Genomic DNA, 82,489 nt, shown 5'->3' on the forward strand with positions numbered 1-82,489 from the left:
GGCAGTTGCTCACTGAGACTGGTGGCGGTGCCGCCGCCCTCCGCGAGCAGCAGGTCGAGCATCCGCCGACGAGTCGGATCTCCGACCGCCGACCACAGGTCGTCGTCGACGGCGGCGGTCACCGGGTGGACACCAGCCGGGCGATGTACTCCCCCAGCCGCGGAATATAGGTATCCCAGCCCACGGTGTGCTCGCGATACTGCTCCGCCGACTTCGCGGCCTCCCAGCCCATCTCCCGGAATCCGGTCTCGACGAGCCGGATCGTGGTACCCGCGCCCGACGGAACGAGCTCGAACGTGACCAGCAGTGACCCGGCGGAGTCGTCGGCCTCACGGTCGGGGTAGCACCAGCGGAACGAGAACACCCGAGGCGGCTCAGCGTTCACCACGGTGATCGGAGCGACCTGCGCCCGGTCACCCCAGACGAGTTCACCGACCGCGCCGGGCGCCACCTCGAAGTCGGCATCGTCGGTCCACCACTGCGAGATGTGCTCCGGGCTGCTGACCACCTCGAAGACCACCTCGGGCGAGGCGTCGACGTAGATCTCCCGTTCGATGCTGCCGTACTCCATACTCGCCACCCTTTCGTCATGCGCAACATTTGGTTGCACATCACGCTAACCCGCCTTCGCTTCTCGCGCAACCATTGGTTGCATATGACTCGAGCTGTTCCTCAGCGGACGCTTGAATGCGACATCTGCGACATTTACAGTAATTTCGTCGCACAAACGAAAGGGTCGACGATGACCGCACACCTGGACACCGCCCACGACGAGAGCGCGGGAGAAGACCCGCGACTCGGACCCGGCACACTGCTGTGGCGTTATCTGGGTGACCTGCGGCTGTTTCTGGTCGCCGCCCCGTACGGCATGTTGGAGCTGATGCACCCCGCGGTCGGCGCGGGCGTCACCGGGCACTCCGACTTCTTCGGCGACCCGTGGGATCGGGTCCTGCGTTCGATTCCGGAGATCATCGGCACCGTCTACGACCCGGTCGAACGCGGCACCGGAACCCGGGTCCGCGACTATCACCGCCACATCCGGGGCACCGACGCGCACGGGAAGCGCTACCACGCACTCGATCCGGAGACCTACTACTGGACGCATGCCACGATGGTGCAAGCGACCATCGACATCGCCGACGTGTTCGGCGACGGCCTGACCGCAGCCGAACGCGAGCAGTTGTACCAGCAGAGCAAGATCTGGTTTCGGCGATACGGCGTGAGCGACCGGCCGATGCCCGCCGATTACGCCGCTTTCCGGAAGTACTTCGACGCCGTCTGCCGCGACGTCCTGGAAGCCACGGAGTCGGCGCGGTGGCTGACCGAGCGGCTGCGATTCACCAGCGACATGCGACTGCCGTATCTGCCGCAACCGGTCGAACGGGTACTCCGGCCGGTGATCATGTCCGAATACCGGGTGCTCACCGCCGCGCTGCTACCCGAGCCCGCCCGGGAAAAGCTCGGCCTGCACTACAGCAGAACCGACCAGGCGCATTTCCGCGCCACCGCAGGCCTGATCCGCAACGCTTGGCGGCTCATCCCCGAACCGTTGCGCTACCACCCGAGGGCGCGCGCGGGCCTGCGGCACGCCCGCGCCCTCGGGCAGTATTAGGGCCATGCGCAGTGCCCGGCAGACGACCGCCGCCTTCGATGCCGACCAGCTCGCCGCCGACATCGAAGGCGACCCGCAGGCCATCCGGATCATCGACGCGGCCCTGGCGGAATTCCGCGACCACGGCATCGATCGCGTCCGCATGGAACACATCGCCCGCCGCGCCGGCCTGCATCGCGCCACCGTCTACCGGGCCTTCCCCAGCAAGGATCTGCTGGTCACGACGGCGCTGACCGTGTGGCTGCGGCGCGTGCTGTCCGGGATCACCACTGCCGTCGCCGACCACACCGACGTGCGCGACCGCGCCGCCGAAGGTTTCGCCATCGCCCTGCGCACGCTGCGCACCGACCCACTCACCAACCGCGTCCTGCTCGCCGACGAAGGCGGCCAGCCCTTCGTCATCACCTACGGCGCGACACTTCTCGCCGCGGCGCGCGCGTTCTTCGCCGAACAGCTCCGCCGAGCCGACGACCTCGGCGACATCGATCCCGACGCATCCGCCGAGATCGCCGCGCGCCTGTCCCTCACCCTCCTGCTCATCCCGGACAGCTACTTCTCCCTCGAGACCGACGAAGACGCTCGCCTCTTCGCCCGCCGCCACCTCATTCCCACCGCCATTCGATAGGCCGGACCGCCGACACGGTCGCCGCGCTGTACCGGCGTCGGTCTCCGCGACGGTCACACGAGCGTGCCGTGCTACCGAATGCCGTTACGGCACGGCGTCTTCAGGCTCGATGACCAGGCAATACGAGGTTCGCCTTCGCTGTTGTGCGGGGCTTGCGGCAGAGCGCCTATCCCGAACGGACAGCCGCTGGGATCACCCGACCTGGTCGGGGATCGCCGGACTCGGTGTCACCGTGCGGTCGTCGCGGGCGAGAGTGAAGGTGATCACGACCGGACCGCCGGAGGGACAGCAGTTCGCGTCGCGACCCTCCAGCCACCGGTACTGCACCCGCACATCGCGGTCGCCCGAACCGACCACTGTCGTGTAGGACGTCGCTTTCGCCGTCGCGGTGCCGAGATAGCCGTCGTGGTCGAAGAACAGCACGTGCCAAGGGGAACTCGCCGTTCCACCGGGTGTCGCGGCCAGCACCCACAGCAGTTCGGGGCAAGCTCCTGCGGACGCGTCGGTGACGGTGTCGACGACGTACGGCGTGCCACCCGGCGCGGGCCCGAGCGAGGTCATCGCGTCGGCGACCACGCTCGACCCGGGATCGACGCATCGACCATTTCCACTGGTAGCAGGAAGTTTCGCGGGCGCCGCCTCGGTAGTGGTGGCGCCGCCCCGCGCGGGCGTCGTCCGAGTGGCCTCGACGGTGGACCGACCGGGTTCGCTCGTTCCGGTCGCCGGCGCACCCGATTCGCCCTGACAACCCGCGACAGCCACGCTCACCGCGATCGCCGTCACCGCCGCACCGATGATCGTCTTCATTCGCCTCCCTTTCGAATTCCCGACAACTGGAAGTCGGTATCGCACGCACACCGTTACATCCGCGATTTTCCGGGCATGTGTTCGGCATGATCACCATCTCTGCCCGGTCCCGGAGGTCACTTGCCGACGAATGCTGCGCGGCACCGCGTTCGGCGAGGTCTGCGCGGTGATCGGTAGTGTCGACCGGGTGAGTATTTGGGTGCGCCGGAAGTTCCAAGGTATCGGACGAATCGATCGAGCGATCGGCGGCGCGGTCGCCGAACTGCCTGCTTCGATGGTCGACCGAGGGCTGCTGCGCATCACCAACAGCGCCGATTTCAGCGGGCTGTGGCTGTTCATCGCGACGCTGCTCGCCACCCGCCAAGGCGCACCTCGGCGAGCCGCGCTGCGCGGTGTCGTCTCCCTCGCCGGAGCCAGTCTCGTCGTCAACGTCGGCCTCAAGTCGCTCATCGCACGGCGCAGGCCGGCCGCCGAACTCCTGCCGGTGCACCGGCGACTCACTCCCGCCCCCACGTCCTCCTCGTTCCCTTCGGGACACAGCGCCACGGCCGCGGCGTTCGCCACGGCCGTGGCGCTGGAAAGTCCGCGTACCGCACTGGTCGTCGCCCCGCTGGCCGCCACCGTCGCGTACTCGCGGGTGCACACCGGCGTGCACTGGAGCTCGGACGTGCTCGTCGGCGCGGCCGTCGGTTCCGGTGTCGCACTGGCCACACGGCGCTGGTGGCCGGTGCGTGAATCCGACGAGGCGCAAGCCCGCCCGGTCCGCGAGGTCCCCACCCTGGTGGAGGGCAAAGGCCTTGTGGTGATGGTGAATCCGATTTCGGGCGATCCGAATTACGATCCCACCGACGACGTCGCGGCGGCACTGCCCGCCGCCACCGTGCTGCGCACGCGACCCGATCTGGACTGTGCCGAGCAACTCGAACAGGCCATCGCCGAGCACGGTGAACCGGTGCTGGCGGTGGGCGTCGCCGGTGGTGACGGCACCGTGGCCGCCGTGGCCGCGGTCGCGTTGCGCCACGAGTTGCCCTTGGTCGTCATCCCTACCGGCACACTCAACCACTTCGCCCGCGACCTCGGCGTCTACGACCTGCGCGAGGTGATCGATGCCACCGGCGTCGGCGAGGCGGTCGCGGTCGACATCGCGAGCGTCGAATGTGAGGACGAAAGCGGTTCGCGCACCAGGCATCTGATCAACACGGCCAGCCTCGGCGCCTATCCGGATCTGGTGCAACTGCGCGAGAAGTGGCAGCCGCGCTGGGGTAAGTGGCCTGCCTTCGCCGCCGCGCTCGTGGTCACCCTGCGCCGGGCCGAGCCGATCGAGATCTGCCTGGACGGGCGCTGGCAGCGGGTGTGGTTCCTGTTCGTCGGCAACGGTCCCTATCACCCGCACGGCGCCGTGCCCGCGTTCCGCGACCGGCTCGACGCCGGGCTGCTCGATGTGCGCTGGCTGCGCGCCGATCTGCGGTGGTCGCGCACCCGCGCCGTGCTGGCGCTGCTGCTGGCGGCGATCGGCCACAGCAAGGTCTACGGCGAACGCCAACTGCCCGAACTCTTCGTGCAGCTGCCCACTCCGGAGGCGCTGGCCACCGACGGTGAGGTGGTCGGCAAAGCCACCCGCCTGCACTTCGCCATCGCGGGTCAGCTCGCGGCCTACCGCCGGGACGAATCCAATCCGCTCTGGGCCGACCGCAGTCGCCCCCACCATCGCCGAGCACCCTGGGTTCGCGACATCTTCCGGGCCCGCAGGCCGTTTCAGCGACGAGCGGGCGAAGACTGAGCGACGGGTCGTGGGAGTGGGCGGCGACCGCAATTCGCTCCCTGCCCCACCCCGGTCCCGCCGGGGATGTCTACTCCGACAACGAAGTTGCCGGACCTGATGACGGGCCGCACCAGGCGGACATCGCGTAGTCGGCGGCTACTTCATGAAGCGCAGCAAGCCGAGGTTCGGCTCTAGCGCGCCGTCCTGACCCAGGGACAGGAAATCCGCCTCGACCGCGGCCGGTTCCAGGACACCGGCGCGCACCGCGTGGTACCGCACGACCGACCAGAGGAAGACATCGAGGTCGTCGAAACGGGTCTCTCCTTCGACGACTTCCTCCTCGTGGAACCAGATCGCGATCTGCCCGTTGGTGAGCACCACGTACAGGTTGCCGCCGCCGTCCGCGCCGATCGAGTACACGTCGTCGTCGGTGAGCTCGGTCTCGTAGTCGCAATCCCGGATCCCGCAGTCGTTTCCGGCGAAGTCGAAACCGTAGGACCAGGAATGGATGTCCAGGAACTGCGGCATCCGCCCGGATCGCACCCGTCGATCGAAGGCCGCGAGCGCCGCCGCGTTCGAGGGTGCCAACCGTTCGAGGAAGGGCGCCACAGGCCGGGTCTCCTCCGGCACGGTGACCGGCGGCCGATCGGCGAACCATCGCGCCAGGTCGGCGTCCAAGTCTCGCTCGACGTAACCGGCCGAGTCGTCACGGGTAACTGTCACCGCCGAATCCTAGAAACCGCCGACGACATTCGCCGAGCCGCCGACTTCGGGCTCCGAGACGTTTTCCGCCCTACCTGGCGATCCGGCAATGGGCAAGGCGCGGCACCCGGCGCACCTCGGGTTAAGCTGCTGCACCTATGGCACTCAGCGCGACACTGCACAACTTCGCCGTCCACTTGGCCGACGTCGATCGCGGCGTCTATCAGGAGTTGGAGTTGCGGGTGGCGCGTCACCCGTCGGAATCCGCGGAGTTCATGCTGACGCGCGTGCTGGCCTACTGCCTCGAGTACGAGGAGGGCATCGCCTTCAGTGACGGCGGGGTCTCCTCGACCGACGAGCCCGCGGTGCTGGTCCGCGACCTCACCGGGCGCGTCACCGCGTGGATCGAAGTCGGCGCACCGGACGCGGAGCGGCTGCACCGGGGCAGCAAACTGGCCGAACGCGTCGCCGTCTACACCCATCGCGATCCGATCAAGGTGCTGGCGCAACTCACCGGCAAACGCATCCATCGTGCCGAAGCCATACCGCTGTACAGCTTCGACCGCGACTTCATCGATGCCGCCGTCGCCGCCGTCGAACGGCGCAACACCGTCACCCTGTCGGTCACCGAGCGCCTGCTGTATCTGGACCTCAACGGCACCGGCCTGAGCACCTCGGTCGACGAGCACCGGCTCCCGTAATCTTCGGGCGGCCGCCGGGTAGCGCAGATTTGCAGCCCGTGCGGATCCGATGCCGGAACCGAGTGCCGCCGCGCGAAGCATCGGCGGCATCGAGTCTCGCTACCGCGGGCAGCGCCGCGACCGACTCATCTGATCCGGCGTTCGCACTCCTCGAACTCGGTCCCCGTTTCGACGCAGTCGTAAAGGCCGCTTTGCTTGTCGCCGCTGGTGGGAGGCTCGCCGCACAGGATCCCGCAGCGCTGGTAGTTCGGGACGGCGGTGCCGTCGGGCCAGTGGCAGGCATCGCTGTCGCAGGTGTAGCCGCGTGTGTTGGGGTCGCGCGGGATCGGGTCTCGGCTGTAGGACCATACGAACGCGTCGGTGCCCTGCACCTGTGTGCAGTAGACGGTCCGCCCGTCGGCGAGGTGGCCGACCGCGCCGGGATCCTGGCAATAGTCGTTCAACGTGACGGTTGAGCCGTCCGGCGCTGCGGCCGACCCGCTACCGGACGGCAACGGTGCGGCCGCGGAGGTCGCGAACATCGCCGCCAGAAATGTCCCTCCGCCCACAACGCCCAGCAGAACTCGGCGCCCCACCCCCCGCTCACCTGGTCGGAACATGCTTCCCTCCCTTCCTCGAGGCCCAGCAGGCTACCGGACTATACGCCCCTACCCCGCCGACTGCCGCACAAGTGGCACACCACCGAGACCCATACACCTCGCCGCGGCCATGTGCGGGGGTGATCGTCCGTCGAGGACGATCAGAACAGGAAATACCGCTGCGCCATGGGCAACTCGGTGGCGGGTTCTTCGCGCCAGACCTCGCCGTCGATGCGGACGGTGAAGGTGTCGGGCTCGACCTCGATGCGCGGCATGGCGTCGTTGTGCGGCAGGTCCGTCTTGGTCACGCCGCGCACATTGCGGACCGGCACCAGTGTGCGCTGGACCCGCAACCGGTCGGCGAGGCCGTCCTCGATCGCCTGCTCGGAGACGAAATGCAGCGAGGTGGCGGCGGCGGTCGCCGGGGCGGCGCCGAACATGGGACGGGGCAACACCGGCTGCGGGGTCGGGATGGAGGCGTTGGCGTCGCCCATCGCGGCCCAGGCGATCGCGCCGCCCTTGAGCACGGCGTGCGGGCGGACGCCGAAGAACGCGGGCTCCCAGAGCACCAGGTCGGCGAGCTTGCCGACTTCGACCGAGCCGATCTCGTGGTCCAGGCCGTGCGCGACGGCCGGGCAGATGGTGTATTTCGCGACGTAGCGCCGCACCCGGGCGTTGTCGGCCGCGCCGTCGCCCGGCAGGGCGCCGCGGCGGCGTTTCATGACGTGCGCGGTCTGCCAGGTGCGCAGCACGACCTCGCCGATGCGGCCCATGGCCTGCGAGTCGCTGCCGATCATCGAGATGGCGCCGAGATCGTGCAGCAGATCCTCCGCCGCGATGGTGGACGGGCGGATACGGCTCTCGGCGAAGGCCAGATCCTCCGGGATCGACGCGCTCAGGTGGTGGCAGACCATGAGCATGTCCAAGTGCTCGTCGAGGGTGTTGACGGTGTGCGGACGCGTCGGGTTGGTCGAACTGGGCAGCACGTTGGGGTGGGCGGCGACGGTGATGATGTCGGGCGCGTGCCCGCCGCCCGCGCCCTCGGTGTGGTAGGCGTGGATGCCGCGCCCGGCGATCGCCGCCAGGGTGTCCTCGACGAAACCCGCCTCGTTCAAGGTGTCCGAGTGCAGCGCAACCTGCACCCCCGCGGCGTCGGCCACGGTGAGGCAGGCATCGATCGCGGCGGGCGTGGAGCCCCAATCCTCGTGCAGCTTGAATCCCGATGCCCCGCCGCGCAATTGCTCCCACATGGCCTCGGCGCTGACGGTGTTGCCCTTGCCGAGCAGCACGATGTTCAGCGGCCACGCGTCGGTGGCCTCGAGCATGCGCGCGAGATGCCACGCGCCCGGCGTCACCGTGGTCGCCTTGCTGCCCTCCGCCGGACCGGTGCCACCGCCGATGAGCGTGGTGATCCCGCCGCCGAGCGCCTCCTCCATCAGCTGGGGGCAGATGAAGTGCACATGGCAGTCGATCGCGCCCGCGGTGAGGATGCGGCCGTTGCCCGCGATGATCTCGGTGGACGGGCCGACGACCAGGTCCGGGTGCACGCCGGTCATGGTGTCGGGGTTGCCCGCCTTGCCGATCGCGCTGATCCTTCCGTCGCGAATACCGACGTCCGCCTTGATGATTCCCCAATGATCGATGATCACCACGCCCGTGATCACCGTGTCGGGAGCGCCCTCGGCGCGCGTCGCGCGGGACTGGCCCATGGATTCGCGCAGTACCTTGCCGCCGCCGAACACGGCCTCGTCGCCCGCGCGCCCCGGTCCCCCGCTGCGGTCCTCGGTGATCTCGATCAGCAGATCGGTGTCGGCCAATCTGATCCGGTCGCCCGTCGTCGGCCCGAACAGTTCGGCGTACCGCGCCCGGCTCAGCTCACTCATCGCGTCCTACCTCCTGTGCCCGCGCACTCTGCCCCGCCCGGCGCCGGGCGCACGCGCTAGTCATCCAGACGGCCCGGCGGGGCCAGGCTGATGCCGTGGACTTCGCGGGCGCCGCCCAGCGGCACGAGCCATACGCGTTGTCCGAGACCGGGTTCGAAGCGCACCGCGGTCCCGGCCGGGATATCGAGACGATGGCCGTGCGCGGCCGCCCGGTCGAACTCCAGCGCCGCGTTCGCCTGCGGGAAGTGCGCATGGCTGCCGACCTGCACCGGCCGGTCACCGGTATTGATCACGTCCAGTTCGAGGCGCCGCGCACCGGCGTTCAGTTCGATGACGCCCTCGGCGCAGAAATACTCGCCGGGGATCACGCCGGGCCTCGGTCCGGCTCGAGGTCGCTCGGGTATCGCATACCGGCCGCCTAGCCGATCGGGTGGTGCACGGTGACGAGCTTGGTGCCGTCCGGGAAGGTCGCTTCGACCTGGACGTCGGGGATCATCTCCGGCACACCTTCCATCACGTCGTCGCGGGTGAGAACCGTCCGCCCCGAGGACATCAGTTCGGCGACGGTGCGGCCGTCGCGCGCGCCTTCCAGCACGTGGTCGGTGATCAGCGCCACCGCCTCGGGATGGTTCAACTTGAGCCCGCGCGCCTGCCTGCGCCGGGCCAGCTCCGCGGCGTAGCTGAGCAGCAGGCGCTCCTGCTCGTGCGGTGACAGTCGCATCCGGGCTCCTCACCGGTTCGCAGGGGCGGGTGACGGACATTCTGGCACGCCCGTTCCGCCCTCGCCGGAGCAGCGCTCAGGAACGGTGCGGCAGATTCTGCAATCGCACCTGACCGCGGGCCACGGTGCGCCCCTGCTCATCGGTGATGACGACCTGCCACAGCTGCTGCAGCCTGCCGCGATGCAACGGCGTCGCTTCGCCGAACAGCGTGCCCTCGCGCACCGCGCGCAGGAAATCGGTGTTGTTGTTCACGCCGACCACCGTGCCCTGGTCGCCGAACCAGACGCCGCCCGCGATGCTGGCGAGCGTCTCGATGACGGTGCAGTACACGCCGCCGTTCTGAATGCCCGCGGGCTGGTACAGATGCGGCTTGACGACCCACTCGCCGCGCACGCGGTCAGGGCTCATCTCGGTGTAGCGCAGGCCGATCAGGTCGGCGAAGGTGCCTTCGCTGTAGGCGTTCATCTGCTCGGGCGTCACATCCGCCAGCGAGCCGACCTGCGGGGTTTCCTGCTGTGTCATGCATTCACTGTCGCACAGCGTCCGCTCCCCGCCGTCGCGGCCTCACCCGCCTGCCGGTGTGACCGCCGGGCCGTTCGGACGCCGCTCGAACCGCAGGGCCCGAAGCGGTCGTGAAACCGGCCGCCCACCCCGCCGCGGCAGTCGTGCCTCAGGACACGCAGTCCCAGGTGCGGTCGTCGTCGAAGTTGCCGACCGCGCGTGATCCGGCGTATTTCTTCGAGCAGTACGCCTGCACATCCAGGTCACCCACTTCTTTCTCCTGGGCCTGGTAGGCGGGATCCTTCGACACCGTCAACTGCTCGGTCCATTCGGCGCAGTAGTAGCCGTACGGCGTCGCCTTGCCCCCGATACCGGCGACTCTCTGGTCGATGTGCCGGACGTAGACCGTCTGCCGGTGGTATTGATCCTTGCACGCCTCCGTGAGGTCGACGCGATGCCGTGTTTCGGCGGCCGCGCTCGGCGCCGACACAACCACTCCGATACCGATCGCTCCGGCGAAAGCCGCGATCGACAAGCAGCTGATGATCCGATGGATGCTGTTCGCTGTCATGAGCCGTCTCCCAAATCAGCCAGGTCATGTGCTGGAGTCAGCACTTCTCGACATCTGCCGCTCGTCCCCCGCCGCCGATCGGCGTGAATTCACACAACGTAGCCGGGAGTTCCGACCACGCACAGTCATTCGAATCGACGACAAGAGTCCTCGGCTGCGACCGATATCCATCGTTCGGACTACAGCCCGGCGGCAATGGGACTGGAATACTTCGAGCTATCTCCGGAAGGAAATGGCATGTCGCGCTTACATCGTCGAGTCACCCTGCTCGCGGCAACGCTTTTCGGCAGCCTGCTGCTGGCACCCGCGCCTGCGCATGCCGCTCCCCCGAACGCGGGCATCTACGGCATCGTGCCCAACTGGGGTGGGTGGGAATGCGTGGGCAAATTCAACAAAGTCGCCTTCGTGACGTATCACAACCACAGCACCGGGAAGAACGGCGGCGACGCGGGCGATGACATCGTGTGGATTCCTGTCACCCTGAATCGGGACAATCACATCACGATGAGTATCAGGTGCAGCTTCGGCACCCACCTCGCACAAAACTTCGTCATCAAGCCCACCCGTAACGGGCAGTCGTTCTGGTTCCGGCTGAACGGAAGCGCGACGCGCAACTGATCCACCGTCGAAGCCACGACCGGCTCACGCCGGATTCTCGGCCTCACCCGCCCGCCAGTGTCACCGTCCGGCCGTTCAGCGGCTGGGTCGGCCGGTTGCTGTGCGCGAACAGCGTCCGGTACCGGTCGACGTCCTCCGGGGTCACCGTGACCGGACTGCCGAGCACCGTCCACGGGACGCCCTCGCTGCACGGCGGCGTGGTGAGCGAACCCTGATAGCGGTATTGATCGGTGGCGGCAGGCAGCATCGAGCGCAGGTCGATCGGGCCCGCGACGACGGTGTCGGCGTCCACCGCCCGCGGCGCGACCGAGAGGATCGGCGCGAAGGCCGACGGTCCCGGCGCCGCTTGCAGCAGCACACCGAGTACGGCCACCTCGCCCGCCGCGCTCTTGTGCACGAAGTGCGCTTCCATCGCGGTGCCCACGCCGTCCACGGTGTGCTCGCTCGGCAGGTGGAAATGGAATTGGGTGAGCTCGAACGGCACGCCGTCGACCACGATGCGATTTCCGTTGCCCGCGGGGAGATTCGCCTGCACGGTGTGCCCGGTGTTGCGCAGCGTCACCGCGGGTGTCGAGTGGTAGTCGACGGTGGTGTGCTCGTGCGGCTCGAGCCGGGCGTGACCGGGCAGGTCGATGGGTGACTGCTGATGGCCGCTCTTGCAGGTGACGAAGTCCCGGTCCAGGTCGGCCCAGTGGTCGGGGCCCTCGGCGTCGTAATCCCAGTGCGGCGCGGCGTGCGGGGAGGATTCGCTCGACAGCTGCTGCTCGCCGGAGCCGCAGGCGGGAATCACGAGTACCGCGACGGCGGCCAGCACCGCTGCGATGGGACGGGACGGTGTGTTGGTGGGCAAGCTGACAACCCCTCGAACTTTCGGAGAGCCACCGTGAACCCGGTGAGAGGGCAAGCGGGCGTCCTCGACGGCTCGGAGCCGGCGCGCGACGCTGCGCACCGATGATCGCGACACGGCACCGGGCCGAGTCCACGGCGCGGCGGTGACCCACCGAGGACGACCGGACGACGAATACCCTTGCTGTGCAGCGGGTTCTACGTTCGTGTCGGCGTCAGACTAGATCCGGGACGGGGCGGCGCGCCAGAGCGCGCGACGTAGTTCACAGGGAGACAGAGCGGCGGGCCCCACAGGAAGTGAAGCCCGCCGCGGCAAGGGATCGGGGGTCACCGCAGCCCTCGGGACTCTCACGCGATCCGTACGCCGCGTTCGAGTATAGGTCAGGCTTACCTAACTAAGCAAGTCCCGGTCCGCCGCACGGGGAGCCCGCGCTCGGCCATCGCCGCCAGCAGTCCCTGCCCCCGCCTGGCGCCGGTGACGGAATCGGTCCGCGCGAGATCGGGGACGTAAGTCGAAGCGCCCGCTACCGATTCACCGACGAGAGACCAGAACCGCCGGGCACTCAAACCGGAGCAGCGGGTCATGCTCTGCTGGACGACGGTCAGCGCGGACGCGCAGCGATGCGCGAGCCAGACGTACATCGCTTCCGCGCACGGCAGCGTGACCACACCGGGGCCGCCCGCCAGCGGGTCACCGTCGATCACGCGAATAGTGGTGTCCGACAAACCCGCCCAGTCGATTCCGCCATCGTTGTCGGTATGGATCCAAAGGTTCTCCAGCCCCGGATCCCACGCGCGCCCCTCCGCGACGAGCAGCGCGACCACGCGTCCGGCGATCGCGTGGATCAGGGCCGTGGCCACCACTTCCGCCGCGATGTCGGCGCTGATCATCTCCGCCGCGTGCCGCCGGTACATGAGTTCGACACGCCCTTCGCGCACGCCGTCCGCCAACTGCCACCAACGCCGTTTCCCTTGCTCCGCGATCGCGGCCACGGCATAGACCCGCGGATGCTCCGGTTGCAGCGCGCGAAGCCGGGCACCGGCGCGTCCGAACGCCGTCGTCGAGCGATGTGGCGTGGTGATGAGCTCGGTCATCGAACCTCCTCGGGGATCGGCTCCGTCGCGCGGCGCGGCGGACACTCGGCCATGCCCGTCTGTAGCGAAAGATAGGTTAGGCTTACCAGACCTAGCAACCGTATCGCTGATTCCAGGAGCAGCTCGTCGCCGTGACCTCCCTTGCCACCGTGAGGCGGCGACGTCTTTCCGGACTTCTCGTCTCGACCGTTCTGCTCCTGCTCGCCGTGCTCGCCGGCGTCGCGGTCGGCGCCCGCTCGCTCGCGCCGGGGACCGTGTACGACGCCGTGCACCACGCACTCACCTGCCCCGGCGGGCCCTTCGCCTGCGCAGCCGGTTCCACCGAGGAGCAGATCGTGCGCGGCCTGCGTCTGCCCCGCACCGCGCTGGCGCTGGTCTGCGGGTCGGCCCTGGGTATCGCGGGCGCGCTCATCCAGGGCTACACCCGCAATCCGCTCGCCGACGCCGGATTGCTCGGACTCAACGCGGGCGCGGCGTTTCTCGCCGCGCTGAGCACGTATCTGTTCGCCTTCAGCGCACCGGAGCAATACATCTGGTTCGCCTTCGCCGGAGCGCTGATCGCCGGCGTGGTGGTGTTCGCGACCTCGTCGGTGGGTGGCGGCAAGGCGAGCCCGCTGAGTCTCGTGCTCGGGGGCGCCGCGGTCACCGCGTTCCTGCAGGCGATGACGAACGCCGTCGTGCTGTTCGACGCCTCCGCGCTGGACACCTACCGGTTCTGGGTGATCGGCACGGTCGCGGGCCGCGACGCCACGGTGTTCTGGCAGGTGCTGCCGTTCCTGGCGGCGGGCATGCTGCTGGCGGTGCTGGCCGCGCCGGGACTGAACATCCTCGGCCTGGGCGACGAGGTCGCGCGTGGACTCGGCGTGCACGTCGGCCGCAGCCGTGCGCTCGGGCTCGCGTCGGTCGTGCTGCTGACGGGCGCGGCGACGGCGGCGGTCGGTCCGATCGCCTTCCTCGGCCTGGTCGTCCCGCACCTGGCACGCGCGGTCACCGGGCCGGACAATCGCTGGCTGATCCCCTATTCCGGACTGTTCGGCGCGTTGCTGCTGCTGAGCGCCGACGTGGCGGGCCGTCTGGTGGCGCGGCCCGGTGAGTTGGAGGTCGGGGTGACGCTGGCCGTGGTCGGCGTGCCTTTCTTCCTCGCGTTCGTGCGTCGGCGAAAGCTGGTGAACCTGTGACGATCTCGCCGCGAACCACGAGCACGCGTCCCGCACTGCGCGTCGGCCCGGTGTCGGCGGTGCTGCGGCCGCGGATGGTGCTGATCGTCGTGGTCCTGATCGTCCTGGCGCTCGGACTCTTCTGCCTGGACATCGCGGTGGGCGAGTCCCATCTGCCGCTCGGGCGCGTGCTGGACGTGCTCACCGGAGGCGGCACCAGGGCGCAGCGGTTCATCGTGCTGGAGTCGCGGCTGCCGCGCGCGCTCACCGCGCTCGTGGTCGGCCTCGCGCTCGGGCTGTCGGGCGCGATCACCCAGTCCATCCTGCATAATCCGCTCGCCGCGCCGGACATGCTCGGCATCACCTCGGGCGCGAGCCTCGGGGCGGTCGCCGTGCTGGTCGGCACCGGCGGCGCGAGCACCGGACTGGCCGCTTCGGTCGGTGCGCCGCTGGCCGCGCTCGCCGGCGGTCTGCTCACCGCCGCCGCCATCTACCTGCTCGCCTGGGGCCGCACCGCCGCCGGCGGGTACGGCGCCACCGGGCTGCGGCTGGTGCTGATCGGCGTCGGGGTGAACGCCCTGCTGACGGCGGGGATCAGTTGGCTGCTCACCCGTGCCAGCCTGGGGGACGCCCAGCGCGCGCAGCTGTGGCTGAACGGATCGCTCAACGCGGCCGACTCCGCGCACCTGGCGCCCGCCGCGATCGCCGCGGGCGTCGCCGCCCTCGTCGCACTCGCCTCCGCCCGCACCCTCGCCGCGTTGCGCCTCGGCTCCGACACCACACGTGCGCTGGGAGTGCGCATCCAGACCCAGCAGGCCATCCTGATCGGGGCTGCGGTGGTGGCCGCCTCGGTGGCGACCGCCGCCGTCGGGCCGGTCGGCTTCGTCGCCCTCGCCGCGCCGCAGATCGCACGACGCCTGCTGCGCACCCCGGGTGAGCCGCTCGTCGGCTCCGCCGTGGTCGGCGCCATCCTGGTGGTCGGCGCGGATGCCGCCTCGCGCACGCTGTTTCCGGTCGACCTGCCCGTCGGTGTCGTGACCGCGGCATTCGGCGGGCCGTTCCTGCTGTATCTGCTCGTGCGTATGAACCGGAAGGCGACGCTGTCATGACGATCGCGGACATCACCACCCCCGACGCCACGGAGCGGGCGAGCGCTCCGGGGCACCTGCTCGGCGCCGAGCAGGTCACTCTCGGGTACGGCGAGCGGGTGATCGTCGACGGGCTGAGCCTGACCATCACCCCTGGTGTGGTCACGACCGTCATCGGACCCAACGGTTGCGGAAAGTCCACCCTGCTGCGTTCGCTGGGCCGTCTGCTGCGCCCCCGAGAAGGCCGAGTCGTCTTGGACGGCAAGGCCATTTCGACGATGAAGACCAAGGACGTGGCTCGCGTCGTCGGCATGCTTCCGCAGTCGCCGGTCGCGCCGGAAGGACTCACCGTCGCCGATCTGGTCGCCCGCGGACGCCACCCGCACCAGTCCTGGTTCCGGCAATGGTCGGGGACGGACGAAACCGAGGTGACGACCGCGCTGGAACAAACCGGGATCGCCGACCTCGCCGACCGCGCGCTCGACGAGTTGTCCGGCGGGCAACGCCAACGCGCCTGGATCTCGATGGCGCTGGCCCAGGGCACCGACATCCTGCTGCTCGACGAGCCGACCACGTATCTGGATCTGGCGCACTCCATCGAGGTGCTCGACCTGGTGGACCGGTTGCACGCCGATCTCGGGCGCACCGTCGTCATGGTGTTGCACGATCTCAATCTCGCGATCCGCTACAGCGACCAGTTGGTCGTCATGCGCGACGGGCGCGTCGTCGCCGCGGGCGCACCGGGCGAGGTGATATCGGTCGAGCTGCTGCGCGCGGTGTTCGATCTGGACGCGACGGTGCTGGAGGACCCGGTATCGGGCCGCCCGATGATCGTGCCGATCGGGGCGCGGCATGTGCGCGGAAAGGTCGGCGGACCCGCCGACACGGGGGCCGAATCTGCGCCCTATGAGAAATGACACACCAGCTATTTCATGGTTACGACACCCTGTAGTACGCATCGGCGTCGTTGAGTACCTAAAATTGTGGGATGGCAGGTCTTGGTGAACTCGAGAAAGCGGTCATGGACCAGTTGTGGTCGGCCGACGAACCACAAACGGTCCGGCAGGTGCACGAGGCGCTCGCCGCACGCCGTGAGCTCGCGTACACCACGGTGATGACCGTGCTGCAACGCCTCGCGAAGAAGAACCTCGTGGTGCAGCGGCGCGACGACCGCGCGCACCGGTACGCGCCCGTGCACACCCGGGACGAACTCGTGGCCAGTCTGATGGTCGACGCCCTACAGCAGGCCGACGCGGCGGGCAGCCGCGCCGCCGCGCTGGTGCACTTCGTCGAGCAGGTCGGCAAGGACGAGGCTGCCGCCTTGCGCGAAGCACTCGCTAAGCTCGAAGCTACCGAGGACGAGGACTCGGCGCCGCCGCCGCAGTAGACTCCTCGGGCGCCCTGGCCCCACAACGCAGTGAGCTGAGTCGATGAACGCAACCGCGCCGGTCTTCGCCGGACTCGCATTGCTTCTCGCGGGGCCTGCCCCGGCCTTGCTCAGCCGGGCGACCTGGACATACCGGACGCCCCGCGCCGCGCTGGTGCTCTGGCAGGCCATCGCGCTCGCCGCCGTGCTCAGCGCCTTCGGTTCCGGGCTGGCCATCGCCGCCGAGCTGCTCGTGCCCGGCCCCGACGGCCGCCCGACCACCGCGCCGACCCGGGAGATCGACGCGCTCGGCCTGCCGCTGTGGCTGGCCTACGTGTTCGTCTTCGCGCTCACCCTGCTGGTCGGCGCCCGGCTTATCTACGCGGTCATCCGGGTCGGCGTGCACACCCGCAGGCGGCGGGCGCGCCACCGCATGCTCGTGGATCTGCTGGACCAGAGCGGTCCGCACCGGCGCGCGGCCGACATCCGGGTGCTGGCCGCGACCGAGCCCATCGCCTACTGCCTGCCCGGTCTGCGCCAGCGCGTCGTGCTCAGCGAGGGCACCCTGACCAATCTCGCCGACGCCGAGGTCACCGCCATCGTCAGCCACGAACGCTCGCACCTGCGGGCCAGGCACGATCTCGTGCTGGAGGCGTTCACGGCGGTGCACGAGGCATTCCCGAGGGTGGTGCGCAGCAAGGCCGCGCTCGGCTCGGTCAAACTGCTCATCGAACTGCTCGCCGACGACTCGGCGGTCAAGGTCACCGGCCCGAAGCCGCTGGCCCGCGCCCTCGTCGCGTGCGCGAAATCCACCGCGCCGCAAGGCGCGCTCGCCGCAGGCGGCCCGACCACACTCATCCGCATCCAGCGACTCAGCGAGCGGATCGGTGACATCCGCGTCGCCACGGCCGCCTACCTCGGCTCGGCCGCAATTCTGGTGGTGCCGACCCAGGCCGTGGCCGTACCCTGGCTCGTGGAACTGAGCCGCCTGTTCCACGGCTGACTCTCCGGCACGTATCCTGGAGACTCGGCCCGCCTCCGGTCGGCCGCACCCTCTCGCTCCACCCGGCGCGCGTCATAGCCCGCGCCCAGCGCGGTGAACCGCATCGTGCACCGCTCGTCACCCCACCGAACAGCGCGTTCCGCTGGAACGCGCCGTGCGACGAAAGGCACATCCACCTCGTGACCCCCTCGACCACCGTCGCCGCGGCGCCCACCGCGACCTTCGCGGAACTGGGCCTGCCCGCCGTGCTCATACAGGCGCTGCGACGCGACGGCATCGAGACGCCGTTCCCGATCCAGGCCGCCACGGCGCCGGACGTCCTGGCAGGCAAGGACGTACTAGGCCGCGGGCCGACCGGTTCCGGAAAGACCTTGGCCTTCGGCCTCCCGATGCTCGCCCGCTTGATGGGCGCTTCGGCCAAGCCCGGCCGCCCACGCGGACTCGTGCTGGTGCCGACCCGCGAACTGGCCGCGCAGATCGAGCGAGCGCTCGACGAACCGGCCCTCGCGCTCGGCCTGCGGGTGGCCTCGGTGGTCGGCGGCGCCCCGATCAAGCGTCAAGCCGACCGGCTCGCCCGCGGCGTCGATCTGCTCATCGCCACGCCGGGGCGACTCGCCGACCTCATCGCGCAAGGGGCCGCCGACCTGTCCGAGGTGCTGATCACCGCCCTGGACGAGGCCGACCACATGGCCGACATGGGCTTCCTGCCGCAGGTGACCAAGCTGCTCGACCGCACGCCGCGCGACGGCCAGCGCCTGCTGTTCTCCGCCACGCTGGACGGAGAGGTGGACAAACTGGTCAAGCGCTACCTGCGCGCCCCCGTCACGCACTCCACCGCGCCGCCGTCGGCGGCGGTCAGCACGATGTCGCACCATCTGCTGTACGTCGGTGACAAAGTGGCCAAACGGACGGTCGCCACCGAGATCGCCGCCCGCGACGGGCTGACCATCATGTTCGTCCGCACCAAGCACGGCGCCGACCGGCTCGCCAAGCAGCTGCGCGGCGCGGGCATCCCAGCGGGCGTGCTGCACGGCGGCAAGGCGCAGAACAACCGCACCCGCACCCTCGCCGCGTTCGCCGACGGTTCGGTGCCGGTACTGGTCACCACCGACGTCGCGGCGCGCGGCATCCACGTCGACGGGATCTCCCTCGTCGTGCACGTCGATCCCCCGCCGGAGCCCAAGGCTTATCTGCACCGGGCCGGGCGCACCGCCCGCGCGGGCGAGGACGGCGTGGTCGTCACGCTGGTGATGGACGAAGAGCGCCGCGACGTCGAGACCATGGCCCGCAAGGCGGGCGTCGAGGTCGACGGGGTCGCGGTCCGGCCCGGCGACCGCACGCTGATCGAGATCACCGGCGCCCGCAGGCCATCCGGTATTCCGATCGCGGCGGCGGCCGCGCCCGTGGCCGCCCCTGCCGCGGCCTCCGCGAAACCCGCTCGGCGCAAGCCGGGCAGGCGCGGTGAGCAGACGGCGGCCGGTGGCCGTGGCGCCGGTGCGGCGAAGCAATCCGGGAGCCGGTCGGCCGCCGGGACGGGGCGTGGCGGCGAAGCGGTCACCGCGCCCGCGCGCCACCGAGGCAACGGGAAAGTCGCCGCGAGCAACCCTGCCGGACGCGGCGCGGGTTCGGCCACCGGCGCGCCGATTCGCAAATCGGGCACGACCGGCGGGTACCCCGGCCGCGCCGCAGCTTCCACGGCTGGCGACACGCCGGGCCGGACTCGGCGACGCGCCGTGCGTACGCAGCAGTCCCCGTCTCGAAGCAATCGCACAGCAAACTAATACGGTGTCGACGCATCCGGCAGCCGCCGTCCTCTGCGCACTGCTCGCCGCTCTGTTGTTCGCGGTCGCCGCGGTCGCGCAGCAGAGCGCGGCGGCCGCGGTACCGGAGAGCGAGGCACTGATCCGCTCGCTGCTGCGGAGCCCCCGCTGGTGGGGCGGCGTCGTCGGCGACGCGGGCGGATACGCCATGCAGGTCGCCGCGCTCGCCCTCGGCGCGGTCCTGCTGGTGCAGCCGATCCTGGTGAGCATGCTGGTATTCGCGTTGCCGCTGTCCGCCCGGCTCAATCATCGCCGCGTGGCGCCTCGTACCTGGGCGACCGCCGTGGCGCTCACCGCGGCGCTGGCCTGTTTCCTGCTCGTCGGCGATCCCACCGAAGGCAATACCGACGCGCCGCTGCACGAGTGGCTTGTGCCGTTGGGCCTGCTGGTCGGCTTGATCGCCGCCGCAACCGCCGGTGGGATCGCCGCCCCCGACCCGGCGTGGCGCGCGCTGCTGATCGGCGCCGCGAGCGGCGCGCTCTTCGGACTGGCCGCCGCGCTCACCGAGTACGTCACCGGCCTGTTCGAACACGGCCTCGGAAGCGTACTGGGCGGCTGGCAGACCTGGGTGCTGATCGGGGCCGGCATCACCGGCGTCTACCTGCAGCAGCGCGCGTTCCAAGCCGGACCGCTGGCCGCGTCACTGCCCGCCGTCACGGTCGTCGAGCCACTCGCCGCCGCGTTCATCGGCATCGCCGTGCTGGACGAGCGGCTGCGGACGAACACCGTCGGACTCGTCGTCACCACAGGTGCGGTGCTCGTCATGGTCGCCGCGACGATCGCGCTCTCCCGCTCCCAAGCCACCGCCTGAATCCACGCGCGAAGGCGCGGACCGCGCGGACCGACGCCGCGCACCGAACAGGCCGGGCCGTCGGCGCGCATGCCGCGAGGCGCGGATCTCGGCGCGGCGGGCGACAGACCCAGGCGAGTCGGTCCGCGAGCCGGACGCGCGGCCTGCCCATCTCCGCGCTGCCGGACCTGGGCAGTCCGGCAGAACGGCACGCACCGGTCGGCGCCCGGATATCATCGGTCGAGTGCGCTTTCTCCCCGGTCATCAGCCGCCGTACGACCTGACCTACGACGACATCTTCCTCGTCCCGAACCGGACGGACGTCGCGTCGCGCTTCGATGTCGATCTCTCGACGTCCGACGGGTCGGGCACCACCATCCCCATCGTCGTGGCCAACATGACCGCGGTCGCCGGGCGCAGAATGGCCGAGACGGTGGCCCGGCGCGGCGGTATCGTCGTGCTTCCGCAGGACCTGCCGATCACCGCGGCCGCCGACACCATCGCGTTCGTCAAGAGCCGCTCGCTCACCGCTGACACCCCCGTCACCCTCGACCCCGACCGCTCGGTCTCCGAGGCGGTCGCCCTGATGCACAAGCGTGCGCACGGCGCGGTCGTGGTGATCGACGGCGGACGGCCGGTCGGCGTGGTGACCGAGGCCGCCTGCGCCGACGTCGACCGTTTCGCCCGGCTCCGTGAGGTCGCGGTCACCGATTTCGTGCGGGCCCCCGCCAGCACCACCCCGCGCGACCTGTTCGACCTGCTGCACGCCGAGCACGCCGATTTCGCCGTGCTCACCGCCGAGGACGGCACCCTGGCCGGGGTGCTGACCCGCACCGGCGCCCTGCGCGCGGGCATCTACCAGCCCGCCATCGACGCCGCGGGCAGGCTGCGCGTCGCGGCCGCGGTAGGCATCAACGGCGATGTGGCCGCGAAGGCCAAGTCCCTCGTGGATTCGGGCGCCGACCTGCTCGTCATCGACACCGCCCACGGCCACCAGGCCAAGATGCTCGAAACGCTCTCCGCCGTGCGCGATCTCGGGCTCGGCGTCCCGCTGGCGGCGGGCAACGTCGTCTCCGCCGAGGGCACTCGGGATCTCGCGGAGGCGGGTGCGGACATCGTCAAGGTCGGTGTCGGGCCCGGCGCCATGTGCACCACCCGGATGATGACCGGCGTCGGCCGCCCGCAGTTCTCCGCGGTGGCCGAATGCTCCACCGCCGCCCGGGAACTCGGCGTGCACGTCTGGGCCGACGGCGGCGTGCGCCATCCTCGCGACGTGGCGCTCGCGCTGGCCGCGGGGGCGTCCAACGTGATGATCGGCTCCTGGTTCGCCGGCACCTACGAATCGCCCGGTGACCTGCGCGTCGATCGCGACGGCAACGCGTACAAGGAGAGCTTCGGCATGGCCTCCAAGCGGGCCGTCGCCGCCCGCACCGCCTCCGACAGCGAATTCGACCGGGCGCGTAAGGCGCTGTTCGAAGAAGGCATCTCCAGTTCCCGGATGCGGCTGGACCCCGAGCGCCCCGGCGTCGAGGACCTCCTCGATCACATCTGCTCGGGCGTGCGCAGCGCTTGCACCTACGCGGGCGCGCGAACGCTCACCGAATTCCACGAGAAGGCTGTACTCGGCGTGCAGTCCGCCGCCGGGTTCGCCGAAGGCCGCCCACTGCCCGGCGGTTGGTGAGCGCCGACACGCGCATCGCACCGGCACCGGCCCACGCCGCTTCGCGTGTGGGCCGGTAGCATGGTGGTTGCCGGACACCGGCACCACGAGACATTCGCGAAAGGATCCAGTTGTCACCCGCGTCCGAGGGCGCCGCACAGGAGGGCTCCTCTACCGAGCCGGGTGACCGACCCGGCGTCCTCCTCCCCGCAGTAGTCCCATTCCGCCCAGGCCGTCTCGCAGCACCGTGCAGGTGGTGCTGACGATGTCCATCGCGCTCACCGCGCTCAGCCTGATCGGGTTCATCGCACTCACCGCGGGCACGGCCCTGTTCGTCGCCGCGGAATTCTCCCTCACCGCGCTCGAGCGCAGCACCGTCGAGGCGCACGCGCGCACCGGCGACGTCCGCGCCCGCATGGTCCGCAAGGCGCATCGCACCCTGTCGTTCCAGCTGTCGGGCGCCCAGCTCGGTATCACCATCACCACGCTGATCACCGGGTACATCGCCGAGCCGGTGCTGGCCAGGCTGCTGAATCCGCTGTTCACCGCCGCCGGGCTGAGCGAAGCCGCCGCGAGCGGTATCGCCCTGACGCTGGCGCTGGTCCTGGCCACCTCGCTGTCGATGATCTACGGCGAGCTGGTGCCCAAGAACATCGCCATCGCCAAGTCACTGGGCACCGCCCGCGTCACGGCCGGACCGATGATCGCCTTCTCGGTGGTGTTCAAGTGGATGATCCATTTCCTCAACGGCACCGCCAACTGGGTCGTCCGCAGGCTCGGCGTCGAACCCGCCGAGGAGTTGCGCTCGGCCCGCTCGCCGCAGGAACTCGGCTCCCTGGTGCGCACCTCCGCCCTGCGCGGCGCGCTCGACCAGCCCACCGCCCAGGTGATGGACCGTTCCCTGCAGTTCGGCGAGCGCAGCGCGGAGGAACTGATGACCCCGCGGGTGAAGATCGAAGCGTTGGACAAGGACGACACTATCGCCGACCTGATCGACGCGGCAGGCCGCACCGGCTACTCGCGCTTTCCGGTGATCGACGGCGACCTCGACAACACCCTCGGCTTCGTGCACGTCAAGCAGGCCTTCACCCGTCCGGTGCACGCGCGCAGGACGATCCCCCTGTACCGGCTCGCCCAGCCGGTCCCGATCGTGCCGGCCAGCTTGGACGGCGACGAGGTGCTCGAACGCGTCCGCGCCGACGGTATGCAGGTCGCCCTCGTCGTGGACGAGTACGGCGGCACCGCCGGCATGGTCACCATGGAGGACATCATCGAGGAGATCCTCGGTGACGTCCGCGACGAGCACGACGAGGAGGAGCGCGACGTGCGTCGCGTCTCCGACGGCTGGGACTGCTCGGGCCTGCTGCGCATCGACGAGGTCTCCCGGGCCACCGGATACGACGCCCCCGAGGGTGAGTACGAGACGCTGGGCGGCCTCGTGCTGACCAGGCTCGGCCGCATCCCGGTGACGGGTGACGAGGTCGTGTTGCCGAATCCTCGCTCGCAGCAGTGGACGACGGCCGACAGCCCCGACGCGGGCGGCTGGATCGCGCGGGTGGAGCGCATGGACGGACGGCGCATCGACCGGGTCCGGCTGATCCCGGTCGACGCCGACGCCCTCGCGACCAAGGAGCACAGCCATGGGTGACCTGCTCGGCGTCCTGCTCACCGTGGTGCTGCTGGGCGGCAACGCCTTCTTCGTCGCCGCCGAGTTCGCGCTCATCTCCGCCCGCCGCGACCGATTGGAAGCGCTCGCCGCGCAGGGCAAACGCAACGCGAACACCGTCATCCGGGCGGGCGAGAACCTCTCGATGATGCTCGCGGCCGCGCAGCTGGGCATCACCATCTGCTCGATCCTGCTCGGCCGCGTCGGCGAGCCCGCCGTCGCCCACCTGCTGGAAGGCCCGTTCGAGCTGGTCGGCCTGCCCGAACAGCTGCTGCACCCGGTGGCGTTCGCCCTCGCGCTGACCATCGTGGTCATCCTGCACATCCTGTTCGGCGAGATGATCCCGAAGAACATCGCGCTGGCCGGACCGGAACGCAGCGCGCTGTTGCTGGTGCCGCTGCATCTGATGTGGCTGCGGCTGGCCCGCCCGCTCATCGCGCTGTACAATCTGGCCGCCAATCTGTCGCTGCGCCTGCTGCGGATCGAGCCGAAGGACGAGCTCGAGGCCACCGTCTCGACGGTCGAACTGGCCGAGATGATCGGTGAGTCCCGCTCCGAGGGGCTGCTCGACGAGGAAGAGCACCGCCGTCTCACCCAGGCCCTCGGCACCAGCGACCGCGTGGTCGCCGACGTGATGGTGCCTCGGGACGCGACCCGATCGATCCCACTGCGCGGCAACGGGACCACGCTCGGGGACATCGAGTCCGCCGTCGCCGAGACCGGCTTCTCCCGCTTCCCGGTGCGGGCGAACGACGGCTCATTGGTCGGGTACCTGCACGTCAAGGATGTGCTGGACAAGGTCGCCGACGAGAGCGCCGGTCCGGGGACGCCGATCCCGCGCACCGACATCCGCCCGCTGCCGACGGTCGGCATGAAGACCACGCTCTACGAGGCGCTCGCCCGGCTGCGCCGCACCAACAGCCATCTCGGCCGCGTGGTCGACGACCGGGGCAACACCACCGGGATCGTCGCCCTGGAGGACTTGGTCGAGGAGTTCGTCGGCACCGTCCGAGACGGAACGCACCGGGTGGGCGAATGACGATCGGCATCACCGGCGCGCGCGAGGTGCGGTGATCATGCGGGTGTTGTCCGGTGCGCGGTGGCGGGCGTCCGCCGCCGCGCACCGGGCCCGGCTGGACGATCTGGTCGGGCCCTATCTCGAGCGGCGGGCGCAAGGGTCCTCGCACCCGGTGATCGACTTCTTGTTCACCTACTACGGACACAAACCCGCCCAATTACGGCGCTGGCATCCGGGATACGGCATCGGCCTGGCGGATGCCGCCGAGTACGACGGCGCCCGTGGGTATCACCGTGCCGACGAAGCGACCGACTCGACAACCGGGGACCCCGCCGGGCGGAGCGTCTATACGGCCGATCCCGCCTACCTGGTCAAACGCAGGGACACCGTCGCGTTCGTCGCGAAACTGCTGCGCGCCACCGCGTCCCGCCCCGCCCAGCTGTCCTGTTTCGGCCTGCATGAATGGGCGATGGTGTATCGGACCGACAATATCCGCCACCAGAAGGTGCCGCTGCGGCTCGGGCGCGCGGGCACCGACGCGGTGGTCGACTCGATGTCGCTGCGATGCACGCATTTCGACGCCTACCGCTTCTTCACCCCGGACGCCGTCGGCCGCAATGCCGAGCCGCTCACCCGCGACGACCAGATCCATCGCGAACAGCCGGGCTGTCTGCACGCGAACATGGACCTGTACAAGTGGGGCTTCAAGCTGGTCCCGCTGATCCCTTCGGAGTTGTTGCTGGATTGCTTCGAGTCGGCTTGCGCCGCACGCGAACTCGACATGCGCGCCAGCCCCTACGACCTGTCCGGGTTCGGCTACGACCCGGTGCGCATCGAGACGCCCGCCGGACGAGCCGAGTACGTCCGCGCCCAGTCCGCGTTGGCCGAACGCGCCGCCGAACTGCGCCGAACCTTTCTGAGCGTCTGCGACGAACTGCTGGCATCGGACGAGTGCACGGCATCGGTCCACCGACGCTGACGCCGCCGCAGCCCAACGGAAAACTTCCCGGATCCGTGCGGATTCGACGAAACCCTCCGCGCAAGTTACCGAGGATTACTACCATTCAGTCAGTTCAGTGCTGACTGTCCCAGTCACTCTGGTAGCCACGCTCGACAACGAAGTTGGGGGGTCGCGACGATGCGCCCACTGGCCAGGCTGTGCCGTGCCAAACCGCTCGCTCTGCTCACCATCGGCATGGTCACAGCCGTGCTGCTGCCCGCGAGCGCCGCGGCCGATCCGCCTTCGGAGATCCGGAACGCCGTCCAGGAGTTCCTCGACGTCGGGCGCACCTCGGTGCCCCGCGCCGACTGCGGACCGGGCGCCGCACCCGAGAACGGCCTGCAAGGCGATGTCACCGCCGCCGACCGCGACAGTGGGCGCAGTACGCAGGGGTACCGATGCAATATCTCGTTCGTCGGCGGTTATGCGGGCCGCGGTGCGGGCATCACCTCCACCAGCTTCGAGCACTGCGCCTATCTCGGCTCGTTCTTTCCCGGCGACCTGATCAGCGAGGGGCGCGGCGTCCAGGTGCTCGACGTGTCCGATCCGGCGCATCCGCGCCCGACCATGACGCTGACCGAGCCCGCCATGCTCGCGGGCACCTGGGAGAGCCTCAAGGTCAACACCGAGCGCAAATTGCTGGTCGGTACCGGCGTCCCGTTCCTGGAGGGCGTGGGCTACCTGTCGGTCTACGACGTCTCCGACTGCGCGCATCCGCGACTGCTCAATCCCGGTCCTGGCACGAATCTCGCGATGCCGCTGCCGATCACCACGCACGAAGGCGGCTTCTCCCCGGACGGCAACACGTACTGGGCCTCGGGAATCGCACCCGGATTCGTCAGCGCCGTCGACCTGACCGATCCGGCGAACCCGCACGTCGTCTGGCAGGGACTGACCGGCATCGAGGCGCACGGCTTCGGCATCAGCCCCGACGGCAACCGGATGTATATTTCCGCGCTCGGCGGCTTCACCGTCCTCGACATCAGCGCGGTGCAGCGCCGCGACCCGAACCCGCAGGTGCACCACCTCGGCCGGACGTTCTGGACGGACGGCTGGGCGACCCAGCACAGTGTCCCGGTCAGTTACGACGGCAAACCCTACCTCTACACCGTCGACGAGGGCGGTTCCGGCGGCGTCAAACTCATCGACATCTCCGACGAGACCGCGCCCGAGGTGGTGGGCAAGATCAAGCTCGAGATCAACCTGCCCCAGCATCTCGACAGCAATATCGGCTCCTCCATGGGCGGTTCCGCCTTCGCCTACGAATCGCACTACTGCGCCGCGGACCGGCAGGCGAACCCGACCGCCCTGGCCTGCGGGTGGATCTCCTCGGGCATCCGGGTCTTCGACATCCGCGATCCCTACGCCATCCGCGAGATCGCCTACTACAACCCGCCCGCCCGCACCGGGCAGAACCTGAGCCTGTGGAACTCGCCGCACGCGCTCGCCTCGATCATCGGCGTTCCGCTGATGAGCGCACCGTCGGCGCTGCGCGCCGTGCTGGAGGGAGAGTTCGATCCGCTGGATGCCACCACCGCGCGCACCGGCCGGCTCGCCTTCGGCGACGTGTCCACCGACTGGTGTCTCTCGCCGCCGGAATGGCGCGGCACGCAACTCTACGTCGCGTGCTCGGACAACGGTTTCATGGTGCTGCAACTGGACGACGACGTGTATTCGCCACCGCCGGACCAGCACTCGATCGTCGGGTCGTAGCGATGCGGCACTGGACGCGCGTCGCGGCCCTGGCTTCGGCGGCCTTCGCGCTGCTCGTGCTCGGCGCCGCGCTGCGCCCCGTGATCTTTCCGGAAGGCCGGTCCGCGACACCGATTCTCACCGACGTGGAGATCGGCTTCGTCCAGGACATGACCACCCATCACCAGCAAGCGCTGCTCATGGTGCAGCGGCTGGATCGCTCGGTCGATCCGGCGATCGCCCGGCTGGCCGAGCAACTCGACCGGACCCAGCGCCTGGAGATCGGCACCATGCTCGGCTGGCTGCGCCTGGCGGACGCGGCCCCCGGCTCGGCGCATCCGATGGCGTGGATGCACAGCGCGGACACGTCAGCGCATCGGCATCCGGCAGCGCACAGCGCCGCCGCCCCGCCCATGCCGGGGATGGCGAGCACGGCTGAATTGGACACCTTGGCGTCGGCGCGTGGCCGCGACGCGGAAATCCTGTTCCTGCAGTTGATGCTTCGCCATCACCGGGGCGGCATCGCGATGGCCGAGGCCGCCGACGGTCTGCTGCGCTCCGGGCCGGTCAAGGAGATCGCCCGGTCCATGGTCCACGGTCAGGGTCAGGAAGCGGGGGTGATGGGCATGCTGCTCGCCCAGCGCGGGGCTCCGGTACTGCCGTGACCGTCGGTCACGACGCCACATGCAACCCGAAACCGCTCGCCCCCAGCGCCTCACGCCCCGGCTCGAGGCGCAGGCTCCGGTCGTAGTCGCCCCCGGCTTGCGAGCGGTACCGAATCGGCTCCAGCCGCGCCAGCTCCGACATCCGCTGCCGTAGGTCGAGCGCGACGTCGCCGAACCGCGGGGAGTCCAGCCGGATGGTGTCGTGCACCAGGAATGGCGGCAGTACATCCATGCCGGTGTAATACAGGATGCCGTGGTGGATCGGGAACAGCAGATCCTCGACCGGGCCGTTGATCCCGCGATCGGAGTACGACGGCTGCTTGCCCCCGACCGCGACCACGAGCATCGCACGCCGGCCCGCCAGGACGCCCGCCCCGTACCTGGGCACCGCCTCACCCCCGGCCCCATAGGCGAACCCGCAGGTGAGAACCCGATCCACCCAGCCCTTCATGATCGCGGGCATGCCGAACCACCAGAGCGGGAAGTGCAGCACGACAGCGTCGGCCCACAGCAGTTTCTCCTGCTCGGCGCGGATGTCGGGGCTCAGCGTCCCGTCGCGGTAGGCCACGCCCGAAGCCAGCATGAAGTTGGACTCCTCGACCGCACCGAAATCCTCGGTGTCGGCGGCGGCCTTCCAGCCCATCGCGTAGAGGTCGGTGACCCGCACGTCGTGCCCGTCCGCCCGCAATTGCCGCACGGCCACGTCTTTGAGCGCACCGGTGAGTGAATCCGGCTTCGGGTGGGCGTACACGATCAGTACGTTCATTCCGGCTTTCGTCACATCTCGGCGCAACAGCGTTCGGAACAGCGGATATTCCGCCATCCCCTCGACCTGCGCGGACGCGCGACGGCAGACGGACTGCCGCGATGGCGTGGAATGCCCCGGCGGGGCGTCTCGCCGCCCACGAGCCGCGGGCGATCTCGTTCGCGGTTCGGTGACCGGATCGAGATCCGCCGAGCGTCTGGGGCAGTTACGGCCGGCATGGTGCGCATCCCGCGCGCCGCAGGCGGCATCGCCACCGAAGACGTCGAGCGAATGCGCATTGCGCATGGCACGGCACCGAGCGAACGGGCCGAGGCACCCGGTCGGGCTCGGCAAGTTCGCCCATCAGCACGTTCCGAACGGGCGGGGGCGAGATCGACGACCCGTGCCTGAATCACGCGGCTCGCCGGAACGACCGGTTCGTGGGCGATCGGCGAGATCATCGTCCTCGGTAGCGTGGCAGGTCGCCCGAAGACCATCCAGCGACGCCGGGACGGTATGGTCGGCTGAGCCGGGTCATGATCGTCGGCCGGGAGAGGTTGGGCAGCGGATGATTCGGACGGATACGTTCACGGTGCCGGGTCACGTGCGTGGCTATCCGGGAGTGGCGTTCGGCGGATATGTGGCGGGCCTGCTGGCCGCGGCGAGCGGCGCCGCGCAGGTGCGCGTCGACTTCCGGCGCGCAGTTTCCGTGAATTCCCCGGTTGTGCTGGCCGCCGACGGTTCGGGCGGCGCGGCGCTCACCGATCAGGAGGGCACGGTGCTCGCCGAGGCGTCCGCGTCGACGGTTACGGTGACGCCGCGGCCCGCGCCCTCTTGGGCGGAGGCACGGGCGGCGACTGCGACCGCCGACGTGCTGCGCAAGATGAGCCACTGCTACGGCTGCGGAGCCGCCTGCACACCCGGTCGAGGCTTGCGCCTGTCGCCCTGGGCCATGCCGACGCACGACATGGTCGTCGCCGCCTGGAAACCTGATCCACTGCTCGGCGGACCCGGCGGCTTCCTGTCCACCGAAAACGTCTGGGCCGCATTGGATTGTCCCGGCGGCTGGGCCGCGATGGCCCTGCGTGACCTGCGTCCGGGAGCGGTGACCGCCGCCCTCACCGCCACCCAGTTCGAACCGGTCCGCGCCGGCGATCCCTACCTCTCCTACGGCTGGCCGATCTCCGCGAACGGCCGGAAACACATGGTCGGCGTGGCATTGGCCCGCGAAGACGGCACGCTCTGCGCCCTCGCCGAAGCTCTCTGGATCGAGCCCCGGCAGCCGCTGCCGTTCGAATGGTGATCCATCCCACCAGCACCTGTCGGTGGCTATCGGTAACGTCCGCGCCATGCCCTCGTCGGTACACGAAGTCCTCATCGAATTGGTCCGCCGCAGACCAACTTTGGTCGCCGAGCTGCTCACTTCCACGCTCGGCCTGGCACTTCCCGAGTTCGATCACGCCCGCGTCGATTCCGGCGACCTACCGGACATCGAGCCGACCGAGTATCGCGCGGACCTGGTCGTCACCCTCACCGACGCCGACGTCCCGGTTCTCGGCATCGTCGTGGAGGTGCAACTGCAGCGCGACGACGACAAGGCCTGGAGGTGGCCGGTCTACCTGACGACCTTGCGTGCTCGCCTGCGCTGCCTGGTCCTGCTCGTCGTCGTGTGCCCGAACGAACGTGCCGCGGGGCACTGCCGCCGCCCGATCACCGTCGCGCCCGGGTTCACCCTGTCGCCGATGGTCCTCAGCCCGGCCAACGTGCCGGTGGTCAGCGACACCCACACCGCGCTCGAGCGCCCCGACCTGACCGCCCTGTCCGCCATCGCCCACCGCAACGACCCCGAACGCGACTCGATTCTCACCGCCCTCGCCGCGACAGCACACGACTCCGCGGACGGTAAAAGGTACATTGACCTGGTACTGGCCGCACTGCCGAAAGCAGCGGCCCGGCACTTCCTGGAGATGCTGATGACGACCGACACGTCCCCGTACTACAGCCAGTACTTCAAGCAGCTGTACGCCGACGGCATGGCCGAAGGCGAGGCCAAGGGCGAGGCCAAGGCGTTGCTCACCATGCTCGGTGCCCGCGGATTCGACGTCCCTGCGGCACTCATCGCCGAGATCGAGGCCTGCACCGATCATGCGCGCCTCACAGAGTGGATCACCCGTGCCGCCACGGCGAGCGCGCTCGAGGAGATCTTCGGCGACCGGCTTCAGTGAGTGTCGACGAAGCGGTACCACTGGCCGTCGAACGCGGAGTACTCGATGCCGTTGGTGGCGGGTGGGCCGAGGTGTGGTGGGGTGGCCGGGTCGCGGAAGAACGCGAAGCCTTCGGAATTCGAGTCGCCCGCCTGGGTGTAGAACAGGCAGCCGCCGTCACGGGGCGTGACGAAGGTGATGGTGTAGACGCCCAGGCGGGTGCGCTGGCCGGGGTGGGCACAGTCGACGGCTTGATCTTCGAGAATGCCGCGAGACAGCCGCCAGCCGGTGTCCTCCGGGACGTCGTACAGTGTCAGCGCCACCAGGACGCCGATCAGCACGGGTGAGGCGAGGCTGTAGAAGAAGGCCCGGTAGCGCAGCAGGCCGAGCAGCCCGAACAGGACGGCGATTCCGCCGAGCACGCCGAGGACCACCCACAGCACGACGAGAGTGGGAAACGTGCCCTCCGCGGCGAGTTGCCAGAACAGCGCCGCGCAGCAGAGCGCGACCAGGGCGGTCAGCAGCCCCATCCACAGCACGAACCAACGAGGAATACGCGACCGTGTGCGCACGGAGCCGGTGGAGTTCACGTGTTCAAGATACGAGGGGCAGGGGTTTCGCGCGCGGGATCGGTGCCGAAATCGCCCGGCCCCCTGACGATCCCCATGCCGGGGAAGCCGCTTCGAGCGTGACAGATAGCCCGCGGCGCCGACGCACGTCCAATTCGAGAATCCGCGCGCGAGAGTTCCTGCGATCCGGTGCGGCCATGTCCGCCGAATTCGGACAACCGAGGCCTACCCGCGCCCGCGGGCAGTGGGACCCTCGGTGTGAAAACAAACATTCCGGAACGTTTTCCGATTCCGTCCCGAACCGGAAAATCCCCCGGCCAGCGCTACCTGACCAGGGGATTCGCTACTCGAAACAGATCGTGCACCGCACGCTCACAGCGGCGGGAAACCCGCCGATCCGGTGGCCATCCAATTCCAGAACATCGCCGCGCGATTGGCGAGCAATGCCACGATGTCGAGCACAACGCTTCCCATGAATCTTCCTCACAAATCGAACGATCTCGTGCGGCACCCAGGGTAACGGACCGATAAACGGGAGTCGAAACTCCGACCGCCGCGAAAGCGCGAATCCCCCGGCCGCCTGGGCCGGGGGATTCGCGATTCGCGACAGGTGGGACTAGACGCAGGCCAGCGCCTTGGCCTCACGGCGACGGCGATGCAGGATCGGCTCGGTGTACCCGTTGGGCTGCTTGGCGCCCTCCAGGATCAGCTCCTTGGCCGCCTGGAACGCGATGCTGCCCGCGAAGTCCGGCGCCATCGCCCGGTAGTTCGCGTCGCCGGCGTTCTGCCGGTCCACGACCGGGGCCATCCGCTCCAGGCTGGCCACGACCTCGTCGGCGGTGACGATGCCGTGGCGCAGCCAGTTGGCCATCAACTGGCTGGAGATGCGCAGGGTCGCACGGTCTTCCATGAGCGCGACGTCCTTGATGTCGGGCACCTTGGAGCAACCGACGCCCTGGTCGATCCAGCGCACCACGTAACCGAGGATGGACTGGGAGTTGTTGTCCAGCTCTTGACGCTTCTCCTCGTCGGTCCAGTTCGGCGCGGCGGCCAGCGGAATCTCCAGGATCTCGTCGACGGTGGCACGGCGACCGCCCTTCGCGATCTCCTGCTGCCGCTTGAACACGTCGACCAAGTGGTAGTGCGTCGCGTGCAGGGTGGCGGCGGTCGGCGAGGGAACCCACGCGGTGTTGGCGCCCGCGCGCGGGTGGCCGATCTTCTGGGTGAGCATGTCGGCCATCAGGTCCGGCATGGCCCACATGCCCTTGCCGATCTGCGCCTTGCCGGGCAGGCCCGCCGCGAGACCGGTGTCGACGTTCCAGTCCTCATAGGACAGGATCCACTGCTGGGACTTCATGTCGGCCTTGCGAACCATCGGCCCGGCCTCCATGGAGGTGTGGATCTCGTCGCCGGTGCGGTCCAGGAAGCCGGTGTTGATGAACACCACCCGCTCGGCGGCGGCCTGGATGCAGGCCTTCAGGTTCACCGTGGTCCGGCGCTCCTCGTCCATGATGCCGACCTTGAGCGTGTTGCGCGCCAGCCCGAGCACGTCCTCGATCCGGCCGAACAGCTCGTTGGTGAACGCGACCTCGTCCGGGCCGTGCATCTTCGGCTTCACGATGTAGACCGAGCCGGTGCGGCTGTTCTTCAGCTTCGCGTCGTCGGCCAGGCTGTGCTTGGCGATCAGCGAGGTGATCAGCCCGTCCATGATGCCCTCGGGCACCTCGTTGCCTTCGGCGTCCAAGATCGCGTCGGAGGTCATCAGGTGACCGACGTTACGCACGAACAGCAGTGAACGGCCGTGCAGCACCAGTTCGCCGCCGGCCGTCGCGGTGTACACGCGATCGGGGTTCATGGTGCGGGTGAAGGTCTTCTCGCCCTTGCTGACCTTCTCCGCGAGGTCGCCCTTCATCAGGCCGAGCCAGTTGTGGTAGCACAGCACCTTGTCCTCGGCGTCCACCGCGGCGACCGAGTCCTCGAAGTCCATGATCGTGGTGACCGCGGACTCCAGCACGACATCCTTGACGCCCGCGGTGTCGGTGCTGCCGATCGGCGACTGCGGGTCGATCTGGATCTCGATGTGCAAACCGTTGTGCTTCAGCAACACCGAACTCGGCGATTCCGGGTCACCCAGGTAACCGACCAGCTGCGAGGCGTCGGCCAGGCCGATGCTGGTGCCGTCCTCCAGGCCGACCTCCAGTTCGCCGTCCACGATCTTGTAGGACGTCGAGCCGATGTGCGAGCCGGTGATGAGGGTGACCGAGTCGTCGAGAAAATTACGCGCCCACTCGATGACCTTGTCGCCGCGCACCTTGTTGTAGCCGGTGCCCTTCTCCGCGCCGTTGGCCTCGGAGATGGCGTCGGTGCCGTAGAGCGCGTCGTACAGCGAGCCCCAGCGGGCGTTGGCGGCGTTGATCGCGAAGCGAGCGTTCATCACCGGCACCACGAGCTGCGGGCCCGCGGTGACGGCGATCTCGTCGTCCACGTTCTGCGTGCTGATCCGGAAATCGGCGGGCTCGGGGCGCAGGTAGCCGATCTCGGTCAGGAAGTTCTTGTAGGCGGCCTTGTCGTAGTTCACGCCGGGGTGCTCGGCGTGCCACGCGTCGACCTTGCCCTGGATCTCGTCGCGTTCGGCCAGCAGAGCGCGGTTGCGCGGAGCGAGATCGTTGATGACCTGCTCGGCGCCGGCCCAGAACGCGGCGGAATCCACGCCGGAACCGGGGAGCGCCTCGTTCTCGACGAACTCGTGGAGAACGCGTGCCACCTGGAGCCCGCCGACCTGAATCCGCTCTGTCATCTACTGCCTCACTTCCGAGAAAGCCGAGTGGGAAAACAGTGCCATGTTACCCGTGGGTAGTGGTGTCGCCGCGCGCCGGGTCGCTGTGGGCACTGTGCCCGAATGCATCCGCCACGCCGAATGAGCTGGTCTTCCACCCGGCGGGTCGTCGAGCCGTCGACGGTCGGCCGGACAGCCCCTTGATCGTAACCCGCGGCCGATTTAATGTACTGATCGGAACATTTCATGACAGGCAGGAGTTCGAGTGCCACTCACCGACAAGGTCGCCGTCGTCACCGGGGGTAGTCGAGGCCTGGGTAAACAGATGGTGCTGGCGTTCGCCGAGGCCGGCGCCGACGTGGTGATCGCGAGCCGCAAGCTGGACGGGTGCGCCGCGCTCGCCCAGGAGGTGACGCGGCGGTTCGGGCGTCGAGCCCTGCCGGTGGCCTGCAACGTCAGCGACTGGTCGCAGTGCGATGCCCTGGTGGAGACCGTCTACGGCGCGTTCGGCCGGGTGGACGTGCTGGTCAACAACGCGGGACTCTCGCCGCTGTACCCGAGCTTGGACCAGGTCACCGAGGAGTTGTTCGACAAGGTCATCGGGGTGAACCTCAAAGGTCCGTTCCGACTGTCGGCCCTGATCGGCAGCCGCATGGCGGCCGACGGCGGCGGCTCGATCATCAACGTCTCCTCGATCGAGGCGACCAGGCCGGAGCCCTTCGCGGTCCCGTACTCGGCGGCCAAGGCGGGACTCAACGCCCTGACCGGCGGGCTGGCCCAGACGTTCGCGCCGAACGTGCGGGTCAACACCATCCAGTGCGGCCCCTTCGACACCGACATCGCCACGGCGTGGCCCGATGAGCTGCGCGCGGAACTCACCGAACACAACGCGCTGCGCAGAGTCGGCAAGCCGGAGGAGATCGTGGGGGCGGCGCTGTTCTTCGCCACCGGAGCCTCGGCGTTCTGCACCGGCGCCACTCTCGCGATCGACGGAGGCTGGCGATGAAGGCATTGGCTTACGAAGGCCCGCAGCAGATCTCGTATCAGGATCGGCCCGACCCGGTCCTGCCGGGACCGGACGGCGCGATCGTCCGGGTCACCGCGGCGGGCATCTGCGGCAGTGATCTGCACATCTACGCCGGACACGGATTCGTCGCGGGCTCCGGTTACGGCGTCGGACACGAAGCGGTCGGTGAGATCGTGGAACTGGGGCCGCACGCCCGGGGGTTCGCCGTCGGCGACCGCGTGCTGGTCGCCGCCTCGGCGGGCTGCGACAGCTGCGCGCAGTGCCGCGCCGGGGTCGTCACCGCGTGCGAGCGCCACCCGCTCCCGGTCGACGCCTGCTATGGGCTCGGCGGCTCGCTGGCGGGATGTCAGGCCCAGTTGCTCGCCGTACCGCACGCCGGGGGCAATCTGGCGAAGCTGCCCGACGAGGTGAGCGACACCGCCGCCGTTGTGCTCACCGACAACGCCCCTACCGCGTGGTACGGAGCCCGGCGCGCCCGGATCGCCCCGGGCGACACCGTGGTGGTGATCGGGCTCGGTCCGGTCGGTCTCATGGCGGTGCAGTCCGCCTTCGCGATGGGTGCGGCCCGGGTGCTCGGCGTCGACCTGCTCGCCGAACGCCGCGAGCGCGCCGCCGAGTTGGGCGCCGAGCCGGTCGAATCGGACGATCCGAAGCAGGCCATCCGCGAAACACTGCGCGGCGGAGCGGATGTCGCGATCGAGGCGGTCGGCGCCGACGAAACCGTCAAGCTGGCGATCAGCGCCGTCGGGCACGGTGGCCGGGTCAGCGTGATCGGCGTGAGCCACAACCGCGCCTTCCCGTTCCACTTGATGGCAGCCCAGGTGAAGGACCTCGAATTCCACATCGGGCTGTGCGCGATCCAGTACGAACTGCCCGCGCTGCTGAGACTCACCGCGGGCGGCAGGCTGCGGCCCGAGGCCGTGGTCACCCACCACCTGCCCATGTCCGAGGGGCCCGACGCCTACCGGATGTTCGCCGAGCGGGCCGACGGGGTGGGCAAGATCGTTCTGGACCCGTCGAGATGACCGCCCCTTCGCGCAGGCGCGGCCGCCCGCCCGCCGCCGAATCGACGGCGAGCGACACCAGGGCGCGGATCGTGCGTGCGGCGATCGACCTGTTCGCCGAGCAGGGCTTCCACGGCACCGGCGTGGCCGAGATCGGTGAGCGGGCCGACGTGCAGCGCGGCGCGCTGTACTACCACATCGGTTCCAAGGAGGAACTGCTCTGGCAGATTCTGCGCGACTACATCCAGCTGATGCTGGTCGAGGCAGAGCAGATCTCCGACGGACCCGACGATCCGGTCACCAAGTTGCGCAGGATGATTCACAGTCACGTGCGGCTGATCGTTCGCCATCAGCGCGAGGTGGCCATCCAGCTGCGTGACGTCGGCGCGCTCACGGGCGAGCGCGCCGCGCAGCTACAGGAGCTGCGCGACCGGGTGCAGCACTGCTGGCAACGCGTCATCGACGCCGGTCACGCGGAAGGGCTGTTGCGCACCGGCGACCACGTGGTCACCAACAGCGTGCTCGGCATGCTGAACATGGTCTCGTTCTGGTATCGCCCGCACGGCGACCGCTCCCCCGGTGAGATCGCCGACATCCTCGCGACCACTTTGCTCGACGGCGTGGTGACCGGCACCGCGCCAGACACGAAAGGCTGACCATGGCTTGGGATTTCGAGACCGACCCGGAGTACCAGCGGAAGCTGGACTGGGCGGCGGAGTTCGTCCGCACCGAGGTGGAGCCGCTGGACCTGCTCTACCCCAACCCGTACGACCGCACCGACCGTGAGGCCATGGCGCTGATGCGGCCGCTGAAGGAGCAGGTCAAGGAGCAGGGCCTGTGGGCATGCCACCTCGGGCCGGAACTGGGCGGCCCCGGTTTCGGGCAGATGAAGCTCGCCCTGCTCAACGAGGTGCTCGGCACGTCGGTGTGGGCGCCGTCGGTATTCGGCTGCCAGGCACCGGATTCCGGCAATGCGGAGATCCTCGCCCACTACGGCACGCCGGAGCAGAAGAAGACCTATCTCGAGCCGCTGCTGGCCGGGGAGATCGGCTCGTGCTACGTGATGACCGAGCCGACCGGCGGCTCGGACCCGACGCTGTTCCGCACCCGCGCGGTGCGCGACGGCGACCACTGGGTGATCAACGGCGAGAAGTGGTTCAACTCCAACGCGCAGTTCGCCGCCTTCCACATCGTCATGGTTGTGACCGATCCGGAGGTGAGCCCGTACCGGGGCATGTCGATGTTCATCGTGCCCGCCGACGCCCCGGGATTGGAGATCGTGAAGAACTATCACGTCGCCGGATTCAGCGAGCACGAAGGCCATCTGCGGTTCACCGACGTCCGTGTGCCCGCCGACCACCTGCTCGGGGCGGAGGGCCAGGGCTTCGTCGTCGCACAGACGCGACTGGGCGGCGGGCGCGTGCATCACGCGATGCGCACGGTCGCCATGGTCCGCAAGGCGTTCGACATGATGGCCGAGCGAGCGGTGTCGCGTCCGATGCGCGGCGGCCCGCTGGCCGGATTGCAGATGACCCAGGAACGCATCGCCGACAGCTGGATCGAGATGGAGCAGTTCCGGCTGCTGGTGCTGCGCACGGCGTGGCGCATCGACAAGGAGCAGGACTACAGGAAGGTCCGCAAGGACATCGCCGCGATCAAGGTCGCCATGCCCAAGGTGATGCACGACATCGCCCAGCGCGCGCTGCACCTGCACGGCGCGCTCGGCGTCAGCCAGGACCTGCCGTTCATCGACATGCTCGGCTACGCCGAGGTGATGGCCCTCGCCGACGGACCCACCGAAGTACACAAGATCACCCTCGCGAAGGAGGTCCTGAAGGACTACGCCCCTGCGGACCCGGTGTACCCGAGCGGATACCGGCCCGCGCTGCGGGAAAAGGCGCGCGAACTGGTCGCCCAGCGTCTCGAGCACATCGTCGGGAACCTCTGAACAAGGTGCGCCGGCCGGTGTCCGAGTTCAGGACGCGCGCTGGGCGGCCGCGTCCCCATGCGAGGTGTCCGCGTACCCGGCCACGGGACTGAGCCGCAGGACCGACGGCATCCGGCGAGTGAGCGCGGGCGGGCCGGTGAACGCCACCCGGCCCGCCCGCAGCGCGTGCGCCAGCGGCAGCCGCCCCAGCCACACCTGGTACAGCGAGGCGACGTCGGAGCTGATCGCGACGTCCACGGGATAGCCGGGATCGGACTCGCACACCGAAGGCACGCCCGCCTCGAGCACGATCCAGAAGCGGCGCAGGTCGTCGGTGAAGCGCACCAGCAGCACGTGGCGGCGGCCCGGGAACGACGAGGTGTCCACGCGCGTGTGCATCCACCACACCAGCAGGGCGGGATCGCGCTCGTCGTCGCGTGGCGTACCGAAGGTCCAGCGTGCGCCCCATTCGCCGAGGCCGAACAGGATCGGCTCCAACTCCCGCCCCGCGTCGGTGAGCAGGTACTCCCCGACCAGTCGTTCCACCAGCCCCGCCCGCTGGAATTGCCGCAGACGTTTGGCGAGCAGGCTGCGCGACAGCCCGGGCAAGCCGCGCGCGAGGTCGTTGAACCGGGTGGTGCCCAGCAGCAGGTCGCGCAAGATCAGCAGCGACCAGCGCTCGCCCACCAGGTCGAGCGCCCGGGAGATCGGGCAGTACTGGCCGTAACTCGGCGTGGAAGTCGTCATGGCACACCTCGGCAACGGGGTCTATTTTCAGGACCGGCGTGGTCCACTTTCTGCACTATCCGGTTATCGCGGCCGTTCTTAGTTTCGAAACATGACCACTACAGCCTCTGCCATCACCGAAACCGTCACCACGGACTGGATCGCCCGCGCACGCCGCGTCGGCGAGACCCTGCGTCCCGGGGTCGCCGCCAGGGACCACTCCGGCGAACTCTCCCTCGCCGCGTTCGACCTGCTGCGCGACAGCGGGCTGTCGGCGGCTCTCGTTCCCGCCGAGTTCGGCGGCGGCGGGGTCACCCACCGCGAGATGGGCGCGATCCTGCGCGAACTGGGCCGCCACGACCCCTCCACGGCGGTCGCCTTCGCGATGCACACCCACCTGGTCGCCGCCCAGGTGTGGCGGCACAACCACGGCATCGACGCCGCGCCGCTGTTCGCCAAGGTGGTCGCGGGCGCGATCCTGGTCAGCACCGGCGCCTCCGACTGGGTCGGCTCCAACGGCAGTGCCGAGCGGGTCGAGGGCGGCTACCGGGTGCGTGCGCGCAAGGCGCCGGCCAGCGGATGCGAGGCGGGCACCGTCCTGGTGACCAGCGTGCGCTGGGACGCCGCGCCGGACGGCCCGCAGGTGCTGCACTGCGCCATCCCGTTCACCGCCGCCGGTGTGCGGGTCGAAAAGACCTGGGACACCATGGGTTTGCGCGCCAGCGGATCGCACACCGTCGTGCTCGACGACGTCTTCGTGCCCGACGCCGCGGTCTCACTGGCCCGCCCCGCCACCGTGTGGCCGCCGCTGCTGAACGTCGTGCTCGGCGCGGCGATGCCGCTGGTGATGGCGGCCTACCTGGGCATCGCCGACGGCGCGGTCGAGATCGCGACCGCACTGGCGGCGGGCCGCGCCGACGCGCCGACCGTCCAGCTGGCCGGTGAGCTGGCCACCGCGCACACCACCGCGGGCGACCTCGTCGACGCCATGTTCAACGCCTCGGAGAACCTGCGCTTCGCCAACACCGATCAGTATGCGAGCCGGACGCTCAGCCGTAAGACCGCCGCGGCGGACGCGCTCGTGCGCACCGTGCGCCTGGCGATCGAAACCGCCGGCGGAGCGGGCTATTCCCGCACCTGCGAACTCGAGATGCGCTATCGCGACGTGCACGGCTGCCTGTTCCACCCGTTGCCGCGAGCCAAGCAGACCCACTTCTCCGGTCGTGTTCTGCTCGGGCAGTCCCCGATCGGATGACGCCTGTCCATTCCGTCGACGCCGTCGCCACTCGCCTCCATAATCGATGATGGCGAGAACCCTCGCGCAGTGAACCGGCCTTCCGGCCACACGACGACGCTCCGAGGAGAAGCCATGGTGTCCGCACGCGGAATCGCACGATCGCCGATCACCTGGGCCGTCGCCGCGCTGCTGGTGGTGGGACTGGGCGCAGGGCTGGCCGTGTTCCAGCCGTGGCGGCTGTTCACCGACACCACCGTGCAGGAGGCGGCGCCGTCGGTCACCGCGGCGCCCGGTCCGGGCGGCACGCAAGCGCAGCCGCAGGCCATCGCCCGGGGCACGTTCGTCTCGCACGAGCACGCCACCTCGGGCGCCGTCGTGGTCTTGCGGCTGCCCGACGGCAGCAGGGTGCTACGAGTGGAGAACCTCGACACCTCCGACGGCCCCGACCTGCACGTCTGGCTCACCGACGCGCCGGTGCGTGAGGGCCGCGACGGATGGTTCGTCTTCGACGACGGCGTCCACACCGACCTGGGCAAGCTCAAGGGCAATCAGGGCAACCAGAACTACCCCGTCCCCGCCGATGCCGACCTGGCCCAGCTGACCAGCGTCGCGATCTGGTGCGACCGGTTCAACGTCTCCTTCGGCGCGGCCGAACTGCGACCGGCCTGAGCCCGGCCCCTGGGCCGCACCGCCGAAAAATGACCCGACAGCGGCGGGTGCGCTGTGCCACCATGTGTTTCGACACCGACCACCGCCTCGAGGTGGTCGCCGAGCAGTGGAGAGGAGGGGCGGCAGTGAATCCGGAAATGACGAAGCGAATGCGGACCAGGGCGGCGCGATCGGCGGCCGCGGGCGATGCGTTCGGCAGGCCGTTGCGCGCATCGCACGGCGAACCGGACGTCAGCCGCCTCCAGATCGTCGGCTGATCGCCGCATTCCTCTCCCCGCTTCATTTCGCACGAAACATGGTGATTCCCATGACGTTCCGCCGTGCCGCCGATCAGGCGGCGATAACCGCCGACAACTGGATACACACCGGGGTCCTCGTCCTGAACGCGTCCTACGAGGCGCTCGACGAGATCAAGGCCGACCGGGCCGTGGTGTTGCTGGTCGCCGGAGCCGCGGAATCGGTGGCCGAGCGCGAGCCGCACTTCCCTATCCGGTCGCGGCACGTGGAAATCGCTCTGCCGCAGACGATTCGGTTGCTGCGCTACGTCTACCTGGAACACACCGTGCCGGCGCACGACGAGAGCAGGGCCACGCCGGCCGGCGTGCTGCGCCGTGACCGGAACCGGTGCGGCTACTGCGCCGGGTGGGCACGCACCGTGGACCACATCCGGCCGCGGTCGCGGGGCGGGCCGAACACCTGGAGCAACCTCGTGGCCTGCTGCGCGCCGTGCAACACGGCCAAGGCCGACCGCACCCCGCAGGAGGCGGGCATGCGCCTGCTCTGGGAGCCGAAGGCCCCCACCCATCAGGTCAGGCAGCAGCGCCGGATCTGGAGACAACTCGCCGCGACCTGACCGCGACCCGAGAAAGGAGAAGAACGCGATGACGCGCACCGAGACCACCGCCGTCGGGGAGTTGACCCTGACCGACCTGCTCCCGCTCTCGGACTCCCGAGGGTGGCACCGGGCGGCCTGCCGCGGCGACCCGAACCACGAAGCCTGGTTCCCCTACCCGTCGCAAGACTTCGACTACGCGCGCGAAGTCTGCGCCCGCTGCCCGATCCGGGACGCGTGTGGCGAATTCGCCGCGCGCACCGGGCAGTCCGGCGTCTGGGGCGGGCACGAGTTCGACCGCGGACGCGTGATCCGCCACTGAGGTCGCGCCGTCGCGCCTTTCCGGTGCGACGGCGGACTGCCGTGCCCCTCGTGCCGGTCGGGAGAAGCCTCGCCGACTTCGTCCGACGCCGGTGACCATACACTGGGCGCCGTGGGCACTCATCGCAGCGGAACCAGGTCCCGAGGCATCAGCAAAGGTCCGGTTATCGCAGTGGTCGCCGTTGCGTTACTGGCCGCGATCGTCGTCGGCTGGTTCCAGTTGCGCGATCGCGCGGCGGATCAGGACAGCGCGGCGGCGGCCGAATGCGTGGAGGGCCCCGCGACGCTCTGGGTGACGGCCGATCCCAGCATCGCGGCGCAGGTGCGGGCCGCCGCGGACAGCTACAACGCCACCCAGCCGAAAGTACGCGACCACTGCGCGCGGGTCAGCGTGACCGCGCAGCCATCCGCCGCGATCGTCGCCGCGTTCACCAGCGGCAAGCCGTGGGACCAGGCGCTCGGCCCGCAACCGGCGCTGTGGATCGCCGATTCGACCCGCTCCATCGAATCCATGCGGGTCCCCGGCCTGATCGAGGGCGCACCGGTGCCCATCGCCGCCAGCCCGATCGTGCTCGCGGTACCTGAGGAGCTGCGTCGCGCACTGGAGCAGGCCGACGCGTCCTGGGCGGATCTGCCGCGGTTGCAGCAGGGATCGCTCGGGGAGATCGGACTGGACGGATGGGGCGGGCTGCGCATGGCGCTGCCCTCGGGTGACGCCACGCTGGCCGCGGCCACGGCGGTCGGGACCGCGGTCTCGGGAGCCGAGCCGCTCAGCGAACAGGCGGCGCAGTCCGGCCAGGTGGTCGCCGCGATCTCCGGGCTCGCCGCCGACGCGCCCGAAGCACCTGACGCCGCGGCGGTGCCCGCGCAACTCACCGGCCGGGAAGCGCCGCTGCACGCCATAGCGGCTACCGAACAGCAACTCAAGGGCGTGGCCGGTGTTGTCGCGTTCCATCCCGCCGGGTCGGCGCCGGTGGCCGATTACCCGGCCGCGCTGATGTCCGGCGCCTGGGTGGACAAGACGCAGAACCTCATCGCCGGACGGTTCACCGACTACTTGCGCAAGCCCGAGCAGGCGCAAGCCTTCGTCGCGGCGGGCTTCGGCAGTGCGCCGCCTGCCGCGGCCGCCGTCCCGCCGCGCGGCGCGCTCGACAAGGTGCGCGCCACGCTGGCGAATCCTGTCCTCGGCGTGCGCTCGACGGTTCTGGTCGACGTCTCCGCGTCGATGGGGACCGCCGAGGGCTCGACCACGCGATTGGCGAACGTCCTCGCCGCCCTGAACTCCACCATGACGGTCATGCCGCCCGACTTCGGCCTCGGTGTGTGGACCTTCGGCAAGAACCTCGACGGCAACACCCCGTACCGGGTGGCGGCCGCCACCGCGCCGCTGACCGCCGAGCAGCGTACGAAGATCACCACCGCGCTCGGTTCGGTGCGTCCGGATGAGAACCGGTCCGACCAGGCTTATCCGTCCCTGATCGCGGCGTACAAGAGCGCGGTCGCCGGCTACACGCCCGGCCGCACCAACTCGGTGCTGTTGATCACCGACGGACCCGACGACGATTCCACGGTCACCGGCACCCAACTGGCCGCCGATATCACCGCGTCCATCGACCGCGCCCGCCCCGTGCGCATCGACGTGATCGTGCTCGGCGGCAGCGGCACCCAGACACTCCAAGCCTTGGCGCAGCAAACCGGCGGCAGCTACACCCGGCCGTCCACCTCCGACGACATCGGCTTCGGCAACGCCGTCGTCCAAGCGCTTACCACGCCGTAGCCGCGCGCATCCGGCATCTCCTGCCTGAGTACCCGCAGGTCACGTCATTCGACGCTCTCGACAGCGCGTATCAGTAAGTCTAGACTTACGGTTCGTGGGCACTTACCGAGATGCAGCCCTCGACGCACTGGGTGATCCGACGAGGCGGGCGATCTTCGAACGCCTCGGCAAAGGGCCGTGCGCGGTAGGGCAGCTGGCTGCGGGCCTGCCGGTGAGCAGGCCCGCCGTGTCCCAGCACCTCAAGGTGCTGGAACAGGCCGGTTTGGTGACCCACGAGGCGGTCGGCACGCGCCGGGTCTACCGCTTGAACCCCACCGGTATCTACGCGCTGCGCGCGTACTTCACGCACTTCTGGACGACCGCGATGTCGGCTTTCCAGGACGAGGCGAACCGGCGGGCCGCCGAACAACGCGCAGGCAAGGAGGAGCAGTCATGACACCACAGGTCAACGGCAAGGACGTGCGAGTCGAACTCGTCGTCGACGCACCGATCGAGACCGCGTACGAGGTGTTCACCACTGGAATCGACCGCTGGTGGCCGCGTGCGCACCACATCGGCACCGGCCGGCTCGCCGAGGAGGTGATCGAGCCGCGCGTGGGCGGCCGCTGCCTCGGCCGCGAGGAGGACGGCACCGAATGCCCGTGGGGAACGGTACTGGTCTGGCAGCCGCCCAGCCATTTCGCGTTCTCCTGGCAGATCGGCCTGGACTGGAAGCAGGAGACCGATCCGGAACGCGCCAGCCGCGTCGACGTCACCTTTTCGGCCATCGCTCCCGATCGCACCACCGTCACGCTGGTGCACTCCGGTTTCGAGAGGCACGGACCGGGCTGGGAATCCATGCACGACGCTGTCGGCAGTGCGGGCGGATGGCCGGACCTGGCGAACAGTTACGCGAAAGCGGCCGCCGCGGCGTGACGGCGAGACGTGGCCGGGCCGGAGTTCAGCCCGCGTACGCCTCCAGCGGCGGGCAGGCGCACACGAGGTTGCGGTCGCCGTAGGCGCCGTCGATCCGGCGCACCGGCGGCCACACCTTCGCGCGGGCATGCCCGAGACCGCGCGGATACACGGCGACTTCCCGGCTGTAAGGGTGCTCCCAATCCCCCACCAGCGACGCCGCGGTGTGCGGCGCGCCGCGCAGCGGGTTGTCGGTCACCGGCCACACACCCGCGGCGACCTGATCGATCTCCGCGCGGATGGAAATCATCGCCTCGATGAAATCGTCCAGCTCGGCGAGATTTTCGCTCTCGGTAGGTTCCACCATCAACGTACCGGCCACCGGGAAGCTCATGGTCGGCGCGTGGAAACCGTAGTCGGCCAGGCGTTTCGCCACATCGTCGACGGTGACGCCGGTCTGTTTGGTGATCTCGCGCAGGTCCAGGATGCACTCGTGGGCCACCATGCCGTGCTCGCCGGTGTAGAGCACCGGGAAATACTCGTCGAGTCGCCGCGCGATGTAGTTGGCCGAGGCGATCGCCGTCAGCGAGGCGCGGCGCAGCCCGTCGGCGCCCATCATGCGAATGTAGGCCCAGGTGATCGGCAGGATGGAGGCCGAGCCGTACTTCGCCGCCGACACCGCGTGGGATCCCGTCTCCAGCGGATCGCCGGGGAGATACCGCGCCAGGTGCGCGCGCACCGCGACCGGGCCGACGCCGGGGCCACCGCCGCCGTGCGGGATGCAGAACGTCTTGTGCAGATTCAAGTGGCTCACATCGCCGCCGAACCGGCCCGGCCGGGCGAGACCGACCAGGGCGTTCAGGTTGGCGCCGTCCACATAGACCTGACCGCCCGCGTCGTGCACCAGCGCGCACAACTCGGCGACCTCGTGCTCGTAGACGCCGTGCGTGGACGGATAGGTGATCATGATGCAGGCCAGGCGATCGGCGTGATCGGCGATCTTGGCGCGCAGGTCGTCCAGGTCGACGTCGCCGTTGGCGCGGCACTTCACCACCTCCACGCGCAGTCCGGCCATCGCCGCCGAGGCCGCGTTGGTGCCGTGCGCGCTGGACGGGATGAGGCAGGTGTCGCGGTGGGTGTCACCGCGATCGAGATGGTAGCGGCGGATCGCCAGCAGCCCGGCGTACTCGCCCTGGCTGCCCGCGTTGGGCTGCAGGCTCACCGAGTCGTAGCCGGTGATGTCCGACAACCAGCGTTCCAGATCCGCGATCACCTGTAGCAGACCGGGCGCGTCCTCGACCGGCGCGTAGGGATGCACGCGCGCGAAACCCGGCCAGGTGATGGCCTCCATCTCCGCGGTGGCGTTCAGCTTCATCGTGCACGAGCCGAGCGGGATCATGCTGCGGTCCAACGCGATGTCCTTGTCGGACAGTGTGCGCAGATACCGCAGCATCGCCGTCTCGGTGTGGTACTTCGTGAACGCGGGGTGGGTGAGGAACTCCGAGGCGCGGTTCTCGATCGCCGCGACCGGCACGGCCGTCCCCGGCTCGGACGACACCGCGGTACCGAAGGATTCGAGCACGGCCGCGACATGCGCATCGGTGGTCGCCTCGTCGCAGGCGATGCCGACGTGGTCGACGTCGACCAAGCGCAGATTGATGCCGCGCGACTTCGCTTTCGCCACGACGGCTTCCGCACCACCGGGCACGTGCGCGAGCACCGTGTCGAAGAAACTGTCGTGCACGACCGCGCCGTCCAGCCCGGCCGCGATCACCGCGGCGTGCCCGTGCACCCGGCGCGCGATCGCCCGCAGCCCGTCGGCACCGTGGTAGGAGGCGTACATCGCGGCCACGATGGCCAGTAGCACCTGCGCGGTGCAGATGTTGGAGGTCGCCTTCTCCCGGCGGATGTGCTGCTCGCGGGTCTGCAAGGCGAGCCGGTAGGCGACCGCGCCGTCCGCGTCCACCGAGACGCCGACCAGGCGGCCGGGCAGCTGACGGGCCTGCGCCTGCCGCACCGCGAGGTATCCGGCGTGCGGACCACCGAAGCCGAGCGGGACGCCGAAGCGCTGGGTGGTGCCGAAGCACACGTCGGCGCCCTGCTCACCGGGCGGCGTGATCAGGGTCATGGCCAGCAGGTCGGCGCCGATCGCCACGAGCGCGCCGCGTTCGTGCGCCGCCGCGATCAGTCCGGTGCGGTCCACGACGCGACCGGATGCACCGGGCGACTGCGCCAGCACGCCGAAGAACTCACCTTCGGGCAGCTCGCCGGTGGACAGGTCGGCCTCCACGATCTCCAGGCCGAGCGGCTCGGCCCTGGTGTAGAGCACCGTCCTGGTCTGCGGGAACAGATCGATGTCGATCAACAGCCTGCCGGATTTCACCTTGCTCGCCCGGCGCAGCAACGTCATCGCCTCGGCGGCGGCGGTCGCCTCGTCCAGCATGGACGCGTTGGCGACGTCCATGCCGGTCAGCTCCGACACCATGGTCTGGAAGTTGAGCAGCGCCTCCAGCCTGCCCTGGCTGATCTCCGGCTGATAGGGCGTGTACGCGGTGTACCAGGCCGGATTCTCCAAAAGGTTGCGCACCAGCACCGGCGGGGTCAGCGTGTCGTAGTAGCCGAGCCCGATCATCGAGGTGGCCACGGTGTTCGATGCCGCGAGTCCGGCGAGTTCGGCGAGCACCTCGTGCTCGGAGGCCGCGGGGGGCATCCCGGCCAGTCCGTCGCCGTCCAGGATGCTCGCAGGGAGCGCCGCGGCAGCCAGTTCGTCCAGCGACGGCACGCCGACGACGTCCAGGATCGTGGCCAGTTCGTCCCCGTCGGGTCCGATATGGCGGTCGGCGAATGAGCGAGTCACAACAGCTCCCAAGGTCGGGCGGGGTCGACCACGCGGTCGACGGGTACCGGCCCTCCCCCTCTGTCGTGGCGCCTGAGAGATTCGGGTACTGCGACCGGTGGCCGAGACCCTTTCCCCATGGGCGGGCGGCTCGAAGCCACCGCTTTCCAGAGGCGCCGAAGCCCGCACGGTCCTTTTGCCTGAGAGATTGACGGGGAGGTGCTGCTCCTTCGGCGCTCGGACTCTTTTCGAGACCGAGACTCTCCCGCACGGCGGCGACGCACGGTCAGTTTATGCCGACGCCACGCCGGAGCGCGCCCCGGGACCCCGCGCGAACCGTGTCGTTCTGGTCACTCGAACGGGAGCGACCGTCAGACGGCCAGGCCCGCGCGCACCCTCACCGCGGCAAGCAGGATCGACTCGGCCTGGATACCCACCAGACGGTCCAGCGGCACTACGGCGCCCGGCGCGTTCTGCTCCACGTCGGCGCACCACTGCTGGAAGACCGCAGCGAACCGGTCGCGCTCGACGGCCAGCACCGGCGCGGCATCGCGGGCGTATTCCTCCTCCAGCAGACGCAGCAACATGCCGCCCAGCCGCAGACGCAGCATCGCGGTCCAGTCGTACCGCTCGATGAAGATCTCGCCCCTGGTCGCGATCCGGTTCCGTTCCGGCACAGCCTGTCTGCTCACGGCCAGCCCGGGCAATCCGGCGACCAGCGCACGCACCGACCGCTCGAACGGGCTGCGGCCGCTCAACCGGCCGTCGAGGCGGGCCAGCACCTCGGCGGCGACCTCGGCCATGGCCCGATAGTCGGCGGCGGTGGCATCGAGCAGGTCACCCAGCACGCGGTCGCCCGCCGAGCCGTCGCCGATGCGCGGGTCGACCCAGAGCGGCAATTCGCAGACCAGGATCGCGGTGCCGTAGCGCGCCGCGTAGTCCCGGCAGCCTCCCCCGCCCAGCGCGGCGACCGAGTCCAGGCCCTGTGCCGCGAGCAGATCGGCCATCGCCTCGAACGGCGGCAGTTCGAAGACGCCGGGCGCCAGCGTGCGCGCGCCCGGCGCGTCGGGCTCGCCCTGGTAGATCGGCACTTCGGCGGTGGCCAGCAGAGCGGTCAGCGCCGACCAGTACTCGGGGTCACCGCCGGAGGTGTAGAAGAATCCGCCGCCGAATTCCGCGTTGTGCAAAGAGGCGATCAGCGCGGGCCGGGTGCGGTCGATCAGCGACATCATCGCCTTCGTCTCCGGGAGCGGCACCCCGACGCGTCTGCCGCGCCACTCGGCCGGGAAGCACCATTCGGGTTGCTCGGCCGCGGGCGGCCGGTAGAAGCCGCGCGCGACGCCGGTCCTGGTGTGCGGCCCGGCGAACCACCCTTCGTTCAACCGCGTCCCGTCCGGGTCGACGCACAGCAGGAAGTGCCACGTGGCGCCGACGGTCACCGCCTCGTCCGCGGCCATCCGGCCGAGCAGGTGGCGAATCGTGGCCATGCCGATGGGCTCGTTCGGGTGCGGGTTGCCGAACACCAGGATGTGCTGCTCGCCCGATCCGACCGTCACCTCGCGAATCGGATCACCGCCGCGGGAGCGTCCTAGTTCGGTGATCGAGATCCGATCCGGGTGATCCGCGGCGAGCGCGTCGGCGAACTCATCGAGTTCATCGACGGTCGGAAACGCCTCCATCCGGCCGATCGGCCCGACGAGCCCGGTGATGTCCCGTGCACGCACGGCGCCCCCCTCTCGCTGCCGCCCGGCCCCTTCTCCCGCCGCCGACGGCGTGTCACCAACACGGCCGGGAGGCTGCACGCCTTACCCGGCCGTGAAAGCGTTGTTCCTGTGTTTCCGCGCTGACCTGGCGAATTCTAGCCCGTCTTGCGGTTCATCCGCGCCTTCCGACGGAATGACAGCTCGTCCTCCGGGCGCTCGGTGATCGCCGCCGCACGCTCCGCCGGGAAATTGGCGATGGCGCCGGTCAGCTCACGCATGGCGCCACTGACGGCGATCCCGAAGACCCCCTGCCCACCCTGCAGTAAATCCACCACCTCCTCGGCCGAGGTGCACTCGTAGACCGAGGTGCCGTCGGAGAAAAGGGTGATCCCCGCCAGGTCCTGCACGCCGCGGCTGCGCAGATGGTCGACGGCTATCCGGATGTTCTGCAGCGAGATGCCCGCGTCGAGCAGCCGCTTGACGATCTTCAGGACGAGGATGTCCTTGAACGAGTACAACCGCTGGCTCCCCGAGCCCGCCGCACTCCGGATGGACGGCACCACCAGACCGGTGCGCGCCCAGTAGTCGAGCTGCCGATAGGTGATTCCGGCCACCTGGCACGCACTGGGAACGCGATAGCCGACCAGATCGTCGGGTACCGAATCGTCGGGGAACAGGCCTGGCTGTACCACATCCTGCGATTGCTCTGCCACTGACCACTCCCTTGCTTCGCCGACGCATTCCCAGCCTCATCGATGACCCGGCTCCGTCACCGACCGAATCGGTGCGGATTCGGCCGAAACGGTCGTGGCCCAACTGTCGAGATTACTCCCCACGATTGTCCAGGGAGCGGCGTCATCGAGCCAAACGCGACGCGCGGAAAAAGTCTCGACCTCTACTTCAGCTATCGGTCGCCTTGAAGTCGTCGGGGGACACCGACTCGAGAAACTCCTTGAACTTCTCCACCTCGTCCTCGCGCTCGTCCGGCATCACCAGGCCGGCCTCCTCGAGAACCGACTCCTCGGCATGGATCGGGCAACCCACCCGCAAGGCGATCGCAACCGAATCCGACGGCCGCGCCGAAATCCGCAGATCGTTCTCGAAGACCAGGTCGGCGTAGAACGTGCCCTCCTGCAGATCCACGATGCGCACCTCCTTGAGGGTGTGCCCCAGCTCGGTGATCAGGATCTTGATCAGGTCGTGCGTCAGCGGGCGGATCGGAGTCACCCCCTCCTGCTCGAGCACGATCGCCGTCGCCTCGGCTTGCCCGATCCAGATCGGCAGATACCGATCGCCCGCCACTTCGCGGAGCAACAGCACGGGCTGGTTCTGTGGCTGCTCGACACGGATGCCGATCACGCGCATTTCGCTCATCGCACTGCCTCCCATACTCGCCGCCGGCCCGGCATGACCGCTGCAGAGCTCGCCGTACCACGAGTCTAGGCGAACCCGCACCGGTCCAGCGATCCGTCTGCACAGCCGAAATCACCGTGTTGGATCGCCGAAACCTACCGACCCGGGCACGCCCGGGGGTCAGCCCCCGAGCGAGCCCCGGACCGAGGACTTCACCAGACAGGTATGCAGGGTCAGCGACAGCGCGGCCAGTTCCCGCACCGTCTCTTCCGCACGGGCGCGTGCCCCAGCGTCGCGGCTCTTCGCGATAGGGGCGACGATCTGTGCCACGAGCGCGGCCTCCCGGTCGGCGGCGAGCTTGAACGCACGCAGATGCCGTGCCTCCAAACCGAATTCGGCCATCGCGCGGGCCGTCTTGGCCAGCGTGACCGCGTCCGCGTCGAAGTACCCCGCCGGGCCGGGCGTGATCAGGTTGGCCCGGATGAGGTCGTTGAGGAACCGCTCCTCGATCCCGGCCTGGTCGAGCAGATCCGCCCGGGTGACCCGGATTTCGTGGTCGAACCGCAGATCATCCGGGGAGACCTCGCTCGGCACCACACCGAGCCGCCGAGGCGCGGCCACCGGGCGCACCTCACGTTCGGAACCCGGCGCGGCCTGGTCGGCGTCCGCCGCGGCGTGTGCGGGCTCCGACGCCCCGGTGCGGACGGAGTGCGCTCGGGCGCGGGCTTCCCGCACACCGAGCGTCGCCGCACCGCTGTCGATTGCCTCGAGCTGTTCCTTGATCACCTTCAACGGCAGGTACTGATCGCGTTGCGCGGTCAGCACGAACCGGAGCCGTTCCACATCCGCCACGGAGAACCTGCGGTAGCCCGAGGGCGTCCGCTCCGGCCGGATCAGGCCCTCCGCTTCCAGGAAGCGGATCTTGGAAATGGTGACATCGGGAAAGTCGGGACGCAGCAGGTCGAGCACGGAGCCGATCGACATTCCTCCGCGTGCCCACTGCGCCGCACCGGTCACAGCGCCGGGTCCTTCATGACTCCGAGCCTTTCATGAGTGCGCGACCCGGCGCCGACGCCGTCATAGACTCCCCGCGCCCGCCGACGAGTCCGACACCTGGGCGCGCGGTCCGGTGAGGAACACCAGCCGGAACTTGCCGATCTGCACCTCGTCACCGTTCTGCAGTTCCGAGGAGTCCACCGGCTCCCGGTTCACGTACGTGCCGTTGAGGCTGCCCACATCGACGACCTGGAACGAATCGTCGTCCTGACGGAACTCGGCGTGCCGACGGCTGACGGTGACGTCGTCGAGAAAGATGTCACTGTCGGGGTGGCGCCCCGCCGACGTGGTCGGCTGATCCAGCAGGAACCGCGAGCCCGCGTTCGGGCCGCGCTTGACGACCAGGAGGGCCGCGCCAACGGGCAGACCCTCGACCCCTTGGACCGGCTGCTCGCCGGTCGGCTCTCCGGAGCGCGACGCGTCGACCTCGTTCAGGAAATCCGCGCGGAAGACCGACGTCGTCTCGGCCGCGGTCTCCCCGTAACCCGGGTCTTTGTTCTCGCTCACCGTTTCTCTCCTCCTCGAACCTGATTATCCATGCAAGCAGGTGATACCTCTGGCATCACGACCTGCCGTCGAGTCCCTAGATTCCCGGCACAACCGCCGGGTGCATCTGTTGGCATTGACCGTACCCTGCCGGGCCGCACCCGTGCAGGTAGAACTGGGAAGGCTGCTTCAGCCCCCGATAACTCCTTGATAACCTGCGGCATCCAGCAGTTCACCGAGTGTCGCGTCGAGACTCGCCGCATCACCCACCTCCAACTCGAACAGCCATCCGTCACCGTAGGGATCGGTGTTCAACGTCTCCGGCTCCGAGTTCAGCATGTCGTTGACCGCAACCACTTTCGCGCTCAGCGGCGCGTAGATGTCGGACACGCTCTTGGTCGACTCGACCTCCGCGATGCTGTCCGCGGCCGCCACGTCGGCGTCCGTCTCGGGCAGCTGCACGAACACAACGTCACCGAGTTGAGACTGGGCGTAGTCGGTGATACCCACCCGCACCCGGGTCGGTGTGATCCGGCGTACCCACTCGTGCTCCTCGGTGTAGCGCAGATCGTCGGGGGTCTGGGTCACAGGCCGTCCTTTCGTTTGAACGTTGCACGCAAACTCTATCGGCTACGCCGCGCGGTGCCCCACAGCCGGTATCGCTCTTGCGACCGCGATGGCTCTACCGGTATAGAGCACGCCGGTCCAGACGTAGACCGCGGTGCCCCAGATCAGCAAGGCCGCGCCGAAGGCCCGCCCGAAACCGGCGGCGGCCCAGTCCATCTCCCCCGCCAGCAGCCAGGGCAGCGCGGACATCAGCGCGAAGGTGGCCGCCTTACCGAGGTAGATCACCTCCGGCGGGGGTAGTTCGCGGCGTTTGTACACCGAGAGCGTCGCGGTGAGCACGAGGTCGCGCCCGACCAGGATCGCGGCCACCCACCACGGCATCAGGCCGCGGATCACGAAGGCCGCCAGCGTGGTGACCAGATAGAGCCGGTCGACGAACGGATCCAGCAGCGCCCCCAGTCGTGAGGACTGATCGAGCAGCCGGGCGAGCTTGCCGTCCAGGAAGTCGGTGACGCCGCTGGCGATCAGGAGCGCGAACGCCCAGCCATCGGCCCGCTCGATCAGCAGCAACCACAGGAACAGCGGAACGCCGAGCAGGCGCAGCACGCTCAGCACGTTCGGCACGGTCAGGACGCGATCGGCGAAGACGCCCCGCACGCCGCCGCCTGTGGCGTGTTCCTCCGGTTGGGCGGTGCCCGATTCGGTTGTCACGACCCGTGCATACCCCACCGGCCCCGGTCCTCGCCATCTCTCTGCGCCGAATTTCCGGATATTGCCGCGGCCAGCGCGTGCGAGGATGGTTTCCGCCACAGCGCGCCGGTGACAGAATGATTCGAAATATTTCTCATCGTGTGGCAGGTGAGCGAGAGGAAGTCATGTCCGCATTCGACTACGACGTGGTGGTGATCGGTTCCGGTTTCGGCGGCAGCGTCAGCGCGCTGCGGCTCACCGAGAAGGGCTACCGGGTGGGCGTGCTCGAGGCAGGCCGCCGCTGGAACGCCGAGGACATCCCACGCACCAATTGGAATGTCCGCAAGTCGATCTGGGCCCCGCGCCTCGGCCTGACCGGACCGCAGCGGATCAGCCTGCTCGGCAAGTGCGCCGTGTTCTCCGGCGCCGGGGTCGGCGGCGGCTCGCTGATCTACGGGAACACGCTCTACGAACCGCTGCCGAACTTCTACACCGACCGGCAGTGGGCGCACATCACCGATTGGCGCGCGGAGCTGGCCCCGTACTACGACCAGGCCAAGCGCATGCTCGGCGTGGCGCCCAACCCGCGCACGACCCCGGCCGACGAGGTGATCCGGGAGATCGCCGAGGACCTCGGCGTTGCCGACACCTACCATCCGACCGAGGTCGGGGTGTTCTTCAACGAGAGCGCTCCCGGCACGGAGGTCGACGACCCGTATTTCGGCGGCGCAGGCCCGCGCCGCACCGGCTGTGTGCACTGCGCGCGCTGCTTCACCGGATGCCCGCACAACGCCAAGAACACCACCACGACCAACTATCTCCACCTCGCCGAACAGGCCGGGGCGCAGATTCATCCGCTCACCACGGCCACCGCAGTGCGACCGCTGCCCGGCGGCGGGTACGCCGTCGACACCCAGCGCTCCGACCGCTGGATCCGCAAGCAGCGCAGAACCTTCACCGCCGAGCAGGTCGTGTTCGCCGGCGCTGCGCTCGGCACGCAGAAGCTGCTGCACAAGATGCGCGACGACGGCGTGCTGGCGAACCTGTCGCCCCGGCTGGGCGAGCTGACCCGCAGCAACTCCGAGGCCATCCTCAACGTGGTCAGCCGCGCCCGCCGCGACTTCGCCGAGGGCATCGCGATCACCTCCTCGATCCACCCGGAGCCCGATACCCACGTCGAGGTGTGTCACTACGGCAAAGGCCAGAACGCGCTGTTCCCGATGTCGGTGCCCATCGTGGACGGCGGGGCGTTCCGCTTCCTGCGGTTCCTGCTGGCAATCGTGCTGCATCCGCTGGTGTTCCTGCGCAGTCTCGACGCGCGGCACGCCTCGGAGAAGTCGGTGATCCTGCTGATCATGCAGTCGCTGGACAACTCGCTGACCTCGTTCCGCAAGCGCGGGCGGCTGCGGACCAGGCAGGGCACCGGCGAGCCGAACCCGACCTGGATCCCGCTGGCCCACGACATCGGCAGGCGGTTCGGAGCCAAGGTCGACGGCGACACCCACGGCCTGATCATGGATGTGTTCGACATCCCCGCCACGGCCCACTACATCGGCGGATGCGTGATCGGCGACAGCCCGCGGACCGGCGTGGTGGACCCGTATCAGCGGGTCTACGGCCATCCCGGCCTGCACGTGGCGGACGGTTCGGCGGTGACCGCCAATCTCGGCGTGAACCCGTCGCTGACGATCACCGCGCAGGCCGAGCGCGCCATGGCGTACTGGCCCAACCGCGACGATCCCGACCCCAGGCCGGAACTGGGTTCGCCCTACCGGCGCATCGCCGCGGTGCCCCCGGCGCATCCCACGGTGCCCGCGGCGGCGCCGGGCGCGCTGCGGCTGCCGATCGAGCCTGCGCCGCCCAGCGTTACGGCGCGATGAGGGCGAGGCCGCGCAGCGTGAACGGTCGGTTCCGGCTACCGTGAGCCGTTGTGTCCGACAGTGGTATCGATCTGCGCTCCTACGTGCCCGCGGAGGAGGTCCGCGCCCGTGGACGCGCCCTGCGTCAGCGGGTTCCGGTCATCGCACGGGACCGGGGGGCGACCAGCGTGCGGCGGCCGGGTGTGCTCGACTTCGTCGAGGCGAGCAACGCAGGCCGGCTGGCGCACCTGATACCGCTGCGGATCGGGCGGATGATCGCTTCGCCTTTCACCTTCTACCGGGGCGCGGCGGGTCTGATGGCGGCCGATCTGGCGGGTGGCCCGGACAGTGGGCTCAGCGCCCAGTTGTGTGGTGACGCGCACGCGGCGAACTTCGGCCTGTACGGCACCGCGCGCGGCGAGATCATCATGGACATCAACGATTTCGACGAGACCGTGCCCGGCCCGTGGGAGTGGGATCTGGAGCGGCTGGCGGCCAGTTTGGTGCTGGCCGGACGCGAGGCGGGCGCTGACGAGGACGAGTGCCGCACCGCGGCGCGCGACGCCGCCCGCTCCTACCGCCTGGCCGCGGACGAGCTGGCCGCGATGCCGTTCATGACGTCATGGTGCGCGCTTCCCGACGAGTCGGTGATCACCCGCGCCAAGGCCGACGCCTTACTCGACGACTTCAAGAAGGCGGCCAAGAAGGCACGCAAGAACACCAGCGCCAAGGTGGTGGCGAAGTGGACCGAGCACCTGGAGGATCACCAGACCGGCATCAGCAAGCACCGCTTCCTCAGCGATCCCCCGATCCTCACCGCGGTGGACGAGCATGTCGCGGCGGCGGTGATCGGCGGCCTGGAGCGCTACGCCGATTCCCTGCCCGAGTCGCGGCGCACCCTGCTGACCCGATTCGCGGTGTCGGACATCGCGTTCCGGATCGTCGGGACCGGAAGCGTCGGCTTGCACAGCTACCTCGCGCTGCTGCACGGCAACGACGGCGAAGCTCTGGTCCTACAGGTGAAGCAGGCCGCGTCGGCGGCACTCGCCCCGTTCCTGCCGTCCCATGCCGTGCGCCACGAGGGAGAGCGAATCGTGCAGGGGGCGCGGCTCGTCCAGTCCGAATCCGACATCCTGCTCGGCTGGACCTCGCTCGCCCCGGCCGCTGACGGCGCCGAATTGCCTTTCATCGTCCGGCAATTCCGCAACCTGAAGGGCAGCATCGATCCCGCCGAGCTGCCTGCGACCGATTTGGACGACTACGGACGGCTGGCGGGCGCACTGCTGGCCAGGGCCCATTCCCGGTCGCTGGATCCGCGCCTGCTGTCGGGCTATCTGGACGGTGACGAGCGCTTCGACGAGGCGGTGGCCGCGTTCGCGGTGCGCTACGCCGACCGCACCGAGGCCGACCATGCCGAACTGGTCGAGGCCGTGCGGACCGGCCGGGTCGACGCGGCGGAACCGGGGTAGCGCCTCCGCCGGGCGTGCACCCGACACGCCGTTCGCGCGGCGTGGGCGCGGCGAACCCGTTGCGGCACCTCGTATCCTGTCCACTGTCGAGTGTCGACGTGAAGGGTGGCCGCCAATGCTCGTACGAGTCCAGAACGCCGCAGGCACCAATGCCGAGCGCGCGCTGATCGATTGGCTGCGCACCTGGAAGGACTCCACGAGTCCGCACGGTGTCGCGACGATCACCTGCAGCCTCTTCCACAAGGATCGGCTGCACCAGTTCGATGCCGTGATCTGGACACCGACCAGCTGCGTGGTGATCGAGGCCGACGCGCTCGTCGCCCGCCAGGACGGCGTGCTCGAGGTCCCGCTGAACGGGCCGTGGAGCATCGGCGGCGAGCCGATCGCGACGGAGAGCCGCGACCGCCGCACACCGCTGGACAAGTCCCGCGAGCACACCTTCGCGCTGCAGGAATGGCTGGCCGCCCGCGGTCTCGGGCAGCGCGTCGTGCACGGCGTCGCGCTGCTCGTCACCTTGCCCGGTGCCCAGCTCCAGCTCGAACAGCGCTGGGCCGATCCCAGTTTCGACGTGATCATCGGCGACGATCCCGGCCGGCTGCGGCACTACTTCGACGCGCTCGCCGCCGAGGAGAAACACCTCTGGACGGCCAACGACGTCGCCGTCGCGTTCCGCGGGCTCGGCATCCTGCCCTATCTCCCCGCACCGCAGGAACTGATCAACGAGGGCTTCCTCGGCCCGATCGACATCACGCTCTGGCACGGCGGCCCCAATCAGGCGCAGGCCGAGGCCTACGCGGAGGAACTCGCGCAGGCCGAACGAGAGGCGCAGGCGTCCCGGTACGCCATCCGGGCTCCCTGGTACAGCCCGTGGAAGTTGTATCCACGGGAGAGCGGTGACCTCGACTTCGGCCGGGCGGTGATGCGCACCCTCCTGGCCATCGGCATGGTCGTCGGCTTCGTCTGGGTGGTGTGGTTCCTGGTCACCGCGTTGACGACGTACGGGCCGGGCTGATCGGCCGCGCGCGGGCGGCGGCCGATCGTGGCAGCCGCTACGAAGACGCCGAGATCGGCTGGGTCCGCTCGAAGACGCTCGCGTCGTCGAGCATGGCCGCGCGCAGCATCGACTCCGGGACCCCCATGGCCTCGACCAGGGTCAGCGCGTGCGGACGCAGCCGGTCGACCAGCTCGTTCACGCCACGGCGCACGGTCTTGGCCCGGTCCACCGACATGAACCGGTGCATGATGTACCAGGCCTGGTTCTCCTCGATGGTGGAGTAGACGAACAGGTCGCACATCCAGTCGGCGAGTTCGCGCGCCTCGGGATCCTCGATGTCGGAGATGCCCTCGATGAACGCCTCGAGCACCAGGCGGTCGATGTGCGCCGCGCCCGCGGCCAGGATGTGGTCCTGGGCATTGTTGAACGCCTCGAACGGACCGGTCTCCTCGGCCCTGGCGCGCAGCCGGTGCGCCGCGGTCCGGACCAGGTAGTCCTCGCGGTCGGCGAACAACTGCAACTGCACCACCCGGCGGGACAGGTCGCCCTCGTCGATGGAGTCGTCTCCCCGGTCGCGCAGGGTCTGGATGAGCTGGCGCACGCCGGACCGCTTGCGCACCACGTCACCGGCCATGGTGGCGGCGAAGCGCACCCAGCCCAGCGCGTCCAGGTCGCGCACCTCGTCGGCGTAGGAGGTGAGCAGTTCCTTGGCCACCAACTGGGTGAGCACGACGTTGTCGCCTTCGAAGGTGGTGAAGACGTCGGTGTCGGCCTTCAACGTGACCAGCCGGTTCTCCGTGAGGTAGCCCGCGCCGCCGCACGCTTCGCGGCACTCCTGGATGGCGCGGGTGGCGTGGTTGGTCTGCGCGACCTTCAGGCCCGCGGCGCGCTTCTCCAGCGCGCGCTGCGCGCCCTCCTCGAGGTTCTGGCCGGTCTGCACCAGATGCATCCGGCGCACCAGGTCGTTCTGCGCGAACGCGAGGGCGTAGGACTTGGCGACCAGCGGTAGCAGCCTGCGCTGATGGCTGCGGTAGTCCAGCAGCACGGTCTCCACACCGGTGTCGGGGTCGGAGAACTGCCTGCGTTGCAGGGCGTAGCGCACCGCGATGCTCAACGCGACCCGCGCGCCGGCCGCCGCGGCGCCGCCGACGCTGACCCGCCCGCGCACCAGGGTGCCGAGCGTGGTGAAGAACCGGCGGCTCGGGTTCTCGATCTCGGAGCTGTAGGTGCCGTCCGGCGCGACGTCGGCATAGCGGTTGAGCAGATTCTCCCGGGGCACCCGCACGTGGTCGAAGACGATGCGCCCGTTGTCCACGCCGGGCAGGCCGCCTTTGAGGCCGTCGTCGTAGGTGGTCACGCCGGGCAGGTCGGCGCCGTTCTCGTCGCGGATCGGCACCAGCAGGCAGTGCACGCCCTTGTTCTCGCCGAGCGTGATCAGCTGCGCGAACACCGCGGCCATCCGGGCGTGTTCGGCGGCGCCGCCGATGTAGTCCTTACGGGCCGACGGCGTCGGCGAGTGCACCACGAACTCCTGGGTCTGCGGGTCGTAGGTGGCCGTGGTCTCCAGGTTCGCGACGTCGCTGCCGTGCCCGGACTCGGTCATGGCGAAGCAACCGAGCAGGTCCAGCGAGATCAAGCGCTCGATGTACTCCCGGTGCCGTTCGGTGCCGAGGTTCTCCACCGCACCGCCGAACAGTCCCCACTGCACGCCCGATTTCACCCACAGCGACAGATCCGCGTACGCCAGCATCTCCAGCCCGACCACGGCCGCACCCGGTTCGCTGGTGCCGCCGTTCTCCCGGCGGAACCCGCGCTCGGCGAACCCCATGGTGGAGATCGCCTTCATCTGGTCGAGCACCCGGGCGCGCGCGGCCTTGTAGTCCAGGTAGGGGTCGCCGGTGAACTCCTCCCCTGCCAGCAGGGTCCGGGCTTCGTCCCGGACGGCCGCCCATGGTCCGTCGAGTGCCGCGCGTAGGTGGTCCGCCGTCGTTGCCGTGCCGCTAGTCATGTCTCGACGATAGCCCGGTACACCGGCGGCAAACCGTGATGCGCGACAACTTCGGGACAGGGTCTTGCTAGACGGTTGAACACGCGTTTAATATACTGAACATGTGTTTAACCAACAGCCCGTTCCGCAAGGATCCGCCGAGGATCTGACCACCGCGGCCCGCATTCGCGATACCGCGATCGAGGTGTTCGGCGAGCACGGATTCCAGGTCGGAGTCCGCAAGATCGCCGCCGCCGCCGGCGTCTCGCCGGGGTTGGTCAACCATCACTTCGGTTCCAAGGACGGCCTGCGCGCCGCCTGCGACGACCGAGTCCTGCAGCTGATCCGCGACGAGAAGGTCAAGGCGATCACCGCGTCGTCCATGAAGGCGGGGATGCTCGACGCCCTGGCCGAGGTCGAGTCGTACGCGCCGCTGGTCGCCTACATGGTGCGCAGCCTGCAGGCGGGCGGACCGATGGCGGAATCGTTGTTCGAGCACCTGGCCGCCGATGCCGAGGGCTACCTCGAGAAGGCGGTCGAGGCGGGCACGATCAAGCCGAGCCGCGATCCGGCGGCGCGCGCCCGTTACCTGATGATGCTGAACGTCGGCGCGACCATGCTGTACATGCAGATGCGCCAGCACCGCGACGAGAAGATCGACTATCGCAAGGCGATTCGCGAGCTCAGCGATGAACTCACCCCACCGGCCCTGGAGTTCTACACCCAGGGTCTGCTCACCGATCCCACGATCTTGGACACTTTCACCAAGGAGAAGTGATGTCCGACATCATCGAAGTCCGCGGTCTCCGCAAGACTTTCGGTCACGTCACCGCGCTGGACGGCCTCGACCTCACGGTCACCGAGGGCGAGATCCACGGCTTCCTCGGCCCCAACGGCGCGGGCAAGTCCACCACCATCCGGGTACTACTCGGCATCCTGCGCGCCACGGGCGGGCAAGCCAGGCTGTTCGGGCGCGACCCGTGGGCCGACGCGGTCGCCCTGCACCGCGAATTGGCTTATGTGCCGGGCGATGTGACGCTGTGGCCGTCGCTGTCGGGCGGGGAGACCATCGATCTGCTCTCCCGGATGCGAGGCGGTCTCGACGAGAAACGAAGGGACGAGCTGATCGAGCGCTTCGACCTCGACCCCCGCAAGAAGGCGCGCACCTACTCCAAGGGCAACCGCCAGAAGGTCGCGCTGGTCGCGGCGCTGGCCTCCGGCGCGCGGCTGTTGCTGCTCGACGAGCCGACCTCGGGGCTGGACCCACTGATGGAGCAGGTCTTCCGGGAGTGCGTGCACGAGGCGCGCGAGCGCGGCGCGACGGTCCTGCTGTCGAGCCACATCTTGTCCGAGGTCGAGGTGCTGTGCGACCGGGTGACCATCATCCGGGCCGGACGCACGGTGGAGAGCGGGTCGCTGTCGGACCTGCGCCACCTCTCGCGCACGTCGATCACCGCCGAATTGGTCGGCGACGCGGGCGATCTGAGCCGCATCCCCGGCGTGGAGGACATCGAGTTCGACGACCACACGCTGCGCTGCCAGGTCGACAACGAGCACTTGGGCGAGCTGATCCGGGTGCTCGGCGACGCGGGCGTGCGCAGCCTGACCAGCACGCCGCCGACGCTCGAGGAGCTGTTCCTGCGGCACTACCACGTCGACGGCCACGACGCCGAGTCCGCCGCGGTCACCGGGGAGAAGGTGCGAGCATGACCACCGCCATCGCCGGGCGCGCCGCGTCGGCGCCCGCACTCGGCGTCTCCCGCGACTTCGCGGGCACCGGGCGGTTGCTGCGGCTGTACCTGCGCCGCGACCGGATCGTGCTGCCGCTGTGGACGCTGCTCATCGGCGTGATGCCCGCGTTCCAGGTGGCCAGCATCAAGGGCCTCTACGACAACCAGGCGTCCCTGGACAACTTCGCGCGCACCACGGCCGACAGCCCCGCGCTGATCGCGATGTACGGTCCGGTGTTCAGCTCGGCGCTCGGCTCGATCGGCACCTGGAAAGCCGGCGCCATGTACACCATGATCGCCATCGCCACGGTGCTCACGGTGATCCGGCACACCCGCGTCGAGGAGGAGACCGGGCGCGCGGAACTGGTGGGCGCCACCAGTATCGGGCGTTTCGCCGGTCTCACCGCCACCCTGATCATGACCTACATCGGGGCGGTGCTCGCCGGGATCGTGTGCGCGCTGGCGCTGTATGCCGCCGACCTGCCCGGCGCGGGATCGGTGGCCTTCGGCGCCGCGCTGGCGGCCTCCGGCATCGTCTGGGCGGCGATCGCCGCGGTCGCCGCTCAGGTGAGCGCCGGTGCGCGAGTGGCGCGCGGCGTAGCCTTCGGCGCCCTCGGCGCGGCCTTCGCCTTGCGGGCGGTCGGCGACGCCGGAAACGGTGTGCTGTCCTGGTTCTCGCCGATCGGATGGTCGTTGCAGATCCGCCCGTACGCCGAGGAACGCTGGTGGGTGCTGCTGCCCCTCGCCGTCCTCGCGGTGGCGGGCACCGCGCTGGCCTACGCGTTGCTCGGCAATCGCGACGTCGGTTCGGGGCTCATCGCCGAACGTCCCGGGCCGTCGGCCGCGGCGCCCGTGCTGTCCGGTCCGTTCGGATTGGCCTGGCGGTTGCAGCGCGGCACCCTGCTGGCGTGGACGGTCGGCTTCGGCCTGTACGGCCTGCTGATCGGCGGCGCGGTCAACAGCGTCGGCGACATGCTCGACGGCAGCGCGTCCATTCGCGACATGGTCACCCGGATGGGCGGCTCCCAGCAGCTACAGCAGTCGTTCATCACCTACGCGATCACGATGCTGGCCGCGGCGGCCTCCGCCTACTCGATCTCCGCCGCCCTGCGCCTGCACGACGAGGAGACCAGCGCCCGGGTCGAGGCGACGCTGTCCGGTGCGGTCGGCCGCGTCCGCTACGCGCTGAGCCACATCGGCTTCGCGCTGCTCGGGCCCGCCGCGGCACTGCTGGTCTCCGGCGTGGCGATCGGCATCGTGTACGGCGCCACCGGCGGTGATCTCGGCACGAAACTCGGGCAATCGATCGGCGCCGCCGCCGTGCAGGTGCCCGCGGTCTGGGTCGTCACGGGCATCGCGGTCGCGCTCTACGGTGTCGCACCGCGCTTCGCCCCGGTCGCCTGGGGTGTGCTCAGCGCCATGGTGGTGATCTTCTTCGTGGGTTCGCTGGACGGGCTGCCGCAATGGATGGTGGATCTGGTGCCGTTCGTCCACCCGCCGAAGGTGCCCGGCGCCGAATTCCAGGCGCTGCCGGTGCTGTGGCTGCTCGCGGTCGCGGCGGTCCTGCTGGCCGTCGGCGTCACCGCGTTCCGCAGGCGCGACCTGCGCTGAGGACGGACCCCGTGGCCCGCGCGAAGCCGCTTCGCGCGGGCCACTTCTCGTGCGGGGGCAGTTCGCCTCGCCTCGGGCCGGCGCTCGCGGGCTCGCCGATCGACCGCGACTACGGATGACCGGGGTGGCGCGCCGAGCGTGTCACCCGTTGGGCTCGATACCCAGCTTCCCGGCCAGTCGCGTGAGGTAGGCGCGCACGTCCTCCGCCGCGCGATCGGGCAGCCCGAAAACCGCTTCCGTGACACCCGCTTCGGCCCAGCGCGCCAGCTGCTCGGCGTCGTGCCGCCCGGCGAGCGCGACGACCTCGGGGCGGTCGGCGCGCCCGTGCTCGCGCCACACCCGGTGCAGCAGAGCGATTTTCTGATCCAACCCGTCCTCGGTCGGCGTGGTGATCCATCCGTCGGCGTAGTTCGCCAACCAGGTGAAATTCTTCTCGGTGCCCGCCGCGCCGAGCAGGACCGGAATGCGTTTCTGCACCGGCTTCGGCCAGGACCAGCTGGCGCCGAAGGTGACGAACTCGCCGTCGAAGCCCGCCTCCTCTTCGGTCCAGAGCACACGCATGGCCTCGAGATGCTCACGCAGCACCGTCCTGCGCTTGCCCGCGGGCACACCGTGGTGGGCCAGCTCGTCGGTGTTCCAGCCGAATCCGACGCCGAGACTGACCCGACCGCCGGACAGATGGTCGAGCGAGGCGATGGTCTTGGCCAGCGTGATCGGGTGATGTTCGGCGGGCAGCGCCACCGCGGTGGACAACCCGATGCGCTCGGTCACGGACGCGGCGGTGCCCAGCGCGACCCACGGATCCAGGGTGCGCAGATAGCGGTCGTCGGGCAGGCTCGCATCGCCGGTGCGCGGGTGCGCCGCGGCGCGAACCACCGGGATGTGCGTGTGCTCGGGGACATAGAACGTGTCGAAACCGGCACGCTCGGCGGCCACCGCCGCATCCGCGGGGGTGATGCCCCGATCGCTGGTGAACAACACGATTCCGTACCGCACCGTACGCTCTCCCATCGCCGAAATTAGAACAAGTTCTACCACGATTCGCCGGTCCCACCAAGGGGTGAGCGGCACCGGCGCGCCCGCCGCGACCCGCACGGATGCCAAGGAGACGTCGGATGACTAGGTTCGCCTCCATGAGTCTCGACGCATCTTCCGTAGGCGATGTCACCACCGAACGGGTGGATCACCTCGGCTGGCGTCGCGGGCTTCGCCTGCGGCGCGCCCGGCCCATACCCGTCGTCACCCAGGCCGTCGGCCTGCTGGTGGCCGACCGGCAGGCGACCGCGGACACCATCGTCACCGCGCCGACGCCGTTGCAGCCGATCGATCTCACCGACGACGCCAGAGTGGCCGAAGTCCTCGACCTCGCGGTCCGGGTCGGCGAGGTGGTGCTCGCCTCCGGCACCGGCGTGGTGGACACCACCACGACGGTGCGTTTCATCGCCGCCACCTACGGCCTGTCCCGCTGCAGCATCGACGTCACCTACGACGCCATCCGCATCTGGGCCGACCGCGGGCCCGCGCTGCCGCCGGCCAGCACCATGCGGATCGTGCACTATCGCGCCCTGGACTTCACCCGGCTCGCCGCGGTGGACCGGCTCACCCGCCGGATCCGCAACGAACTGGTCCCTCCCGACCAGGCCCGTGCCGCGCTCGACGCGATCACCTCGGCGCCGCACCCGTACCACCGCTGGACCGCCACCGCCGCGTGGTCGCTGATGGCGGCGGCGATCGCCGCGCTGCTCGGCGCGGGCGCCCTCGTGGCCGCGGTCAGTTTCGCGACCACCGCGGCGATCGACCGCACCAATCGCGTCCTCAATCGCTACGGACTGCCCTTCTTCTTCCAGCACATGGTGGGTGGCGCCATCGCCGCGATCCCGGCCATCGTGCTGGCGAGCCTGGCCGCGCGCTTGCGGATCGACGCCGACCCGACCCTGATCATCGCCGCCGGGATCACCGTGCTGCTCAGTGGATTGCAACTGGTCGGCTCGGTGCAGGACGCGATCACCGGCGCTCCCATCACCGCCACGGCCCGCATGCTCGAGGTGATGATGATGACCGGCGGCATCATCGCGGGCATCGCCTTCACCCTGCGCATCGCCGACCTCCTCGACGCCACGGTGCCACCGGTCTATCTGACCTCCGCCCGCGACATCACCGACCTGCCGGTGAAGATCCTGGCCGGTGCGGTGGCGGCCCTGGCGTTCGCGCTCGCCTGCTACGCCGAGCGCCGGGCCCTCGCCGCCGCGGCGGGCAGCGGCGCCGCAGGCATCATCTGCTTCCTGCTCGTCCAGCAGGCCGGGTTCGGTCCCGTGATCTCCTCCGGCGCGGCCGCGACGCTGGTCGGGCTGGCCGGTGGCCTGATGGCCCGCCGGGCGCTGACTCCCCCGCTGGTCGTCGCGGTCGCGGGCATCACCCCGCTGCTCCCCGGCCTCAAGGTCTACCGCGGGCTCTACGCCCTGCTCAACGACGAACTGGTGATCGGAGGCAACCAACTGTTGTCGGCCTTCGGCATCGGCTGCGCGCTGGCTGCCGGTGTCACCCTCGGCGAGTGGTGCGACCGCACCGTGCGCAGGCCCCGGATACTGCGCCGGTTCGGCTCGCTGCGCCGCCCGATCGTGCGGCGACGGCGCCGCTCGGCGTCCGCGCACTGAACCGCGAGGCGCATGCGCGCCGAACGCCCGCCCGGTAACCTCTTATCGAACTGGTCAGGGCGGCGCGATGCGATGGCGGCCCCGGTGTGAGGTGAGGTGGTTCGGACATGCCGGAAACAGATCCGTTCTCGAAGCAGATCCGTACCGCCACCGCGCAGCAGCACGCGGAGGCGGAGAACTCCCGCTTCATGAGCGACATGCTGGGCGGATCCCTCGGCGTCGACTCGTATCACCGCTACACCGGTCAGCTCTGGTTCATCTACCGCGCGCTCGAACAGCGGTGGGAGACGCTGGCCGCCGACCCGGTCGCCGGACCGTTCATCCGGCCGGAGCTGGCCCGCACCGCGGAACTCGAACGCGATCTCGCGCATCTCCTCGGCTCCGGCTGGCGGACCGGCCTGGAACCGTTGCCCGCCACCGCGGCCTACGCCGAACGCATCGACGCGTGCGCGCGCGACTGGCCCGCCGGGTACATCGCCCACCACTACACCCGCTACCTCGGTGACCTGTCCGGCGGACAGGTCATCCGCGGCACCGCCGAAAAGCTGTGGAACCTTCCGCATCGCGGCGACGGGGTGCGTTTCTACGTCTTCGACGGCGTACGCAATCCGGCGGCATTCAAGCGGGAATACCGCGGCTTGCTCGATCGCCTGCCGCTCGATGATCTGGAGCGCCGCCGCGTACTCGACGAGGGCAAGCGCGCCTTCGCGATGAACACCGCGGTCTTCGAGGAACTCGCCGAGGAATTCCCGGCCGCTCAGTAGCCGGATCCACCTGACGCATCGCGCTGCGGCGCGCGGTATTTCGGCAGTGCTGCGCGAATGCCGGGGACGTGGGACAGTCATGGTATGAGAGCGCGCCGTCGCATCGCCGTGGTTCTAGCCGGTCTCGTCGGCGTCGGCCTGGTGGGGGGTTGTGGCACGACGTCCGACCCCGGCGCCGGGCCCGGCTCGTCGACGGCGGCACAGATCGTGCCCTTGATCTCGACGAACGATCTGCGTCCCGCGCAGCCGGACGAGGTGCACCTGTTCGGCTTCAACGATCTGCACGGAAACCTCCAGCCGCCGAGCGGGTCCAACGGGAAGATCGGCAAATACGACGCGGGCGGAGCCGCCTATCTCGCAACCCATCTGGCACGGCTGAAGGCCGCCTATCCGTCCAGCGCCGTACTGGCGGCCGGGGACAACATCGGGGCGAGCCCGCTGGTCTCCAGCCTGTTCCACGACGAGCCGACGATCGACTTCCTCGGCAACGTGGGAGTGGCCGCCTCCGCGGTCGGCAATCACGAATTCGACGACGGTGTACGAGAATTGACGCGTTTGCAGCAGGGCGGGTGCGCGTGGGACGGATGTTCTCCCGGCGCTCCGTTCACCGGCGCGAAATTCCCCTACCTGGCCGCGAACGTCACCGACGCGCGGGGCAACCTGCCACCCGCACTGCGCCCGTGGACCCTGCTGGAGGTGGGCGGGCACCGGATCGGCGTCGTCGGCACCGTCACACCGGACACCGCGAATATCGTTCTGCCCGAGGGCATCCGGGGCTATCTGTTCGGCGACCAAGCCGCCGCGATCAACCGCTACGTGCCGGAGATCAGAGCGGCGGGCGCCGAGGCGATCGTGGCGCTGGTGCACGACGGCGGCTCCCAGCGGCCCGAATCGGACGCACCACTGGACTACAACGGCTGCGCGAACGTCACCCCGAACGTGACCGGGCTGGCCGAGCGGATCGACCCCGCGGTCCGGGCGGTGTTCACCGCCCACAGCCACCAGCCCTACGTGTGCACCGCCGGGGGCAAGGTCATCACCCAGGCATCGTCCTACGGACGGCTCATCACCGACGTCACGCTGCGTTTCGGCCCCGACGGTGTGCAAGCGTCGGCGGTCAACCGAGTGGTGACCCGCGAGGTGACACCCGACGCCCCGACGACCGCGCTGATCGATTTCTACACCGAGCAGTCCCGGCCTCGCGCGGGCCGCGTCGTCGGCGCGACCGCGGCCACCCTCCCGCACGACCCGAACCCGGCGGGCACCTCACCGCTGGGCGACGTGATCGCCGATTCCATGCTGTCGGTCACCGCTGGCCCGGCCGCCGCCGTGGCCGCCTTCATGAATCCAGGCGGCGTACGCGCCGATCTGAAACAGGGACCGATCACCTACGGCGACCTCTTCACCGTCCAGCCGTTCGGCAACCAGGTCGTCACGCTCACACTCACCGGCAGCCAGATCCTGCGCCTGCTGGAACAGCAGTGGACCAACCCCGGCAAACCGACGATCCTGTCCCTCGCCGGCATCGGCTACGCCTACTCCGATACCGCTCCCACAGGCGCGAAGGTGATCGCGGGCAGCGTCCGTATCGGAGGGCAGCCGCTCGACCCGGTCGCCGCCTATCGCGTAACGACCAACAACTTCCTCGCTTCGGGCGGCGACGGATTCACCGTCTTCACCGAGGGCGTCGACACCGCGGTGGGCCCGACCGACCTGGACGCCTTCGAGACGTTCCTGCGTGACAAGCCCCCGCTGCGAGCCCCGTCCGCACGGGTCGAGAAGAAGTAGCCGCAACGGGACGCCATGAAGTTGCTGGACACTCGACCAGAACGCGAGTAACTGGAAATCTCTGTAACACATACCGTTTGACCTGCGCGGACGGTGATCAGTCCCACAGGCCACACGGCCCATGATCGCTTGCCGGGGCAGCGCGCGCTCCATTACTCTTCAGTAATAAGTCAGGACGAAGGTGTTCCTACTTTCGGCCCGACGTCTGTCGCTGGGGGCCGAATCAACGCTGTCCGCATCCATTGCCGCATGCCGGATGACTTGTGCGACAACATGGTTCGAGTAAGCAGCAGGAGAGTGCGATGGCCACTTACATCGTGACGGGCGGAACCGGATTCTTGGGCAGGCGGGTCGTGCAGGACCTGCTGGATCGCGACGCCGACGCGATCGTCCACGTGCTGGTGCGCGAGACGTCGCTGGCGAAATTCACCGACATCGCGGCGGGCTGGCGCGGCGCCGAGCGGGTCTTCGCGCTCATCGGCGATCTCACCGCCGAGGGCCTGGGATTGGCGTGCGAGGCGCCGCGGGCCGACCACGTGGTGCACCTGGGCGCCGTCTACGACATGACCGCCGACGAGGACACCGCGCACGCGGCGAACGTCACCGGCACGCGCTCGGTGCTGGCCTTGGCCCGCGAGCTGGGCGCGGTGCTGCACCACGTCTCCTCGGTGGCCGTGGCGGGCGACCACAAAGGCAAGTTCTTCGAGGAGGATTTCGACCTCGGACAGCGGCTGACCTCGCCGTATCACCGCACCAAATTCGCCGCCGAGAAGCTCGTCCGCGAGTCGCGCGGCGTGCGCTGGCGGGTCTATCGCCCCGCGATCATCGTGGGCGATTCCCGCACCGGCGAGATGGACAAGATCGACGGCCCCTACTACTTCTTCGGCGCGATCGCGCGGCTGGCCGCGCTGCCGTCCGAGCTGCCGTTGCCGCTCCCCGACCTCGGCGCCACGAATATCGTTCCGGTGGACTATGTCTCGGCCGCCATGGCGGAGCTGATCCGCCGCCCCGGCCTGGACGGACGCACCTTCCACCTGGTCAACCCGGAGCCGCAGCCGTTCGGCGAGGTGTACCGCGCGCTCGCCGCCGCGGCGGGCGCCCCGACCGGTGTGGGCACGGTGCCCGGCAGCGCACTGGCGCTCAGCGGGCTCGCGCAGATCCCCGGCCTCACCGCCGTGCGCGATTTCCTGCTCGAGCAGGTGGGCATCCCGGTCGAAGTCGCTCCACACACCTCGTTCTCCGCGGAGTTCATCAGCGATTCCACCCGCGCCCAGCTGCGCGGTTGCGGCCTGACGGTGCCGTCGTTCGACAGTTACGCCGAGCGGCTGTGGCAGTACTGGCGCGACCACCTCGACCCGCAGCGCGGACGCGTGTCCATCACCGGCGACCCGCTCGCCGGACGGGTCGTGCTGATCACCGGCGCGTCCTCCGGTATCGGGCTGGCCACCGCGCACGCCGTCGCCCGGCGCGGCGCCACGGTACTGATGGTCGCCCGCGGTCACGACGACCTGGCGGCCGCCGCCGACGCCGTGCGGGCCGAAGGCGGTGTCGCGCATACCTATCCGTGCGACATCACCGACTCCGAAGCGGTCGAGAAGCTCGTTCAGTGCGTGCTCGATGACCACGGCCACGTCGACTACCTGGTGAACAACGCGGGCCGCTCGATCCGGCGCTCGGTGCTCAACTCCACCGACCGGATGCACGATTTCGAGCGCACCATGGCGGTGAACTACTTCGGCGCCGTGCGGCTGATCCTCGGACTGCTGCCGTCGATGCGGGCGCGCCGCTTCGGGCACGTGGTGAACATCTCCTCGATCGCGGTGCAGACCAAGGTGCCCCGATTCGCCGCCTATGTGGCGAGCAAGTCGGCGCTGGACAACTTCAGCGAGATCGCGGCGGTGGAGAACCGGGATGCCGGGATCACATTCACCTCGGTGCGGATGCCGCTGGTGCGGACCCCGATGATCGCGCCGACCGACCTGTACCGCTCGCTTCCGGTGCCGGATCCGGAGCAGGCCGCCGCGATCGTGGTGCGTGCGCTCGAGGACCGGCCGCATCGCATCGACACGCCGGTCGGCACCTTCGCCCAGGCGGTGGAATTGCTGATGCCGTCGGTGAAGCGTCAGATCATGCACCAGGGCTACCGCATGTTCGGCGAGTCCCGCGCCGCGCGGGGCGACGCGGAGCGCCGTCCGGCCGACCCGTCGCCCGCCACCGCGCCCGCGACCGGCGGCGGCGCGCTGTCCGCGCTGGCCCCGGTGATCATGCCGCTCATGGCGCTGCCGACCCCCGCGGCGCGCGTCGCTCGTGTGGTCCCGGGCTTGCACTGGTAGCTCCGCACAGCTGAGTGGGGCCGACCTCGGTCGGCCCCACTCCTGCGGATTCCCGGTCCCGCGCGGTCACATCCGGTACACCGCGAACTCCACGGCGGGCCACATGGCCCAGCGGTAGTCCGTGTGCGCGGCCGGACGGATGCCGCCCTCGCACACCGGATCACCACTCGCGCAGTAGTTTCCGGTCCGCCAGGCGTATTGCTCCGGCACGGACCAGCCGACCAGCCGGATCGGATCACCGAATAACAGCACCGCGGCCACGCGGGATTCCAGATCCGCGGGCAGGGTGCGGATGCCACCGAGCGCGGTCACGATGCCCGTGCCGAGCACCCCGTGCGTCACCACGGCCCCTTGTGAGAAGCCGACCAGGACGAACCGCTGATCCGGGCACCGCGCCGCTTGCCACAGCACATGGGCGGTCATGTCCTGGGTGCCGCGGCCGATCGAGGACGGGTCGAGCAGGTCTGCGGGATAGTCCACCCGATATGCCTGCGAATCAACCGGAAGCGCTCGCCACAGTGCGTCGTACAGCGGGTCGCCCACCACCGCACCCAGATATCCGGGTTCGTGGGTGCCTCGGGCGACGACCACGTCGACCGCCGCACAGGACGTCGCCCATGCGTGCAATCCCGTCGCAGCCCCGAACCCCGCGACGAGCAGTAGCACAGCGAATGCCTCTACTACACGCCACTTTTCGAAGTGAATTACCTTCCGGTTGGCCATCGTACTCACCTACTCACGCCGTTGTGAGACAGCCGAGCGACACTTGTCAGTGACAATTACTCGGCTATATCCGCGAAGGTAAGAACGGCCCCGGAGGCCGTCAAGGAACTCCATCCGACCGATACCGAGTCAGCGCCGAATCGTGTTCTCCGGCGTTCTACGGCACGAGAACCGCTGCGCCCGTGAATCGTCCGTGCGCGAGGTCGATCAGCGCCCGATCGGCCATGTCCAGGGAGTACCCGTGCGTGGTCAGATGTATCCGGTGCTCGTCGGCGAAAGCCAGGAATTCGAGAGCGTCGGCCCGGGTGTTCGCGGTGACCGATCGAATCTCCCTTTCCTGGAACAGATGCCGCTGATAGTTCAGCGCGGGAATGTCGCTGAGATGAATACCGGCGATGGCGAGGATTCCGCCGCGATCGAGCGCCGCGAGCGCGGGCGGCACCAGTTCACCAACCGGTGCGAACAGGATCGCCGAATCCAGCAGCACCGGAGGCGGATCCGCGGCGCCCCGCACCGACGCGGCGCCGAGCGCGGTCGCGAGTTCCCGCGCCGCCGGATCCCGGGTCATCACGTGCACCTGCGCTCCTTGCGCGGCGGCCATCTGGGCGGCGATATGGGCACTGCCGCCGAAGCCGTAGATTCCCAGCCGCCCGCCTGGTGGAACGGCGGCCCGCAGCAGCGCCCGGTAACCGATGATGCCCGCGCACAGCAAGGGGGCGGTGTCGGCATCCGAGTAACCCGCGGGGAGGCGCAATGCGTATGCCGCAGGCACACAAGTGAATTCGGCGTAACCACCGTCGGCGTCCCAGCCGGTGTAGGCCGAATGCGGACAGAGGTTCTCCGCGCCGCGCAAGCAGAACTTGCACTCCCCGCACGTGTGCCGCAGCCAGGCGATCCCTACCCGGTCGCCCACCGCGAAACCCTCCTCCGCACCCTGCCCGACCGTGACGACCTCGCCGACGACCTCGTGCCCCGGCACCACTCCGGCCCGGTGCACCGGAAGATCGCCTTCGGCCACGTGCAGGTCGGTCCGGCACACGCCGCAGGCCAGTACACGCACCACCAACTCGCCGGGACCGGGTTCCGGGACGGAGGTTCGCTCCGCGTGCAACGGGCCGCCATCGATCGGGCCCGGCCTGCGCACCCGCCAGCATCGCATCGCAGGCCTACCGCCGCGGATCTGGCTCATCCTCGGATCACCTCGCTCCGATCGGATCGACACGGACCGGTCATCCCGGCGGGGCCGGCTGCGCCGGAATCACCCTACTCGGCGGATTCGGCCACGCCGCCCACCGACGTCTGATACGTTTCTGTATCGAGTACATTTCTGTATCCGATGCCCTGGTCGAGGCCGAACCGAGGAGGTGCCCGATGGCGTCCGATGCCGCGCAGGCCGCACCCGCCCGGGTCACCCGCCGCCGCGCCGAAACCAGGAACCGGCTGCTGACCGCGGCCTACGACGCGTTCGCCGAGGAAGGCTTCGGGCGCGCCACCGTGGAGCGGGTATGCGAGCGCGCCGGATTCACCCGCGGGGCGTTCTACTCGAACTTCAGCTCGCTGGACGAGTTGTTCCTGGCCATGTGGGAGCAGCGCTCGACGGCGATGCTCACCGAGGCGGGCGCCATCCTCGACGAGATCGCCGCCGACGGCGCCGATGACGTGCGCGCCGCGGTCCGGCGACTGGAACGGGCGGTGCCGGTCGACGAGGGCTGGTACCGGATCACCGCCGAATTCACCGCGCACGCCCTGCGCACCCCGGCGCTGCGCCGGGTGATGGCCGCCCGCGAGGAAGCCATCGTCGCGGCCCTCATGCCCACCATTGTCGCGGCGCTCGCCCGCGGCGGCCGCACCGTGCCGGACCCGGAGGCATTCGGCCAAGCGCTCATCGCCGTCCACGACGGGACCAGCGTGCAGGTCCTGATGGAGCCGGACAGCCGTGCCGCGCGCGAGCGCCGCACCGAACTGTTCCACCACGTCGTGCTGGCCTACAGCACCGCAACCGAAGGATGAACATGTCCCACAGCAGTCCCGAGGTGACGCCGGAGGCGGACGTCCTCGTCGTCGGCGCCGGGCTGGCCGGCCTGGTCGCCACGCACGAACTGGTCAAGGCCGGTCGCACGGTGCACGTGCTCGACCAGGAGAATCGCAACAATCTCGGCGGTCAGGCGTTCTGGTCGCTGGGCGGGCTCTTCTTCGTCGACAGCCCTGAGCAGCGACGCCTCGGCATCAAGGACTCCTACGATCTGGCCTTGCAGGACTGGCTCGGCTCGGCCGGGTTCGACCGTGACGACGAGGACAAGTGGGCCAGGCAGTGGGCGCGGGCATATGTGCGGTTCGCGGCCACCGAGAAGCGGGAGTACCTGCGCGAACTCGGGCTGCGCGTGACGCCGCTGGTCGGCTGGGCCGAGCGCGGCGGCGACCGCGCCGATGGACACGGCAACTCGGTGCCGCGCTTCCATCTCACCTGGGGCACCGGCCCCGAGGTGGTCCGGGTATTCGCCGAGCCGGTCCTCGAGGGCGAGCGGCGCGGACTGGTCCGATTCGGCTTCCGCCATCGGGTGGACGAATTGATCGTGGAGAACGACGCGGTGGTCGGCGTGCGCGGCGCGGTGCTCGAGGACACCGATCTGGACCGGGGACGTGCCTCGTCGCGGACCGAGGTGGGCGAATTCGAGTTGCGCGCCAAGGCCGTGATCGTGGCCTCCGGCGGAATCGGTCACAACCACGAGCTGATCCGGCGCAACTGGCCCACCCAGCGGCTGGGTCCGTGCCCGGAGACCATGATCTCCGGCGTGCCCGCGCACGTCGACGGCCGGATGCTCGCCATCACCGAGGCCGCGGGCGGGGCCATCGTCAACCGGGACCGCATGTGGCACTACACCGAAGGCATCGTCAACTGGGACCCGATCTGGCCCGATCACGCGATCCGGATCATCCCCGGTCCGTCCTCGATGTGGTTCGACGCGAACGGAAAACGCCTGCCCGCACCGTGTTTCCCCGGATTCGACACCAACTCGACGATGAAGGAGATCCTGAAGACCGGCCACGACTATTCGTGGTTCGTGCTCACCCAGTCGATCATCGAGAAGGAGTTCGCGCTGTCGGGCTCCGAGCAGAACCCGGACATCACCGGCAAGGACCTCAAGCTCACGCTGAAAAGCCGCGTCGCCAAGGGCGCACCGGGGCCGGTCGAGGCGTTCAAACAGCACGGTGTCGATTTCGTCGTGGCGGACACGCTGCGGGAACTGGTCGAGGGCATGAACAAGATCGCTCGCGGCCCCCGGCTGGACTATGACGATCTGGAACGTCAGATCGTCGCGCGGGACCGGGAACTGACGAACAAGTACAGCAAGGACAGCCAGCTGATGGCGATCGCCAACGCGCGCCGGTACCTGGGCGACAAGGCGGGCCGGGTCGCCAAACCGCACCGGATCCTCGATCCGGCCGCGGGCCCGCTGATCGCCGTGCGGCTCAACATCTTGACCCGCAAAACCCTGGGCGGCTTGCAGACCGACCTGAATTCCCAGGTGATCCGGCCGGACGGCACGGCGTTCCCTGGTCTGTACGCCGCGGGTGAGGTCGCCGGGTTCGGCGGTGGCGGCGTGCACGGGTACAACGCGCTGGAAGGCACCTTCCTCGGCGGATGCATCTTCTCGGGCCGGGCCGCCGGGCGTGCGCTGGCGGCGGAACTCGCCTGATCGCTAACGCCCGCAGCGGGTGGCGACCGCGCCGGTCCCGGCCGAGGTGGCGAGGACCGACGCGGACGTGAACGACGGAGCGCCGGAGTAGAGCCGGGTCCGTGCCGCGTACCGCCCCGGCTGCACCGTGACATCGGTGATCTCGGCCTCGTTGCCGTAGACATCTGTCACGCGCGCGGTGAACGGGCCCGGCCCGGCGCCGGAGAGGGTCCAATAGTTGTCCGCCCGCCGGGTGAGCGGTCGCCACGGACCGGCCGCAGCGGGTCGAACAGCAACCTCACGCAATGGATTTCCGGTGCCGCCGAACAGGAGGCCGAACCAGGACGCGGACGAATCCTGCTTCACCTCGTAGGTCAGCTCCTCCACCGGTTGCGGGTCGCGAACCAGGCGATAGCCGACCCGCGCCACCCCTTCGCGGGCATCGGCGATCCGTTCGAACGCCGCCGCGCTGAGATCCAGTTGCCCCGGACCGCATGCCGGGCAGTGGTCGACCACCAGTGCCCGGACCGATCCGCGCGGACCAGCGACGTCCAGATACGCCCCGCACAGGTCGGCGCGCCCGAAGTCGGGGGTGGACAGCCCGGCATAGAAGCCGTCCGGCGGCAGCGCGTGAAAGGAGCACGACACCTGCTTGCCGAGCACGAAGTAGCGCGCTTCGGCGGACGTCTCCGGCCCGATCGGCGCGAATGTCATGGCGGTCACCGGATATCGGGACGGCGAGGAGGCCTCGTGCAGGGGGCTCGCCGCGACACAGGTGGGCGCCGACGGCCGCACCAGCCAAACGCCCACCGCGACGGTGGCAAGCACGCCTGCGGCGAACCATAGCCACTCGGAACGGAATGGCCGCTCTTGGATCGGTACCCGGTGCATCGCTTCCCCGACTCCGGCTCGCCTGCTCGCGGACTGTCCATCCTGACCTCACCAGGAAAGCAGCCCCACCGCCCCGGCGCAGCGCGAACGAAAATTCTTCACTGTGAAAGACACGCAATTCAGCAAGCACGCCGCTAATTTCGGCATCGCCACCCGGCGACGGCACCGGCTGGTCGGAAATGATCCGGCGCGGCTCGGGCGAGACAACCGCGCCCACGGTGACGTCAGCGCCTGCGCGCGTGCCGAGGGAAGAGGTTTCGTCCGGCCTCCTGGGCCACTTCGGCCAGCGCGCGGGCCAGCCGAGCGGTGTCCGGCACCACTGTCTCGGAACCGGTGCGGCCCGACAGCGACACCGCGGCCACCGCGGCGCCGCGCCCGCGAATCGGCACGGCCACGCATGCGAGACCGGGTACGCACTCCTCGTTGTCGACGGCGACACCCTGGCGATTGCGGATGCGGCCGAGTTCTCGATGCAGTTCGGTCCGGTCGGTGAGAGTGCGTGCGGTCAGTTGCGGCAGGTGGTCCCGGAAGGATGCTTCCACGATGCTCGGGTCCAACGTGGCCAGCAGCGCCTTGCCCAATGCCGTACTGTGCGCGGGCATCCGGCCGCCGAGCCGGGTGGGCACGCTCGCGGCGAACCGGCCACCGACCTTGTCCAGATACAACACGTCGCGCCCGTCCAGCACACCGAGGTGCCCGATCATTCCGGTCTGCTGACACAGATCGTGCAGCAGCGGACTCACCGCGTCACGGATCTCGTTGTGCTCGGCGGCAAGTCCGCCCAGCTCCAGCGTGCGCAGACCGAGCCGGTAGCCGCCGGGCGCGTGCGCCAGCCAGCGCAGCCGGATCAACTGGTCGAGAATGCGGTGCACGGTGGAACGCGGCAACCCGGTGCGCTCGGCCAGTTCGACGAGGGTGAGCGTCGGCGTGACGCCGTCGAAAGCCTCCAATATCAGCGTCATCCGCTCGATCATCGATACCGGGGGCTGACCCGGCCGTGCTGCCTGTCCAGATCCGGTCCATAACTCCCCCGGCTCGGGATCGGTCATCACCTCGACCGTCATTGCCAACCTCCACGCGTACTCGCGTAGAGCTTAGAGGCCACTAGGGCGACCCGTGCGCGGAATCCGCGAGGGTGAACAGCCACTCGCGGGTGTACCGCTCAGCCAGCAGCGGCAGGTAGTTCACGACGGTGGCGTGGTCGGCGACATGATCGTAGGACGAGCGCAGATGATCCTCGATCGCGGCTTCGCTGGCGACGCCGTCGAATTCGTCCTCCAAGCGCTGCGCGGCCGCTTTCAAGGCGAGTTCCTGATCGAGTGGGGTCTGCTGGTTCGTGTCATGAGTGGCAGGACGGTCGGTCATCGCAAGAGTCCCCTGGTCGTGACGAGATCGGTACCTGAAGCGCTGTCGTAGCCGTACGACAACTCCTGTCCTTACGGGTACCCGGTCGAACTGGTTCGACACCCCGCCTGTGACCGTCGGCCGCGCCCCCTGCAACCGCTGTTCGAGGCCGATCGCCAGCAAAGTAGAACACGTTCTTGTCTGCGGCGCCCGCGCGTGCCAGGCTCGACAGATGGATCTCGACGCCATCGAAGCCGTCCGCCAGCTGAAGTACCGCTACTTCCGGAGCCTCGACCTCAAAGACTGGGACGATTTCGCCGACACCCTCGCCGTCGACGCGGAAGGACGCTACGGTACACACGCCATGGGCGAGCCGCTGCACCTGGACGGCCGCGACGCCATCACGGCGTTCATGCGGGAGAACCTCGGCCCCTCGATCGTCTCGGTGCACATCGCCAACCACCCGGAGATCAGCGTCGACGGCGCGACAGCCACCGGGTCCTGGGCCTTCGAGGACACCGTCATCGCCACCGAGTACGGGGTCCTGATCCGCGGGGCCGGTTACTACACCGACACCTACCGCCGCGACGCCGACGGCAAATGGCGCATCGCCTCCACCGGCTACCGCCGCATCTACGAATCCATGCAGTCGCTGGCCGACACGCCCAGCTTCCAACTGCTGTCCAACATGTGGGCACCGGAGAAGTGACCGCCGGGCGCGGAAATCGGTCCACTATCGGCCCGGTGGCGCTGGACGGCCCGGCGCGGTCCGGCGGATGCTGCGAGCATGCCCTCCCTTGCGCCTGACGAGTTCGCTCCCGAAACCACCTACCTGAACACCGCGTCCTTCGGTCTGCCGTCCGCCCGGGCACTGGCCGCGGTGCGCGACGCGAGCGCGAGCTGGGCGTCCGGCCGCGGTGCGCCGACAACCGAGGTGGATCGACTGGCACCCGGCCTGCGTGCCGGGTTCGCCCGGCTGCTCGACGGCGCGACCGCCGACGACATCGCGCTCGGCAGTGGTGTCGCGGGACTCATCGCCCCCGTGGCCACCGCACTGCCGCCCGGCGCGGAGGTCCTGCTGCCGGAAGGCGAATTCTCCTCGGTGTCCATGCCTTTCGTGTACCGGGACGACCTCGTCGTGCGCTTCGCGCCCTTGCGGGAACTGGCCGCGCAGGTGCGGCCGGAGACCGCGCTGGTGGCCATGAGTGTGGTCCAGTCCGCGGACGGCCGCGTCACCGATCTGGCCGAACTGCGCGCGGTGACCCGGGCCAACGGCGCGCGCCTGCTGGTGGACGCCACCCAGGCCGCGGGGTGGCTGCCACTGCGCTTCACCGACGCGGACTACTGGGTGTGCGCCACCTTCAAATGGCTGATCGGCGCACGCAGCGTCGCGTTCCTCGCCACACCGCCCGACCTCGTCCCGCAGCTGCGTCCGGTGGGCTCCAGCTGGTACGCCGCCGAGGACCGCTGGGCCGAGCTCTACCGCCCGGTCGCACTGCCCGCGACGGCACGGCGGTTCGACACGACACCGGACTGGCTCGGCGTCGTGGCGGCGCTGGCCGGACTGTCGCTGATCGAGGAACTCACCGTCGAGAAAATCGGCGCGCACGACCTCGAACTCGCCGACCGCTTCCGCGACGGGCTGCGCGAGCTGGGCTTTCAGCCCGTCGATGCGCGCTCGCCGATCGTCTCCGTGCCCGGCGCGGGGGACCTGGCAGCCCGGCTCGCGGAGGCCGAGGTGATCGCCTCGGCGCGCGGCGGCGGGCTGCGGTTCGCCTTCCACCTCTACAACAGCGCCGACGACGTCGAGCAGGCGCTGTCCGCCCTGCGCGCCGGTTAGTACCCGCGGCAGCCGCGTACCGCCCGGCCGGTCAGAGATCGAGGCGAACCTCCAGCGCGGCAAGCCGCAGCGGGACGCGACCGCGCCAGCGGTCCGAGACCAGGGCCGGAGTGCGACGGCAGTGCACCGCACCGCCGGGTCGGAGACCAAGCGGGCGTGATTCGGTGCGGTATGCCGCGTAGCCGCGCGACCGCCCCGCCGGTCTTCGACCACGGCCGGAGCGTCGAGCCCGCCGAATACCTCGAGCAGGCGCTGTCCGCACCGCGCGCCGCGCCCCACGAGACAGAGCCCCGCACGTCAGCGGTCTGCGACCAGGACCGGAGCCTGGGCCGCAGCCGCGTGGCCGCACGGCCGGACAATGAGCCGGGCCGGAGCCGAAAACTCGAAGGGCCGCTGCCGATTGCTCAGCGCGGGGACCTCGTCACCGGTCGGTGATCAGGGCAGGCCGGACACCCGCGCGCCGCGGGGCCGCGAGGTCGGTCACCGGCCAGGGCGGTGCGCGGGAGCCGTGATCAGCGGTAGGTCGAGCGCGGTGCGGATACCTGCGGGAGCGGCGACGACGGCGGGAACGGCGTTGACTATCCGTAGGCCCGTCGCCAGGACGGTCGCGTAGTTGTGATCCCCGTTGCGGCTCGAGGTCACCAGGTCCAGCGCGTAATCGGGCTCGCCCGTGATCTCGACCCGGTAGGAGCCCTCGGGGTGCGCGGGCTGTGGCCAGTCCGGGCACAGGTCGGGGCGCAGCCGGGTCACGTGCTCGAGCACCGTGACCGGCACGTCCCCGACCATGCCCCGGACTTCGAAACGCAATGCCGCCGCGGTTCCTTCGGCGATGTGCCCGGTCGCGATGTCGAACGACTCCGGCGCCGGGATGCGCTCGTAGGACTGGGTGACGGCGTCGAGGGTGACGCCGATCCCGGCGGCGAGCTGACGGACCGTGCCGCCCCAGGCGAGCGACAGCACCCCGGGCTGCAACAGCATGGGGATCTCGTCGACGGGCTTACCGAAGCCCATGATGTCGAACATGACCGCTCGGTTGTCGTAGCTGGCGTAGTCCACGATCTCCAGGCAGCGCACCTGGTCCACGCGCAGGCAGGTCCCCGCGAGCGCGAGCGGCAGCAGGTCGTTGGCGAAACCCGGGTCGATACCGTTCACCCACAGCGACGAATTGCCCTGCGCGGCCGCCTCCTGCACCGGTTTCAGCAGTTCGTCGGGCAGCACGCCGTAGGGGTATTGGAAGAACACCGGTGCGCAGGCGACGACATTGATTCCGGCGGCCAGGATGCGCTGGAGGTCCTGCACGGCTTCGAACAGCCGGTTGTCGGTCATGGAGCAGTAGACGACGCAGTCCGGCCGCGACGCGAGCAACGCATCCGCGTCGGTCGTGGCGGTGACGCCGACGGGATGCTCGAGGCCGGCGAGGGTCCCCGCGTCGATGCCGCTCTTGGCGGGACCGGACACCCACACGCCGGTCAGTTCCAGTTCGGGATGGGCGATGACGCCGGCCAGGGCATGCCTGCCCACATTGCCGGTGCCCCATTGCACTACGCGATATGTCATGTCACAGATCCGGGATCGGGAGGTCGAGGTTCGGGATGATCAAGCCGCCGTCGGGCTCGAGGATCTTGCCGGTGAGGTACTTGCCCGCGGGCGACACCAGATAGAGCGCGGCCGCGGCGATGTCTTCGGGTTCGCCGATGCGATGCAACGGTGTCTTCGATTCCAATTCGGTCCGCATGGCGTCGTTTCCCGCGACGATCTCCAGTGCGGAGGTCAGGATCGACCCCGGCGCGATGGCGTTCACCCGGATACGCGGGTTCAGGTCGAGGGCGGCGAGCTTCGTGTAGTGGGCGAGGGCGGCCTTGGCGGTGCCGTACGCCGCGAACGCACGCCCCGGCAGTCGACCCATGGTCGAGGTGATGTTCAGGATCGAACCGCCACCGGCGGTTTCGAGCATGCGCGGTACCGCGGCCCGGACCAGTGCGTGCGCGTTGGTGACGTTGAACTCGAACGCGTCCGTCAGCGCCTGCGGCGTCGTGTCCAGCAGCGGGCACGGCAGCGCCCCGCCCACATTGTTGACCACGATGTCCAGTCGCCCGAAGCGTTCGACCGCCGCCGCGGCGAGAGCTGCCGTGGCATCGGCGTCGCTCAGGTCCGCGGGCACCACATGGGCCTGTCGTCCCGCGGCGGCGACGCGCGCTGCCACCTCCTCGAGCTGGCTCTCGGTCCGTGCGGCGATGACGACATCCGCCCCCGCCTCCGCGAACGCAACCGCTATGGCCGCGCCGAGACCGCGACCCGCACCGGTGACTATGGCGACCTGATCATCGATTCGGAACCGATCCAGAATCATTCGCGCTCCCTACGCTGGTGACGAATATTCGACAGTATGTAATCTAATATTCGTCATCGTAAGTCGCTCACCCGAGCGGGACAAGGGGTTGTGGACATGCCGGATCGATCGGCGTCGCCTCCGACGCGCCGCGTCGTCGAGATCGTGTCGTTGCTGGCGACCTCCGGGGAGCCGATCAGCGTCGCGGGCATCGCCGAACGTCTCGGCATCGCCCGTGCCACCGCGACCGCGATCCTGAGCGAACTGGACGCGGCCGGCTGGGTGGTCCGCGACCCTGCTCGCGGCTACGGCATCGGGCCTGCATTGGCCGGTCTGCACGGCGCCGCCCTCCCGCACGGCGTCGGCGGTCTCCTCGCCGGTCTCGCCGCCCGCACCGGGTACGGCGCCACGTTCAGCCGCATCGAACCCGACCGCCTGACGGTGCTCGACGTGCGGCACGGCGTCGACCGCGTCGTTCCCGGAATCCCGGTGGGACATCGCATTCCGCTGCAGTTCCCAGCCGGTGCCAGCGTGATGCCGTGGCGGCCTGCGCATGAGCAGAACATTTGGCTGCGCACCGCCGCCGAAACGGATCAACGGATGGCCGGTGCGCTGCTGGCGCTGGTCCGCGAGCGTGGGGTGGCCGTCTTCCGGCCCCGCGCCGACGACGCGGGGATGGTCGATCTGCTCGTGGATCTGCTCGGCGCGGTGGGATCCGAACTCCTGCAACCTCATCTGCGCACTCGCGCGCTTCGCCAGCTCGCCGCGCTCACCTCGCGGCCCTTTACCAGGGCCGAGCTGGATTCGGAGGAAGTCTTGCCGCTGAGTTATCTCGCGGCACCGGTTTTCGACGCGAGCGGCGCCCCCGCCTACGAAGTGCAGCTGGGGCCGCTACGCGCCGCGACGACCCGGGCGGAACGCGAAGAATTCATGGACGCGACGCGGAGCACGGCAGCCGCATTGACGACCGCGCTCACCGCCGACCGGTAATAAAAGTAATTCCCGGCTGAAACGACGAAAGGCCCTCGACGGTGTCGAGGGCCTTTCGTGAAAAATGTTCCGGCGGTGTCCTACTCTCCCACACCCTGTCGAGTGCAGTACCATCGGCGCTGGCAGGCTTAGCTTCCGGGTTCGGAATGGGACCGGGCG

The 82,489-nt window shown here is 69.5% G+C and carries 79 protein-coding genes, 1 rRNA gene and 1 riboswitch (1 of these 81 cut by a window edge); of the genes, 46 read left to right on the plus strand and 34 right to left on the minus strand.

Annotated features, from left to right (window positions below; translation table 11 throughout):
* Positions 1-122, minus strand: the beginning of a protein-coding gene (locus tag ACGF7Y_RS28120) for an ArsR/SmtB family transcription factor (protein WP_393238702.1). 220 nt of this gene lie to the left of the window's left edge; only the first 122 of its 342 coding nucleotides appear in the window; it begins with the start codon at positions 120-122; the stop codon falls past the left edge of the window.
* Entirely contained in the window at positions 119-571 is a 453-nt protein-coding gene (locus tag ACGF7Y_RS28125; protein WP_393238705.1) for an SRPBCC family protein, read from the minus strand. The genes ACGF7Y_RS28120 and ACGF7Y_RS28125 overlap by 4 nt, the downstream gene beginning before the upstream one ends.
* Positions 572-742: 171 nt before the next feature.
* On the opposite strand from ACGF7Y_RS28125, the gene ACGF7Y_RS28130 reads away from it, so the two are divergent.
* Positions 743-1,612, plus strand: coding sequence for an oxygenase MpaB family protein (locus ACGF7Y_RS28130; RefSeq protein ID WP_393238707.1), 870 nt, complete (start codon positions 743-745; stop codon positions 1,610-1,612).
* A gap of 4 nt (positions 1,613-1,616) precedes the next feature.
* On the plus strand, positions 1,617-2,237 hold the full coding sequence (locus ACGF7Y_RS28135; protein ID WP_393238710.1) for a TetR/AcrR family transcriptional regulator: 621 nt from the start codon (positions 1,617-1,619) through the stop codon (positions 2,235-2,237).
* A 192-nt stretch (positions 2,238-2,429) separates the two neighbouring features.
* Here the strand turns inward: ACGF7Y_RS28135 and ACGF7Y_RS28140 are convergent, their stop codons facing one another.
* Positions 2,430-3,044: an LppP/LprE family lipoprotein gene (locus tag ACGF7Y_RS28140; RefSeq protein WP_393238713.1), complete on the minus strand. Its 615-nt coding sequence runs from the start codon at positions 3,042-3,044 to the stop codon at positions 2,430-2,432.
* Positions 3,045-3,174: 130 nt separating this feature from the next.
* On the opposite strand from ACGF7Y_RS28140, the gene ACGF7Y_RS28145 reads away from it, so the two are divergent.
* Complete coding sequence (locus tag ACGF7Y_RS28145) at positions 3,175-4,824, plus strand: bifunctional phosphatase PAP2/diacylglycerol kinase family protein (protein ID WP_393238716.1); 1,650 nt, start codon at positions 3,175-3,177, stop codon at positions 4,822-4,824.
* 138 nt (positions 4,825-4,962) lie between these two features.
* On the opposite strand, the gene ACGF7Y_RS28150 is transcribed toward ACGF7Y_RS28145, so the two are convergent.
* On the minus strand, positions 4,963-5,529 hold the full coding sequence (locus ACGF7Y_RS28150) for a hypothetical protein (RefSeq protein WP_393238719.1): 567 nt from the start codon (positions 5,527-5,529) through the stop codon (positions 4,963-4,965).
* 137 nt (positions 5,530-5,666) lie between these two features.
* On the opposite strand from ACGF7Y_RS28150, the gene ACGF7Y_RS28155 reads away from it, so the two are divergent.
* Positions 5,667-6,209: a YaeQ family protein gene (locus tag ACGF7Y_RS28155; protein ID WP_393238721.1), complete on the plus strand. Its 543-nt coding sequence runs from the start codon at positions 5,667-5,669 to the stop codon at positions 6,207-6,209.
* 125 nt (positions 6,210-6,334) lie between these two features.
* Here ACGF7Y_RS28155 and ACGF7Y_RS28160 read toward each other — a convergent pair whose 3' ends face one another.
* From ACGF7Y_RS28160 to ACGF7Y_RS28185, 6 genes are all read right to left on the minus strand, one after another.
* A complete protein-coding gene (locus ACGF7Y_RS28160) occupies positions 6,335-6,808 on the minus strand; it encodes a hypothetical protein (RefSeq protein WP_393238724.1) in 474 nt (157 codons plus the stop codon).
* 140 nt (positions 6,809-6,948) lie between these two features.
* Entirely contained in the window at positions 6,949-8,670 is a 1,722-nt protein-coding gene (locus ACGF7Y_RS28165) for an urease subunit alpha (protein ID WP_393238726.1), read from the minus strand.
* 56 nt (positions 8,671-8,726) lie between these two features.
* The gene (locus ACGF7Y_RS28170; protein ID WP_393238729.1) at positions 8,727-9,038 is read right to left on the minus strand and encodes an urease subunit beta; all 312 of its coding nucleotides are present in this window, start codon (positions 9,036-9,038) and stop codon (positions 8,727-8,729) included.
* A 50-nt stretch (positions 9,039-9,088) separates the two neighbouring features.
* Positions 9,089-9,391 (minus strand): urease subunit gamma, encoded by a 303-nt coding sequence (locus ACGF7Y_RS28175; RefSeq protein WP_062967452.1) that lies wholly within the window; start codon positions 9,389-9,391, stop codon positions 9,089-9,091.
* A gap of 76 nt (positions 9,392-9,467) precedes the next feature.
* Positions 9,468-9,857 (minus strand): PaaI family thioesterase, encoded by a 390-nt coding sequence (locus ACGF7Y_RS28180; protein WP_245663849.1) that lies wholly within the window; start codon positions 9,855-9,857, stop codon positions 9,468-9,470.
* Between the two features lie 205 nt (positions 9,858-10,062).
* Positions 10,063-10,464, minus strand: coding sequence for a hypothetical protein (locus ACGF7Y_RS28185; protein ID WP_393238732.1), 402 nt, complete (start codon positions 10,462-10,464; stop codon positions 10,063-10,065).
* 195 nt (positions 10,465-10,659) lie between these two features.
* Between ACGF7Y_RS28185 and ACGF7Y_RS28190 the strand changes: the two genes are divergently transcribed.
* On the plus strand, positions 10,660-11,082 hold the full coding sequence (locus ACGF7Y_RS28190) for a hypothetical protein (protein ID WP_393238735.1): 423 nt from the start codon (positions 10,660-10,662) through the stop codon (positions 11,080-11,082).
* A gap of 43 nt (positions 11,083-11,125) precedes the next feature.
* On the opposite strand, the gene ACGF7Y_RS28195 is transcribed toward ACGF7Y_RS28190, so the two are convergent.
* The gene (locus ACGF7Y_RS28195; protein ID WP_393238737.1) at positions 11,126-11,932 is read right to left on the minus strand and encodes a carbonic anhydrase; all 807 of its coding nucleotides are present in this window, start codon (positions 11,930-11,932) and stop codon (positions 11,126-11,128) included.
* A 383-nt stretch (positions 11,933-12,315) separates the two neighbouring features.
* On the minus strand, positions 12,316-13,023 hold the full coding sequence (locus ACGF7Y_RS28200; RefSeq protein ID WP_393238740.1) for a hypothetical protein: 708 nt from the start codon (positions 13,021-13,023) through the stop codon (positions 12,316-12,318).
* A 131-nt stretch (positions 13,024-13,154) separates the two neighbouring features.
* Between ACGF7Y_RS28200 and ACGF7Y_RS28205 the strand changes: the two genes are divergently transcribed.
* From ACGF7Y_RS28205 to ACGF7Y_RS28265, 13 genes are all read left to right on the plus strand, one after another.
* A complete protein-coding gene (locus tag ACGF7Y_RS28205; RefSeq protein WP_393238743.1) occupies positions 13,155-14,201 on the plus strand; it encodes a FecCD family ABC transporter permease in 1,047 nt (348 codons plus the stop codon).
* Positions 14,198-15,289, plus strand: a complete 1,092-nt coding sequence (locus tag ACGF7Y_RS28210; protein ID WP_393238746.1) for a FecCD family ABC transporter permease — start codon at positions 14,198-14,200, stop codon at positions 15,287-15,289. Before ACGF7Y_RS28205 ends, ACGF7Y_RS28210 begins: the two co-directional genes overlap by 4 nt.
* Entirely contained in the window at positions 15,286-16,185 is a 900-nt protein-coding gene (locus tag ACGF7Y_RS28215) for an ABC transporter ATP-binding protein (RefSeq protein WP_393238749.1), read from the plus strand. Before ACGF7Y_RS28210 ends, ACGF7Y_RS28215 begins: the two co-directional genes overlap by 4 nt.
* Before the next feature lie 71 nt (positions 16,186-16,256).
* The gene (locus tag ACGF7Y_RS28220; RefSeq protein ID WP_040866505.1) at positions 16,257-16,655 is read left to right on the plus strand and encodes a BlaI/MecI/CopY family transcriptional regulator; all 399 of its coding nucleotides are present in this window, start codon (positions 16,257-16,259) and stop codon (positions 16,653-16,655) included.
* A 43-nt stretch (positions 16,656-16,698) separates the two neighbouring features.
* Positions 16,699-17,637 carry a M56 family metallopeptidase gene (locus ACGF7Y_RS28225; protein WP_393238752.1) on the plus strand — a complete coding sequence of 313 codons (939 nt, stop codon included), beginning with the start codon at positions 16,699-16,701 and terminating at the stop codon, positions 17,635-17,637.
* A gap of 179 nt (positions 17,638-17,816) precedes the next feature.
* Complete coding sequence (locus tag ACGF7Y_RS28230) at positions 17,817-19,418, plus strand: DEAD/DEAH box helicase (RefSeq protein WP_393238755.1); 1,602 nt, start codon at positions 17,817-17,819, stop codon at positions 19,416-19,418.
* A 4-nt stretch (positions 19,419-19,422) separates the two neighbouring features.
* Positions 19,423-20,268 carry a DMT family transporter gene (locus tag ACGF7Y_RS28235; RefSeq protein ID WP_393238758.1) on the plus strand — a complete coding sequence of 282 codons (846 nt, stop codon included), beginning with the start codon at positions 19,423-19,425 and terminating at the stop codon, positions 20,266-20,268.
* Between the two features lie 223 nt (positions 20,269-20,491).
* The gene (locus ACGF7Y_RS28240; RefSeq protein ID WP_393238761.1) at positions 20,492-21,928 is read left to right on the plus strand and encodes a GuaB1 family IMP dehydrogenase-related protein; all 1,437 of its coding nucleotides are present in this window, start codon (positions 20,492-20,494) and stop codon (positions 21,926-21,928) included.
* A 244-nt stretch (positions 21,929-22,172) separates the two neighbouring features.
* A complete protein-coding gene (locus ACGF7Y_RS28245) occupies positions 22,173-23,555 on the plus strand; it encodes a hemolysin family protein (RefSeq protein ID WP_393238912.1) in 1,383 nt (460 codons plus the stop codon).
* Positions 23,548-24,612, plus strand: coding sequence for a hemolysin family protein (locus ACGF7Y_RS28250; protein ID WP_393238764.1), 1,065 nt, complete (start codon positions 23,548-23,550; stop codon positions 24,610-24,612). Before ACGF7Y_RS28245 ends, ACGF7Y_RS28250 begins: the two co-directional genes overlap by 8 nt.
* A gap of 37 nt (positions 24,613-24,649) precedes the next feature.
* Positions 24,650-25,570: a 3-methyladenine DNA glycosylase gene (locus ACGF7Y_RS28255; RefSeq protein WP_393238767.1), complete on the plus strand. Its 921-nt coding sequence runs from the start codon at positions 24,650-24,652 to the stop codon at positions 25,568-25,570.
* A 159-nt stretch (positions 25,571-25,729) separates the two neighbouring features.
* Positions 25,730-27,304 (plus strand): LVIVD repeat-containing protein, encoded by a 1,575-nt coding sequence (locus ACGF7Y_RS28260; RefSeq protein WP_393238770.1) that lies wholly within the window; start codon positions 25,730-25,732, stop codon positions 27,302-27,304.
* Between the two features lie 2 nt (positions 27,305-27,306).
* Positions 27,307-27,948 (plus strand): DUF305 domain-containing protein, encoded by a 642-nt coding sequence (locus ACGF7Y_RS28265; protein ID WP_393238773.1) that lies wholly within the window; start codon positions 27,307-27,309, stop codon positions 27,946-27,948.
* Positions 27,949-27,955: 7 nt separating this feature from the next.
* Here the strand turns inward: ACGF7Y_RS28265 and ACGF7Y_RS28270 are convergent, their stop codons facing one another.
* The gene (locus ACGF7Y_RS28270; protein WP_393238776.1) at positions 27,956-28,714 is read right to left on the minus strand and encodes an NAD(P)H-dependent oxidoreductase; all 759 of its coding nucleotides are present in this window, start codon (positions 28,712-28,714) and stop codon (positions 27,956-27,958) included.
* Between the two features lie 547 nt (positions 28,715-29,261).
* Between ACGF7Y_RS28270 and ACGF7Y_RS28275 the strand changes: the two genes are divergently transcribed.
* Both ACGF7Y_RS28275 and ACGF7Y_RS28280 read left to right on the plus strand, forming a co-directional pair.
* On the plus strand, positions 29,262-29,996 hold the full coding sequence (locus tag ACGF7Y_RS28275; protein ID WP_393238779.1) for a PaaI family thioesterase: 735 nt from the start codon (positions 29,262-29,264) through the stop codon (positions 29,994-29,996).
* Between the two features lie 46 nt (positions 29,997-30,042).
* Positions 30,043-30,918, plus strand: coding sequence for a hypothetical protein (locus ACGF7Y_RS28280; RefSeq protein ID WP_393238782.1), 876 nt, complete (start codon positions 30,043-30,045; stop codon positions 30,916-30,918).
* On the opposite strand, the gene ACGF7Y_RS28285 is transcribed toward ACGF7Y_RS28280, so the two are convergent.
* Together ACGF7Y_RS28285 and ACGF7Y_RS28290 are read right to left on the minus strand one after the other, a co-directional pair.
* Positions 30,912-31,487 (minus strand): hypothetical protein, encoded by a 576-nt coding sequence (locus ACGF7Y_RS28285; RefSeq protein ID WP_393238785.1) that lies wholly within the window; start codon positions 31,485-31,487, stop codon positions 30,912-30,914. The genes ACGF7Y_RS28280 and ACGF7Y_RS28285 overlap by 7 nt on opposite strands.
* A gap of 595 nt (positions 31,488-32,082) precedes the next feature.
* Positions 32,083-34,263, minus strand: coding sequence for a malate synthase G (locus ACGF7Y_RS28290; RefSeq protein ID WP_393238788.1), 2,181 nt, complete (start codon positions 34,261-34,263; stop codon positions 32,083-32,085).
* A gap of 244 nt (positions 34,264-34,507) precedes the next feature.
* Here ACGF7Y_RS28290 and ACGF7Y_RS28295 point away from each other — a divergent pair, with 244 nt between their 5' ends.
* From ACGF7Y_RS28295 to ACGF7Y_RS28310, 4 genes are read left to right on the plus strand one after another with little or no spacing between them, the layout of a single operon-like run.
* Positions 34,508-35,248, plus strand: coding sequence for an SDR family NAD(P)-dependent oxidoreductase (locus ACGF7Y_RS28295; protein ID WP_393238791.1), 741 nt, complete (start codon positions 34,508-34,510; stop codon positions 35,246-35,248).
* Positions 35,245-36,294: a zinc-binding dehydrogenase gene (locus ACGF7Y_RS28300; protein ID WP_393238794.1), complete on the plus strand. Its 1,050-nt coding sequence runs from the start codon at positions 35,245-35,247 to the stop codon at positions 36,292-36,294. The genes ACGF7Y_RS28295 and ACGF7Y_RS28300 overlap by 4 nt, the downstream gene beginning before the upstream one ends.
* Complete coding sequence (locus ACGF7Y_RS28305; protein WP_393238797.1) at positions 36,291-36,929, plus strand: TetR/AcrR family transcriptional regulator; 639 nt, start codon at positions 36,291-36,293, stop codon at positions 36,927-36,929. Before ACGF7Y_RS28300 ends, ACGF7Y_RS28305 begins: the two co-directional genes overlap by 4 nt.
* 2 nt (positions 36,930-36,931) lie before the next feature.
* Positions 36,932-38,221, plus strand: coding sequence for an acyl-CoA dehydrogenase family protein (locus ACGF7Y_RS28310; protein ID WP_393238800.1), 1,290 nt, complete (start codon positions 36,932-36,934; stop codon positions 38,219-38,221).
* Between the two features lie 27 nt (positions 38,222-38,248).
* Here ACGF7Y_RS28310 and ACGF7Y_RS28315 read toward each other — a convergent pair whose 3' ends face one another.
* Complete coding sequence (locus ACGF7Y_RS28315; RefSeq protein ID WP_393238803.1) at positions 38,249-38,947, minus strand: winged helix-turn-helix transcriptional regulator; 699 nt, start codon at positions 38,945-38,947, stop codon at positions 38,249-38,251.
* Positions 38,948-39,038: 91 nt separating this feature from the next.
* Here ACGF7Y_RS28315 and ACGF7Y_RS28320 point away from each other — a divergent pair, with 91 nt between their 5' ends.
* From ACGF7Y_RS28320 to ACGF7Y_RS28350, 7 genes are all read left to right on the plus strand, one after another.
* Positions 39,039-40,181, plus strand: coding sequence for an acyl-CoA dehydrogenase family protein (locus ACGF7Y_RS28320; protein ID WP_393238806.1), 1,143 nt, complete (start codon positions 39,039-39,041; stop codon positions 40,179-40,181).
* Positions 40,182-40,295: 114 nt separating this feature from the next.
* Positions 40,296-40,832: a DM13 domain-containing protein gene (locus ACGF7Y_RS28325; RefSeq protein WP_393238809.1), complete on the plus strand. Its 537-nt coding sequence runs from the start codon at positions 40,296-40,298 to the stop codon at positions 40,830-40,832.
* Between the two features lie 307 nt (positions 40,833-41,139).
* Positions 41,140-41,685, plus strand: coding sequence for an HNH endonuclease (locus tag ACGF7Y_RS28330; RefSeq protein WP_393238812.1), 546 nt, complete (start codon positions 41,140-41,142; stop codon positions 41,683-41,685).
* A gap of 28 nt (positions 41,686-41,713) precedes the next feature.
* Entirely contained in the window at positions 41,714-41,986 is a 273-nt protein-coding gene (locus tag ACGF7Y_RS28335) for a WhiB family transcriptional regulator (protein WP_393238815.1), read from the plus strand.
* Positions 41,987-42,097: 111 nt separating this feature from the next.
* Positions 42,098-43,762 (plus strand): VWA domain-containing protein, encoded by a 1,665-nt coding sequence (locus tag ACGF7Y_RS28340; protein ID WP_393238817.1) that lies wholly within the window; start codon positions 42,098-42,100, stop codon positions 43,760-43,762.
* Positions 43,763-43,856: 94 nt separating this feature from the next.
* The gene (locus ACGF7Y_RS28345; RefSeq protein WP_393238819.1) at positions 43,857-44,198 is read left to right on the plus strand and encodes an ArsR/SmtB family transcription factor; all 342 of its coding nucleotides are present in this window, start codon (positions 43,857-43,859) and stop codon (positions 44,196-44,198) included.
* Positions 44,195-44,677, plus strand: coding sequence for an SRPBCC family protein (locus ACGF7Y_RS28350; RefSeq protein WP_393238822.1), 483 nt, complete (start codon positions 44,195-44,197; stop codon positions 44,675-44,677). The genes ACGF7Y_RS28345 and ACGF7Y_RS28350 overlap by 4 nt, the downstream gene beginning before the upstream one ends.
* Positions 44,678-44,702: 25 nt before the next feature.
* Here the strand turns inward: ACGF7Y_RS28350 and gcvP are convergent, their stop codons facing one another.
* From gcvP to ACGF7Y_RS28390, 8 genes are all read right to left on the minus strand, one after another.
* On the minus strand, positions 44,703-47,513 hold the full coding sequence (gene gcvP / locus ACGF7Y_RS28355; RefSeq protein WP_393238824.1) for an aminomethyl-transferring glycine dehydrogenase: 2,811 nt from the start codon (positions 47,511-47,513) through the stop codon (positions 44,703-44,705).
* A 157-nt stretch (positions 47,514-47,670) separates the two neighbouring features.
* Positions 47,671-47,770, minus strand: a riboswitch (glycine riboswitch).
* A 93-nt stretch (positions 47,771-47,863) separates the two neighbouring features.
* Positions 47,864-49,216 (minus strand): M14 family zinc carboxypeptidase, encoded by a 1,353-nt coding sequence (locus ACGF7Y_RS28360; protein ID WP_393238827.1) that lies wholly within the window; start codon positions 49,214-49,216, stop codon positions 47,864-47,866.
* Between the two features lie 134 nt (positions 49,217-49,350).
* The gene (locus ACGF7Y_RS28365; RefSeq protein WP_040866483.1) at positions 49,351-49,908 is read right to left on the minus strand and encodes a MerR family transcriptional regulator; all 558 of its coding nucleotides are present in this window, start codon (positions 49,906-49,908) and stop codon (positions 49,351-49,353) included.
* A 187-nt stretch (positions 49,909-50,095) separates the two neighbouring features.
* Positions 50,096-50,569, minus strand: coding sequence for a bifunctional nuclease family protein (locus ACGF7Y_RS28370; protein WP_040866482.1), 474 nt, complete (start codon positions 50,567-50,569; stop codon positions 50,096-50,098).
* Between the two features lie 159 nt (positions 50,570-50,728).
* Positions 50,729-51,532, minus strand: coding sequence for a MerR family transcriptional regulator (locus ACGF7Y_RS28375; RefSeq protein WP_393238915.1), 804 nt, complete (start codon positions 51,530-51,532; stop codon positions 50,729-50,731).
* A 93-nt stretch (positions 51,533-51,625) separates the two neighbouring features.
* Positions 51,626-52,111, minus strand: coding sequence for an FHA domain-containing protein (locus ACGF7Y_RS28380; protein ID WP_040866480.1), 486 nt, complete (start codon positions 52,109-52,111; stop codon positions 51,626-51,628).
* Positions 52,112-52,279: 168 nt separating this feature from the next.
* Positions 52,280-52,678 (minus strand): glycine cleavage system protein GcvH, encoded by a 399-nt coding sequence (gene gcvH, locus ACGF7Y_RS28385; RefSeq protein WP_393238832.1) that lies wholly within the window; start codon positions 52,676-52,678, stop codon positions 52,280-52,282.
* A gap of 42 nt (positions 52,679-52,720) precedes the next feature.
* The gene (locus tag ACGF7Y_RS28390; protein WP_393238918.1) at positions 52,721-53,314 is read right to left on the minus strand and encodes a CDP-alcohol phosphatidyltransferase family protein; all 594 of its coding nucleotides are present in this window, start codon (positions 53,312-53,314) and stop codon (positions 52,721-52,723) included.
* A 218-nt stretch (positions 53,315-53,532) separates the two neighbouring features.
* Here ACGF7Y_RS28390 and ACGF7Y_RS28395 point away from each other — a divergent pair, with 218 nt between their 5' ends.
* From ACGF7Y_RS28395 to ACGF7Y_RS28405, 3 genes are all read left to right on the plus strand, one after another.
* Positions 53,533-55,227, plus strand: coding sequence for a GMC oxidoreductase (locus ACGF7Y_RS28395; RefSeq protein WP_393238835.1), 1,695 nt, complete (start codon positions 53,533-53,535; stop codon positions 55,225-55,227).
* A gap of 50 nt (positions 55,228-55,277) precedes the next feature.
* On the plus strand, positions 55,278-56,675 hold the full coding sequence (locus ACGF7Y_RS28400; RefSeq protein ID WP_393238838.1) for a DUF2252 domain-containing protein: 1,398 nt from the start codon (positions 55,278-55,280) through the stop codon (positions 56,673-56,675).
* A gap of 115 nt (positions 56,676-56,790) precedes the next feature.
* Positions 56,791-57,687: an NERD domain-containing protein gene (locus ACGF7Y_RS28405; protein WP_393238841.1), complete on the plus strand. Its 897-nt coding sequence runs from the start codon at positions 56,791-56,793 to the stop codon at positions 57,685-57,687.
* A gap of 37 nt (positions 57,688-57,724) precedes the next feature.
* Here ACGF7Y_RS28405 and ACGF7Y_RS28410 read toward each other — a convergent pair whose 3' ends face one another.
* Complete coding sequence (locus tag ACGF7Y_RS28410) at positions 57,725-59,677, minus strand: acyl-CoA dehydrogenase (protein ID WP_393238844.1); 1,953 nt, start codon at positions 59,675-59,677, stop codon at positions 57,725-57,727.
* Positions 59,678-59,780: 103 nt separating this feature from the next.
* Between ACGF7Y_RS28410 and ACGF7Y_RS28415 the strand changes: the two genes are divergently transcribed.
* Genes ACGF7Y_RS28415 through ACGF7Y_RS28425 form a run of 3 tightly spaced genes read left to right on the plus strand, consistent with a single transcriptional unit; the run spans position 59,781 to position 62,997 of the window.
* Complete coding sequence (locus ACGF7Y_RS28415) at positions 59,781-60,434, plus strand: TetR family transcriptional regulator (protein WP_393238847.1); 654 nt, start codon at positions 59,781-59,783, stop codon at positions 60,432-60,434.
* Entirely contained in the window at positions 60,434-61,366 is a 933-nt protein-coding gene (locus ACGF7Y_RS28420) for an ATP-binding cassette domain-containing protein (RefSeq protein ID WP_393238850.1), read from the plus strand. Before ACGF7Y_RS28415 ends, ACGF7Y_RS28420 begins: the two co-directional genes overlap by 1 nt.
* Complete coding sequence (locus tag ACGF7Y_RS28425) at positions 61,363-62,997, plus strand: ABC transporter permease (protein ID WP_393238853.1); 1,635 nt, start codon at positions 61,363-61,365, stop codon at positions 62,995-62,997. Before ACGF7Y_RS28420 ends, ACGF7Y_RS28425 begins: the two co-directional genes overlap by 4 nt.
* 141 nt (positions 62,998-63,138) lie before the next feature.
* On the opposite strand, the gene ACGF7Y_RS28430 is transcribed toward ACGF7Y_RS28425, so the two are convergent.
* Positions 63,139-63,993, minus strand: a complete 855-nt coding sequence (locus tag ACGF7Y_RS28430) for an LLM class F420-dependent oxidoreductase (protein WP_393238921.1) — start codon at positions 63,991-63,993, stop codon at positions 63,139-63,141.
* Between the two features lie 233 nt (positions 63,994-64,226).
* Between ACGF7Y_RS28430 and ACGF7Y_RS28435 the strand changes: the two genes are divergently transcribed.
* From ACGF7Y_RS28435 to ACGF7Y_RS28450, 4 genes are all read left to right on the plus strand, one after another.
* Positions 64,227-65,651: a threonine/serine exporter ThrE family protein gene (locus ACGF7Y_RS28435; RefSeq protein ID WP_393238924.1), complete on the plus strand. Its 1,425-nt coding sequence runs from the start codon at positions 64,227-64,229 to the stop codon at positions 65,649-65,651.
* Positions 65,652-65,758: 107 nt separating this feature from the next.
* On the plus strand, positions 65,759-66,415 hold the full coding sequence (locus ACGF7Y_RS28440) for a heme oxygenase (biliverdin-producing) (protein WP_393238856.1): 657 nt from the start codon (positions 65,759-65,761) through the stop codon (positions 66,413-66,415).
* An 84-nt stretch (positions 66,416-66,499) separates the two neighbouring features.
* Entirely contained in the window at positions 66,500-68,203 is a 1,704-nt protein-coding gene (locus ACGF7Y_RS28445) for a bifunctional metallophosphatase/5'-nucleotidase (protein ID WP_393238861.1), read from the plus strand.
* A 302-nt stretch (positions 68,204-68,505) separates the two neighbouring features.
* Entirely contained in the window at positions 68,506-70,536 is a 2,031-nt protein-coding gene (locus ACGF7Y_RS28450) for an SDR family oxidoreductase (protein ID WP_393238864.1), read from the plus strand.
* A gap of 66 nt (positions 70,537-70,602) precedes the next feature.
* On the opposite strand, the gene ACGF7Y_RS28455 is transcribed toward ACGF7Y_RS28450, so the two are convergent.
* Positions 70,603-71,259 (minus strand): cutinase family protein, encoded by a 657-nt coding sequence (locus tag ACGF7Y_RS28455; protein ID WP_393238867.1) that lies wholly within the window; start codon positions 71,257-71,259, stop codon positions 70,603-70,605.
* Between the two features lie 157 nt (positions 71,260-71,416).
* Positions 71,417-72,418, minus strand: a complete 1,002-nt coding sequence (locus ACGF7Y_RS28460; RefSeq protein ID WP_393238926.1) for a zinc-binding alcohol dehydrogenase family protein — start codon at positions 72,416-72,418, stop codon at positions 71,417-71,419.
* 212 nt (positions 72,419-72,630) lie between these two features.
* On the opposite strand from ACGF7Y_RS28460, the gene ACGF7Y_RS28465 reads away from it, so the two are divergent.
* Complete coding sequence (locus tag ACGF7Y_RS28465; protein ID WP_040866469.1) at positions 72,631-73,269, plus strand: TetR/AcrR family transcriptional regulator; 639 nt, start codon at positions 72,631-72,633, stop codon at positions 73,267-73,269.
* A complete protein-coding gene (locus ACGF7Y_RS28470; protein WP_393238870.1) occupies positions 73,266-74,957 on the plus strand; it encodes an FAD-binding dehydrogenase in 1,692 nt (563 codons plus the stop codon). Before ACGF7Y_RS28465 ends, ACGF7Y_RS28470 begins: the two co-directional genes overlap by 4 nt.
* 3 nt (positions 74,958-74,960) lie before the next feature.
* Here ACGF7Y_RS28470 and ACGF7Y_RS28475 read toward each other — a convergent pair whose 3' ends face one another.
* From ACGF7Y_RS28475 to ACGF7Y_RS28485, 3 genes are all read right to left on the minus strand, one after another.
* The gene (locus ACGF7Y_RS28475) at positions 74,961-75,764 is read right to left on the minus strand and encodes an expansin EXLX1 family cellulose-binding protein (RefSeq protein ID WP_393238873.1); all 804 of its coding nucleotides are present in this window, start codon (positions 75,762-75,764) and stop codon (positions 74,961-74,963) included.
* Between the two features lie 287 nt (positions 75,765-76,051).
* Complete coding sequence (locus ACGF7Y_RS28480; protein WP_393238876.1) at positions 76,052-76,789, minus strand: IclR family transcriptional regulator; 738 nt, start codon at positions 76,787-76,789, stop codon at positions 76,052-76,054.
* Positions 76,790-76,931: 142 nt separating this feature from the next.
* On the minus strand, positions 76,932-77,192 hold the full coding sequence (locus ACGF7Y_RS28485; protein WP_393238879.1) for a three-helix bundle dimerization domain-containing protein: 261 nt from the start codon (positions 77,190-77,192) through the stop codon (positions 76,932-76,934).
* A 211-nt stretch (positions 77,193-77,403) separates the two neighbouring features.
* Here ACGF7Y_RS28485 and ACGF7Y_RS28490 point away from each other — a divergent pair, with 211 nt between their 5' ends.
* Together ACGF7Y_RS28490 and ACGF7Y_RS28495 are read left to right on the plus strand one after the other, a co-directional pair.
* On the plus strand, positions 77,404-77,880 hold the full coding sequence (locus ACGF7Y_RS28490; protein WP_062975566.1) for a nuclear transport factor 2 family protein: 477 nt from the start codon (positions 77,404-77,406) through the stop codon (positions 77,878-77,880).
* A gap of 78 nt (positions 77,881-77,958) precedes the next feature.
* Positions 77,959-79,011 carry an aminotransferase class V-fold PLP-dependent enzyme gene (locus tag ACGF7Y_RS28495; protein WP_393238883.1) on the plus strand — a complete coding sequence of 351 codons (1,053 nt, stop codon included), beginning with the start codon at positions 77,959-77,961 and terminating at the stop codon, positions 79,009-79,011.
* A 480-nt stretch (positions 79,012-79,491) separates the two neighbouring features.
* Here the strand turns inward: ACGF7Y_RS28495 and ACGF7Y_RS28500 are convergent, their stop codons facing one another.
* Both ACGF7Y_RS28500 and ACGF7Y_RS28505 read right to left on the minus strand, forming a co-directional pair.
* Positions 79,492-80,568 (minus strand): diacylglycerol kinase, encoded by a 1,077-nt coding sequence (locus tag ACGF7Y_RS28500; protein WP_393238886.1) that lies wholly within the window; start codon positions 80,566-80,568, stop codon positions 79,492-79,494.
* A 1-nt stretch (position 80,569) separates the two neighbouring features.
* Entirely contained in the window at positions 80,570-81,361 is a 792-nt protein-coding gene (locus tag ACGF7Y_RS28505) for an SDR family oxidoreductase (protein ID WP_393238888.1), read from the minus strand.
* Positions 81,362-81,457: 96 nt separating this feature from the next.
* Between ACGF7Y_RS28505 and ACGF7Y_RS28510 the strand changes: the two genes are divergently transcribed.
* On the plus strand, positions 81,458-82,330 hold the full coding sequence (locus ACGF7Y_RS28510; RefSeq protein WP_393238891.1) for a helix-turn-helix domain-containing protein: 873 nt from the start codon (positions 81,458-81,460) through the stop codon (positions 82,328-82,330).
* A gap of 67 nt (positions 82,331-82,397) precedes the next feature.
* Here the strand turns inward: ACGF7Y_RS28510 and rrf are convergent.
* A 5S ribosomal RNA gene (gene rrf / locus ACGF7Y_RS28515) occupies positions 82,398-82,489 on the minus strand; the annotation flags it as partial.

It is taken from the genome of Nocardia sp. NPDC047654 (assembly GCF_043205035.1).
In the GTDB taxonomy this organism is placed as follows: Bacteria; Actinomycetota; Actinomycetes; order Mycobacteriales; family Mycobacteriaceae; genus Nocardia.

Excerpts from the sequence above, each read along its gene's own strand:
- ACGF7Y_RS28375 (WP_393238915.1), bottom strand. The coding sequence starts at position 51,532 with ATGTCGATCGGCTCCGTGCTCGACCTGCTGCGTCCCGACTTTCCCGAT.
- ACGF7Y_RS28335 (WP_393238815.1), top strand. The coding sequence starts at position 41,714 with ATGACGCGCACCGAGACCACCGCCGTCGGGGAGTTGACCCTGACCGAC.
- ACGF7Y_RS28485 (WP_393238879.1), bottom strand. The coding sequence starts at position 77,192 with ATGACCGACCGTCCTGCCACTCATGACACGAACCAGCAGACCCCACTC.
- ACGF7Y_RS28185 (WP_393238732.1), bottom strand. The coding sequence starts at position 10,464 with ATGACAGCGAACAGCATCCATCGGATCATCAGCTGCTTGTCGATCGCG.
- ACGF7Y_RS28165 (WP_393238726.1), bottom strand. The coding sequence starts at position 8,670 with ATGAGTGAGCTGAGCCGGGCGCGGTACGCCGAACTGTTCGGGCCGACG.
- ACGF7Y_RS28325 (WP_393238809.1), top strand. The coding sequence starts at position 40,296 with ATGGTGTCCGCACGCGGAATCGCACGATCGCCGATCACCTGGGCCGTC.
- ACGF7Y_RS28350 (WP_393238822.1), top strand. The coding sequence starts at position 44,195 with ATGACACCACAGGTCAACGGCAAGGACGTGCGAGTCGAACTCGTCGTC.
- ACGF7Y_RS28455 (WP_393238867.1), bottom strand. The coding sequence starts at position 71,259 with ATGGCCAACCGGAAGGTAATTCACTTCGAAAAGTGGCGTGTAGTAGAG.
- ACGF7Y_RS28180 (WP_245663849.1), bottom strand. The coding sequence starts at position 9,857 with ATGAACGCCTACAGCGAAGGCACCTTCGCCGACCTGATCGGCCTGCGC.
- ACGF7Y_RS28140 (WP_393238713.1), bottom strand. The coding sequence starts at position 3,044 with ATGAAGACGATCATCGGTGCGGCGGTGACGGCGATCGCGGTGAGCGTG.
- ACGF7Y_RS28300 (WP_393238794.1), top strand. The coding sequence starts at position 35,245 with ATGAAGGCATTGGCTTACGAAGGCCCGCAGCAGATCTCGTATCAGGAT.
- ACGF7Y_RS28280 (WP_393238782.1), top strand. The coding sequence starts at position 30,043 with ATGCCCTCGTCGGTACACGAAGTCCTCATCGAATTGGTCCGCCGCAGA.
- ACGF7Y_RS28265 (WP_393238773.1), top strand. The coding sequence starts at position 27,307 with ATGCGGCACTGGACGCGCGTCGCGGCCCTGGCTTCGGCGGCCTTCGCG.
- ACGF7Y_RS28410 (WP_393238844.1), bottom strand. The coding sequence starts at position 59,677 with ATGACTAGCGGCACGGCAACGACGGCGGACCACCTACGCGCGGCACTC.
- ACGF7Y_RS28315 (WP_393238803.1), bottom strand. The coding sequence starts at position 38,947 with ATGACGACTTCCACGCCGAGTTACGGCCAGTACTGCCCGATCTCCCGG.
- ACGF7Y_RS28450 (WP_393238864.1), top strand. The coding sequence starts at position 68,506 with ATGGCCACTTACATCGTGACGGGCGGAACCGGATTCTTGGGCAGGCGG.
- ACGF7Y_RS28155 (WP_393238721.1), top strand. The coding sequence starts at position 5,667 with ATGGCACTCAGCGCGACACTGCACAACTTCGCCGTCCACTTGGCCGAC.
- ACGF7Y_RS28225 (WP_393238752.1), top strand. The coding sequence starts at position 16,699 with ATGAACGCAACCGCGCCGGTCTTCGCCGGACTCGCATTGCTTCTCGCG.
- ACGF7Y_RS28245 (WP_393238912.1), top strand. The coding sequence starts at position 22,173 with ATGTCCATCGCGCTCACCGCGCTCAGCCTGATCGGGTTCATCGCACTC.
- ACGF7Y_RS28425 (WP_393238853.1), top strand. The coding sequence starts at position 61,363 with ATGACCACCGCCATCGCCGGGCGCGCCGCGTCGGCGCCCGCACTCGGC.
- ACGF7Y_RS28145 (WP_393238716.1), top strand. The coding sequence starts at position 3,175 with ATGCTGCGCGGCACCGCGTTCGGCGAGGTCTGCGCGGTGATCGGTAGT.
- ACGF7Y_RS28190 (WP_393238735.1), top strand. The coding sequence starts at position 10,660 with ATGGGACTGGAATACTTCGAGCTATCTCCGGAAGGAAATGGCATGTCG.
- ACGF7Y_RS28255 (WP_393238767.1), top strand. The coding sequence starts at position 24,650 with ATGCGGGTGTTGTCCGGTGCGCGGTGGCGGGCGTCCGCCGCCGCGCAC.
- ACGF7Y_RS28250 (WP_393238764.1), top strand. The coding sequence starts at position 23,548 with ATGGGTGACCTGCTCGGCGTCCTGCTCACCGTGGTGCTGCTGGGCGGC.
- ACGF7Y_RS28470 (WP_393238870.1), top strand. The coding sequence starts at position 73,266 with ATGAACATGTCCCACAGCAGTCCCGAGGTGACGCCGGAGGCGGACGTC.
- ACGF7Y_RS28135 (WP_393238710.1), top strand. The coding sequence starts at position 1,617 with ATGCGCAGTGCCCGGCAGACGACCGCCGCCTTCGATGCCGACCAGCTC.
- ACGF7Y_RS28270 (WP_393238776.1), bottom strand. The coding sequence starts at position 28,714 with ATGAACGTACTGATCGTGTACGCCCACCCGAAGCCGGATTCACTCACC.
- ACGF7Y_RS28445 (WP_393238861.1), top strand. The coding sequence starts at position 66,500 with ATGAGAGCGCGCCGTCGCATCGCCGTGGTTCTAGCCGGTCTCGTCGGC.
- ACGF7Y_RS28305 (WP_393238797.1), top strand. The coding sequence starts at position 36,291 with ATGACCGCCCCTTCGCGCAGGCGCGGCCGCCCGCCCGCCGCCGAATCG.
- ACGF7Y_RS28125 (WP_393238705.1), bottom strand. The coding sequence starts at position 571 with ATGGAGTACGGCAGCATCGAACGGGAGATCTACGTCGACGCCTCGCCC.
- ACGF7Y_RS28320 (WP_393238806.1), top strand. The coding sequence starts at position 39,039 with ATGACCACTACAGCCTCTGCCATCACCGAAACCGTCACCACGGACTGG.
- ACGF7Y_RS28480 (WP_393238876.1), bottom strand. The coding sequence starts at position 76,789 with ATGACGCTGATATTGGAGGCTTTCGACGGCGTCACGCCGACGCTCACC.
- ACGF7Y_RS28465 (WP_040866469.1), top strand. The coding sequence starts at position 72,631 with ATGGCGTCCGATGCCGCGCAGGCCGCACCCGCCCGGGTCACCCGCCGC.
- ACGF7Y_RS28275 (WP_393238779.1), top strand. The coding sequence starts at position 29,262 with ATGATTCGGACGGATACGTTCACGGTGCCGGGTCACGTGCGTGGCTAT.
- ACGF7Y_RS28200 (WP_393238740.1), bottom strand. The coding sequence starts at position 13,023 with ATGACCGAGCTCATCACCACGCCACATCGCTCGACGACGGCGTTCGGA.
- ACGF7Y_RS28160 (WP_393238724.1), bottom strand. The coding sequence starts at position 6,808 with ATGTTCCGACCAGGTGAGCGGGGGGTGGGGCGCCGAGTTCTGCTGGGC.
- ACGF7Y_RS28440 (WP_393238856.1), top strand. The coding sequence starts at position 65,759 with ATGCCGGAAACAGATCCGTTCTCGAAGCAGATCCGTACCGCCACCGCG.
- ACGF7Y_RS28460 (WP_393238926.1), bottom strand. The coding sequence starts at position 72,418 with ATGCGATGCTGGCGGGTGCGCAGGCCGGGCCCGATCGATGGCGGCCCG.
- ACGF7Y_RS28505 (WP_393238888.1), bottom strand. The coding sequence starts at position 81,361 with ATGATTCTGGATCGGTTCCGAATCGATGATCAGGTCGCCATAGTCACC.
- ACGF7Y_RS28290 (WP_393238788.1), bottom strand. The coding sequence starts at position 34,263 with ATGACAGAGCGGATTCAGGTCGGCGGGCTCCAGGTGGCACGCGTTCTC.
- ACGF7Y_RS28330 (WP_393238812.1), top strand. The coding sequence starts at position 41,140 with ATGACGTTCCGCCGTGCCGCCGATCAGGCGGCGATAACCGCCGACAAC.
- ACGF7Y_RS28370 (WP_040866482.1), bottom strand. The coding sequence starts at position 50,569 with ATGAGCGAAATGCGCGTGATCGGCATCCGTGTCGAGCAGCCACAGAAC.
- ACGF7Y_RS28500 (WP_393238886.1), bottom strand. The coding sequence starts at position 80,568 with ATGACATATCGCGTAGTGCAATGGGGCACCGGCAATGTGGGCAGGCAT.
- ACGF7Y_RS28420 (WP_393238850.1), top strand. The coding sequence starts at position 60,434 with ATGTCCGACATCATCGAAGTCCGCGGTCTCCGCAAGACTTTCGGTCAC.
- ACGF7Y_RS28395 (WP_393238835.1), top strand. The coding sequence starts at position 53,533 with ATGTCCGCATTCGACTACGACGTGGTGGTGATCGGTTCCGGTTTCGGC.
- ACGF7Y_RS28260 (WP_393238770.1), top strand. The coding sequence starts at position 25,730 with ATGCGCCCACTGGCCAGGCTGTGCCGTGCCAAACCGCTCGCTCTGCTC.
- ACGF7Y_RS28215 (WP_393238749.1), top strand. The coding sequence starts at position 15,286 with ATGACGATCGCGGACATCACCACCCCCGACGCCACGGAGCGGGCGAGC.
- ACGF7Y_RS28510 (WP_393238891.1), top strand. The coding sequence starts at position 81,458 with ATGCCGGATCGATCGGCGTCGCCTCCGACGCGCCGCGTCGTCGAGATC.
- ACGF7Y_RS28220 (WP_040866505.1), top strand. The coding sequence starts at position 16,257 with ATGGCAGGTCTTGGTGAACTCGAGAAAGCGGTCATGGACCAGTTGTGG.
- ACGF7Y_RS28495 (WP_393238883.1), top strand. The coding sequence starts at position 77,959 with ATGCCCTCCCTTGCGCCTGACGAGTTCGCTCCCGAAACCACCTACCTG.
- ACGF7Y_RS28175 (WP_062967452.1), bottom strand. The coding sequence starts at position 9,391 with ATGCGACTGTCACCGCACGAGCAGGAGCGCCTGCTGCTCAGCTACGCC.
- ACGF7Y_RS28490 (WP_062975566.1), top strand. The coding sequence starts at position 77,404 with ATGGATCTCGACGCCATCGAAGCCGTCCGCCAGCTGAAGTACCGCTAC.
- ACGF7Y_RS28130 (WP_393238707.1), top strand. The coding sequence starts at position 743 with ATGACCGCACACCTGGACACCGCCCACGACGAGAGCGCGGGAGAAGAC.
- ACGF7Y_RS28310 (WP_393238800.1), top strand. The coding sequence starts at position 36,932 with ATGGCTTGGGATTTCGAGACCGACCCGGAGTACCAGCGGAAGCTGGAC.
- ACGF7Y_RS28405 (WP_393238841.1), top strand. The coding sequence starts at position 56,791 with ATGCTCGTACGAGTCCAGAACGCCGCAGGCACCAATGCCGAGCGCGCG.